We start from the raw sequence: 115,343 nt of genomic DNA on the forward strand, positions 1-115,343 counted from the left end.
CGTGACGAAGGTCGGCTGGACAAGCTCCTCCTCGCAGTACTGGCCGAAGATGGCGTCGATCAGCTTGCCCTTGCCCATCGTCGCGTCGGTCTCGACGTTCAGACGCTTGCAGGCTTCGCGCAGCTGCTCCTCGCTCTGGCCGGTGATGTCGTAGCCGGTCTTTTCGCGGATGGCGTCGGTCATCGACAAGCGGCGGAACGGCGCTTTGAACGAAATCTGCTTGCCGTCGAGCGTCAGCTCCGTCGTGCCGTTTACGGCCACGGCGACTTTTTCGAGCATCTGCTCGGTGAATTCCATCATCCAGAGGTAGTCCTTGTAGGCCACGTAAATCTCCATGACGGTGAATTCGGGGTTGTGCGTGCGGTCCATGCCTTCGTTGCGGAAGTTCTTGCCGAACTCGTAGACGCCGTCGAATCCGCCGACGATCAGTTTCTTGAGGTACAGCTCGCTGGCGATGCGCAGGTACTGGTCGATGTCGAGCGCATTGTGGTGCGTGATGAACGGACGCGCCGCGGCGCCGCCCGGAATAGGCTGGAGAATCGGGGTTTCGACCTCGACGTAGCCTTTCGAGTTGAAGAACTCGCGCATGGTCGAGATGATTTTGGCGCGCTTGACAAAGACCTCGCGTACCTGCGGATTGACCGCCAGATCGACGTAACGCTGGCGGTAGCGGACTTCGGGATCGGTGAAGGCGTCGAACGTCTGGCCGTCCTTCTCCTTGACCACGGGCAGCGGGCGGATCGACTTCGAGAGCACCGTGAACTTGCGGCAGTGCACCGACAGCTCGCCCGTATTGGTATGGAACGCGAAGCCTTCGACGCCGATGAAGTCGCCGATGTCGAGCAGTTTCTTGAACACCGTGTTATACAGCGTGGGATCGCCTTCGGGGCAGATGTCGTCGCGGCGGATGTAGACCTGAATGCGGCCCGTATGGTCCTGCAATTCGAAGAACGAAGCGCTGCCCATGATGCGGCGCGTCATGATGCGGCCTGCGATGCGGACGTCCCCGTAGTTGCCCTTGGTCTCGTCGAAGTTTTCGGCGATCTCCCGCGCCGTGGCCGTCACTTCGTAACGGGCGGCGGGGTAGGGGTCGATGCCCAGCTCGCGCAGGGCTGCGAGCGACTGTCTCCGGAGCTGTTCCTGTTCACTGAGTTCGATGCTCATATCGTATGTTTTTGAATGTTTTGACTGTTAACCGTGCAAAGTTAATAAATTCTGCCGAAATACGAACCGGGCGCGGTATGGAATAAAAAGGAGCCGCATTTTTTGCGGCTCTCCGTATTGTCCGGGATGTGTCGTCCGGGCGAGTTGTCCGGGGGCATTGGGAAGCGTCGTCCGGGACCTGTCTTCCGGAGGGTTGTCGTCCGGGATGCGTCAGCCGGCGGCGGAATCCCGGCGGATCAGGCGGCGGTAGGCCCGCAGTGCGGCGTATCCGAGCGCGGCGCCGACCAGCGTGCCCCATACGAGGTCCATCGGGAAGTGTTTGCCGAGGTAGATGCGCGAGTAGCAGATCACCACCGAGCAGACGACCATCAGCCCCGTGAACCAGCGGCGGCGGATCGCGCCGCAGGCGAGTACGGCCAGCGCGACGATGGTCGCGGCGTGCGCCGAGACGGTGCCGTACATGCCGCTGACGGCTTCGGGCGGGACGTGGACCGCCCAGTGGCGGGGGACTGCCTCGCGGCGCATGACGCGCAGCGAATCGGGCGTGATGTCCAGCCCTTCGAGCGAGGGGGTGAACATCGGGCGCGGGCGCGGTTCGAAATCAAGGAGCAGGCCGCCCAGCACTCCGTTGCTCTTGAAGATGCCCGACACCATGTCCGCGAGTCCGATCGCCGCCAGCATCAGCGCCGTGAAGATCAGCATGCCGCGCCAGCCGCTGTGCCGCCATATCAGCCAGAGGATCAGGGCGTAGAGCGGGAGCCACATGGCGGTGCCCGAAACGGTGAGCATCACGCGGTCCATAGCGGTGCCGCCGTCGAAATTGAGGGCAGAGAAAAGGTCGTGGTCGAAGGTATACATGGGTCAATGGATTTGTCGTAAATGGTCGCAAGCCGTTTTGGGCGCATTGCCGGAAGCCTCTCCGGGGAGCGGGGCCGGACTTGCAGACACGGCCGGCGGCCGTGGGAGGAACATACCGGGATGCAAGGCGGCCGTCATACGCAGTTTAAAACTGAAAGTAGATGAACGGTTGTATGTCGCTCGACTTGACCTGCATCACGCACCAGATCATCGCCGCCGCCATGACGATCTGCAGGACCAGCGGTGCGTGCGACACCAGCCGCTGCGCGAAGCGGTCCGCGCGTCCGGGCATCAGGTGGAGCAGGAAGCCTGCGGCGATCAGGGCGAAGGCGCCCGCATAGCCGGAGACGACCTGCGGGATCATCGCGGCGTTGAAGTTGTAGAAAATCTGGTGAAGCATCAGCTCGACGGTCTGCATCGACTCGGCGCGGAACATCAGCCACCCCAGACAGACGAGGTTGAACGTGAAGAAGATGCCGGCCGCGCGGCTCCACCAGTGCATCCGGTCGCCCGTGGCCTTGGCGCCCGGCACGACCGCCATCCAGAGCTTGTGCAGCGCCAGCGCCGCGCCGTGCAGCGCGCCCCAGAGGATGAAGCGGACGGCGGCGCCGTGCCACAGTCCGCCCAGCAGCATCGTGATGAGCAGGTTGCCGTAGGTGCGCAGTTTGCCTTTGCGGTTGCCGCCCAGCGAAATGTAGAGGTAGTCGCGCAGCCATGTGGAGAGCGAGATATGCCACCGCCGCCAGAATTCGGTGATGGTGGCCGACTTGTAGGGGGCGTCGAAGTTCTTGGGGAACCGGAATCCCAGCAGCAGGGCGATGCCGATGGCCATGTCCGAATAGCCTGAGAAGTCGCAGTAGATTTGCAGGGCGTAGCCGTAGATGCCCGCCAGACATTCGAAGCCCGAATAGAGCAGCGGCTCGTCGAAGATGCGGTCGACGAAGTTGAGCGAGATGTAGTCCGAAATGATCGCCTTCTTGAACAGACCCGTCAGGATCAGGAAGACGCCCGTGCCGAACATTTCGCGCGTCACGACGATGGGGTTCTGCCGGATTTGCGGGATGAAGTCCCTTGCGCGGACGATCGGCCCGGCCACCAGCTGCGGGAAGAACGAGAGGTAGAACAGGTAGTCGCACCAGTTGTCGAGCGGCTTGAGCTGACCGCGGTAAATGTCTATGGTATAGCTCATCGACTGGAAGACGAAGAACGAGATGCCGACGGGCAGGAAGATGTTCTGGAACTGCATGAATCCCTGCCCGAACATCTGGTTGGCGATGTCGATCAGGAAATTGGTGTACTTGAAGTAGGCCAGCATGCCGAGGTTCACCGCCACGCTCAGCACCACGAGCCACCGCTTTGCCCGCGTCGAGCGGGCGGCATGGATGCCTTTGGCGATCCAGTAGTCGCTCGTCGCGGCGAAGATCAGCAGCAGGAAGTAGATGCCGCTCGACTTGTAGTAGAAGTAGAGCGAAAAGAGGATGACGTAGACGATCCGGGCCATCGGGGCACGGCGGAACATGCTGTAGACGAGCATGAATCCGGCGAACAGAAACAGGAACAGCCCGCTGCTGAAGATCAGCGGCGACGAGGCGTCGTAGGTGAGCAGCGCCTGCAGCTTTTCCGGGATGCCGTCCAATGCGGGGAGTGTCATTTCAGCGGTGCGTTGAGGGTTTCCGGCGGAATGCCGGGGATCAGGTCGCGTTCGATCCGCCGGCGCCGCAGGCTGTCGAGCACGGCCTGCTCGGCCTGCCGGCGGATGCGTGCGGCTTCCGCTTCCGTATAGGCCCGGTTCGCCCCGGCGTTGAGGGCGTCGAAGAGCGACCACGCCACGCGCCGGCCGCCGGCATAATTGATGTGCGTGAAGTCCTTGCCGGCCCAGCCGTTGGCGACGAACTGCTCCATGCCGCCCAGCGAACGCATGGCGTCGCAGGTGGGCCAGAAGGCCGCTCCGGTGTTTTCGGCGGCGCCCCGCTGGTAGCCGAGCATGTGGGGAATGGCGTCCATCGGTTCGAAACCGGCGTCGGTCTTCACCGAACGGTCGCTGACGCCCAGCACCAGCACGGCGGCGGTCGGGAAGCACTGGCGGACGTAAGCCACCATCTTCTCGATCTGGCCGGCGTAGTTGGTGTAGTTGCTCACGCCCGTCTGCATGATGTTGAGTCCGTATTGCAGGATCACGAGGTCGTACCCCAGCAGGTCGTTCATCTGCGCATTGACCGACGGGTTGGTCCAGAACATCGCCTGCCCGTTGTTGCTGCGCACCGAGTAGTTGTCCACCACCACGCCGTCGGCTTCGAACACCGCGCCGTAGCCGATGAATCCCTCGTTGCCGGAGAGCACCTTGAACGAGAGCGAGCGGACGTGGGGAGCCGTGACGGCGATCTGGCGTATGTTCGGGGCGCCTTCGACCGTGAATTCACGGCGCAGCGAGTCGTTGAGCGTCAGCTCCACGCGGCTTTCGCCGGGGCTGATGAAGAAGACCCGCGCCGCGGTGCAGCTGTCGAGCCGCTTGCGGTAGTCGCTGTTTTCCCAGCGGGTCGAAGCTCCGGCCGCAGGCTGGCAGACCCAGCCCGAAACGTAGAAGTTCTCGCGCAGGTTCTGCGGCGCGGCCTTGCGCTGCATGATGTTGTAGGAGGTCCAGCCTTTCGACTGGGTTTTGATCGTGCGGCGGAACGCCGTCAGGGGCGAGGCCATCGGCGCGAAGCCCGCGCCTCCGCCGCCGTAAGCCTGCTGGAGCCTTTCACGCAGGTCGGCCGTGAGGATGTCGCCTTCGATGAACGAGTCGCCCAGCACGGCGATGCGCACCGGACGCCGGGCGCAGAGCAGCGTGTCGTAGAAAGCCCGCAGACGGCTCGAATCGGGCGTGCCGAAATCCTCGATCTCCACCAGCGTCGGGTTCAGCCGGGCGCTGTCGGGAACGACCGGCATGCGCCGGACGCTGTCCGGGGCGAGCGTCCATTCGAAGGTGATCTGTACGGGGCGCGGTGCGGAATCGGCTTCGATCCGCTCCGCTTCGATCCGTTCGGCGACCTGCTCCATATCGACGTGGAAATCCTCCTCGTCGAAGAGCGCAGGCTCCTCGGCCGCGGCGACCGCGTCATCGAACGCCACGAGGTCCGAGAGAATATTGGCCCGGCGGAGTTTTACGCCGCCCAGACTCTGAGGGGGGATGAAACTGACGGCCGTCAGCACTGCGATCAGCGCCAGCGCCGCGATCCATCCCCGGTGGATGCAGTCTTTTTCGGGGGTGTTCATCCGGGAATCAGTCGCGCCGTCCGAGGATTACGAAGACCCAGTAGAGAACCGACGCGACGGCGCTCAGTGCGGCTACGAGATAGGTGCGTGCGGCCCAGCCCAGCGCCTCTTTCGCCTGAGCGAGCTGCGCTCCCTGCATCGTGCGGCTGACCTGCAGCCACTCCAGCGCGCGGGCCGAGGCGTTGTACTCCACGGGAAGCGTGACCAGCGAGAAGATCGCCGACATGGCGATCATGCCTACGCCGATCCAGCACAGCAGGGCGTTCTGTGTGGTGGTCATGAGCACCAGTCCGAGGATGATGACCCATGTGGCGGCCGTCGAGGAGAACTGCACGACGGGCACCAGCTGCGAGCGGAGCGTCAGCGGCGCGTAGCCTTGTGCGTGCTGCACGGCGTGCCCGCACTCGTGGGCGGCGACGGCGGCCGCGGCGACGCTGGTCGAAGAGTAGACGCTGTCGCTCAGGTTGACGGTCATCGTCTGCGGGTTGAAGTGGTCGGTCAGGTGTCCGCTGACATGCGTCACCTTGACGTTGTGGATGTGGTTGTCGCGCAGCATCTTTTCGGCCACCTCGGCGCCCGTCAGCCCGCCGGGGAACTGGACTTTGGAGTATTTGCGGAACACCGACTGCAGGCGCGCCTGCACGGCGTAACCGGCGATGCCGATCACGATGATCAGTATGTACATTCCGATCATGGCTGCGGAGTAGTGGATTCCCTGAGAACCCGAATCCGCGTAATATCCCGACTGAAGCAGGGTCAAAAGCATGTGTGTCATAGTCTAACGGTTTTTTCTGTATGTGTAGTAAGCGCCCGCCTGCTGGGAGGGCATCAGTACCATTTCATTAACGTTCATATGGGCCGGTAATTGTGCGGCCCATGCGATCGCTTCGGCGATGTCGTCGCCCGTAAGCGGGGTGACGCCGTCGTAAACCCGGTCGGCGCGCTCCTTGTCGCCGTGGAAGCGCACCTCGGAAAATTCGGTCTCGACCATGCCGGGGCGGATCTCCGTCACCTTGATTCCGCTTGACAGCAGGTCGGCGCGCATGGACTGCGAAATGGCGTGCACGGCGTGTTTCGAGGCGCAGTAGACCGCGCCGTTTTCGTAGGCTTCGGTGCCCGCGATCGAGCCGATGTTGAACACGTGGCCGCCGCCCGCGGCGACCATTTTGGGCGTAACGACCCGCGTGACGTAGAGCAGTCCCTTGACGTTGGTGTCGATCATGGCGTCCCAGTCGGCCGTGTCGCCTTGGTCGATGTGTTCCAGCCCGGCCGCCAGTCCGGCGTTGTTGATGAGCAGGTCCACCCGTTCGAGGGGGCTCAGGAATTTGCGGACCTCCGCTTCGCTGCGCACGTCGAAGACGAGCGCGGTGCAGCGGCCGCCCGCCGCTTCGATTTCGCGGCGGAGCGTTTCGAGCCGTTCGGCGCGGCGTCCCGTCGCCGTTATGTCGTATCCTTCGGCCGCGAGCCGGAGCGCCGTGGCGCGTCCGATGCCCGATGTGGCTCCCGTGATCAGTGCCTGTTTTTTCATAAAGTGGGTTTATGATGGGCAAAAATACGAAATTATTGTGTTACTTTGCATAAATTTTCCAGCAAATTAAGCAGCCGTGAATCTCGCCTTTTTCATCGCCCGCCGGACGGCGCAGCGCACCCCGGAGAACAAACCCGGTGTGATGGAGCGTATCGCCGTGATTTCCGTGGCGTTGAGCGTCGCGGTGATGCTGCTGGCGATGGCCGTGATCATGGGTTTCAAGCAGGAGGTGTCCCGCAAGGTGGCCGCCTTTTCGGGACATGCCGTGGTGAACGGCGTGCGGGGCGTGGGGACGCTCGATTCGGACCCCGTGCGCCGCAGTGCCCGCGCCGAGGAGCTGATCCGCACCACCGAAGGATTCGTGTCGCTGGCCCCCTATGCCGTCAAGGGCGGTATCGTCCGTACGGCGGATGCCGTGCAGGGGGTGATGCTCAAGGGCGTGGACGGGGATTACGACTGGTCGTCGTTCGGCCAGTGGCTGGTGGAGGGCGAGCTGCCCCGTGTGGGCGATTCGGTGCGTACGAAAGATATACTGCTGTCGCGCGGCATGGCCGAGAAACTGATGCTCGGCGTGGGCGACAAGGTCGAAATGCTCTTCGTCGAGACCGGAGACAGGCCCCGGCGCGACCGTTTCAAGGTGGCGGGAATCTACTCGTCGGGAATGGACGAAATGGACGACGCGGTGATCATGACCGACCTGCGCAACGTGCAGCGGCTGGCGGACTGGTCGGACGGCGAGATATCGGGCTACGAGATTTTCACCTCGGACTTGGCCGGAGCCGACGATTTCGCCCGCAGGCTCGGACGGACCCTGCTCTACGACGATGCCGACGATACGGCGAACCTCGCCGTGAGTAGCGTGACGGAGCTTTATCCCAATATTTTCGACTGGCTGAAGGCCCATGACGTGAATGCCGCGGTGATTATCGGCATCATGCTCGTGGTGGCGTTTTTCAACATGACTTCGGCGCTGCTGATCCTCGTGCTGGAACGTACGCGGATGATCGGCCTGCTGAAGGCGTTCGGCATGCGCAACGCTACGCTGCGGGAGGTGTTTCTTTGGCGGGCGGCGTTCGTCACGCTGCGCGGACTGGCATGGGGCAACGCCGCGGGGCTGGCCGTGTGTCTCGTGCAGAAATATTTCCATGTCGTGAAACTCAGCTCCGAGGGCTACCTGCTCTCCGAAGTGCCCGTCGCGCTGGGGTGGGGCTGGTGGCTGGCGCTCAACGCCGGCGTCGTGGCGGCGATCGTCGCGCTGCTCGTGGTGCCGGCCTGCATAGTATCTACCGTAAAACCCGACGAATCGATCCGATACGAATGAAACCGTACAATACCGAACAGACCAAGAAAGAGGAGGTCCGCGAGATGTTCGACAACATCGCGCCGAAGTACGACCTGCTGAACCATACGCTCTCGATGAGCATCGACCGCATCTGGCGCCGCCGTGTGGTGCGCATCGTGCGCCGCTGCCGTCCGCACCGGATACTTGACGTAGCGACCGGCACGGGCGATCTGGCGATCGAGATGGCGCGCCGCATCCGCGGCGTGCAGGTGCTGGGCGTGGATCTTTCGGAGGGGATGCTCGACGTGGCGCGCCGCAAGGTGACGGCGCGGGGGCTCGACGGGCGCGTCGTGCTCGACGCGGGGGACGCCGAACACCTGCATGTGGCCGACGCATCGGTGGATGTGGCGACGGTGGCTTTCGGCGTGCGCAACTTCGGGGATCTGGATGCGGGGCTGCGCGAAATGGCCCGCACGATAAAGCCGGGCGGCAAGGTCGTTGTACTGGAGTTCTCGCGGCCCCGCAACCGGCTGTTCAGGGCGTTGTACGAATTCTATACCTATAAGATACTGCCCCGCATCGGCGGCATGGTGTCGAAGGACAAGCGGGCTTACGAATACCTCCCGGCGTCGGTCGGGGAGTTTCCGGCGCCGAAGGAGTTCATGGCGATGATGGAGCGCGCGGGGTTCAGGGAGTGCCGCGCCCGGAGCCAGAGTTTCGGGATCGCGCAGATTTACACCGGACAAAAGTGACGATGAACGCAAAACGCATACGACCGGGCAGTGCGCCCTCGGATAACCGCTTCTGCCGCCGGATTCGCTCTTCGGAAGAGGACGCTTCGGCGGGTCAGGCCCGTTCCTGTTCCGCTGCGGCGGGCGGGGGCGCGTCGGGGAGTCCGCTTTGTCGCCGGTCCGGGGCTGCGGGTGGCGTTTCGGGCTGCGGCCGGACTTTGGGGCGCATGCTGTTCTGCATACTGCTGCTGGGGGTCGTATTGCCGTTGGGCTCCTGCCGCCGGATGGCCGAGAAGGCGCAGCGAAACATCCGGCTCGAAGCGGTCGAGAAGGCCCGGCGGCAGGGGTTGTCGGGGGCCGAGATCGTATTGCGCGTAAAGAACGGCACGGGGCACAAGTTGAAACTGGAGAAGGCGTCGCTCACCGTTTACTATGCGGGAGGAGTCGTGACGAAGGTCGCTCTGCGCGAGCCGGCCGAGGCGCCCCGTCGTGCGACGGCGAGCGTCACGACGCTGTGGCGGATCCGGACTTCCGACCCGATGGCGCTCCATGTGATGACCAAGAAGATCCGGGAGGACGATATTTCGAAGATCGGCGTCTCGTTCGCCGTCGAGGGGCGCGGCGGTCCCGCGCGCGTAAAAATTTCGCGGGAGATGATGCCGTTGTCGGATTTTTTGAATATCTTTGGGCTGTCGTTGAACGACGTGAAAAACTATCTGGAAGAGTAATGCGCAGATCGCTGACCATCCTGCTGATTCTTTTTGCCGCCGCGGCTTACACGCCCCTGCGCGCGCAGTCGTTGGATGCGTTCAAGGAGCGGCTGGCTGCTCCCGTGGCGTCCGACGCCGCATTCGGCACGGCAAAGGTCACCGTTACGGAGTACGGGGATGCGGCGCGGGCCGTGAATGAAGCTTCGCGGGCGGGCGCCCGCCTGCGTTTCCCCGGTTACCGGGTCTGCATCTTCTTCGACAACGGTCAGGACGCCCGTGCCGGGGCCATCGCCGCCAAGCAGCTTTTCGAAGAGAACTATCCGGGAATCAAGGTCTACATGGTCTACGAGAATCCCTATTTCAAGGTCGCGGTCGGGGACTGTCTCACCACGGAAGAGGCCATCATTCTCAAGGGCAGGGTGTCGTCTGCTTTCCCCAAGGCTTTCGTCAAGAACGAAACCCTCTCCATTGCCGACCTTTTGAACTGAAAAACTTCCCTTTTCGAAAGTTTTTTAGTTTTTTATTTGCATTTATCCTGCTAATATCTAACTTTGCGGCGTTACAGAAAAACTAATAATTAAACATTTGACGTTATGAAAAAGATTTTCTCTTTTGTCGTCGTTATGGCTGCCGTCGCAATGGTAAGCTGCTGCGGTAATTCGAACAAAAAGGCTGCCGAAGGCGAAGCTGCCGCCGCTGCCGCTACGACCGAAGCCGCTGCCTGCACGGAGTGCACCGAGAAGTGCGACTCGACGGAGGCTTGCTGCGCCGAGAAGTGCGATTCGACCAAAGACTGCGCCGAGAAAGCCGAGGGCGAGTGCTGCAACAAATAGTTCTTGTCAGGCATTAGAGTGAAGGAGATTCGAAAGAATCCCCTTTTTTTGTGTCCGTATTTCCGGTCGCGGGGGCGGTGCGGCGCGTCTGTCCGGGCACTGCTGTTTTCTGAAAGCCATGGTCCGAGGGCCGAAAGCCATGGGCATGAGCTGAGTGTCGTGAGTCGTGAGCCGTGAGCTGGGATGCCGGAGCCGTTGAACCGGTGGGCGGCGTCTGCGGGGCTTTGCCGCGGCGGGGCCGTGCGGAGTTCTCCGGCGCGGAATGTGCGGTGTATAGCTGAAAAAATATATCTTTGCGAAAACTCTTGATACCATGAAAGTACTGCTGATAAACGGAAGCCCCCATCGCGAGGGAAACACTTTTATAGCCCTTTCCGAGGTCGCGCGGATCTTGGAGTCGGAGGGCGTGCAGGCCGAGATCGTCCATATCGGGACCAAGGCCGTGCAGGGATGTATCGCCTGCGGAAAATGCGCCGAGCTGGGGCATTGCGTCTTTTCGGACGCGCTCTATACGACGGTGCGGGAGAAACTCGCCGATGCCGACGGAATCGTCGTCGGTTCGCCGGTCTACTATGCCGGTCCCAACGGGTCGCTCTGCGCCCTGCTCGACCGTGTGTTCTATTCCTGCGGGAAATATCTCGCCTACAAGCCCGGCGCAGCGGTCGCCGTATGCCGCCGGGGCGGGGCGAGCGCGACGTTCGACCGGCTGAACAAATACTTTACGATTATGAACATGCCGGTCGTTCCGTCGCAGTATTGGAACAGCGTCCACGGACGTCTGCCGGGCGAAGCCCGCGAGGACGCCGAGGGGCTGCAGACGATGCGCGTATTGGCCCGCAACATGGCCCGCCTGCTGAAGGCGGGCGTCGGTCCGGCGCTGGCGCCCGAAGCCGAGGAGCGGCAGTGGACGCATTTTATCCGGTAGCGGAGCGCGGCCGGACGCGGTGCGCCGGATTGAGTGCGTCGCGGATATGTACGAAGGGAGCTTGGCTCCCTTTTTTTGTCGCACGGACTTCGTCCGGGGTGCTTCCGCGCTATTGTCCACGCATACAGCGGGGTGCGGAAAAGCCCGAAAAAATATCGGCCGGAGGGGGGCGGTTTTATGGAAAAAAACGATAACTTGCCGCCATGAAAGAGACCGTGCTCGAAAAACTCAAGGTGCTGGCCGAATCGGCCAAATACGACGTCTCGTGCGCGTCGAGCGGCGTTACGCGCCGGCATCGCGCGGGCGGTGTCGGCAGCACGGCGGGGTGGGGCATATGTCACTCTTTCACGGCCGACGGCCGCTGCGTCTCGCTGCTGAAAATCATGCTCACCAACGTCTGCATTTACGACTGCGCCTACTGCATCAACCGGCGCAGCAACGACATTCGGCGGGCGGCTTTCACGCCGGACGAGCTGACCGAGCTGACCATCGAGTTCTACCGGCGCAACTACATCGAAGGACTGTTTCTCTCGTCGGGCGTCGTCCGCAACCCCGACTATACCATGGAAAGGATGGTCCGCGTGGCGCGCGACCTGCGGACGGTGCACCGTTTCAACGGCTACATCCACCTGAAAAGTATTCCCGGCGCCAGTCCCGAACTGGTGGCCGAGGCGGGGCGTTACGCCGACCGCATGAGCGTCAATATCGAAATCCCGACCGAACGCAACCTGTTGCTGCTGGCTCCCGACAAGAACTATGAAAGCATCTACCGCCCGATGAGTTACATCCAGCAGGGGGTGCTGCAGAGCGCCGAGGAGCGCGGCCGTTTCCGCCATGCGCCCCGTTTCGCCCCTGCGGGGCAGAGCACGCAGATGATCGTCGGGGCCACCGACGAGAGCGACTGCGACATTCTGCTGCTTTCGTCGTCGCTCTACGACCGTCCCACGATGAAGCGCGTCTACTATTCGGGGTTTATTCCGGTGAATCCCTACGACAAGCGGCTGCCTGCGCTGGACAAAGCTCCGCTCGTGCGCGAAAACCGGCTTTATCAGGCCGATTGGCTGATGCGGTTCTACGGATTCCGGGCCGAGGAGATCGCCGACGAGCAGACGCCCCGGCTTGATCTGGAGATCGACCCCAAACTGGCGTGGGCGCTGCGGCATCCCGAATTTTTCCCGGTCGATGTGAACCGCGCGGACTACGAGGCGCTGCTGCGCGTGCCGGGCGTCGGGGTCAAGTCGGCGCGGCTGATCGTCAGCTCGCGGCGTTACCGCACGCTGACCATGCAGTCGCTGCGGCAGATCGGCGTGGTGATGAAGAAGGCGCAGTATTTCGTCCGCTGCCGCGAGCTGACCACGGGGCAGGGGGTGAACGAACTGCGGCCGGAGCAGGTGCGCCGTCTGCTGACTGCGCCTAAGCGGCAGAAACCGGATAAAAACGAGGGGCAGCTGACCCTTTTCTGAATGCGATGTTGGTTTTTCGTTATGATAAATCTTTCGACGGGCTGCTCTCGGCGCTGTTCGACGCCTATGCGATGCGGGCGTTCCCGGAGCAGCTGATCGGTCCCGGAGAGCCGGAACCGCTTTTTACGGAGCGCGTGCACGAGGTCGCGACCGATCCGGCGCACGCCGCCCGTGTCTGGCGCGGACTGGAACGCAGGCTTGTCGTCCGGGCGCGTTCGATGCTCGTCTACGCATGGCACGGGGAGCAGGAGCGGAGCGATCTGCTGATGCTGCGCTGCATGCGCCGGGTTTTCGACGAGGGCGGAGGCGTGCTGGCCGATCAGGCCGATCCCGACATGAAGGCGCTGCACCGGCTGGCGCTCAAAGTTTCGCACGAGTGCGAGCGGCTCAGGCAGTTCGTCCGGCTTCAGAAGGCTGCCGACGGCACCTATTTTGCAGCCGCCACTCCCGAACACGACGCCCTGCCGCTGTCGCTGGATTACTTTACGGACCGTTTCGCCGACCAGCGGTGGCTTATCTACGACCGGCGGCGCGATTACGGATATTATTACGACGGGCGGACGGCGCGCCGGGTGACGCTCGAAGACGACCGCGGCATGATCGCCGACAAGCTCGCCGACCGTTGGCTGGCCGAGGACGAACGGCAGTTTCAGCTGCTCTGGAAGAATTATTTCCGGGCGCTGGCGATTCCCCAGCGGATCAACGAGCGTCAGCAGCGGCGCATGATGCCCCGCCGTTACTGGAAGCATCTGACCGAAATGGAGTGAACGGGAGGTGTTGGCGCCGGAAATGAAAAAGTCCGCAGAAATAATCTGCGGACTTCGGTTTTGCGGGGCTTGCGTGTTTCACGCCTCTGGCGGAGAGGAGGGGATTCGAACCCCTGAAACCCTTTAGGGGTTTACTCGCTTTCCAGGCGGGCCAGTTCAACCACTCCTGCACCTCTCCTTGCGGTTCGCAAAGGTAATAATTATTTTCAGAATTTACCAATGATCGGCGATTTTCCGCTGCCGAAAAGATAAATTCGGCCCCTCCGGCGGCCCGGCCGTTTTGCCGGGCGCCGATCCGCAGCCGTTTTCGGAGGGGAATCCTCCCCGTCGCCGATTTAGAACGGATAGCCGATGGCCAAATGGAAACCGAGTCCGTCCTTGAAGCTGGAGATGTTGTAATAGCCCGTTTTGTCCGGATTCGGATAGGGCGTGTGCAGGCCGATTCCGAGATCGGCGCGGATGACCAGATAGCTGATGTCGTAACGCAGTCCGAAGCCCGTTCCCAGAGCGATTTCGTTGAGCAGCCCTTTCCATTTGAGTTCGGCGCCGGGACGCTTGGGGTCCTTTTTCAACAGCCAGATGTTGCCCGCGTCGAGGAAAACAGCCCCGTTCAGCCGTCCCATGATGCCGAAACGGTATTCGACGTTGGCCTCCAGCTTGAAGTCGCCGGTCTGGTCCAGATAGCCGTTGCGGTCGTCTGCGGGCGGGCGGTAGCTGCCCGGACCCAGCGACCGGATCGTGAAGGCCCGGATGCTGTTGGCTCCGCCGATATAGAACTGTTCGCTGTAGGGCATCACTTCGGAGTTGCCGTAGGCGTATCCCACTCCGACGAGAAAACGGGTGGCCAGCCAGTTGTTGCGGCGTCCGATGCGGTGGTAGAACTTCACTTCGCTCACCTCCTTGACGAACTGCGAGAAGCGGTTGCCGAACAAATGCTGCGGCTGTTTGCTGCCGAACAGGCTCAGGACGCCCGAAAGGATGTTTCCGGCCGAGGTGACGCTGTTCTGCCAGTAGAAACGGCGGTTGCCGGTGCGGCCGTAGGTTTTGTCGAAGGTGTAGGTGTAGTTGATCGACGGAACGAACTGGTTGCGGAAACTCATGGCGATCGCCGGATTCTCGTCCATCGTCTTGTCGAAAGCTTCGGTCGTGTGCAGCAGTTTGTTGTAGGTCAGCTTGAATACGGTCAGCGAATGGCGGCTGTAGGGCGAAGTCTGGAAATTGTAGCCCGCCGAGCCGCTGAAGGCGATCAGCCGGAAGAAGCTGGGGCGGTTCATCAGGTCCACGCCCAGCTGGAACGTCGTGCTGCCGGGGTATCTCAGCCTGCGCGTTGCGAACGACGGCAGCAGCAGCCGCGGAATGTTGAGGTTGGCGTTCAGCCCCAGTTCGTAGGAGTTGAGCCGCGACGAACGGCCCCCGGAGTTCTTGTTGCCCGTCTGCCATTCGTACGAGCCGTTCAGCTTCACGGCGAGCACCTCGCCGCCCCGGAAGAGGTTGTTGTTGCTGACCTTGAAGGTGATGCCCGGACCGATGAAGCTGTTCGACTTGGAGGTTACGTCGGTCTCCAGCGCCGCTTCCAGCGGATAGTCGAACTGGGCGTCGATGACCACGTCCAGCGTGTCGGCGCCCCGCAGCGAGTCGAGCGGCGTGACGCCCAGATTGACCGAGCGGAAAATGCCCAGTTTGTTGAGGGCGGTCTGCGTGCGGTTCTGAGCGTCCACGGTGAAGAGCTGGCCGGGTTCGAGCGAGAGCGTCCGAGAGAGTATCTTCGGGCGTATTTTCATCGGCCTTTGGGCGATGACCCGCACGTCCCGCAGGCGGAACGTATCGGCCGGACCGGGTTTGATGTTGGTGAGGCGGACCGTGATGTCGCCCACGCGGTAGGGTTTGAGGGCCACCTCCGGGACGTTCGGTTTGAGGTTCAGCCGCAGGTCGACCCGTCGCCGTTCGACGGTCGTGTCGGCGAGGTATTCCATGTATTCGGGCCGGAAATAATAATAGCCCCTGTTGCGCAGCAGCTGTGATATGCGCTTGCGTTCGAGCGTCAGCGAGTCCATGTTGTACTGCGCCCCGACCCGCAGCAGGGAGGTCGCCCGCATGCTGTCGATCAGGGGCTGCAGGCCGCCCCCGGCCTGCGGGTAGGAGATGTTCGAGTAGTACCACGGCGGCGCGATGCGGAGCGTATAATAGACCTTGGCCTTTCTGCCGTGCTTGCGGTAGAGCAGGGAGTCTTCGGCTTGGGAGCCGAAATAACCGTAGTTTTCGAGCACCTGCTCGGCGACTTTGGTCCGCAGTCCGGGCTGTACCTTGGAGATCAGCACGGGCTGTTTGGCCAGCCGCTTGTAGAGCCAGTATTTGAATCCCTTCTCCTTCGGCGTGTAGAGGTAGTTGTAGACCCAAAGGCCGATCGGCAGCGGCGTGCGGAGATAGGGGCTGTAAAGCGGGTTGTTCGGGGCCACGGAGAGCGGCTCCTTCACGGCCGATTCGGCCGCTGCGGAGAGCACGACGCCCGAATCGGGTTCGATCCGGATCTTCCTAACTCCCGTGTACAGGACTTCGTCCGTTCCCAGACGCCGGGTCGTGGAACAGGCCGCCGCGAGCAGTGCGGCGCAGAGGAGTATGCAGCTATTTCTGACGCGCATCGGACTCGTTTCGTTTTTGTTTTTCCTTTTCCGCTTTGGGACGCATCGGTTTGAACAGGTCGCCCAGCCGGAGCAGTTTCTTCCGGATGACGAAGCCCACGCCCGTCTCGGTGATCTCGCCTTCGAGGATGCTTTCGTAGCCGGTGTGGCGGAAGACCTTCAGATACATGTTGTCGCGTTTGGTCAGCATGTATTCGAGCGAAATGTCGTCGATCAGGTTCTCCTTCAGGTTCTGCGACGGGGCGGCGTCGGTGCTGAACTTGCCCCCGATGACGGCGCGCACGCGGTTGCTGAAGAGACTTTTGGACAGCCGGTACGAATAATCGGTCCGCTGGCCGTTCGGGTCGTCCTCGCCGTAGGAGTCGATGCCGAAGCTGAGGTCCACGCCCTTCAGGTTGTTCTGCGCCCACTGGTTCAGCTCTTTCTGTATGAACGAGTTGAGCGGGTTCTCGGTGCTGACCTTGGCGGTCGTTCCCGGACCGGTGTAGGTGTTGTAGATGAGCAGGTTCATCGCCTGATTGGCCCGCTGTTCGGCCGTCAGCGAATTGAGCTGGTTCTGCATCGTGAGGTCTTCGGGGGCGGACAGTCCGAAGCTGACTTCGAGGTCGTTCAGCGTATTGCGGATATTGATGGAGATGTTGAAATTCACCGAGCGCGAATCCTGCCCGTCCGCGGAGACGCTGGCCCGGACGGTTTCGACCGCCGTAATGTTGAAGGCCGGGTCGGCGACGTTTCCGACCCAGTCTACATAGCTGTCCGGCGTGATCTTGAATATCTTCTGGGAGATCACGGGCGGATTGTAGCGCACCGTCCCGCCCGAAAGGACGTATTTGCCCGACAGGCTGACGTCTCCCAGCGGATTCATCGTGAAGGTCAGGTTGCCGCCGCCTTGCAGGTCTATCCGGTTGCTGCCGTCGGCGGAGAGGTCCACGGCGGCTTGGACGTCGTCGTTGATGTCGACGTTCAGGAGGATGTCCATACCGCCGATCCGCACCGTCGGGGTGGCCTCGGCGAAGCTTTGGTTGTCCATGTCGCGGAACGAAACGAAGGTCACGATGTTCTGCGGACGCTCCTTCACGTCCATCGGCGAGTCCTGCATGACATAGTTGATGTCGGTGTTTTTGAGCAGTGCGACGCTGCCGCGGACGACGAGTTCGTCCAGAGGGCCTTTGGCCGTCGCGTCCAGATCGAGATAGGCTTTCCCGTAGACGTCCGTTCCCTCCTTCCGGGCCACGTTCACGAACTGGAAATCCGACGCCCGCAGCGCGATGTCGGCCGTTATGCGGCCGAAGTCGGTCAGATCGACGTAGCCTCCGATCGTCAGCGGGCTTTTGTTGGGGGCGGTGACCGCAAAGTCGTCGAACAGGACCCGGCTGTCGTCGATGCGGATCGTGTCGGAAGAGAGACGGAACGAAGTGCCGATCATCGGCACGCGGACCTCCGTCTGTGCGAACTGCAGACCGCCGTTCAACTGCAGCCGTTGCGGCGTTCCGCCCGCGTGGAGCTTCCCGGAGAGGATGCCGGAGAGACGGAGCATGTCGGCGGGCAGAAAGACGTCGGCCCGCTGCAGGGGGAATCCGGGGATCGACGCCGTGAGGTCGAGCGGGCTTTCCCGCTCTTTGCGGTAGTCGCCCCGCGCGGTCAGGACGTCGGCGCCGTCCAGCGTGAGCCGCACGTCGGCCTGCTGTTCCCGCCCTTGTGCATAGCGTACGCCCAGCCCGACGTCACCGAAGCGCTGCTTGTCGTACGAGAGTCCGGCGACTGAAACGTCGCCCCGGACAGCCAGCGAGTCGGCGCCCGTGTTCAGGGTCACGGCGGCGCCCAGCACGCCGCCGACGGGCGGGGCGGAGGGGAGCATCGCCAGCGCTCCGCCGATGTTCAGCCCTGCGATGTCGAGCCGGATGCCGCGGAGCGAGTCGGTTTCCGGAACGGTATGGATCGCAAACCGCTGGTCGCCGTGAGTCATGTCGAGGTCGGCGCTCAGGTTTCCGTCGAACCGGTAGACGAGGTAATTGCCGGGATTCACTGTCCACGGCTCGGAGCCGAATACCGGGGCGAGGGGCGTTACGGACGCACGGATCAGGCTGTCGTTCCACGCTGCGTCCACCCCGAAGCGGAATCCTTCCCGGCCTGCGCGGTTCTTTTGGTAGAAATTCACCGCTCCCGTGTTCCGTACGACGTGGCCGTACACTCCCGCGAGGGCTATGTTGTCCAGATTTCCGGGGGCGTTCGCCACGCGGAGGGCATATTCCAGCCGGCTCCCGTTCTGCACCGCGGACGCCGTCAGGGTGTCGAGAACGATGCTGCCGTAAGCCAGTTTTTCCACGCGCATCCGGAGCGATACGGGCAGGGAGTCGCAGTTCGTGCCGGCGATGTCGAGGGAGCTGAAAGCGATTCTTTTGGTTCTCAGGAAACTGCTGAGGATGTTGTCGCGTCCTGCCGAGACCCGCAGTCCGAAATCGGGCAGGACCGTTTTGAGCGAATCCATATCGACGTGTTGCGAGCGGATCTGCTGCGCCAGCACCCCGGCGCTCCGGGACGCGGCGGCGGTCAGCGAATCGAGCGGTTCGGGGGCGGCGAACGAGAGCGTCAGATCGCCGGAGGTCAGTCCGGCGCGGGTGGCTGTGGTGTCGGTGCCGAACGTGACGTTTGTCCGGCGGATGCGGTCCGTGCGGTTTTTGCTGCGGATTACGATGCTGTCCAGCGTGAGACGTGCGGCCATGCCGCCGGCATCCGAAGCGGAAGCGTCGGCGTCGAGCGCAAACGATCCGCCGATCTGCTCCGGGGTGATTCCCATGTCGGCCAGATCGAAGTCGAAGACATTGCCCGACACGCCGATCCGCTGTTCCCGCTCCGTCAGCGTTCCCGAAACGGACAGCAGCAGACGGAGCGCTTCGTCGCGGTCGGAAAGACGGCCGGAGAGGTGCTGGTTTTCGAGGTCCGCATCCAGCTCTATTCCGCCGAAATCGTGGCTCCGGTACTCCGCGCGGCCGATCCGCATCCGGACGCTTCCCCGTGTCTGCGGCAGCAACGGATCGAATCCGGCGCCCCCGGCCGTCAGCGTGAAATCCAGTGCGCCCAGCGAGTCGGCCGGAAGGAACCGGTTCAGCGGAAGGCTGTCGCATCGGACTTCCGCATCGTATATCTGTTTTTCCGGGTCGATCCGGCCGTTCAGCGTCAGCTGGCCGCCGTCGGCGTTCAGCGTCGAGGCGAGCGAGTAAAGTCCCCGGTCCGCGTCCGCCGCTCCGCGGAGCGTGATCCGTTCGGGAATCGTCACGCGCCGCCGCAGGGCCGTGTCGGGCAGCATCTCCAGCAGAAAAGCCATGTCGCGGAACTCCCCTTCGAAACGGGCCGCGGCTTCCAGCCGCTCCGGGGCGAGCAGGTTTTTCGCGGTGCCGTTCACCGCAAGGTCGATATGTCCGGGCGACGAGATGTCCAGCCCCGCCTTTTTGATGTCGCCCAGCGTTCCCGCCGCCGAAAGCTTGATCCGGACGATCCGGTCGTCCAGCGCGGCGGGAATCAATTGCGGATAGAGCAGTTTTATCTCCTCCGTATTCAGGCTCGCCGAGAGGTCGGCGGTCAGCGGGGTGTCGGGCGCCATTCGCATGATTCCGGCTCCGGCGTGCGCCTCGGCCCGGACGCCGGAAAGCGGCGTCGCAAGTTCGAACCCGGAGAGCGAAATGCCGGTGGAGTCCATTGCGAACGCTCCGGCGGCATTCCGTACGGACAACCCGCTGCGCTCGGTAAACGCCAGCCGGCGGATCCGAAGGGCGATGTCGGCGCCCCGGTTGTAGATCGAATCGACCGACAGGTCGAGCGGCGAGAGGACGATGAACGCCGGATCGAATCCCGCCGCGGGGCGGTGGTGCAGCGTTCCGTATTCGAGGCTGTTGTCGTTCAGCGCGACGCTGCCGACCCGGACGGTCCACGGCAGGGCGGGAGCTTCGCCGTCGTCGGCCGCTGCGTCGTGGGGTGATGATGCGTTGTCTGCGGCCGCTGTTTTATCGGGGTGCGCCGCTTTGCCCTGAGTCGCTGTTTTGTCGGAGGGCGCCGCTTTGCTCCGGGCCGTCGTTTTGTTCGAGGCCGTTCTCTTGTCCGGAACAGCCGTCTTGTCCGGAGCCTTTTCTCCGGCGTCCGCCGGGGCCGTCAGGTAGGCGTATCCGCCCCTGTTCAGCAGGATGCTTTTCACGGATGCCTGCCGGCTGTCCAGCAGAACCCGGCAGCTATCCACCTCCCCGTCCGGCAGCCGGACGGAGAGGTCGGTTGCCGCTGGGGCGGTCCGCATCCCGAAGACGAGGTTTGCGACCGTCAGTTTCCCGACGTCGATCTGCCACGGCAGGGCCGCGGCGCTGTCCGCCTTTTCGGCGGGAGCGCTCTCCGCCGTATTCAGAAATACATCCCCGTCAGTCAGCGCGATACGGGAAATGCCGACCGTTTTGGCCGGCAGGCCGACCCGGCAGTCGTTCACGGCGAACTGTCCGGCGGCGACCTTCAGGTCCATGCCTGCCGTGGAATCTCTGTAATGCGCCGCGAGTTTTGCCAGTTCGAGACTCCGCACGGCGACCTCTTTGCGGAGCAGGGGCCACACGGCGACATCCAGCGAAAGGTGTCCGCAGGAGAGGAGCGTGTCGCCCTTGTCGGTCAGCAGCGTATTGTCCACGGACAGCCGCAGCGGGAAGGAGAGCCGCAGACGCTCCACCGACAGGTCCATTCCGAGCGTCCGGGATGCGTAGCCGACAGCCTTGCCCCGGACGAAATCCTGAACGGCCGGGATGTAGAGCAGGGCGGGGACCAGCATCAGGACGAGGAGGATGACGAGCAGCGTCCGGAACGTATATTTCAGTATCTTTTTCAGCATTTGCAGAGTGACTGATTCCGTGTTTGTCAGGCGGCGACGCGTCTGCGTGCGATTGTCCGGCCGGTGCGCGGGGCCTGCGAAATTTCGCGCAAATTACTAAAAACCCGATGATCGGGCAAGGGCTTCGCTCCCCATAAACGGTCTCTTTTTAAACAATTATCGTCTTTTCCCTTCCCGTGTTGCCGCCGGTCGTGCGAAAAGTCGTTTAAACGTTCCGGGCGGATTCCCCGAAATCGAATCGCAGCTGCACGCACTCGGTGCAGGCTTCGGGCGAATTGCCGACCGTAAGGCCGATCAGGCGGATCTTCCGTCCGCGGAAATCGACCGCCGCCAGCAGCTCCTCGGACACCTGCCTGAGCGTTTCGGCCGAATTGACGGGAGCGAAAAGCGTCTTCGACCGGGTTATCTGGCGGAAATTGTCGAACTTGAGTTTCAGCACGACGGTCTTTCCCTTGAATTCGTGCCGCATCAGGCGGTTCCAGACCTCTTCGCGCACGGCCGACAGCTCCAGCCGCAGCTGTTCCCGGTCGTCGGTATCTTCGGCGAAGGTCGTCTCCGCGCCGAGCGATTTGCGGATGCGGTTCGGCGTGACCTCGCGTTCGTCGATGCCGCGGGCATAGCCGTAATAGCTGTGTCCGGCCTTGCCGAAATGGCGGACCAGCTCCGCTTCGTCCCGCAGCCTGAGGTCGGCGCCCGTATGGATTCCCATGCCGTGCATCTTCCGGGCCGTCACCTCCCCGATGCCGAAGAACCGCTCGATGGGAAGGGCCGCGACGAACTCTTCGATCTGTCCGGGCGGGATCGTGAACAGTCCGTCGGGTTTCCGGTAGTCCGAAGCGATCTTGGCCAGCATCTTGTTGACCGATATTCCGGCCGATGCGGTCAGTCCGGTTTCGGCGAGGATGCGGGCTTTGATCTCGCGGGCGGCGAGGGTCGCCGAGCGCAGGTGCGTCACGTCGAGGAACGCCTCGTCGAGCGAAAGAGGCTCGACGAGTTCGGTGTAGTCGCGGAAGACGGCGCGGATCTGCCGCGACACCTCCTTGTAGACGTCGAAACGCGCCGGCACGAAGATCAGGTTCGGACAGAGCCGTTTCGCCAGCGCGGAGGATATCGCCGAACGCACCCCGTAGGGCCGGGCTTCGTAGCTGGCCGTGGCGACGACGCCCCGCGGGCCGTCATGGCCGACGGCGATCGGCCGGCCCCGGTATTCGGGGCGGTCCCGCTGTTCGACGGAGGCGTAGAACGCATCCATGTCGATGTGTATGATTTTCCGTTGCGTCATGGTGGTGATTCCTGCAAAGATAGTGAATAAATGCCGCTCTTTCGTCCGGTGATTTTGCGTATCTTTGTCTCCGGATTAATTCTGAAGAAAATGGCGGACGACTATTTAGGACGGAAAATGGAAGAGTATCTGGCCCGGACGGCATCGGGGCCGCGCAATCGCAGGCCGTTGGCGACGCTGGGCAGGCTACTGCTCAAAAACCGGAGCCATCGCGGTTACGACGCGCGGTTCGTCGTGCGCGGGGATCAGCTCCGGCGCATTATCGGCGTGAATGCCAAAATCCCCTCGGCGCGGAATCAGCAGGTGCTGCGCTTCCGGCCCGTACTGGCGGACGAGGCTCCCAAAGTATTGCCCCATATCCGGCTGGGAGGGGCTTTGCCCGAACTTCATCTGCCCCTGCCGGGGACCGAGCCGAACGCTTTCATCATCATCTGCTCGACGGTCGCCGAGGACCGCTATGTCGATATCGATCTGGGCATTTCAGCCCAGAGCATGCTGTTGCAGGCGGTCGAAATCGGGTTGAACGGCATCTGCATCGGAGCGTTCGACAAGGAGCCGATCAGGCGGGAGTTCGGACTGGATGCGGAGCCGCTGCTGATTCTCGCACTCGGCAAGGGCATCGAGAAGATCGAGCTGACGGAGATCGGCTCCGACGGCGACCGCGCCTATTACCGGAAAAACGGGACGCACTATGTCCCCAAAGTCCGTCTGGAGGATCTGCTGATCGGATGATGCGCCCTCTTTCCGCGTCGGGCGGGTGGCCGTGCGGCAGCTTAAAGCTCCGTGCCGTTGGCCGCGAGGATGCCGGCGTTGAGATAGGTGGCGAAGAGTATCCAGCAGAGGTACGGAACGAAGAGCCACGCCGCTCCGGCCCGGATTTTCCCGCTCTGCGCAATGTAGGCGGCGACGAGAATGTCGAGCAGCGCGATGTCGATCATTCCCAGCAGGGGGCTTCGGCATACGAAGAAGAGGATGCTCCACAGCACGTTGAATCCCAGCTGTGCGAACCATAGCGCCATAACCCTCCGGCGCAAGGGCGAGACGGAGGTCAGAACCAGTCCGGCGGAGAGGCCCATGCAGAGGTAGATGATGCTCCATGCGATGGGAAATGCCGCATTGGGCGGCGTCAGCGCAGGTTTTACCAGATGCGGATACCATTCGCGGATCGCGTCGTTCTGCCACCATCCGACCAGCCCTCCCAATACGAAGCAGAGCAGTGTGGGAAGAATATAAGCCCAAGCCTTTTTCATCGTTCAGCCGTTTCTGATTGTGTGTGCAAAATCGGTGCCCGCCCTGTTGCCGGACGATCCGGCGGCGTGAATCCCCTGCAGGTCTGCCGGACGGTCGGCGGATAAAAGACGGGACTGCCTGAACCCGGTCAGACAGTCCCTTGCGACACTCTATCGAAAGACGAACTGCGTCGTTAGCAGTTGCCCTGCGATTTTTTGGTGTACTGGTTGTGTCCTTCGGGATTGTTGCTGCGCGATACGCGGCCCGTGGCGGACGACTGGCTTTTGGCGGTTCCTCGGCTCGTCGAGCTGGCGTGCGAGGTGGTCGTGCGGGACGACTTGGTCGCCGATTTGTTTTGTCCGGTCTGCGTGCGGCCGGCGGTCTTGTTGGTTGACTCTTTCATGACTGATAAAGAATTTAGTTTGACATTGTGCTGTCGTTCGTGCCGAAAAAACCTTTCGGCCGAAAGCAAGTTTGTAACGCCGCACTGTTGACGCAATATGCGGCGTTGCTCGGAAAGAATACAAAACGTATACCATTCCGGCCCGGCAGGCCGTTCTTTCGGCTGTTTCGGCCTATAGGGGACGCATTATTTTTTGACCCAGACGGCCAGTTTTCCTCCGTGTACCCTGAAGAGGGCCTTGCCGTCGTCTCCGATGACTATTTCGTCGTCGTAGCTTCCCGTGATCTCGTGCCACGTCTCATTGGCATGCGTTACGCCTACGGACATCACCTTTTCGCCGTCTTCGCCGTTGGAGAGCAGCAGCGCAAGTCCCGAATCCGGATGCTGCTCGTCGCCTGCGCGGGTGAACCCCACGGTGTTGGGATGGTCGAAGTAGTCGGTCTGCTCGCCGAAAGCCCGCGAGCGGCGTGCGTCGAGCAGTATGTCGAGAACGGCCCGGTGGGGCGACGCTTCGCCCTTCATGCTGTAATAGTCGCCGTAGAAGATGCAGGGGTACCCCTCCTTCATCAGCAGGATCAGGCCGTACGCCAGCGGCTTGAACCACGACTTGACCTGCGATTCGAGCGAACTGCCGCGCTGCGAGTCGTGGTTGTCCACGAACGTCACGGCGAGCGTGGGATGTTTCCGCACGAGGGTGTCGTCGAGCAGCGTCCGCAGGTCGAAATCGCGCCCCTGCTGCGAAGCGGTGAAGAGTTTGAAGTGAAGCGGCGCATCGAACAGGTCGATCTGGTGGTCCACGGCGTCGAGGTAGGCTTCCAGCGACTCGAAATCGCCGCTCCAGTATTCGCCGACGGCGTAGAACTCCTTGCCGCGCGAAGCCCGGACGCTGTGCATGAATTCGCCGATAAAGGTGTTGCGGATGTGTTTGAGCGCATCGAGACGCATGCCGTCGGCATCGAGCGTTTGGGCGATCCATGCGCCCCAGCGTTTCATCTCCTCGATCACTTCGGGATGGTCGAAATCCACGTCGTTGAAGATCAGGAAGTCGTAATTCCCGTTCTCGCCGTCTACCCCTTCGCTCCACTTCTTGCCTTCGCCTTGGATGAGGTAGATGGCCCGCTTGCCGGTCTCGTAAACCTGATCGGTTCCGGAGAAGTGGTACCAGTGCCATTTGAAGGGGGAGTACTTGTCGCCGCGCCCCGGAAAGGTATATCCGGTCCAGCCTTCGACTTCGACGGGGGCGCCGATCACCTGCTCGCGGTTTTCGGGATCGACTTCGCAGGCCATGAACTTCTCGGTGTAGTCGGCGCCGGTTTTCTGGTTCATCACCGTGTCGATATAGACCGAAATCCCGTTGGCGTGCAGCGCCGCGATCGCCTCCTCCAGCTCTTGTCGCGTGCCGTACTTGGTGCGGACGGTGCCTTTCTGGTCGAACTCGCCCAGATCGTAGAGGTCGTAGACGGCGTATCCCTCGTCCTGCTGTTCGTCGGCTTTGTAGGCCGGCGGGATCCAGACCGAGGTGACGCCGACGTCGTGCAGGTGTCGGGCGTCCTCTTTCAACTGCGTCCACAATTTACCGTCATTGGGCAGATTCCATTCGAAATACTGCATCATTACTCCGTTTTTCATAAATATATGTATTTGATGTTTGCGGTATTTTGCTGCAAAGCGCATGCAAAACAGGAAGAACGCTCCGGCTGAAATTCCGGAGCGTTCACACCCAGCGGGCCGACGGGATATTTAGTCCTGTTCGACCGGCTGGCGGCGGGACGCCTTGGTGTCTTGCGGTTCGTACTCGCACCACCGGAGGTTCTTCTCCGGCGTCGCCTTGCGGATTTCGCCGCTGCGCTCCTTGCTGAGTTTCTTGTCCGCACTGCGCACCGAAGCTTCGGTGCGGGGTGTTCCCTGCGGTTTGAGCTGCGTGAGTCCGTCGGTTTCGAGCACCTGCTCGCGCGGGTCCTCGACATAGAGCCACTCTTCGCCCAGTCCGGTGCTTTCGCCCTCGTTCCACGGGCCGCGGGCATCCTCTCCCGTCGAATGATTGGAGTAGATGTTGCTGTAGCGGGGATCGCTCTGGAGCACTCCCGGCGGGAAGTTGGGCTGGATGGTCCCCAGCGCCGCTTCGAACTGCTGGAAGTGCGCCACTTCGCGTGTCATCAGGAAGTTGAGCGTCGCCAGCACGTCTTTGTCGTCGGTGAACTGCATCAGGTATTCGTAGACGATCTTGGCGCGCGATTCGGCGGCTATGTCCGAACGCAGATCGACCGTCAGGTCGCTGTTGGCATTGACGTAGGAGCCTTGCCACGGCACGCCGTTGCTGTCGGTGAGACGCGGACCGCCGCCCGTCAGTACGCCGAACTGCGGATTGATCGAAAAGGCCGAATGGATGAAATCGTCCTTCGAAATGCTTTCGCCGAAGACGTCGTTGCGCTCGGCCGCATCCTTCAGGTTGCCGTTGACGCCGGCGAGCAGCATCTGGATCGTGGCGCCGACGATTTCGAGGTGGCCCAGCTCTTCGGTGGCGATATCCATCAGCATGTCGTATTTGTCCGGATAGGGGTTGTGGCAGGCGAACGCCTGCACGAAATACTGCATCGCGGCTTTCAGCTCGCCGTTGCCGCCGCCGAATTGTTCGAGCAGCAGCCGCGCGAAGCGGGGATCGGGTCTTGACACCCGCGCTTTGAACTGGAGTTCTTTGGAATGGTAAAACATATATTCGCTGTATTAAGTTGAACATGCCGGAAGCCGGCCTGACTATTGTTTCTGCTTGAGACTCTCCTCGTTCATGCGGCTTCCGATGCTCTGTTCCCGGTCGGAGCCCTTCTCCTCCCAGTACGAGCCTTTCTTCGAGCCGTATTGCTCCTTGTTGTCCGGCTGTGGCCGGTAGCTGCTGCCTTCGGTGCCGCCTGCGTGCATGCCGCTGTTGTCGCGGTTGTGGCTCCGGCTGTCGAGGTCGTTCGTATTGCCGTTTTGCATCGGGGCGCTCTGCGTATCGTTTTGCTGTTCACGGCTTTCGCCGTGCATCTGGTTTGTCTTGTCCATAATCGTGATTTTTAAATGATTCGGTTTAATCTGTCCGTCCCGGATTCGGGGCGGTCGTGACCTTCGGTCTTGACGATCTTGTTGTAAAGGCCCATGATCAGCAGCGGGGCGGCCCACTGGCCGACGAGCAGCGCTGCGGATTTACGGCCGCGGAACATCATGCAGGCCGAGACCGCCAATGCGCCCAGACCGGCGCTCAGGTAGACCATCGAGGGAATTTTGGAGGTCTTTTTTTCTACGGCAACGGTAACCTTGCCTTCTTGTGATTTGTCGTTTGTCATGATTGTACGGGTTTAAAAACCGGAGCAGTTTCCTGCTCCGGCCGCAATTAACACACACGACGATCCTTAGTAGATCGTTATCTTGACGATTCCGTCGACGGCGGGAACCGGGTAGGTGTCGCCGACTGCGCTGATGGCCTTGTCTTCGGGCATCAGCGTTCCGCCGAATACGGACTGGGCATTGCCGGCGCCGGGATACTGGCTTACGGCCGTACCGTCGTCGAGCAGGACGGTCTTGCTCGTTATGTCGCCTTTGGTCAGTGCGTTAAGCTCAGGACCGTTGGCGAAGAACCAGTCGTTCGAATAGCCGAACATCGTTGCGAACGCTACCTTTTCGTTGGCTGCGGCCTCATAGGTGCATTCCATGCTCTCGCCCGGCAGGGCGGTCTTCGTAATCGTGTAGATCTTGCGCACCTGCGGGACTTTTTCGAGCGAAGCTTTCAGCTGTCCCGGATCGCCGCGCTGTGCGAGAGCCGCCAGACCGAGCTGTGCGTCTTTCTGTCCCAGCTGATAGATCGGGTTGGTGTTGCCCGTGTAGACTACTACGATGGCGCCGTGCAGCGTGGTGATGATTCCCGTCTGATCGGCTACGAGCGACTTCAGGGGATCGACGTTGCCCGCTTCGGCCAGTTTGGTCAGCTCCACGCCCGATTTCTGATCGACGTTGAAGAACGGCTTCTCCATCACCAGCTTGCCGTCGAGCATGTTCGATACGACGAATACGCCGCCGGAGAACGGAGTCTCGTTCGAGGTGCCGTTAGAGATGTTGGAGATCGTGCAGGTGAACAGCGACTGTACGGCGTCGAAAGTCAGACTTACCTGAAGCAGGCTCGAAGCCGCCGGGTAGGTGTGACCCTCCGTGTCCGTACCGTTCACCTCGCTCACTACGCCGGCCTGAGCTACGCCCGGATGGTTGACGTTGGGGCCGGGCTGTTCGTTGACGCGGGTTCCGTTGTCCCAGAGTTTCACGGCATTGGCTATGACGCCGGTATAGGGGACGCCCGCATCGTTGAAGAGTGCGATGCCCGGATTCTCAGGGGCGAAGAACAGGTCGTTGGAATAGGAATACATCGTGGCGAACATCAGCCGCTGTCCTTTGGCCGCATGGAATGTGAACGAGGTCGTCGCACCGGGAGCGACGGCGGCGAACGTGCCGCTCTGAACGTAATTCTTCGTCGGGATTACGTTTTCGAACTTGATCGTCGGCTTCGTGCCGGGGGCGCTGTTGTCGTCATCGTCGTCACAGGCCGTAAAGGCGAATCCTGCGAAAAGCAAAGCCGCAGCGAATGCGGTGAAAAAGTACTTTTTTTTCATAGTTGATAGAATGATTAATTAAGTTAATACTCGGTTAAACCGTTATTGCCATTTATATTAAGGTATATGCTCGTATTTGTTGTCCGGCACCCTTTTCGATGCAGTTGCGTGCATCATTTATGCCATGAAAAATACTTTTGGATGGATTGAAAAAACGGGAGGATGGATATTCCTGCAAAACACGCAGTAAGGGGTGGATGGATTTTTTTCGGGTTTTCGGACCCTGAGGTAGAAGCTTCTTCCTGCGGAGGTTCGGTCGCTGTTCGGCAGATTTTTTGCGGACCCCGGAGTGTAGGCCCGCCACTCCCCGGCCGGGGAGTGGCGGGTGAAATAACCACACAAACGGGACTGCGATGACAAAAAACCTTTTGACCCTGCAACGGGACGAGACTACCTTGTGCGAAGTTTACCGCCGGCTGGCCGGACTGGAAAAGGATCCGGTCCGCCGACGGACGCTGCTGCGTATCATGCAGGACGAAAGACGGCATTGCGAGGTCCTCAGAAGCCGTACGGGCCGTACGGTGACTCCCGATCCCAAACGTGTTTTGTGGTATGTGGGCATGGTCAGGGTGCTGGGACGGGCTTTCGTGGTCCGGCAGATGGAGCAGTGTGAGAAAGGCACGGCGGCAAGCTATTCGCGCTATCCCGAACGCGAGGAGTTCGTGCGGATAGCTTCGGAGGAGAGACGTCACGGGGAGAAGCTGACGACGCTGGCCGGCGGGATGCGATTGTGCTACATAAGTTCGGTCGTGCTGGGGTTGAATGATGCTTTGGTCGAGTTCACGGGCGCGCTGGCCGGATTCACGCTGGCGCTGAACGAGCCGCGGCTCGTGGCGCTTACGGGCGGCATCACGGGCATTGCCGCGGCCCTTTCGATGGCGGCTTCCGAGTACCTTGCGACCAAGTCGGAAAAGGGCCGGGAGAAGCATCCGCTTCGGGCTGCGGTCTGCACCGGGGTCACCTATCTGGTGACGGTCGCCATACTGATACTTCCCTATCTGCTCTTTTCGAGTGCGCTTGCCGCGCTGGGAGTCATGCTTCTGGCGGCCCTTACCGTGATCGCCCTGTTCAATTACTATTACGCCGTGGTCCGGTGCGAGAGTTTCAGACGGCGTTTTTTCGAAATGGCCCTGCTGAGTTTCGGCATCGCCGGAATCAGCTTCCTGATCGGCTATATCCTCAAACTGTTTACGGGTGCGGACGTATGAGGCGGCCCCGCAGTCCGTTCGTGCTGTCCGGCAGGCCGGATCCGGACATGCGGCGGCTTGGGCGTCCCCTGAAAAAAACTGATTCTCAGCATGAAAAATATTTTTCGAACAATTTCAACCTCAATGGAATACCATTTGCAGGTATTCCGGTATCATTCATCACTTAAATTCTTTATATTATGAAAAAAATTCTTTTACTCGTCGCGGCTGCGGTATTTGCTTTTGCCGTAAGCGCTGCTCCCCAGAAGGTGGATTTCGGTAAACTGCCGAAGAACTCGCAGGAATTCATTCAGAAAAATTTCCCCGGCGAAAAGGTGAAGGCCGTGGAGATGGACCGCGAGGCGTCGTGGGACAAGTACACTGTCTACTTCAACAGCGGCAACCAAGTCTCTTTCGAGGGCGGCAGCGGCGATTGCTCGCAGATCATCATGAAGAACGGTTCGGTTCCCATGTCGGTGATTCCCGCCAAGATCAAGACCTATGCAGGCAACAACTATGCGGGGCAGCGGATCGTCATGATGGAGACGACCGCCGACGGCTACAAGGTGGCCCTCGCGGACAAGACGGTACTCGATTTCGATAAGGACGGCAACTTTACGAAAGCTACGAAATAGTTTTTGCCGTATGAAAAGCGCAGGGGGCGACCGTCGTCATGCTCCCTGCGTTTTTATGTCTCGAACGGGCCGTGCAGGCCCGAATTGTAATTCTGTCATGCCATGTGTTATCATATTTTCCTCGCTGCCGGGCCTGAGGAGCTTGCCCGGCATTTCGGCCGGAAGGCCGATCTGATCCGTAATCTCCGTCCGCCCTTGCGTGCCTGCGCGTTTTCGCATCTCCCCTATCCGGTCCTGATCGGGGACGAGCAGATCCGGTATTCCCGGTGGGGGCTGATTCCCTATTGGCTGCGCAGACCGGAGGATGTCGTGACGGTCCGCAACCAGACGGTCAACGCCCGTGCGGAAACCATTTTCGAAAACGCGTCGTTCCGGGTTCCGATCCGTCAGAGACGGTGTCTGGTTCCCGTGAGCGGATTCTACGGGTGGCGCCATGAACAGCATCGTAAGATCCCCTTGTACGTGACCCTGAAGGAGCGTCCTCTCTTCTCATTGGCCGGGATTTACGATCGCTGGTACTGCCGTGCGACCGCTGCGTGGACGACGACATTCTCGATAATCACTACCGAAGCCAATCCGTTGATGCGCTACGTCAACAACGCCAACGGCCGGATGCCCGTCATTCTCCGTCCCGACGATGAGAGCCGCTGGCTCACTCCCGCGCTGTCCGATGCGCAGATCGTCGCCCTGCTCAAACCTTATCCGGAGCAGGAGCTGCACAGCGAACCCGTGCGGTGCGACTTCATGCACGAAGTCGCTGCCGATCCGGGCATACTCGTACCGGCTTAGACGGGCGCAGCAGAAAAGGGAAGTCCGAAGACTTCCCTTTTCTGCTGCCGGGACTGCCGGGTCATACTTTCTCCTTGATCCGGTTCGCCGCCTGCGTCGCCGTCTCTTTTACCTTGTGGGCGGCTTTGGTCATGCCCTCTTTGGTGGCATTCTTGACTTTCGTGCCGGCCTCTTCGATTTTGCCGGCCATCTTGTGAACGCCCGTTCGGGCTTCGTTCTTTGCTTCGATGGCCGCCTCTTCGGCGTCATCCTTCAGCTTCTGCATGTTTTCCTGCAGGTTGTGTCTGGCCTTCTGGCCGTGTTCTTCTACCTTGTGAACCGCTTTTTCGGCATGCTCCCGGTAGGTTTCGTTCTCTTTTGTCGAATACTTTTCCATAATTACATCGTTTTAGCGGGTTTGTGCCGTGTGAACAGCGATACGATCCACAGCAGGACGATGGCGCCGATGATCGACGAGAGGAAAGTTCCCCATGTGCCCGTCGGAACCCATCCGAACAAAGAAACGAGCCAGCCGCCCAGAATGCCGCCGATCAGACCGACGATCAGATTGACCAGCAATCCGGAGCCGCTGCCCTTGAAAATCAGGCTGGCGATCCATCCGGCCGCCAAGCCGATGAGTAAATACCATAAGAAATACATAATTTTTATAATTTTGGTTGACAGTCAATGTAATACAAAATTTGTACCCCGGAGGATGAACTTCCGGGAAATTATTCGCAGTATGCGATAAGCGCCGAGGAGGGGGCCATGCGGACGACCTCTCCGGAGAGACGCTCGCGGCTGTCGGGATCGATCCGGCCGTCGCGGCAGACCACGATCCGCTCCGCTTCGGGAATCCGGAATTCGGCCGGATGGCGGTTGCCGTTGTAGGCCACCAGTATCTCTTTCCACGCATCGCCGTTGGCGTGTTCGCCCAAAGTATAGGCGATCACGCCCGAATCGCCCGTGTCGAGGAACCGGAGCCACTGCCGCAGCCCTTCGGCCGTCGGGATGCGGAACGCCGGATGCGCTTTGCGCAGGGCGATCAGTTGCCGGATGTAGTCGAACAGCCCGCGGTGTTCGGCTTTCAGCGCCCAGTCGATTTGGTTGACGGCATCGGGCGAGCGGAAGCTGTTCGGTTCGCCCTGCTTGTCCTGCATCATCTCCTCGCCGGCGCGGATAAAGGGAATACCCTGCGCCGTGAGCAGGATGGTGTGTATCAGTTTGTCGATCGGGAGCAGCTCCTCTTCTGCCCGGTCGCCCGTGACGGAGAGCCGCAGTTTGTCGATGACCGTGTAACCGTCGTGGCTGGCGACGAAGTTGACCGCTTGGGACGGGGCGGCCGCGTAGGGCACGGAGCTGTATAGCAGTCCGTTGTAATCTACCTGAGGATGCTGCGTGGCGCCGACGATCCCGAATTTTACGGGTTCGTAGTGTCCGCCGATATTTCCGGAAGCGTATCCGCAGGCGTGTTCGTCGAACGTGCTGCCCCGCACGGCGTCGCGGAAGTCGTCGCAGAAAACGGCGATGCCCTCCATCTGTCCGACGTGGTCCCGCACGGCGCGTTTTTCCGGCGGCAGGGGAGAGTCGGCCGCAAGCCACCCCTCGCCGTAGATGAAGATGGTCGGGTCGATTTTCGACAGCTCCTCCCGGATGCGGTTCATCGTCTCGATGTCGTGTATGCCCATCAGGTCGAACCGGAAGCCGTCGATATGGTACTCCTTCGCCCAGAATTTGACGGACTCGACGATGTAGTGCCGCACCATCGCGCGCTCCGAAGCCGTTTCGTTGCCGCAGCCGGAGGCGTCGGAATAGGAGCCGTCGGCGTTGTGGCGGTAAAAGTAGCCGGGGACGGTAAGGTTGAAATTCGAATGCTCCACCGAGGCCGTGTGGTTGTAGACCACGTCGAGAACGATGCGCATGCCGTTCCGGTGCAGGCTTTGCACCATTTGCTTGAACTCCCGGATGCGTGCCGCGGGGTCGGCCGGATCGGTGGAGTAACTGCCTTCCGGAACGTTGTAGTTCTTCGGGTCGTATCCCCAGTTGTAGGTCTTGTCGTTCAGTCGGGCTTCGTCCACGGTCGCGTAATCGAAGGAGGGCAGGATGTGTATGTGCGTTACGCCCAGCTCTTTGAGGTGGTCCAGTCCCGACGCCTCCCCTTGGGGTGTCTTGGTGCCGGTTTCGGTCAGGGCGAGGAATTTGCCTTTGTTTTCGATCCCGGAATCGGGGGCGACGCTGAAGTCGCGGTGGTGCAGTTCGTAGAGAATGATGTCGGAATACATTTTCAGTTCGGGCGCACGGTCCGCCTCCCAGCCTTCGGGATCGGTCTCGCGCAGGTCGATTACGGCCGCCCGGTCGCCGTTTACGCCGACCGCCTTGGCCCAGATGCCGGGCGTTTCGTCCAGCCATTTCCCCTCTTTCTCGATCTGGAAGGTATAGAAAGTCCCTTTCAGATCGCGCTCCGCGGCGACGCGCCATGTCCCGTCGTCGGAGGGCCGCATCTCCAGCCGCTCCTCCGGTTCCCCGCCTTCGCCCGAAGCGTAGAGGTTCAGCCGGACCTTGTCGGCCGTGGGCGCCCAAAGTGTAAAGACGGAACGCTGGGGAGTGTACGCCAGCTCCAGATCGCTCCCGTAATAACAGGGATATTTGTCGAACGCATCCGGCTGGCCGGTCGCGGGACGGTTTTGCTGAGTCGTCATGGGATGTTTTTTAGGAGTTCTGAATTTGCGTACCGTCTGCGGCTGCCGGTTCGCCGCCGGCTTTTTCCGCGTCGTCCTGATGCACGAGCAGCGTGCGTGTGGGGAAGGCGAATGTGAGTCCCGCTTTGGCGAAGGAGTCGAGGATCTCCAGATTCACGTCCGATGTCGTTTTCAGGACGTCGCCCTGCTTCTCGATGTAGTAGTAGAACGTGACGACCAGCGCCGAGTCGGTGTAGTCCGAGAAGTAGGCCGTGACGTCCGACGGATTTCCGGAAACGTCCTTGATTTTCGCGGGGATGGCCCGCAGTATCTCCAGCGCCTGTTTCATCTTTTCGGCTCCCGTGTCGTAGGTCAGCCCCAGCTTCACCATGGCCCGCCGCATCGGCTCCGAGGAGATGTTGACGATGGAGGCGTCCGTGATCTTGTAGTTCGGATAGCTCGTGATGCGCCGGTCGTAGCCCAGTATCCGCGTGCTGCGCATGCCCACGTCGATCACGGTTCCCTCCAGTCCGTTCACGTTGATCGTGTCGCCGATGCCGAAAGGCTTGTCCGTAAAGATGGTGAATGCGCCGAAGATGTTCTTCACCGTGTCCTGCGCGGCCAGCGCGAAGGCGATGCCGCCGATGCCCAGCGTACCCCACAACGCATTGATGTCGACACCCACGTTGCTCAGGGCCGTTACCAGACCGATGATCCAGATCAGGACCAGAATCGTCCGCCTGACCACCGGCATCATTTTCACCGCATGGCCGTCCGACCTTTGTCCCCAGTACTGCTGGAGCAGGGCCGTGGAGAGACGTGCGAGGACCCACGTTATGTCCAGTATGATCAGTATGCGGTAGGCGTTGTCTACGTACTTCACCAACTGGTCGGGATAGACCAGCCGGTGAATGGCGATCCAGATGCCCAGCAGCATCACGGCGAATTTCAGGGGCGCTTCGAGGGAGTAGTAGATGATGTCGTCCACCCGGTTGTTCGTGCGGGCGATAAACGGCTTTATGACCTTCCTGCCCAGCAGGGAGAGCAGTTTTACGACGACGAACGCCCCTATTACGATGAGTATGGAAACGACCCATGTCTGGACCGTATTTCCCCAAATTTCATATTCCAACATTTTTCGATCGGTTTTAAATTATCTGTTCAATTTGTTATTTATGTCTCCTCTTTTGCCATCCGGATTTTTACAATGGCGCATGCCGCGAGGTTTTTTTCTTATCCGGAGATTCAATTTTTATGCCTTTGGAGACAAATTTGCACGATTTCGGAATGAAAATCTGGTTGAGGATGAGGATGATAATTCATAAATCGAGGAAGAAGGCGGTGTGTATCACCGTCGCAGGGCTGCTTGCGGGCATCGCCGGCGGACTTGTTCTGTACTATGTCCGCGACGTCGTTCTGGGGTGGTGTTTCGTGATAACGGCGGGCTTCGCCCTGTTGTACGGCATGGGATCGCTGTTCGAACGCCGCCCCTATATCGTCCTGACCGAATACGGCATCACCGAACCGTTCGCGATCCGCGAGCAGATCGAGTGGGATGCCGTCCTTTACGCGGACGACTTCTATTTCCGGGGCCAGTACTGGGTCCGGCTGCTGCTCGGCCGCGACTACAAGCCGCAGCTCATAAGGCCGGCTTGGTTCTGGCGGTTCGACCGTCTCTACGAGTCGAAAGGCGTCAAGGCGGTTTATATCCGTACGATGGGACTGGAGGTCGATTCGATGCGGCTGGCCGCACTGATCCGCAGGATGAAAGAGGCGGATATGTCCGAGAGGATCGGACTGCTCAGGGAATTCCGTTCGGAGTGACGCGGAATCCGGTGTACTTTTTCAGCCGATTTTCAGGTACACCGAATAGGCCACCGCCGACCTGCGTTACATTGCTTTTTAATGCCTGTGGACTAAATACACAAAACCCTGCAAATGTGTGATTTGCAGGGTTTTGCTGTTTTATTCGTTGTATTTCTGCGGAGAGAGAGGGATTCGAACCCCCGGTACAGTTGCCCGTACACCGCATTTCGAGTGCGGCCCGATCGACCACTCCGGCATCTCTCCAATCTCCCGGACGAAAAACCTTTCGTTTGGGACTGCAAATATAGACATATTTTTTATTTCTCGGCATTTTCGTGCGAAAAAAAATTCAGTCCGCAGGAAAAAATGCGGCTATAGCGGTTCGTTTTGATGCTTTTGCCAAATAATTTCTATCTTTGTATCAGGCGGACAAGTGCAGTATTGCTGCGCTCCGGCCGTTTATATGGTGAAAACGATACTAAAAGCGGTATGGTTTTCGTTTATTGGAAAAGAACTAACGCAAACACCATGTGCGCTATGAAAAAGTTGAATATTTTAATTGGAACCCTTATCCTGTCTGCAGGATTGGCCGGCTGTTCGTCGAGCTACTATGCGTCGTCGGGGTATGCCAACGACGATTTGTATGCTCTGCACGATAAAACGGCCATCGCCCGCAAGCAGCAGGCCGCTGCCGAAGCCCGCAAGGCCGAGGCCGAGGCGCGCCGCGCCGAGTGGGAGGCGAAGATCGCCGAAGCGCAGGCTTTGGCTGCGGAGAACGGTTATTACGACGAGTCGAGTTCGAACCCTTACAACGATATTCTGGCCGATACGTACGAGAGTGCCTATGCGCGCCGTCTGAGGGGATTCGAGTCGCCGACCTACCGGATGCCGTCGAGTTACTACAACTTCCGCTACGGCAGTTCGTTCACCTATGCCACGGCGTATGATCCGGCTTTCTACAACATCATCATTTCCGGCGACGAGGTCTGGGTCGAACCCAAATACATAACCTCGATGTTCGGAACATGGGGCGGCACGCCTTACGGCGGCTGGTATTTCGGCTGGAACTACTCGCCCTCGTGGTGGGGCTATCCCAGCTACGCATGGGGCGGCTGGAACTGGGGCTTCGGCTTCACTTGGTATGATCCGTGGTGGGGTCCCGGATGGCATCCCTACTGGGGACCCGGTTGGGGGCCCGGATGGGGCGGCGGCTGGCATGGACATCACCATGCGGGATACAGGCCCCGCGACTATTACGGCAATCCCGGCGGACGCGGCAGGAGCTACACTCCCGGCCGAAGCACTTCGGGGGCGCGGTACGGCAACGGAGGTTATGCCGGCGGTTCGCGCGGCGGCCGCAACGGCTCCTACAGCACCAGCTACGGCAGCCGCAACGGCGACAGTCCGTTCAGCAGCGGCTCGCGCGGCAGCAGTTACAACAACCGGGGCAGCAGTTACAATAACCGCGGTAACAGCTATAACAGCGGTTCGCGGGGCGATTTCAACAGCGGCTCGCGGAATGACTTCAACAGCGGTTCGCGCGGCAGCAGCTACAACGACCGCGGCAGTTCGGGCAGCGGCAGCAGCTTCAACAGCGGCGGTTCGCGGGGCGGCAGCTCCGGCGGCGGTTACAGCGGCGGCGGCTCGCGCGGTGGCAGTTCGGGCGGCGGAGGACGCGGTTATGGCAGTCGGTAGCAACTAAAACGGAGAGAATTATGAAAAGCATGAAAATAGTGGCATTGTGCGCGGCCTTCGTTGCTGCGGCGCCTTTGCAGGCGCAAAATACGGGTCTCGAATTCGGCGGTTCGGTGCTGAACCACGACATGTTGTGGGCTACCGATCTGGCGCAGCTTTCGCAGACGCACGTTTTCGGCACGGCCCGCGTGATGGGTATGGGCGGGGCTTTCACCTCGCTGGGCGCCGACTTGTCGTCGATGTCGCTCAACCCGGCGGGGCTGGGCATGTACCGCCGCAACGAGATTTCGCTCACGCCGCTCGTGCCCATGGCGAAGGCATCGACCGCGGGAACGGCTTCGTGGAAGGGAAACAGCAAATCGCAGTTCGCATTCGCTAACGTGGGCGTCGCCCTGAACGTCTTCGAGAGTTCGAGAAGTTCCCTGACCAGCCTGACGCTCGGTATCGGCATGAACCGCATCGCGGATTTCAACAGCCGCTACTCGTTTTCGTCGGAATCGCGCTACGATCCCGACCGGCCCGACCGGCTGATGCCGACGATCGCCGATATCTTTTCGCAGCAGATGAATAATTTCGGCGTAAGGCCCGACCGCGAGGCCGAGGGCGGAGGCCCGAACGGACCGGTTCCCGTCGATGCGTGGAATCCCAATGTCTGGCCGGCCATATTGGCCTACGACGCCTATATGCTGGGGAACTACGGAACGGTGAAGGACCCGATCTGGGCGGTGGAGCGTATCGGCCGCAACGCTTCGGTGCTGCATTCGATGGATGTGGTGAATTCGGGTTCGATCAACGAGTTCACGATTTCGATGGGCGGCAATATCAACAATATCCTCTACTTCGGCGCGTCGATCGGCATTCAGAGTGTACATAAGAAATTGGGCGTGACCTATCAGGAGGAATACGGCTATTTCAACACGGACGGCATCGGACACGACGGCAGCGGCAATGCGCTCGCCGAGCAGCTCGACGTGATGAATCTCTATCAGGAGATGGAGATGAACGGCAGCGGCGTGAATTTCAAGCTGGGCTTCACCGCACGGCCCCTGACCGGCCTGCGTGTCGGCGTGGCTTTCCATACGCCGACCTACTATTCGCTCGACTACTCCTATCGGGCCGATATCTTTTCGGATATCAGGAATAATGCCGACAACAAGGTGGCTACGGTGGGAAACGCCACGCCACGGGCCAACAACAGCGGCGGCAACAGCTGGGATTTCACCTCGCCGGCACGCCTGATGTTCGGCGCTTCGTATACGTTCGGCACTTTCGCCATCGTGTCGATCGATTACGAGCGCGACTGGTACAACGGGATCCGCGTGAAGAACGTTCCGCAGTATAACTACTTCTCCGAAGAGGACTACAAGGCGGAGTTCAAGCATAATTTCCAAGGCACGAACTCGATCCGTGCGGGCGTCGAGGTCAAGCCGCTGCCGATTCTGGCCCTGCGCGTGGGCGGCGGTTATACCGATTCGATGCTCAAGGAGCGGGATTTCTATGTGAACGACGCCTATACCAGCATGCCGACGACCTATGAGAGCTACTATTTCTCGGCCGGCGCCGGCGTGAACCTCGGACGCAACACGACGCTGGAGCTGGCCTATCAGTATGTCACCAACAAGCAGACGCAGTACCAGCTCTTCTTCAGCAGGCCCGAAAACGGCGGCGACATGGAGACGTGGAGCGGTCTGTACGACACCTCTCTGAAACGTCACTATCTGGCCGCGACGCTCAGCTTCCGTTTCTGATGCGGCCGTTTCGTCAATATAAAGGTCCGTCCCGGTGACGGACCTTTATTTTTTTATTATATTTGCAGGCTGAAACAAAATCAAAAATAAAGATATATGGCAAAGGAACTCAAGGACCTCACCAAGTCGGACGAGAACTACTCGCAGTGGTACAACGATCTGGTCGTGAAGGCGGGGCTGGCCGAGAATTCGGCCGTACGCGGTTGTATGGTCATCAAACCCTATGGCTATGCCATCTGGGAGAAGATGCACGACGCGCTGGACAAGATGTTTAAGGATACGGGGCATCAGAACGCCTATTTCCCGCTGTTCATCCCCAAATCGTTCTTCTCGAAAGAGGCCCACCACGTCGAGGGCTTTGCCAAGGAGTGCGCCGTGGTGACGCACTACCGTCTGAAGAACGATCCCGAAGGCAAGGGCGTTGTCGTCGATCCCGACGCCAAGCTCGAAGAGGAGCTGATCGTGCGTCCGACCTCGGAGACCATTATCTGGAATACCTATAAGAACTGGATTCAGTCGTACCGCGACCTGCCGATCTTGTGCAACCAGTGGGCGAACGTCGTGCGCTGGGAGATGCGTACGCGCCTGTTCCTGCGCACCGCCGAATTCCTGTGGCAGGAGGGCCACACGGCGCACGCCACGCGCGAGGAGGCTGTCGAGGAGGCCGAAAAGATGATTCATGTCTACCAACGGTTCGCCGAAGAGTGGATGTCGCTGCCGGTGGTGGTGGGCCACAAGTCGCCCAACGAGCGTTTCGCCGGAGCCGAAGATACGCTTACGATCGAGGCGCTGATGCAGGACGGCAAGGCGCTGCAGAGCGGCACGTCGCACTTCCTCGGCCAGAATTTCGCCAAGGCGTTCGACGTGCAGTACGTCAACAAGGAGGGCAAGCTCGAATACGTGTGGGCTACCTCGTGGGGCGTTTCGACCCGTCTGATGGGCGCGCTTATCATGGCGCATTCGGACAACAACGGTCTGGTGCTGCCGCCGAAACTGGCGCCGATTCAGGTGGTGATGATTCCCATCTACAAGGGCGACGACCAGCTGGCCGAGATCCGCACGCGCTTCGAGGCCATTGCCGCGCAGCTCAAGGCCAAAGGCATCAGCGTGAAGATCGACGACCGCGACAACGTGCGTTCGGGCTTCAAGTTCGCCGAATACGAACTCAAGGGCGTTCCGGTGCGTCTGGCGATGGGACCTCGTGACATGGAAAACGGCACGATCGAACTCGTCCGCCGCGACACGCTCGAAAAACAGACCGTTTCGCAGGAGGGACTCGTGGAGCGTATCGAGGGCCTGATGACCGAAATTCAGGAGAACATCTACCGGAAGGCGCTCAACTACCGCGAGTCGATGATTACCAAGGTCGATACGTGGGAGGAGTTCAAGCAGGTGCTCGACGACAAGGGCGGCTTCCTGCTCGCGCACTGGGACGGCACGGTCGAGACCGAGGTGGCGATCAAGGAGGCCACGAAGGCCACGATCCGCTGCATTCCGATCGACGCGCCCGACGAGGAGGGTGTATGCGTCTTCTCCGGCAAGCCGTCGCACCGCCGCGTGCTGTTCGCCCGCAGCTATTAGTCTGCGGCGGGCGCGATGCCGCGCGATCATATGGAATATCCCCGGCGAATATCCGCCGGGGATTTTTCGGCCCGTTGTGTCGGGTGGTGCCGGCCGTGCGGGGCGCGCTTAGGGATGGGGGAAGCCGGCCGGAAAAGCGATCGCCGGTCTTGTGTTTCCGTAAATTTCACTATTTTTGTTCATTGTCGTAAAAACGTGCGTTATGTCCGGTGAGGCTGAAATCCGCAAAAAGAAAATATACCGCGTGACCTTTATCGGTTTCGCGGTCAATCTCCTGCTCGCCGGGATCAAACTCGCGGCGGGTATTCTGGGCCGAAGCGGCGCCATGGTCGCCGACGCCGTACACTCGTTCTCCGACATGGCGACCGACGTGGTGGTGATCGCCTTTGCCAAGATTTCGGCCAAACCCAAGGACGAGGGACACGACTACGGCCACGGCAAATACGAGACGCTCGCCACGATCATCATCAGCCTTGCGCTGGCTGCCGTAGGTACGGGGATTCTGGTGAACAGCATCGGTGCCATCCGCGTCGTTGTGGACGGAGGGCTGCTGCCCCGTCCCGGCACCGTGGCGCTGCTGGCCGCCGCGGTCTCCATCGTCGTCAAGGAGATTCTTTACCGCTATACGGTGCGCGAAGGCCGCCGGGTGTCGAGTCCGAGCATGATCGCCAACGCATGGCATCACCGCAGCGACGCCCTTTCGTCGCTGGGAACGCTGGCCGGCATCGGGTGCGCCTATTTTCTGGGCGATAAGTGGCGCATCGCCGACCCGATCGCGGCGCTCGTCGTGGCGGTTTTCATTTTCAAGATCGCGTTCGACCTGATTCGCACCGGACTCGACGAACTTCTGGAACGTTCGCTTCCGGAGGATGTGGAAGAGGAAATCCTGCGTGTCGTTGCGGCGAATCCCGAAGTGCGGGAGCCGCACAACCTGCGCACGCGCCGTATCGGCGCGTCGATCGCCGTCGAGGTGCATGTGCGCGTGGACGGCGCGATGAGCGTCTGCCGCTCGCACGAGCTGACCGAGGACATCGAACGCCGCCTGCGCGCCCGGTTCGGCGAAGGCACGATGATCGCCATTCATGTCGAGCCGCTCAAGGCGGCGTGCCGTGCGGAGTGATGCCGAGTGGCGGGGTGGATTCCCGCGAAAAACGGCGTGCCGGTTCACCCGCCTCTTCGACCGTTTCGCCTTGACCGCTGATTCCGAATAAAATGCCTTTCGGTGCTGTCCCGGCACGGATTTTGCTGTTTCTGCAATCCGAATAAACAGGCCGGGACATTCCCGCCGGAGTAGAAAGAAATTTGGATTTTCGGAAAAAAGTGTTTATCTTGCCGCCGATAAGGCTCCGGAGCTCCGGGTTTCCGAAAGCCCGAACGATGAAATTATCGACATACACAACTTAAAAAGGATTGCCTATCGGGAAAAGTCTACTCTTAACTACATTTAGGAGACAAGAGTATGAACGTGCAAGTATTAAGTGACCAGGTATTGCTTAATCACTACCTCTCAGGTGACCAAAGTGCCATATCCAAGCTCATCGAACGCCATAGCCGCCGTGTGCGCGACTACATCAATATGATGGTGAAGGACCGCGATGTTGCAGAAGATATCTTCCAAGAGACATTTATCAAAGCCGTGCGTGTAATCGACGACGGCCGCTATACGGACAACGGGAAGTTTCTCTCGTGGGTGCTGCGCATCGCGCACAATCAGGTGATCGACTATTTCCGCGCCCAGCGGCAGAACAAGGCCGTCACCGAAGCCGAAGCCGGATACGATGTATTGGGATCGCTGCGTTTCGCCGAGCGGAACGTGGAGGACGCCATGGTCAGCGAACAGATCGAGCGCGACGTGCGCGCTCTGGTCGAACTGCTCCCTGCCGAGCAGCGCGAGGTGGTGATGATGCGTTATTTCGCCGGTCTCAGTTTCAAGGATATCGCCGAGCAGACCGACGTGAGTATAAACACCGCGTTGGGCCGGATGCGCTATGCGCTTATCAACCTGCGGCGGATGATCAAGGAAAAAAATATGATTTTGTGCTGACCGGCACACAATATTTCCAAAGGCGCGGCGTTTAGTTAGTACAAAGCAAAATTACAAGATGCCTATGGAGGATATTGACAAAAACGAAGTTTCGGACGACGGCATCTCCGATGAAGAAGAACTTCTGCATCGGGAGGTGATTCAGGGTGATGCGGATCTTTACTACCTTCACCACTACCTCTCGGAAGTTTTTCGGAATGGGGATAATTTTTAAGGGTTAATTTTTGATGGGGAAGGGCGCCGGGAGGCGCCCTTCATTTTAAGGGATACGGCCCGTTCGCGCATCTCTTTTTTTAATTGGACGATTATGAAATTCAGCAATGTAAGATTATTGGTCAGGGACTATGAAAAGTGCTTCCGGTTTTATACCGAAAAACTCGGTTTGGAGGCGGCTTTCGATATCGAAGGCTGTTACGGCAGTTTCAAGGTGGCCGAAGGCATCGAGGGGGTGGCGATATTTACGTCCGACCTCATGGCGCCGGTCGCCGGGAACGCAGACAAGGAGCTACCGGCCGGCTGCAGGGATAAGATGATGGTATCGTTTGAAGTCGACAATGTGGACGAAGCCTTCGAAACGCTCTCTGCAAGGGGCGTGGAGTTTGTCAACCGGCCGACCGACATGCCCGGCTGGGGGATGCGGGTCGTGCATCTGAGAGACCCCGAAGAAAATCTGATCGAACTTTTTACGCCTTTGGCAGCGAACTTATGACACGCATACGAATCAAACGCGTTTACGAACCCGCCGCTCCGGACGACGGCTGCCGCGTGTTGGTCGATAAACTGTGGCCGCGCGGCGTGCGCAAGGATGCGCTGCATTACGACATGTGGGCCAAGGAGATCACGCCCAGCTCCGAACTGCGCGCATGGTACCACGCCGATCCGCAGACCCGCTGGCCGGAGTTCCGGCGCCGGTATCTCGAAGAGCTGCGCGGCTCGCAGGCCGTGCGGGAGTTTGTCCGCCGCATCGCCGGAAATGAGACCGTTACGCTGCTGTACGCATCGAAAAATGCGGCCGAGAATCATGCGCTCGTCCTGCAGGAATTTCTCGAACACGCCGTGACGGAGATCGCGCACGCCTGACCGGCGTGATGGGCGTTTCGCTCCGGCCGTTTGGTTTTGTGTTTTCGGGGCTTGTGCCGTTTCCGGTTGCATCGGTTTCGCCGCCGGGAGGGGTTGGTGTGCCGTGGTGTGGGAAAGGGGAAGCCCCTCTAAGGAGGGGCTTCCCGTGTGAACTTTTTTTTGTGTGGCAGTCGCTGTTTGGGGACGGCAGAGTTCCCGGTGCGGCGGCGGAGAACAAAAAAAGCCCCTCGGTGCGAGGGGCTTGTACGGTGAGGCAGACTTGACGGCGTACGGAAATATCAGCGGTTGCCGAGACATTGGTGCGCCCGCCGCAGCTGGATCGAAAGCGAACAGGCGGCGATGCCGGCGAAGAGCAGCGAAATGCCGACCCAGATCACGACGGCCGTGGTGCCGAATACCAGCGGCTGGAACAGAATCCACAACGAGCAGAGCACCAGCAGGATGCCGCTGAAGACGGTCCAGCCCGATCCGGGAATCTCCATGGCGTTCATGTCGCCGCCCAGACCGATGGCGCTGAATCCGCGCAGCATGAGCCAGAAACCGAGGAAAATCGGCAGCGTGGCGGCCGAAAGCGCGACGTTGAAGATCAGGATGATGCCGAGGATGATTTCGATGATGCCCCCGGCCAGCATCCAGCCGCGGCCCGTGATGAAGTGTTTGTTGGCCGACGAAAGCACGACTTCGAGAATGCCCGAAAAGAGCATCAGCCAGCCGAATACGAGCGACATGCCCAGATAACTTTGGGTGGGGTAGACGAATATCAGAATGCCCACGACGAACAGGGCGATGCCGATGATCAGGAGCAGCCACCAGTAACGTACGGCCCGCTTCGAATTTTCGATCAGTGAGGAAAAATTGTTCATAGCATATGGATTTTCCTCCCTCCGGAGCAAATTGCATACCAGAGCCGGAGCGCTCAGGTCCTGAGTATGCGTGGTAAAGGCCGTTTTTTCCGCGGGTGTCGGATGCGGGTTTCCGTGGCCGTAGGTCGGCGCCTCACTGCCGCCGCAGATGTTTCGGCAGAGATCGCTTCGGCGAAGATGTTTCGGCGCAGGCCGCTTCGCTTTGCCGTAGGTTGCTTCAGCGCGGGTTGTTTCGGCGCGGATCGCGGGCTTCCGGCGGAATGAGCCGGCGGAACCGGCATAGCCCCGTTGAAGCCGGACCCTGTCCGATGCGCTATAATCCCGTCGGATCGTCGGCCTGCGCACGCTCCGGTTGCGGAGTTTCCAGCGGAACCACCTCGCCGATTTCGGGCCGCAGGAGGTGCAGCGCGGTGTCCGCGGCCAATGCCGCCTCGGTCGCCAGCGGCTCGTCCCAGCGGTGCTTGGCAAGGGCGTATTTCGAGTGGTGGACGGTCATGATCCGCCTTGCACCCAACTCTTTTGCGGCTTTGGCCAGTTGGTCGGGCATCGTGTGGATGTATTTCCACGCTTCGTCGTACTGGCCGTTTTCGAGAACGGCGAGGTCTATGTCCGGAAACTCTTCTCCGATCTCGGCGAAATGACATCCGTATCCGCCGTCGCCGCCCATGTAGATTTTCCGCGCGGGCGTTTGCAGCAGGAACGATCCCCACAACGTCTGATTGGACGACCGCCCGCGGCCGGAGAAGTGGCGCGAGGGGAGACAGCGGACGGTGAATCCGTCGCCGAGCGTCTGTTGTTCGTGCCAGTCCAGCTCGACGATCTTCGCCGGGTCGAAGCCCCAGTACTCGAAGTGCTCGCCCACGCCCAGCGGACAGATGACCGTGCCGATGCGCTCTTTCAGCTCGCGGACCGTGCGGTAGTCGAGATGATCCCAGTGGTCGTGCGTGACGATGAGGTAGTCGATGTCGGGCATCTCTTCGGGGCGGTAGATGTCGGTGCCTTTGAACGGACGGTTGAGCATCGAGAGCGGCGCCGCGTTGCGGAAAACCGGATCGACGAGCGTCCGGCGCCCTTCGGCCTGAATCAGCTGGGACGAGTGCCCGAACCAGACCAGCAGGTTGCTTTTGGGATCGAGCGCCCGCAGGTCGGTGCGGATCGCCGGCACCGCATCGTGGGGACGCAGTCCCTCGCGCTTGCGGAAGAGGAATTCCAATATGCCGCGCAACCGGCTCTTGTCGCCCGTCATCATCGGACCGGCTTCCTGATTGCGGAACCGGCCGTCGCGGTAGTTCGGCGACTGCCGGATGCGTTCGAGCCGTTCGCCTTGGGGCAGACGCCCGAAGCTCGGCAGACGGACGATGACGAATGCGGCGGCCAGCGTCGCGAGCAGGATGCTTGAGAGTATTATCATTTTGCCTCTTTTTTGCTTGCCCGACATGATTTTTCAGGTTTGTATAGTGCAAATATACCGTTTCTTCCGAGACGGTGCGTATACGGATTACGGTTCGGGCTACCATTATTCCGGAAATGTCTCCGGCAGCGGCCGCCGATAGGTTGTTCCGGGCTGTTTTGACCGACGATTCGGCTGATTTGTTCTATTTATTATGATATAATGCCAAAGTTTTATATTTTTATGACGGATTGTTTCTGCAATGTGATGCCTTATACGTCTTACTCTGAAAAATTACCGGGACCCGGTTGCCGGATTTTATTCCGCACTCTGGTCTTGACGTTCTGTTTGTGCCTGCTCTCCGGATTCGAAGTCCGGGCGCAGTCCGCGCAACGGAAGTTCGTGGTCCGGGGCCACGTTACCGACCAGACGGGGGCGACTCTTGTCGGGGTTACCGTCGTGGAACACGGGACTTCGAACGGCGTGGCGACCCTCTCCGGAGGCGAATTCTCCATCAGCGTCGCTCCCGGCGCCGTGCTCGACGTCTCGTGCGTGGGCTATGTGCCCCGCAGTGTCCCGACCGAAAACCGCACCGGGTTGGACATCACGCTGGAGGAGGACGTGAAAGTTATCGCCGACGTGATCGTGACGGCTCTGGGACTGGAACGCAACTATGCCGACCTGACCTATTCGGCCGACAAGATCAAGGGAACGCAGCTCACGAACGTCAAGTCTTCGAACATGATTCTCTCGCTCGCGGGCAAGTCGGCCGGCGTGCAGGTGAACGAAAGCTCTTCGGGCGCGGGCGCCTCCTCCAAGGTCAGCATCCGCGGCGTCCGCTCGGTGGCCAGCGACAATCAGCCGCTGTACGTGGTCGACGGCATGCCGATTCTCAACTCCTCGCCTGAGCAGGTCTATACGGCCATCGGGGGTGTCGCCGATGCGGGCAACCGCGACGGCGGCGACGGCATCTCGAACCTCAATGCCGAGGACATCGAGAGCGTCTCGATCCTCAAGGGTGCTCCGGCGGCCGCGCTGTACGGCAGTCAGGCCGCCAACGGCGTGATCCTGATCACGATCAAGAAGGGCAGCGCCGCGAAACGGCAGCCCGTGACCTTCACTTCGAACCTTACGTTCCAAAGCCCTTTCCGCCTGCCGGACTTCCAGAACCGTTACGGGGTGAGCGGCGTCGTCGAAAGCTGGGGAGCTCGCGCCGCGATGAAGGCATACGACAACGCCGGGGATTTTTTCCGGACGGGCGCGTTACGGCGATGAACTCGCTGTCGGTCTCTTCGGGCACCGAGCAGATGCAGACCTACTTCTCCTACGCCAATACCGCCGAGCGCGGAATCACGGGCTCGAACCGCCTGATGCGGCATAACTTCAACCTGCGGGCGACGACCGGGCTGTTCCGGGACCGGATCAAGCTCGACGGCAACATCAGCTTCATGCGTCAGGTCGTGAAGGACAAACCGGTGCCGGGCGGATTCTACATGAACCCGCTGGTCGGGCTTTACCGTTTTCCGCGCGGCGTCGATATGACTCCCTACCGCGAGCATTTCGAGGTCTATGACCCGGACCGCAAACTCAGCGTGCAGAAATGGATCGCTCCGAGCGACGATTTCGAACAGAATCCCTATTGGATCACCAACCGCATCCGCAGCAAGAGCCTGCGCAACCGGGTCATGGCCTCCCTCTCCGCCGACTGGAAGGTGAACGGCTGGCTGCGCATCCGCGCCCGCGGCAACGTCGACTATATCGACGACAAGGTCCGCCAGAGGTTCTACGCCTCGACGGCTCCGGCGCTGGCCGGGAACAACGGCCGTTACATCGAAAGCGGTTATTCGGAGACCCTTTTCAACGGCGAGGTGCTGGCCCTCTTTGACAGGCGGTTCACGCCCGACTGGACGTTCAGCGCTACGGTCGGCGCCTCCCTGAACGACCGCACGGTGAATTCGCTGCGCATCGATTCGAAGACCGCGTCGCTCTATTACCCCAATGTGTTCAACGTGGCCAATATCGTCATGAACAGCTCGGCCTACGTCGACGAGCAGATCGACGCCCGCCGCCAGATACAGTCGCTCTTCGCCACGGCTTCGGTCAAATACGCCGAGAGTCTCAACCTCGAAGTCACGGGGCGCAACGACTGGGCTTCGACGCTGGCCTACACCTCGCACGAGGGCAGCGGGTTTTTCTACTGTTCGTTCGGCGCGTCGTGGGTCGTCGGCAAGATGTTCAAACTGCCCGAATGGATGTCGTTCGCCAAGGTGCGCCTGACGTGGAGCCGCGTGGGCAACGACATTCCGATGTTCATCACCAACCCGAAGGCCCACATTACGGCCGGCGGGGGCATCAACGCCGCCGATGCTGCTCCGGGCACCGACCTCAAGCCCGAAATGACCAATGCGCTCGAAGCGGGTTTCGAATGGCGTTTCTTCGGCGACCGGCTGGGAATCAACGCCACTTACTACAAGACCAACACCCACAACCAGTTCTTCAAGCTGCCGGCCCTGTCGGGCGAAGCCTATGCTTTCCGGTACGAAAATGCCGGCAACATCGAGAACGAGGGCGTCGAGGTGTCGCTGAGCGCCTATCCGGTTTACGGCAGCGGTCTGACGTGGCAGTCGGTCGTGAACTTCGCGCATAACAGGAACCGGGTGATAAAACTGCACGACGAACTGCGCGAATATGCCTACGGTCCGTCGAGTTTCTCGTCGTCCTACGCCATGAAACTGGTCGAGGGCGGGGCGATCGGCGACATCTACGGCCGGGCGTTCGAGCGCGACGCCGACGGGAATATCGTTTACGAAACCGAAGGCGATTACGCCGGTCTGCCCCGCACCGCGGGCGACGGCAATACCGTCAAGGTAGGCAATGCGAATCCCGTGTTCGCGCTGTCGTGGAGCAACACCTTCTCTTACAGGGGCGCGTCGCTGTCGCTGATGCTGGACTGCCGTTACGGGGGCCGGCTGCTGTCGCAGACCATGGCCGACATGGACTCCTACGGCGTCTCGGCCGCAACGGCCGACGCCCGCGACCGCGGTTACGTGACGCTCGAAGGGCGGCGTATCGACGACGTGAAAGGATTCTACAAGCTGGTCGGAGGACGCGCCGGCGTGACGGAATACTACATGTACGACGCCACGAATATCCGGCTGCGCGAATTGGCCGTCTCCTATGCGCTGCCGCAGAAGCTGGTCCGCCGCACGCGGGTGCTGAGCGGCGTCACCCTGTCGCTGGTCGCGCGCAACCTCTTCTTCATTTACAACGCCGCGCCGTTCGATCCCGATCTCATCCTTTCGACGGGCAACGATAATCAGGGAATCGAAGTGTACGGCATGCCCACCGTGCGCAATACAGGATTTAATATCAAACTGGAATTTTAAGCATGAAATGCCGGCATACATATCTTTTCGCGGGACTTTGTGCGCTGCTTTTCGGCGCGTGCACGGGTAATTTCCGCGACATAAACGACGACCTCTCCGGCATTACCGACGGCGAGCTGGAAGCCGACAACAACGGTTTGGGATACCGTCTGGGCATTATCCAGCAGGGGGGGGCTATTTCAATTACGATTTCGGCAAGGGCAAGAACTGGCCTTTCCAGCTCACGCAGAATCTCAATGCGGACATGTTTTCGGGCTACATGCACGACCCGAAACCCCTGCAGGGCGGGAGCCACAACTCCGACTATAACCTGCAGGACGGCTGGAACAGCGCCATGTGGCAGTTCACCTACTCTTATGTGATGCCCGAAATCTACCGGCTGGAGCAGACCGCCGCTGAGCTGATGCCGCCCTTCTATGCCATTGCGAAGATACTCAAGGTGCTGGCCATGCAGCGGGTGACCGACTATTACGGGCCGGTGATTTATACCCATTTCGGCGCGCAGGGCGCCGAATACGTGCCCGACGGCCAGCAGGAGGTCTACATGCACTTCTTCGACGATCTGGACGAAGCTGTAGAGATTTTGTCGGATTATGTCGCGGAGCGTCCGATGGCCGGCGAATTTGCGAAATTCGACCTGTTGCTCGACGGTAGCTATGCCGCATGGCTCCGCTTCGCCAACTCGCTGCGCATGCGTCTGGCCGTGCGTCTTGCGTCAGTCGCGCCGGAGAAGGCCCGCGCGGAGTTCCGCAAGGCGGCTGCCGACCCGTACGGGGTGATCGAGGTCAATACGAACAATGCGGCGGTCAAGACTTCGGGAATCTACTCGAATCCGCTCGGCGCGATCAACCGGAGCTGGAACGAGGCCGTCATGAACGCTTCGATGGAGTCCGTGCTGACGGGTTTCGGAGACCCGCGTATCGCGAAGTTTTTCGAACCCTGCGCCGAGGATCTCGTTATTGCGAATGACGGCGGGGAATCCGTTCCCGTTCCGTTGAAAGGGCAATATCACGGCGTCCGTCAGGGAACCGCCTTTTCGCATAACTATTACGCCGCCTTTTCGCGGCTTACCGTCGAGCCGACGACCGAAGTCGTGCTGATGTCTGCGGCCGAAGTGTGGTTCCTGCGCGCCGAAGCCGCCCTGCGGGGGTGGACCGATGAAGACGCCGGAACGTGCTACCGCGCCGGCGTCTTCATATCGTTCGCCCAATGGCAAGTGTCGGGTGCGGAGCAGTATCTGGAAAGCGACGCTTCCGCGGCCGATTACCGCGACCCGATCGCCCCGGAGAACGATATTGCGGCCCGGTGCCGCGTGTCGCCCCGCTGGGACGAGTCGGCGGCCGCGGAGATCGGACTCGAACGGATCATTACCCAGAAGTGGATCGCCATGTATCCCGAAGGCTGCGAAGCTTGGGCCGAGCAGCGGCGGACGGGTTATCCGCGTCTGTTTCCGGTGCGCTTCAACCATAGCAAGGGCCAGAGCATCGACACCGAGACGATGATCCGCCGCCTGCCCTATCCCGCGACGCTCGAAACCTCGGACCCCGAACAATACGAAATGCTACTGAAAGAGCTCGGAGGTCCCGATCACGGCGGCACCCGCCTTTGGTGGGACACGGGGCGCAATTTCTGAGACTTGTCCGTCGGCCGGAAACTGAAACACACCGCTTTTGCGGTGTGTTTTTTTTTGTTGTGTCCGGCGACGTCCGGCTGGTCCGTGTCCGGTGAATCCCGGCGGCGTTGCCCGGCCGGGGCTTAGCCCCGGCTCTCCATGCTGTCTATCGAAGGGTTGACCGCCACGACATCCTGTTCGATCTGCTGCCGGGAGGGGATTCCGTTTGCGGATGCGGGGGCGATGGGGCCGTCGTCGGAAATGTCGTCCGGCGTGATCTGGGTGCGCGTGGTTTCCTGAGTCTGCTGCGGATCGGCGGAAGGCTGTCCCACTTGCATTCCGCCCTTGTTTTCCCGCAGAGCTTCCTTGTCGTATGCAGGTCGTTTCATAATTCGAATTCTTTTTTTGTTCCGCGTGCAAAGGTCATACCATAGGGCGGCCCGCTGCCGGATATCGTCTCCGACGGGAATTTGCACGGAATTTGGGGCGGGTGCAAAGGTATTCACCGTAAACCGGACGATTATGAAAACAAGGAATTTGTTGCTGGGTATGGCCGCTGTCTGCGGCAGTTCCTTTCAGGCGGTCGCCTGCACGGGCATCGCGCTCACGGCTGCTGATGGCAGTTATGTGCAGTCGCGCACCATCGAGTGGGCCCGCGGCGTTTTGCAGAGCGAATACGTCGTCATCCCGCGCGGTCAGCGGCTCCGCTCCTTTACACCCTTGGGAGCCGACGGCATGACCTTCACGGCCAAATACGGCGTCGTGGGGCTGTCCGTGGTGCAGAAGGAGTTCATCGCCGAGGGGATCAACGAAGCGGGGCTGTCGGCCGGACTCTTCTTCTTTCCGCAATACGGAGGGTATGAACCCTACGAACCGGCGCAGAACGACCGCACGCTCGCCGATCTGCAATTCGTGACGTGGGCGCTGACGCAATTTTCGACCGTCGATGAGGTCAAAGCCGCCGTCGGAGGCGTGCGCATCGTCGCGTTGGAAAAGACGTCGGTCGTACACTGGCGCATCGGAGAGCCGTCCGGACGGCAGGTCGTGCTGGAAATCGTAGGCGGAGTGCCGCATTTTTACGAAAACGAGGTCGGCGTGCTCACCAACGCCCCCGGTTTCGAGTGGCAGCTCACCAACCTGAACAATTACGTGAACCTCTATCCGGGCGACGCCCCCGTCCGCCGGCTGGACGGCGTAACGCTGCGGCCTACGGGCGGCAATTCGGGGTTTCTCGGCCTTCCGGGCGACGCTACGCCGCCGTCGCGCTTCGTGAGGGCCGCCTTCTACCGCGCCACGGCTCCGCAGCGCGCCACCGGGTTCGAGACCGTACAGCAATGCCTCCACCTGCTCAACAATTTCGACATTCCCATCGGTATCGAACATCCCGAAGGCGAGTGTCCGGACATTCCGAGCGCCACGCAGTGGACCTCGGCTATCGACCTGACCAACCGCCGGATCTATTACAAGACCGCCTACAACAATACGATCCGCTGTATCGACCTCGCGGGGATCGACTTCGGGAAAACGGCCTACCAGTCCCATCCGCTGGACCGGAACCGGGAGCAGCCCGTGCAGCAGATCGCTATTCCGGAGTAAGACGGCGGTTGCGGTCCGTTTTCGGCGGCTTTTTCATGTTCGTCCTGAATATTGGTGTGGAAGCGTTCCATATCGGCTTGGAAAGCTTTTCCGGATTCCGGACCTTTGCCGCGCAAACGAAAAAAACGGCTTTTCGACCATGTCTGTACGACTTTGCGAAATACTGAACTACGGGGATGTCATGCTCGAACCGGGTGCGGATCATCGGCGTTTTACGCTATGGCGGCCCCTCGCCGTCTGTCACCGTTATTGCCGATTGGCGAAACGCTCCAAATTTCAGGACTATAGGGTGAATCTCACGTATGCCGAAATGCGTAAAATAGGATAAGGATAATGTCGTCCTGCTTAAAACTTCAGTGGTTATGAAAAAGGAGAACGAGAGTCCCTAGCGTTACTATCGTGTCGTAAGCGTCAAAAAGATCGATCGGTGGTTTTTCGACCGATACGATCATCGCAGAACCCACGCCAAAATCTATGAAACGGTCATCCGGCCCAAATTCGGGATGTGCGAGAATACGTTTCTCGACTACCGTCATGAATCGGACGAGTTGCTGGAACTGTTTCCGCAGTCGGCCAGCGTCGAATTTTCGCTGTGGCTTCCGACAGTACAGACCAAGTACATGGTTCCCGCCGAGGCGAACCGATTCAGCCTGATGCTCTGGGATTCGATCGACAAGGCTTTTCGCTGTATCCGGCGGCGGGAGCCGGGCTGCTGCATAGACGCCGACAAGTTACTGACGTATATGACGCTTTATCTGGAAGAAAGATCATCCGTCGGGATGAAGTGACGCAACTTATGAATGAAGAGAGGGGCTGTCCGAACAATTCGGGCAGCCCCAATGTCTTCGGGCGGTCTTTTCGTTTTCGGTTCGGGGAATCGGTCGAAGCCTTTGCAAAATGATGATATACAGTCGGTTTTCCTCTTTTTGCGCCGGACGGGCAACAAAAAAGGAGCCTCGGAAAAAGGCTCCTTTGTGCGGATAAAGGTGCTCCTGCACATTTGTAAGCCTAATGTATATCAACGGTTTGCAACGGTTTTCTATGCTTTATTCCCGCGTCGCCTACCGTCTTTTTGCATGGTCTTGCGCCCGCCTGCCCGTTTCGCCTGCGCCGTCGCCGTATCTCCTTGCATGACAGTACAAATATAGCGATTTTCGGCGAAAAAACCAAATGCGAAGACTTTTGGAGATGCAGGCGGATTTTTATCGTCAAATTGAGCATTATTCGTATTGTTAATATTATGCATTAATAGTTGGTTGTTTGAATGAAATTATGTGAATCGTATCAAGCTCGATTTATGTTCGATATCGATTTTATAAATGAAAAAATAATTTGCGTCATAAGATGACATAAATAAACATTATCTTTGTATTCATAATATAGTCTTAGTCATCACTTAAAACTTTACAATATGGACAGGCTGGGGTATAGTCAGATAAATTTTTTGTTCATTCTAACTTTAATACAAAGAGACGATGGACAAAAGAAACAAACTTTGGAGGAGAGAACAACAGAACCGGGTGTTTAAAGCTCGCATGGTTTATCATGCCGCTTGCGGGTGTGGAATCAAGAAAGCGGATGGTAACTGGAATAGACATCCTCATTGGTTCGAGTTGGCAAGGGTGAAATGGATGCAGATCTACAAAAAAACAGGAACGCCATGCAGTTGTTGGTTGTGCCGAGGAGAGAAGTATGATCGCAGGGGATATGTAAAGGAAACATTGCGGATTATAGCCGAAGCATAGACAGATTCGTATGCGTCACTTTGAAATTTAGTATTGTCAATATGTTGAATAATTTAATATTTAGAGCCTCATAAGTGTTTAATCGACTCGTAGAAAGTTACGGGTCAAACCTTATGAGATCATGAGCAGAAGCAGGAAACGAACACCCGTCAGCACGATCGCGTGTTGCAAGTCGCAGAAAAAGGACAAGCAGTTATGTAACCGTCTTTTTCGTAGCCGATCCAAACGATTTATCCGGGACGGTAAGGAGCTGCCGCTTCGGCTTCGGGAAGTAATGAATATTTGGGATTTTGCCGGTGACGGCAAATGCTATTGGGGCTATGATTGCAAGTATTTCGAGAAGTTGATGAGAAAGTAGCAGTACGCTCTCCTTTACTTTTGGGTAAGGGAGAGCGAATTGTATTTGGGTGGCTGTAAAATAATCGCTTCGACGGATTTTCGATATTTCAGGCTTATTCGTATCTTTGTTTCTATGGACAGAGGGGAGATTATCATTTACCAGACGGCAGACGGCGAGACCCGCTTGGACGTTCGCATGGAGAACGACAGCGTGTGGCTGACGCAGGCGCAGATTGCGCATTTGTTCGGAGTTGACAGAACGGTTATTGTCAGACATGTCAACAACATTTATAAGTCGTCCGAATTGGAGCGGGACGTAACATGTGCAAAAATTGCACATGTTCAGCATGAGGGGCAACGGCAAGTGCGACGTATGATTCCATTTTATAACCTCGATATGATTCTATCGGTGGGCTATCGCGTCAATTCCAAAAATGCCACTCAATTTCGTATCTGGGCAAATAAGGTCTTGAAAGAGTATCTAATAAAAGGCTATGCAGTCAATAGCCAGTCCAAGGCCGAGCAGTTGGAGGAGCTGAAACAAACCGTTCATCTGCTCTCGAACGTGTTGTCGGCAAAGGATGTTACGAAATCCGAGGCAATCGGGTTGCTGCGCGTGATTACGGACTATACTTACGGTCTCGATACGCTCGACCGCTACGATTATCAGCAGTTGGAAGTGTCGGCTACTACGACCGAGGAGCCGTTTCATGCGACCTATGAAAATGCGATGGAGGCGTTACAGGTGTTACGCGACAAGTTCGGAGGCAGCGAGCTGTTCGCCCACGAGAAGGACGAGTCGTTCAAAAGCACGATGGGCGCAATTTACCAGACTTTCGGCGGGCGGGACCTCTATCCGAGCGTTGAGGAGAAGGCGGCTAATCTGCTCTATCTGACGGTTAAAAACCATTCGTTCAGCGACGGTAACAAGCGTATCGCCGCTTTCCTGTTCCTTTGGTTCTTGGAAAACAATCGGATTCTTTACCGTGCTGACGGTTCGCGCCTTTTGGATAACAATACACTGGTCGCCCTGACGCTGATGATTGCCGAGAGCCGCACGGAGGAAAAAGACGTGATGACGAAGGTTGTGGTGAATCTGATCAATAAGAACAATTGACACGATAACAGCGTGTCGGATATCGGAAAAGTGATGAAACCTATGAAGCCTAGTCATTTTATGAACCGAGTTTTATTGTTTGTATTGTTGCTAGTGGTAGGCAAAGGTGCTTTGTCGCAGGAGCGGATAGATACACTCTACTATAGCCGTTCGGGGATGACGGTGCGAAATCCGGTTTTTGCCGATTATTATCGACTGGCGCTTTATCCTGCGGATGCGGCGGGGCTCAAAATGTTCAAGGATTTTTATATTTCGGGAGAATTGCGGAGAGAAGGGCGTTTTCAGACAATCGATACGCTTGATGATCGCCGGACGGTGTTTGACGGAGATGTTGTTTCCTATTTCAAGAATGGTCGCATGTCGGAAAAATCATATTATTCGGAAGGATTGTTGGAAGGCGAATATCGGCAATACGACGAGAATGGAACGTTGAAAACACGTGCGTCGTATGCCGGCGGCGAATTGTCCGGGATGTACGAGGCATACAACGGAGACGGCTCCTGCCGAATGGTGGAATATCGTGCAGGGCTGCCGGTTCATGATTATTATTTGCTGGCGGACGGCAGCGGGAACACGCTTAAATTCCGCATTGCGGACGACATGCCGGTATGGGAATCTCCGGTCATAACGGAGCGTTCGGTCGATTATCGGGACGGTGTGCCCTGGGAGGTCTATTTCAAAAACGGATTGACGATCGCCTTGACGGATGCCATCGTCCGGGATTACGGCAAGTGGCACCGGGTCGATCTGATTATCTCCAATTGTATATTTGTAATTAGTTAATTAAATTTGAATAGTTAAGACATCAGAGTATGGAATAAGTCCGATCTCTCATTGGTTTTCTAAACCGGGAATTATGTTCTGACCCCATACTCTTTACATCAGAATCCGGATAGTTCGTAAGGTGTCTGAGCCCGTATTCGCAATGAAGGACCAAGATGTAAGCGATGTCGTTAAAACCAAAAAATGAACGGCCATGAGGTACATTGGAATCGACGTGAGCAAGGCTACATTCGTGGTAGCTTACTCCTCCGACAAAGGCGGGGAGATCCGTACTTTTAACAACACGACCGCTGGTATCAGACAGTTTATCGGGACTCTCCCCAAAGACGGCAGTATCCACTGTGTTATGGAGGCGACAGGGAATTACAGCGCCTTGCTGCTGTATATGCTCAATGTCGCCGGAATTACTGTCAGCATGGAGAATCCGCTGAAGGTAAAGAACTTCGCCAAAGCCTTGCTCTCTACGGTCAAGACCGATAAGAGCGATGCACGACTCATTACCTTGTACGGAGAGAAGATGAACCCGCGTCCTTTCAAGGTACAGGGAGAGGCCATCCTGCGGCTCCGACAGAAAAGAACCGTCATTCGCCAACTTACTAAGCAGATTACCGCCATGTCGAACCTTCGTGGCTCTCTTGCATGTCTGCCTGTCCCGGACAAAGGTGCAACTCATACCGTAGACGAAACTATCAAGTTCCTTGAAAAGAAGCGTGACAGGCTCCAGGCGGAACTCACGGATCTTGTCGAAGTGGAGTTCAGCCGACAACTCGCGCTGCTGACGACCATCAAAGGGATAGGCATAACGCTTGCCACGGCGCTCATCATCACTACTGGAGGCTTTACCTACTTCCAAAATGCCAAGCAGGTGTCCCGGTATCTCGGAATTTGTCCCACTTACGAACAGTCCGGAACTTCGGTAAACATCAAAGGGCATATCAACCGAAACGGAGACGCATACACTAGAGGACTTCTCTATATCGCCGCTTGGCCTGCCAGTAGGTTCAATGCCCAATGCAAAGAGACCTATACGAGGCTCAGGCAAAACGGAAAATCGGGAAAACTCGCTATGATCGCTGTCGCAAACAAGCTCATCAGGCAGGCTTTTGCTGTTGTCGCGCACGATAAAGAGTATATCGACGGATTCGTCTCCAACAGACCTTAGTAGGAACCATTCTCCGATATTATTACTCTTTTTCCGCATTTTTTAATATAGTTCGTAATTCATTGACGCCGGTCGAATTCAATCCGGAGACCGATATGACGGCCTATTCCGTAGACGAACACGATGTCGCCACCGATCTGCAGGTCTGGTCTTGCGATAGCTATCTGAAGAAAGTGAACCGATCGCAGACCTGGGCCGCTGTTTTGATGGGCGTCAGCGAAGGAATGGCTTCTGCCGGCGCAGGGTATTCGACCTCCACGACGACCGGTTACAGCAGCTACGGCGGTTATTCGTCTTATACGACTACGACTTATAATCCCTCTGCAGCCTATCAGGCCAACATGGCCTCACAGCAGCGGATCGCTGATTTCGGTCAGGCCTTGCAGGACGAACAACAGGTCAAAAAGCTGGGATATTTGAAGAAAAACACGATATATCCCGGAGAATCCGTATCCGGATTTGTTCATGTAGCATGGATTAAAGGGGAGCGTGTTGTGTTCATTATCCGGATTGAAGGTGCCGAATACATTTATGAGTGGGGATTTGACAAGAAAAATGCGTTTTTATTGAATAAGAACAACTAAGCTGTATCATTTTTTCTAAAATTTAGTTGAGGAAATAATATCCGCAAGGTCCTGCAAATCGCTATGTGAGCCTTGCGGATATTGTTTTTAAGGTTTATTCCTTTGCGGGAAAGCGAAAAAATGGGAAGATTTTGTACCTTTACCTAAAATATTCTATACAATGGCAGCGATGAATACAGCCGACATCGGCTTTGAAAAGGAAATATGGAAGGCGGCGGATAAGATGCGCGGAAATATTGATGCATCGGAATATAAATCCGTTGTATTGGGACTTATTTTCCTGAAATACATCTCGGACAAATTCGAAGCTAAATATCAACAGCTTGTTGCCGAAGGAGAGGGCTTTGAGGAAGACAAGGATGAGTATTTGAGTAATAAAAATGAGAAGGGTAGTTATGATCCGGTTTTCTATGTCCCTGCGGAAGCCCGTTGGGAAGCTATTGCCATCCATGCACACTCTCCTGAAATTGGAACGATCATCGACAATGCGATGCGGGCAATTGAGAAGGAGAATAAGCGTCTGAAAGATATTCTTCCGAAAAACTTTGCGCGTCCCGAGCTCGACAAACGCCGCTTGGGTGAAGTTGTCGATTTGTTTACAAATATTCGGATGCATGAGCACGGCGATTCGAAGGATATTTTGGGTCGTGCTTACGAATATTGTCTTTCGAAGTTTGCTGAGGCCGAAGGAAAATTGGCAGGTGAATTTTATACTCCGGCTTGTATCGTTAAGACGTTGGTGAACGTATTACAACCTTATAAAGGTCGTGTTTACGATCCTTGCTGCGGTTCGGGTGGTATGTTTGTACAGTCTGCACAATTCATCGAGAACCACTCTGGAAATATCAATAATATATCAGTCTATGGTCAGGATTCCAATCCTACGACATGGAAAATGGCGCAGATGAACTTGGCGATTCGCGGTATCGAGGCCGATCTCGGGCGATATAATGCGGATACCTTTTTCAATGATTGCCATCCGACTCTGAAGGCCGATTTCGTGATGGCCAATCCTCCGTTCAATCTGAGCGATTGGGGGGCGGATAAGCTGGCGGATGATGTGCGTTGGAAATACGGTACACCGCCCAATGGCAATGCCAACTTTGCGTGGATTCAGCATATCATCCACCACCTTGCCCCGACGGGACGTGCGGGCGTTGTGCTGGCCAACGGCTCGCTGTCGAGCCAGAGTGGCGGTGAGGGCGAGATTCGGCGTAAATTGGTAGAGGCTGATTTGGTGGATTGTGTTATCGCTATGCCGCCGCAGTTGTTCTATACTACACAAATTCCCGTGTCGATTTGGTTTTTCAATAAAAACAAGCAACAAAAGGGCAAAACGCTCTTTATCGATGCTCGCAACTTAGGTACAATGGTAACGCGCAAACTGCGCGAATTGACCGATAGTGACACGGTCGATCCGATAAAGCGCGGCGATATTCAGCGCATTGCCGACACCTATAATGCCTATGTTGCTGGAAAATTGGAGAATGAAAAAGGATTTTGTGCGGTTACCTCTGTCGCAGAAATTGCCAAGCAGGATTTTATTCTCACGCCCGGTCGCTATGTGGGCATTGCTGCGCAAGAGGAGGACACCGAACCGTTTGAGGAGAAAATGACACGCTTGACGGGCGAGCTTTCTGGACTATTTGAAAAGTCGCACGAGCTGGAGGCAGAGATCAAAAAACAGTTAGGTAGTATTGGGTATAAATTGTAGCAAATATGGGCTTAATTCTTAATGACTTAAAAAATGCATGTGAATTAGAACATGTATGTGACTATGTAAATAATCGCACAACGAGTAGTATGAATTATATCTCTACGGAAAATATGTTACCCAATAAAGGTGGTATAAGTGAATCTACAATAATACCGCCTGGAACCACAACTGAATATAAAATCGGAGATATTTTGATCTCTAATATTCGGCCATATTTCCAAAAAATATGGTGTGCTGATAGGTGCGGTGGGTGCTCTGCGGATGTTTTGTGTATTCGTGCAAAAGAAAATACAGATAGCAAATATTTATACTATCTGTTGAGCCAGCAAGCGTTTTTCGATTACGTAATGTCGGGAGCAAAAGGGTGTAAAATGCCTCGAGGGGACAAAAAACAGATTATGCAATGGCCTGTAAATATCCCCGCAATAGATGTGCAGAAAAAAGTTGTAGCTATATTATCTTCTCTCGATAATAAGATCAGACTCAATCGACGGATAAATGATAATTTAGAGGAGCAGGCCAAAGCGTTGTTTAAGTCGTGGTTTGTGGATTTCGATCGAAACGAATGGGTTCACTGTGAATTAGGAGATATCACACTTATTACTGCTGGAGGTGATAGGCCTTCAAAATATACTAATAAAAAGACTATTGAGTGTCATGTTCCTATATATTCTAATGGAATAGATAATGAAGGATTATATGGTTATACAAATGTTGCAAAAATTCACGAGGAAAGTATAACTATTTCTGCAAGAGGAACTATAGGTTATGTCTGTTTGAGATTAGAACCATATGTTCCTATTGTCCGGCTAATTTCAATAATCCCTAATAAAAAAGAGTTGTCTGCAAAATATTTATACTTGTGGGCATTAACTCAGAATATTACAGGAACGGGGACGACTCAGCAACAATTGACTGTTCCGATTTTCAGAAAAACTCCAATATCAATACCCTCTGACACTAAATTGAAGCAATTTAACTCTATTGCTGATCCTTTATTTAGTCAAATTGAATCTAATAAAAAAGAAAACATAAAATTATCCACTCTCCGTGATACCCTTCTACCCAAACTCATGTCCGGCGAGCTCTCCGTCGAGGAGGTTTCCTTCGATTAGCTTGCTAAATTATCATTTATACGCTTATTGGTCTCTATTTTTTCGTCAATTGAAGAAAGAATAGAGACTATTTTTTGTTGAGTTTTAATATCAGGAATTGATATATCTTGTTCCTGAATAAAACTGTTGAAATCTAAATTCTTAATGCCGGTTGTGCCATTCTCATAGGGGAACATAGCATCTTTATTGTACAGATAAAGCCAGTAATTAAAAAGATATTCAGGTTGGATGCCCGTTGCTGTGATGGCTTTACAGAAGTTAGAACATATCAAAGGCTTACTATATCGGGATAATATTTTATCGGATATTAGCGCAATGCGCCCCGTTGACTGCGTTGGACTCCCGCCGGATATTTCGGTAGTGTAAACTGAACTGTGTCACGGCTCTGTTTTTATTCTTTCCCTCTTATTTGTGTGCAGATTTCACATCTGCATACAAATAAGAGGAGCCTTTCACAGGCAAAGTTACATAATCTTGAACCTATCACCAAATTTTATGGCAAGTTGCTGTGATATCAGTGCCCAATTAGACAGTGGCATAGTCCATTTCCCACTAATGTCTCGATAGGCAAGATACACAAGCTTTTCAAGTGCGGTGTCTGACGGGAACACACCTTTGTTCTTCGTTACTTTACGCACCTGACGATGATAGCCCTCAACCGTATTGGTTGTGTAGATAAGTTTGCGGATTGCAGGAGTATACTGAAAATATTCCGTAAGACGCTCCCAGTTGTCGCGCCAGGATTTGATTACTATGGGGTACATCTCACCCCATTTTTCATCAACCATGTCAAGCTGTGCTAATGCAGAATCCTTGCTTACAGCACCATATACGGTCTTGAGATCCTTCAGAAACTCTTTCTGATGCTTGCTTCCTACATACTTGATTGAGTTACGGATTTGGTGGACTACACATAGCTGAACGGAGGTTTCCGGGAATACACTTTGGATGGCATCAGGGAATCCCTTAAGACCGTCTACGCAACAAATCAGAATATCACGTACACCACGGTTCTGAAGGTCGGTCATAACATCAAGCCAGAAGTTAGCACCCTCACTCTCAGATATATACATACCAAGAAGATCCTTGTGACCAGACTTGTTTACACCTAGGACATTGTATATTGCACGAGTGACTGCACGACCCTTATCGTCTTTTACCTTGTAGTGAATGGCGTCAAGCCAGCAAATGGCATAGACGGGGTCAAGCATACGGGACTTCCAGGCTGTTATTTCGGGAATAACTCGGTCGGTTATAGCACTGATGGTTTCTGCTGAAAGGGTTGTGTTAAACTCACGCTCAAAGTACTTGCTTATATCACGAGTGCTTGTACCAAGAGCATACATGTTGATGATTTGATCTGCCATACCTTCAGCAAGAATTGTCTCACGTTTCTTAACTGTCTCCGGTTTAAAAGAACCGTCACGGTCACGAGGGGTTTCGACTATCACCTCTCCATACTTTGTCTGTACGGTCTTGCTCATCTTGCCGTTACGACGATTGCCAGAACTGCAGTCAACGCTATTAAGGTGAGCATCCATCTCACCTTCTAAGGCTGCGTTTAGGATACGTTCTAGCATAGGAGCCAAAGCTCCGTCTTTACCGAAGAGTGCTTCACCGCTACGCAGCTGCTGGGCTGCTTTCTTGTAGTCTATTTCCAAATTGGCCATATTATAAAAACTGTGTTAAACTATTATTATTATAGCCTGACACAGTTTATTTTACACTCTCGATATTTCAATTATTAAATTATTAGCAGATAAAATCTTTGATGTCGCTTTTTTATTATGGATAAAACGTTGTGGCATTTTGCCGACATTGCCTTTGCAAAGTTCGGGAATGTCAGCCCCTCTCACACATAATACTTCTGTTGTATAGTTCTCTGTGGGGGAGCCTTTGCCCCAATCACCACTTTTGACTTCTGATATTACATCCTTTATTTTGCAGGTTACTCGTGTCATACCTAATTTATATATTTCCGATGTGAGATTTTGACATTGCTTTGATTAACCATTGCATAGTGCATTGTCGTGTCGATTTTGACGTGCCCCAATAGCTTTTGTACCTGTTCGACCGGCATCCCTTTATCAATGGCCATTGTAGCAAGTGTTCGGCGGAATTTATGCGGATGAACTTTGTGAATCGAAACTTTGCGGCCGAGTTGGCGGAGACGTAACTCTACTCCGCTAATTTTAAGCCGATTATGCGGCTTGGCAATGGATACGAAGAGTGCCGGATTGTCATCTGTCCGGCTTTCGAGGTATTGTTTCAGATGAATTTTTGTGCGGGCGTTGAAATAGACTTCCCGTTCTTTGTTGCCTTTACCGAAAACGACGCACTCGCGTTCGTGAAAGTCTATATCTTCTCGATTAATTTTTACCAGTTCGCCGACGCGGATACCGGTAGACGATAGCATGTCTATGATTGCCAGATCTCGTATATGGGTGCAGTTGTCACGCAAAATTTCAAGATTTTCATCGGATAGCACCTCTTTAATTAAAGAGCCGGTTTTAACTTTATGGATGCGTCTCACCGGGCTTTTAAGAATATAATCTTCGTCTTCGAGCCATGCGAAAAAGCTTGAGAAAATTCTGCGGATATTGTCTATGGTAACTTTTGACGATTGGTTATTCGATTGGTATGATGCAAGATAACATCGTAGATCGGTCGTTGTTATATCGACGATATTCTTGTCGATCTGCCGTAACATATATTCAATAGTCGAAGCATAATATTTTAATGTTTTCTCAGAGCATCCCTCGACGCGTTTGGCTGATATAAATAGCGTTTGCAGTTGAGAATTAGCCTTGACTCGCGCTTCGCTATCCGGAAGCTTTTCTGCGATGACAATATTTTGCAATGTGCGATTCAGCACGTTACATAAGATGCTCATTTGATCTGCCGTAATGACGGTACGCATCGCGGTTTTAATTTCGTCAATTAGTTTTTCTTTCATGGCTGCGTTTGTATTATTGAAATTGATAAAGTTACGCAGTCCATTGAAATACACACAAAGATAACCGATAAATGATAATTTAGAGGAGCAGGCCAAAGCGCTGTTTAATCATTACTTTATTCAAAATACAGAGAATTTAGGAGAATGGCAAGACGGGGTTTTGACTGACATTGCCCAATACCTTAATGGATTGGCTATGCAAAAATATCCAGCGATGCCTAATGAGGCAGGATTGCCAGTTTTAAAGATTAAAGAACTTGGACAAGGACAATGTGACACCAACAGTGATCGTTGCTCATCTTTAATAAAACCTGAATATATAATTTCTGATGGAACCATTATATTTTCTTGGTCAGGAACCCTACTTGTAGATATTTGGTGTGGTGGAAAATGTGGGCTCAACCAACATTTATTTAAGGTATCTTCGGCAAAGTATCCTCAATGGTTTGTTTTTTATTGGACAAAGCATCATTTGAATAAATTTATTCGCATTGCGAAAGACAAAGCGGTTACTATGGGGCATATCAAACGATGTGATTTAGAAATATCAAAAGTAAAAATCCCAAGTAAGCAGGCTTTGGTTAATTTAGATAAGTTATTTTCTCCCATCTTTAATAGAATGGTTACTTGTCGAATTGAAAATAGGAAATTATCATCTCTCCGCGATACCCTTCTACCCAAACTCATGTCCGGTGAGATCTCCGTTGAGGAGGTTTCCCTCGATTAGCTTGCTAAATTATCATTTATCAAAGTTACTATTGTAATTTCTATTTTTGTTATATTTGTATTAAACTGGGATTTCTAATGGAATTAGATCTTAATATTGATTCAAATGGCAATGTAATCGTCAATACATTGTCGGAATATGTTGCATATATTTCTCAGTTGCAAGCTGCCAATGAAGGTAGCAATGAGCGATTCTTTTTCAGGGGCCAATCCAATAAAAATTGGGATGTGCGCCCGTGTTTATTTAGAGAGAATAACCTGACGATTGAATCCGATATTATATCCGAGGCTTGTGCTCGTGCTCCTTTTGAATTTGGCGGCCGAAGTGCATTTGAACGACTGACAAAATTACAACATTATGGACTGCCAACCAGAATGTTGGATGTAACGCTAAATCCTTTAGTCGCGTTGTATTTTGCGTGTGCGAAATGTGAAGATAAAGAAAACTACGACAAGAATTATAAAGAATCTGATACTATTGATGTCGACTCCGATCATTCATTTGATAATGAATATGATGTCGATGGGGCTGTTTATTATAGACGGGCTTATGGACATAAGCATAATTCAGATGATATTGATCTGTTGGCCCGAATCGCGGAAATGGATTTCAGCGGAGATATTGTATTGCATCAATTGGTCGAGAAATTAGGACTACGCAGTCAAATAAAACAAGCCGAGGATTTTGAGGAACTGGCAAAGGTGATGCAAAATGCTTACTTTGTTATATCGACATTCAACAATGAACGTTTGATTCGGCAGAGCGGAGCTTTTTTGCTTTCTGGTAGCATTAATATTCAACTCAATAAATCTGATTACGGCGCCAGTCGGATCGAGAAGAGCAGTTGTTCTTTAAATAGCCAGTTTGCGAGCGAAAGGATAATCATACCGGCCGGAAGCAAGGAAAGCCTTTTAGAAGAATTGAATTTCTACAATATAAACCAAGGGGCTTTATTTCCGGAGTTGGAGCATCAGATGGCATATATCAAATATAGTATGTGTAAATCTAATGTCAGAAGCGCTTCATCTTTTGAAAAGATAGATTTTGATGCAATAAAAGCTGAAGAATCTAAGGAAAGTGTTGAGATAGCTGAATCCGTAGTGAGAGAAGAGTTAGTTGATAAGGCTATTTATGATATCATATCACAATATATTTCAGATGATGCTATAAAACAGAATGTTCTTCGAATTATTACACGGCAAACCGAATATATAGATTGGGCCAATAAGGAAGCGACCATTAGTGATTTGAGGCGTAAAATCAAACGAAGCCTGTCTTTACAATCTATTAGTTCTGATGTCGCAACGCAATCTGCGCGTAATATGGTATCACAACTTGTTAACTTGTATGTGAAAAAATAACAATTATATGCACTTCACCGAAGATGATTTTGAAAACGCTATTCTCGAGTTGTTTCGAGAGCAATTAGGCTATGATTATGTGTACGGTCCCAATGTAATGCGCGACTATGCAGAACCGCTTTACGTGGAGGTGCTGGAGGCTGTGTTGCCGCAGATCAATCGTGGACTGCCACAGGCCGCTATTGACGAAGCTATGGTGAAAATTCGGACCTATGAGGGCGGAACGTTGGTACAGAAGAATGAATTGTTCACGGATTATTTGCAAAATGGCGTAGCTGTCAATTATTTCGATGGCCGCGAGCAATGTTCCGCAAATGTCCGGCTTGTCGATTACGATTCACCGTTACATAATCGGTTTACGATCGCTAATCAATGGACGGTCGATGGGCACTCGGTAAGGCGTGCGGATATGATCGTATTTGTCAATGGATTGCCGCTGGTGGTGGTCGAACTCAAATCGCCATCGCGTGAGAATACAGACGTGTCGGAAGCTTATGCACAATTGCGTAACTATATGCAGGAGATTCCGTCACTCTTTATCTATAACGCTTTTTGTGTGATGAGCGATCAGGCGATGACTAAGGCGGGGACGATCACAGCGGGTGAAGACCGTTTTATGCAGTGGAAAACGGTAGATGGGAGTTATGAAGATACCCATAGCGCGAATTTCGATGTGCTTTTCGCGGGAATGTTCGAAAAAACGCGGTTTGTTGAATTGTTGCGGAATTTTGTTTGTTATTCGAAAGACGGTAAACAGGATATTAAGATATTAAGTGCCTATCATCAGTTTTATGCCGTACACAAGGCTGTGCTTTCGACGGTTAAAGCAGCTGAGACAGATGGTCGGGGTGGCGTGTTTTGGCATACGCAGGGCAGCGGAAAGTCATTGTCGATGGTCTTTTTCGCCAAGCAGTTGCAGCAGGCGATGTCGTCGCCGACTATCGTCGTGCTGACAGACCGTAACGATTTGGACGGTCAGTTGTACCGGCAGTTCGCTTGTTGCAGGGATTTTTTGCGTCAGACACCCGTGCAGGCCGAAAGTCGGGCTCATCTTCGGGAATTATTGGCGGGACGCGAAGCGAACGGTATCTTTTTCTCGACGATGCAGAAATTCGAAGAGAGCGAAGAACCTCTTTCGACGCGACGAAATATAGTTGTTATGGCCGACGAGGCGCATCGCAGTCAATACGGATTGGAGGAGAGGGTCAGGATGGTTACGGATGCTGACGGGGTAACGCAAGCCAAAGTTGTAATCGGCGCGGCGCGTCTGGTGCGTAATGCGTTGCCGAATGCTACCTATATCGGGTTTACCGGAACGCCTATTTCGCAAAAAGATCGGTCGACACGCGAAGTGTTTGGAGATTACATCGACGTGTACGATATGACGCAGTCGGTGGAGGACGGTGCGACACGGCCGGTATTTTACGAGAGCCGTGTAATCAATCTGAAACTCGACGAGCAGTCCTTGCGGCGTATTGATGCGGAGTATGATGCGATGGCTGAGGAGGCGGAAGAGTATGTCATTGAGAAAAGCAAGCGTGAATTGGGGCGGCTCGACTCGATCCTTGGAGCTGACGCGACGGTGGCATCATTGTGCGAGGACATCGTAAAACACTATGAGGAATTCCGGCAATACGAGCAGACGGGTAAGGCGATGATAGTAGCCTATTCGCGGCCAATAGCGATCAAGATTTACCGTCGGATTCTCGAAATGCGTCCGGTGTGGAGTGACAAGCTGGCTGTTGTGATGACTTCCGGTAATAAAGATCCGGAAGACTGGCGGGCGATTATTGGAAATGATTCCCACAAGAAAGAGTTGGAGAAGCGGTTCAAAGACAACGATAGCTCGTTGAAAATCGTCATCGTAGTTGATATGTGGCTTACGGGTTTCGACGTACCTTCGCTTTCGACGATGTATGTCTATAAACCGATGTCCGGACACAATCTAATGCAGGCTATTGCTCGTGTGAATCGTGTGTTTGGGGATAAACAAGGTGGTTTGGTTGTGGATTATGTGGGTATCGCTTCGGCGTTGAAGACGGCGATGAACGATTATACATACCGTGACCGCAAAAATTATGGTGATACGGATGTGGCTAAAACCGCCTATCCGGAGTTTCAGAAGAAACTGGACGTTTGCCGTGATCTGATGTATGGATTCGATTATGGTGCTTTCTTCGGTAAGTCTGATTTGGAGCGGGCGAAAGCCATCAGCGGAGGTGTCGATTTCATGCAGTCCCCCGAGCGGATGGAAACGAAAAAACTCTATATCAAAGAGGCGCTGCTGCTGCGGCAGGCATTGTCGCTTTGTCAGAGTTTACTGAATTATGAGCAACGTATCGAAGCTGCCTATTTTGAGGCGGTTCGCACATTACTGACGCGCGTGGAAGCCAAGGGCAAGATTTCGTTCCGTGAGATTAACGGGCGTATTAATGAATTGCTCAAGCAGAGTATCAAGAGCGAAGGGGTAATTAATCTTTTCTCCGATATCAAGGAGGAGTTCTCTTTGTTCGATTCGAAATTCCTGGAAGAGGTTGCCCGGATGAAGGAACGGAACTTCGCCGTAGAATTATTGCGTAGGTTGATTGCAGAGCAGGTACAACTATATCAGCGAACGAATACGGTACGAGCCGAGAAGTTTTCGGAAATTCTGGCCGATGCCATGAGCCGCTATTTGAAAGGGATGCTGACGAACGAAGAGGTTATCGAAGAACTGCTGAAAATAGCCCGTGAGATCGTTCACGGCGAAAAGGCCGGCAAGTCGCTTAATCTGAACAGCGAAGAACTTGCCTTTTATGATGCGTTGACCAAGCCTGAGGCTGTAAAAGATTTCTATTCCAACGATCAGTTGGTCGCTATTACGCGAGAGTTGACAGATGCGCTTCGGCGAAACAAGACGATTGACTGGAATATGAAGGAGAGTGCTCGTGCCGGAATGCGGCGTATTGTCAAACGATTGTTGAAAAAGTATAATTATCCGCCTGCTGGGCAGGAAGATGCTTTGAATACGATTATGGAGCAGTGTAAGAAGTGGAACGAAAATAATTGAATGAGATAGCTATGGGTAAGTTGGAAGAGTCAGTCGTATAATGATTTTGCAAGATATAGTAATAGGCAGTGTCCATAATTTTGTGTTACGCTCCCCTCGATCCCGGAATATCGTCATCTCTTTCCGCCGGCAGGGAATTAAATGCCGGAGATGAAAATCCGCAAGGCCATGCGAATCGCCCGAGGGGCGAGCCTTGCGGATTTCCATCCCCGGCGTTTTGCTGGTCGCATGTAGATTTGCAGCGTGATGTAATCACAGGTAATTTCGATATGGAGTCGCAGTGAACCGGGGCTTGTCGTAAGCTTTGAGGCTTGGCGGTAGATTTGGACTGCGACTCCATTAACCAGAGAGAATGGCTGTTTAGAATTGTAGGTTTGAAGACCTGGTACATGTGATAGCATACGACTCTCACAAAACTAACAAGTTATGCACTATTTGTATTATGTGGGTCTGGATGTGTCGAAAGAGACTTTCGATGCGTCTTTGGTCGCCTTCGAGGATGCAAACGAGATGGCTCACCGCAAATTCGCCAACTCCCGAAAAGGGATCTGCTCGTGTCTGCACTGGGTTGAGAAGCGGCATGGTATTCGGCTCGACGATGTGATTTTCTGCGCCGAGGATATGGGGAGCTACATATCCGAGATGGCGGTTTGTGCTTCCGACAGGACGCTGAATTTCAATTTTTCACTGATCTCGCCGTTGGTAATCAAGTATTCGATGGGTATTGCCCGTGGCAAAACAGACAGAGTGGATGCCCGGCGTATCGCCGAGTATGCGATCACTCACTATCGGAAGATAGCCCTTTATCTGCCGGCAGAGAAGGAACTGTGTCAGTTGCGCACATGGCTGATCTTAAGGGCTCATCTGGCAAAACAACGTGTAGCGAAACTGGTGTTGCTCGAAAAATTAGACTACAAAGAGAAATTCGCGGATGTATCTATTCAACGTTCCATGCTCCAGGAGGAGATCGCGTATGCAGAAACTCATATGAAAACCATCGAACGGGAAATGAAGGAACTGATAGCCGCCGACAGCAACATTTGCCGGAACTACAAGCTGCTGACCAGCATCAAAGGTGTAGGGCCGATCACGGCCATTGTGATGCTCTGTTCGACGCTTAATTTCACCAAAATCACAGACCACCGCAAGTTTGCCTGCTATTGCGGGCTGGCTCCGTTCGAACATAGCTCCGGCACAAGCGTTCGCGGGGGATGCCACACATCGAGCATGGCGAATCGAGACATTAAAGTACAACTGAACCGCAGTGCACTGATTGCCATCAGGTGTGATCCGCAACTAAAGGCATATTACGAACGCAAAGTGGCTGAAGGTAAACATAAATTCAGCGTCCTGAATGCTGTGAGGGCCAAAATCGCCGCCAGATGCTTTGCCGTCGTAAGGCGTGGAACACCATATGTAGCGTTGCAGATATAATCCGGCATACATATCTGCCATTCGATAAGATTTTGAGATCATTCAAAATCTCAAAATCTTATTGTCGGAACAGTCCGTCTAATTGGGGCCGAACCTACTCATAATTAATGTATTGTCATTTCCGTACTCCGCAAATTAACGATTCTGACTATGGGATGCAAGGCTATACAAGCGCTTCGCGGCCTTGCATCCCATAGCCAGAATCATTTTGCTAAACGCTACGACAAAAAATGACAATTTCCGGGCATGAAACTTTTTGCAGCTTTTATTTGGTTTTATCTTAGAATTCTACCGTCGGAATAGGCGGCTTTCTGCGGCCCGGACGCTACCCTGCGGACTGCCCCTCCAATAGCCATAATCCACGACACGCACGTCATATACCCCAATAGGCATAACAACCGCTCCCGACGTTTCGTTCAGCTGTCCGTTATAATTCGCATTGTCTGTTCAAAACGGTCGTCTGTTGTTCTTCTTCTCGTGGAGATAATTCAGCTCACCGCTGTAAATGTCCATGACAAATCGCAGCATATTGTCGACCAAGGCCGTAAGCCTTGTACTCTCATTCCCTAACAGGTGGAGTATTTCCGATACTTTGTGCTTGGTTCGGGTACTGACATAGATCGCAGAGCGGTTGCGGCAATCCACCGGAGCGAAGAACGTGCGTTCAAAATCCGGTAGCGTGAGCTTTTTCCGACGGAAACCGGAATGTTCTTTTACGGTACTCGCAGTGGAGTCTATGCCTGTTTTCTCAGCAGTCGGTGCCGATGCTCCGGATACCGTTTCCGATGTGTTTTCCTCAAGAGCGTTCGTATCTTCCTCTTCCGGCTCGGGAATCCTGCGGACGACTTCCGAGTCCAAAGGGGCTTGTCCGGCGATCATCTGACGCATCAGTTCCTCGTCGACTTCGATACGGGGACGCTTAGCAGGATTGGGTGCGGGGTTGTCTTTTTCCTTTAATGAATCCATGGTGCAACGTTTTTGAGATTGATTGTCAGCCATACGAGCATAGAGTATGTATGTCTGGTTTATTGGGTTAAACCATTCAAAATACCGTTTTCTATTTCATGCAGTTTATATCGGGATAATGAACGCAATAAGAAAATCGACCTTTCATGCTGCAAGATACAACTGGGTGAAATACCTCGGTTCCGATGTCCGCTCCAGACCGCTCCAGTCCGTACCGAGGGTTTGTTTTGGCGCTGTCCCGTCCTGAAAAAGGTTTACAGAAAAGAGTAAATCTTATGCAGCAAACAACGAATTCAGACTTATCACGTCATTATTTACCGCGTCAGTTGCGTCATCTGATTTTACAGGAGTATTTGAGCGGAGTCAAGACGGCTCGCCAACTCTCCGAAGAACATGGTATTCCCATGTCTACGATTCATAAGATGGGTCAGCGGTGGAAAGCGAAAAATAGTTGTAGCTTTGTGAGTACCCCTAATCCTTATCCGATCATGTCCCGCGTTACGAGTGAAGAAGCCAGTGAATTATTATCCGAGAACAAAGCCCTTCGGCGGCGCTTGGAAGAGGCTTTATTACGTCTGGAAGGCTATGAGATCATGGGAGATATCCTCCAAGAAGAATACGGTATCGACCTGCTAAAAAAATCCGCAGCCGGACAGTCCAGCGTCTCAAAGAAAGACACACAGCAATGAGCCTGTCGTTTCTGTGCGGGTTGTTCGGCTATACCCGTCAGGCCTATTATAAACATTTACGGCGTAATAGGGAAGGATCTTTGTCCGACACCCTTCTTTTGGAGCGGGTGGGTTACTACCGGAAACTGATGCCCAGGCTCGGCGGTCGTAAACTGTGGCATTTGCTGCAACAAGACGGATTTCCGGTCAGTCGGGATCGGTTATTTACGCTGCTTTCGGAAAACAATCTTCTGGTCAAACGTCGGAAGAAATACAGCGTTACGACCTGCTCGCGGCACTGGATGCGTAAATATCCGAATCTGATCCGGGGTTTCGACCTCGAGCGGCCGCATCGTTTATGGGTCGGAGATATTACGTACATTTCTTTGAAAGAAGGATTTGCATATCTGGCTTTGATAACGGATGCCTATTCCAAACGGATCGTAGGCTATAATCTGAATACGACATTGGAACGGGACGGAGCGCTCCGTGCACTGAGGATGGCCATAGACCAGACTCCGCAGCAAAAACGGCAAGGGTTAATCCATCATTCGGACAGAGGATGCCAATATTGTTCGAAAGAATATGTGAAATTGCTGACCGATAATGGGATTCGCATCAGCATGACTGAAAAGGGCGATCCGTATGAGAATGCCGTTGCCGAACGGGTGAACGGTATTCTGAAGAGCGAATGGATCGACGAGGAATGTTTTGAAAGTTTTCAGGCAGCAAAAGAACGCATCGATGAGATCGTTATCCTTTATAATTCATTCAGACCTCATGCCAGCTGCGATTGGCTTACGCCCTTGGAAGCGGAACTTAGAACCGGGAAACTCAAACATCATTGGGGCCGAAAGACGGTTGTTCGGAAGGCATATGTAAACTTATATCAGGACAATATTTTTTGAACCAAAATGCTTATCTTTAATTATCAATCACTGTAAACCTTTTTCAGGACGGGACATCTCCAGACGGTTGTAATATTGCACCGGGAAAGACCCGCCCTCGGAGGCTTTTCAAAGTTTTCACAAAAAATTTTCCGCCGCGGATTTTGTTATCGCCAGATAACAGCGAGCTGTACCTTTGTATGCCGAAAAATTTTTCGGCATACAAAGGTGCTCGCTCTGCGAGGCCGGGTGGCGTTCCCGAGTCACGCCACTTAAACTACCAGCTTGATGACAACCACGAAAAAGAGGATCGGACGCCCGACAACGACAGATCCCAGAGTCCACAGGTATAATTTCAAACTCACCACCGAAGAGAATATCCGCTTTAAGCAGATGCTTTGTGAGGCAGGATTGGAGCATAACCGTAGCCGTTTTATCGTCAAAAGGCTCTTTGCCGAGGAGTTTGTCGTCATCAAACGCGATCCGTCGAAGACGCAATTCGTCGCCCGGCTGAATGATTTTTATTTCCAATTCCAGAAACTTGCGAACAACTACAACCAGATTGTAAAGGCTGTCAATTCGCACTTTTCCAACGTTGCTATCCCGCATCAGATCGCTGCATTGGAGCAACGGACCCGCGAGCTGAAAGCCCTGAGTATCGAGATTCTCAACCTCGCAAAACAGGCTAAGGAATGGTTGCGAATATAAGATCGGGCTCCTCGCCCGGCGGAGCCTTGTACTACAACAAGGAGAAAGTGGATAAGAATGAGGCCGAAGTGCTCCTCTGGCAGAAGATGCTCGAACCCTTCAATAAACACGGGCGAATGGATATCGATGCCTGCATGGAGAGCTTCCGGCCCTACCTCGAAGCTAACAGAAGGACGACCAATACGGTCTTCCATGTCTCGCTGAATCCTTCGCCGGAAGACAGACTGACAGACGAACGGCTCCGGGACATTGCCCGCGAGTACATGGAGCGCATGGGTTACGGCGAACAGCCCTATATCGTTTTCAAGCACAAGGACATTTCCAGAGAGCATCTCCATATCGTGTCGCTGCGGGTCGATGAGCAGGGCCGCAAACTCCCGCACGATTTCGAGGCCCGGCGCTCGATGGAAATTCTGCGTGATTTGGAGCGGAAATACGGTCTGCATCCGAGTATCAAAGGCGAGGAACAAGCAGACAGGCTCGGCTTGCGCAAAGTAAACTATAAAGAGGGCAATGTCAAACAGCAGATATCGTCCGTCGTGCGGTCGTGCTTGTGCAATTACAAATGTTCGTCCTACGGAGAGTTTCGCACCCTGCTGGAACGTTTCAATGTCTCAGTTGAAGAACGTACGGGAACCATCGACGGCAGGGATTATGCCGGAGTGATCTACGGGCCCTGACCGATGACGGCTATGGCATCGGTACTCCGTTTAAATCGAGCCGTATCGGCCGGGATGTCGGCTACAAGGCTCTTCAAAAGTATTACGAGCGGTCGAAGAGTGCGCTGAAGCAGGACGGAACGCTCGACCGACTTCGGCAAACAGTCAAAGACGCCATGAGCCCACACAATACACGGGACGAGTTCCGGCGACTGCTCAAAGCGGAGAATATCGACACGATTTTCCGCATTAACCCGGTCGGCAGAATCTATGGTGTGACTTTCATTGACCATAACGACGGCATCGTTGCCCGCAGGTCGGTACTGGGAAAAGAGTTTTCGGCAAATGTTTTCAATGAACTCTATCCGGCACCGAAAAACGACAAGCAGGTTCCAGAACAACACACAGCACCGTAACACGAAATACAAAACCATATCGCCAATCCTATTTCTGGCATTGTCGATACGCTATTGGACCTGACCGACACGCAGGCCTATGAAGAACAGCAGCGGCAGATGCAACGATTTCGAAAGAGGAGGTGACATTTTTTTGATATGAAGACTGATACTTACTGTACGAAGGATCTTTCGCGGGTGGGAAGATGTTTGATTCATAGGACATTATGTTGCTTTTCAGATAAGAAGTATATCGCTTATAGAGTAAAAAACGTAATTGTAAACGAGGTTTCGGTGTCCAAAGCGTTACCTCGTTGACTTTTGCTTAGAAATTGTGTATTGTGTTGAATTAGATCATGTTAATGCGTTGTTCGTCTTGGCGGCCGACTCTGCCGAAATTATTTTTGTAACCCTCAAGAGGCGTGTGCAGTATGTTGACGCTGTGGCATGTTGTCAGACAAGACGAACTGTTTATAGAGTGATTCTCTGGCCGACTATAATATTTATAACAAAAGTCCTATGTTCGTATATAGGACTTTTGTCATTTTGTACATTCAAGCGTATAGATGTCATCCGGAAATGTCGCAATTCGGTTTCCGTTCAGGTATTCAGCCGTGCATGGTCTGCGAGGAACTTCTCCAGCCCGCTGTTCGTCATCGGATGTCTGAGCAACCCTTCGATTGCCGCAAGGGGGCATGTCGCCACATCGGCTCCCGCATCGAGGCACTGGATAATATGCTGCGTATGACGGATCGAAGCGGCCAGCACCTGCGTTTTGTAACCATAGGTGCGGTAGACCTTCACGATGTGGGCTACCAATGCCACGCCGTCTTCGGAGATGTCGTCGAGACGTCCCACGAACGGAGACACGTAGGTCGCTCCGGCCTTTGCGGCGAGCAACGCCTGTCCCACGGAGAATACCAGCGTGCAGTTCGTCCGGATATCCTTGGCGGCAAAATATTTTACGGCCCGGATTCCTGCGGCCGTGCAGGGCAGTTTCACGACGATGCGGGGATGCAGCGCCGCCAGCGCCTCACCCTCTCGCACCATTCCTTCGAAGTCTGTGGCTATGACCTCGGCGCTCACGTCTGCAGATTTCAACATAATGACGGTTGCAGTTTTCCGTACCCCGGATGTTCTCTTTGGCCATCAGCGATGGGTTGGTCGTTACGCCGTCCAGGACGCCCAGTTCATGCGCCTTGCGGATTTGTTCCAGATTGGCCGTGTCGATAAAGAATTTCATGGCTCAAATAGTTTTTACGGTTTCTTAAAGATACGAAGAAAATTCCAGACTACAGAAATCGTAGAGCGAATAACGTTAGAGTGTTGTCAGTTATGATCTATCAGCTTTGCTCGGTTGTGGGATTCGTAAAGGAGGCCGTCAAAAAAAAATCATGTTGTTCTGCCAAGTATAGGTGTCGGTGCAACTGCCTCGGTATGCGTTGGCAGAGTAGCCTTTTAATTGACGCTAAAAGAGGTATTTTACAGAATACTTGACTTTAAAGCATATTAAAATTTTTGGTTTTGATATGCTTTGATGAGTTTTTGTGCTATCTTTGGATATTCATTTAATATAGAATTTGCCTCTTCTTTGAAAAAAAGAAAGGTAGATAAGCATTGTAAATACCCGGGCTAAATTTTTACTCGCAGATGATAAAAAAACTGTTTTTTACATTGCTTTGCACTGCTGTCTGCCGAACGATATCGGCACAGGTGGTTGATCCTTATGTCCCGGCGCCCGAAAACCTTCGGGCTCGGACGGAGTTTCAGGATGCCAAATTCGGCATTTTCCTTCATTGGGGGCTCTACTCGCTGCTCGGCACGGGCGAATGGACTATGACCAACCGCAATATCAATTATCAGGAGTACGCCAAGCTGGCCAATGCGTTTTATCCACATGATTTCGATGCCGCGGAGTGGGTCTCGGCCATCAAATCCTCGGGTGCGGGGTACGTCTGCTTCACGACGCGCCACCACGACGGCTTTTCGATGTGGGACACCGCGCAGACGGACTACGACATCGTGGACGCCACGCCGTATAAACAGGATGTCGTGAAAGCGCTCTCCGACGAGTGCTCCCGTCAGGGCATCCGCCTGCACCTCTATTATTCGCTGATCGACTGGTACCGCGACGACTGCCCGCGCGGGCGGACGGGGCTTGGGACGGGGCGTCCCGGCACGGCGATCAGCTACGAGCGTTACTACGATTTTATGAAACGCCAGCTCACGGAACTGCTGACGGGTTACGGTTCGGTGGGCGCCGTGTGGTTCGACGGGGTGTGGGATCAGGATCAGAACCCGGATTTCGACTGGAAACTCCGCGGGCTGTACGACCATATCCATGCCATCAGGCCGGCCTGTCTGGTGGGTAACAACCACCACCTGGTTCCGTTCGAAGGCGAGGACATCCAGATTTTCGAACGCGACCTTCCGGGCGAGAACACCGCCGGACTTTCGGGGCAGGAGATCGGCCGCCTGCCGCTCGAAACGTGCCAGACGATGAACGGCATGTGGGGCTACAAGATCACCGACCTCGACTACAAATCGTCGAAGACGCTGATCCACTACCTCGTGCGGGCTGCGGGCCGCAACGGAAACCTGCTGCTCAACATCGGTCCCCAACCCGACGGAAAACTGCCTGCGACGGCCGTCGAACGGCTGCGGGAGATGGGCGAATGGCTCGCCCGGTACGGCGAAAGCATCTACGGAACCCGCGGCGGCGACATCCCGCCCCACGACTGGGGCGTGACGACGCGCAAGGGCGACAAACTTTACGTGCATGTGCTCGATTTGCAGGACGATGCGCTGTACCTGCCGCTTGCGGAAAAAGTCGGGGAAGCCCGGTGCCTGAACAACGGCGAGCGGGTGAAGTTCGACACGCTCCGGGGAAAAGGGATCGTCCTGAATCTGGAGCATGTTCCCGAGGATACCGACCGAATCATAGAACTCACTTTACGATGAAAAAAACGACACAGCTATTCGCCGGCCTGCTTATGCTCACGGGCGTGTTGTCGGCGTGCTCCCCGGCCGGCAACGAGGGTTTCATGCGGCGCGTGGAGACCGATTTCCGGCACAAACAGGAGCTGCTCCCCCGGGGCGATCTGTTCGGGATATTCGACGAACCGATGACGCCGCAGGAACGCGATGCAATGACGTTTCTCTATGCCTATATGCCCGTGGGGGACATTACCGACTATCTGGGCGATTTTTATCTGGAAAACGTGCGCTGTGCGCTGTCTGTCCGGCAGGAGATGCCTTGGGGCAGGAGCGTCTCCGACGAGTTGTTCCGGCATTTCGTGCTGCCCGTGCGGGTCAACAACGAGTGTCTCGATGATTCGCGCCGGGTATTTCACGATGAACTCAAACCCCGCGTCGAGGGGCTGTCGATGTATGACGCCATCCTCGAAGTGAACCACTGGTGTCACGAGAAGGCCAACTACCAGCCGTCGGATGCGCGAACTAGTTCGCCGCTGGCCACCGTGCGCACGGCTTACGGCCGCTGCGGCGAGGAGTCCACGCTGCTCGTTGCGGCCCTGCGGTCGGTGGGCATCCCGGCCCGGCAGGTCTACACGCCCCGCTGGGCGCACACCGACGACAACCACGCCTGGGTAGAGGCCTGGGCCGACGGACGGTGGCATTTCCTCGGGGCCTGCGAGCCGGAACCGGTGCTCGACCTGGGGTGGTTCAACGCCCCGGCCAGCCGCGGGATGCTGATGCATACCAAGGTCTTCGGCTATTACGACGGTTCGGAGGAGGTGATGAAAACCACGGCCAACTACACCGAGATCAATGTGATCTCGAACTATGCCGCGTGCGCCCCGCTCACCGTGACGGTCACCGACACGGCGGGCAGTCCCGTGGAGGGTGCGACCGTGGAGTTCAAACTTTACAATTACGCCGAGTTCTACACCGTATCGCGCAAAACGACCGACGTCCGGGGGCGGGCGTCGCTGTCGGCGGGTCTGGGCGATATGCTTGTCACGGCTGTCTGTGATGGCCGGTTTGGGGTTCGGAAGGTTTCTTTCGGGAGGGAGACGGAGGCGACGGTGGTGCTGGAGCATGCGATCGGCGACGAATTCTCCTTCCCCGTCGACATCGTTCCTCCGGCCGAGAGCGCGAATTTGCCGGAGGTGACGGCCGCTCAGCGTGCGGAGAACGACCGTCGCTTCAACCGCGAAGACTCCATCCGCAACGCCTATATCGCCACGTTCCCGGCGAAACCCGCCGTTGCGGAGTTTGCACGTTCTGTCGGCATGAAGCCGGACGATGTGGCCGGATTTATCGCCGCTTCGAGAGGCAATCACGCCGAAATTATGGATTTCCTGCGCGGCGCGAGCCGGAAAGGATGCACCGGGCGGGCGCTGCAACTGCTCGCCACGCTGTCGGAAAAGGATCTGCGCGATACGCCGTCGGCGGTGCTCGCGGATCATCTTTATAATACGGACAAGAATGCCGACGCCGCGACCGTGCTGGCCCCGCGTGTGGCCGATGAGATGCTCACGCCCTACCGGTCGTTCCTGCAGCGGGAAATTCCGGCCGCCGATGCCGCCGCGTTCCGCCGTGACCCGCAGCGTCTGGTGGCGTGGTGCCGCGACAGCTTGACCCTGCGTCCGGAACTCTGCACCGTCTCCACGACCATCTCGCCCGAAGGCGTGTGGCGTAGCCGGACGGCCGACAAACTCTCGCGGGCTATCTTCTTCGTTGCCGCGGCTCGTTCGCTCGGCATCCCGGCGTGGATCGACCGCGTGACGGGCAACCTCTTCTACCGCCATGCCGGGAAGGATGTGCCCGTCGATTTCGACGCGGCCGGGAACCGGGAACTGGAGACCGGGCGGCTGCAATTGAACTATGCGCCGATTCCGCGTCTCGACGATCCGGAGTATTTCCGGCACTTCTCCCTTTCGCGCTTCGACGGGCAGTCGTTCTCCCTGCTGAACTATCCTGATTTCGAGCGGTGGAGCGAGCTGTTCCGGGCTCCCGCCGATCTGGAAACCGGTTATTATATGCTTGTGACGGGCAGCCGGCTCGCCAGCGGCAGCGTGCTGGGGAACGTGTCGTTCTTCAACGTCCGTCCGGACAGTACGACCGAAACGAACCTGACGATGCGCGACAATTCGGAGGCGGTTCGCGTGATCGGGAGTTTCGATTCGGAGTCGAAATTCACTGACGCCGCGACGGGAGCCGAAACGTCGGTCCTCACGACTGCGGGACGTGGTTATTTCGTGATCGGATTGCTGTGCGTCGGACAGGAGCCTACAGATCATGCGCTGAAGGACATCGCGGCCAAAGCCGCGGAGCTTGAAGCGTGGGGACGCTCGCTGATCCTGCTCTTCCCCGACGAGGGGGCGTACCGGAAATACACGGCGTCGCCCGCGGCCCCGCTGCCGGCGACCGTCACCTTTGGCATCGACCGCGACGGCTCGGTTCGCAGGCGGATTCTCGAAGCGATGCAGCTGCCGGGGAACGTTTCGCTTCCGGTCTTTCTGATCGGCGATACGTTCAACCGTGTCGTGTTCGAATCCCACGGCTATACGATTGGCCTCGGCGACCGTCTTTTGTACACCATACACCAATTATGACCGGAATTTATGACGACTGAACTTTGCGCCTATACCTGCGATGCGTGCGATATAGCCCGGCGGACAGGCGTCACGCGCATCGAGCTTTGTGCCGCGCCCTTCGAAGGGGGTACGACCCCTTCCGCCGGGCTGATCCGCTACGCCCGGAGTCTACCGGGCCTGCGGCTGAGCGTGATGATACGCCCTCGGGGCGGGGATTTTTGCTATACGGATGCCGAAACGGCGCTGATGGCCGAAGAGATTCGCTTCGCCCGTGCCTGCGGAGCCGACGGGGTGGTCCTCGGCGTGCTGACCCCCGACGGAGAGGTGGACGAGACGCGCACGGCGCAGCTTGTCCGCGAGGCTGAGGGGATGGAGGTGACGTTCCACCGCGCGTTCGACATGACGCGCGATCCCCGGCAGGCGCTCGAAGCGGTCATCCGCACCGGATGCCGCCGGGTGCTCACCTCCGGAGGCCGCAATACGGCGCAGGAGGGTGTCGGGACGCTGCGAGCCTTGGCGGCGCAGGCGGCCGGCCGCATCGAAATCATGGCCGGAAGCGGCGTCAATCCGTCGAACGCCCGCCTGCTGGCCGCCACAGGGGTCGATGCCCTGCACTTCAGCGCCCGCCGGGAACGCGAAAGCGGTATGCGCTTCCGTAATCCGCAGGTCTCGATGGGCGGGTGCGCCGGCGTTCCCGAATACACCCTGACCGATGCCGACGAAGCATTCGTCCGGCAACTGTTGGCCAAGCTGGAATAACAACGATTGATTTCAGCTCGGAGGGTGTGGTGCTCGGATGTGGCAGCCAGACGGTTGTCACTGTGTATATTTCACCCCGACTATCGGGATAAGGTAATGTGAGGTTTGCAGGACGCGGGCGTGGTATATCCACTCATCTGGAAAGAGATCATATTTATATATAGTATATTTTATTCCATCCTTGTTTTTGGTTTGGCGGAGCAGTTTCGAAGCGGTTGCCCTGCCCGATTTCGCCGTCGGTCTGAAGTGCGAATCTGTTCTTAAAATGCGCATTTTGCAAGACTTTTTTATGCATTTAGAGCGTAATTGCTGATGATTTTTTTGCGAAAAATTAATTAGGATAAAATCTTTTTATTATTTTTGCGACAAAGAGAATCCTCTTTCCTCGTCAAATTGCGAGGGGGGGGGATTTTTCCTTGGCGCCGTTCTCGTGTCAAGTCGATAAAATCCCGAAAACTCGATAAGTAATTTTTCTGGAATCCGTTCAGGGTTTCATTTTGTAGATTGTATCGACTGTTTTAAGTATGGCATTTCATTATGCTTATCACATCCGAAAGCCAAACCGGGAAGCCGGTTCATTAAATCTCATCCTATGAAAAAGTTGTACCTATCCTTTCTGGCCATGCTTTGCATGGCAGGAGCGTCCGTACTGAATTCATGTTCGGACGACGATTCCACTTCATCCGGCAACCCCGACATGCCAGAAAGCGGGAATGCCCTGATCTGCAACGGTGTCGTACGGGAAATCAAATCCGCCGTCTACTCGGTCGAGACACCCGGAAACGGCGAAAAGGCAGATGCTTCGGAAGCTGCCTCCGTCTATACGATCTATCTCTCGCCGACGGCAGGGCTTGTGGATGTGGACGGCATGCTGATCGCCGACGATGCCGTCAAAATTACCGTCAAACAACCTTCCGGAGCCGTCGATTTTGCGGTTGCCGGCAACGGAATCGCCTATGGGGAGATCGACGTAAACTCCTCGAACGTCGGAGAAGCCTCGAAAGCGGATCTCTCGGTCGAGTTCCTCTCGGCCCGCGTCGCTCGTATTTCCGCCGAAATCGAAACCGGCGGAAAAACGCTGACGGTTGCCTATTACGGACTGTGCAAGAATTCCGACGCTTCGGAGGTGGGAGATGACGCAGACAAGGTGTTGCTGGATAAAGTTCCGCTGTCGTGGTACCTCGGCCCGGTCAAGGGCGTGGAGTCGCACAACTATTATATGGCCTTCACGGATGCCGAGCATACCGTATCCAAAGGGCGGGTGACGCTCAAAGAGGCGGGTTACCTTTTCGTGGCCGACCTCTATGCGGTTCCGGGCGAAGATGCCTACACGCTTCCCGAGGGTGAATATATGGCCAGCCAGCTCAACGAGGATCACACGTTCACGTCCCAATATACCGGTGTTCAGTATATCGACGCCGAAGGCAATAAGACCCAGTTGTCGCTGGTTTCGGGAGAGCCGTTGAAAGTCTCCCGCGAGGGTGACGTCTGGAGCGTTTCGCTTCGTTTCGTCGATACGGACGGTTCCGAAAAGAGCATCGTCTACGAGGGACAGCTCCAGATCGTCGATCAGCCGGAGGACGGCGGCTTCTACCTGCCGCAGATCGGACGCGACGTGGAAGTGGTCGGATTCAGCGCCACCGCGACCTATTACGGCAACATGCTCGAAGCAGGTACCGGCATGATGCAGATCAACATTTACGACGAAACCTACGACACGGAGGAGGGGCAGGGCGGTCTCGCCGCTGCGCTCGTCGTATTCAACGACCTGTTCGGCAATCCGAAGGAAGCCGTGATCAAGCCCCACGAATATCTGGCCAACACCTCGTTCCAATGGGGGTCGTGGATGCCCGCCGTGGAAATTCCGATGGAGGGGCTGGTATTCCCGCTCGGCACTTATGTCCAGTTGGACGACGGAACCTCTTTCGGACAATTTTCCTACGGAAAGGAGGGCATCATCAAGATCGAGGCCGCCGGTACGGCCCAAGGCGAAGACGGCAAAATAGAACCGGTATACAAGATCGAGTTCAACCTTACCTCGAAGGACGGCTTTACCCTCAAGGGCTCGTACACCGGAGTCATTCCGATCACCGACGCATCCGACGACAAGTCCGATGACGACGGCACCTCGACGCTCGAGCGTGACTACGACATGGATCTGTCGAAGATCAAAAAGGCGCATTACTATACTTCGGATCAGGTCTATATCCAAGGCATCGGCTACAAACCGATCAGTTCCTACGGATGCGGTCTGCAATTCATCAATATCGGTATCGAATGGGTAGGAGACCATCTCGAAGACTTCGTGGATCGCGAGCCGGGCGGTGACATCGTCCGTGTGGAACTTACCACCGAGCCGGGCAAGGAGAACGAAATCACTCCGGGAACCTACGAGGTGACCGAACAGCGCTGGACGGCATACATCAAACCCGGCGTCATGATGCGCGGCATTATGCTGGACGGCGGTCTGCATGGCAGCCGGTGGATGCACCAGACTTATTCGATGTGGGGAGATGACAACAAGATCTTCGAATACATGGACGGACACGCCCTGCTCTACGACGGTCAGGTTACGATCACCAAGGTCGAGGGCGAAGGCAAGGAGAACTGGTACCGGTTCGAGGTCGACGGCATCTGCGTGCGCAAGCATCATGTGCGCGGAACGTGGGAAGGCCCTGTCGTAAGCCAAACGGGGCGTGCTGCGGCCGAAAAGGATCATCTCGAACCGCCCAGACTGCTTCGCCGCCTGCCGGCTCCGTCGGTTCCGATGAGCCGTCTGGCCGAAGAACTGCCGGGCATCATGTTCCGCAAGGCCGGAATGACCGAATGACAACAGAAAAACCGGATAGCGCGGGGTTTTCCCGAACCCCGCGCTATTAAAAACAATCGTTATGAAAAACTCGACCCATTACAGACTGCGCGCGCTGGCGTGCGCGTTGCTCGCATCGGCAGCCATGCTGGGTGCATGCGATGACGACGATCCCAACGACGACCCCGACCCCGGGAAGAAGCCTCCTGTAACTCTGACCGATCAAATCCAGTACGACGGAGGCGATCTCGTCGGCATCAAGTCGGCAATCTATGTCGCTGAAGAAGACGGCAGCCACACCTTTTATCTCTCGCCGACCGAGGGGCTGATCAATGCCGAGCAGATGAAACAGGCCGACGATTATCTGCGCGTGATGGTGGAGAGCCCCAAGGGCACCGTGAACACGGCCTCCGATCCGTTCGAAATCGAATACAAGGATATTTCGGTGAAAAAGACGACGATGAACGACGTCGCGAGCGTAGAACTCTCCGCCGATCTGGTGACGGAAACCCGGCTCAATCTCTATACCTACGTCGAATTGAAGAGCGGCAAGACGCTGATCGCCCGTTACCAGAATACCTGTACGGAAGAGCGTGACGTCGAACTGACGAACCAATACGAGATCGACAATCGGATCGCCGCCGTCGGAAGCGTCGTCGAGTGGCGCAATGTCCGCGAAGGCAACCGCCGCTTCTGCCTCTACGAGCAAGAGGGCCTGGCCGCTCCCGAGGAGGGGGCTGCGGGCGTGGAGATTCTGCTTGCCGAGGAGCTGTTCGGAACGGAGGAAATCGACCTTGCGACAGCTGATCCCGCGAAGGTGCAGATTCGCTGCGGTGAATTCGCAACGGGCGCCGGGACGACCGGAACGCTGACGGCGAAGTACCTGACGGATAAATTCGGCACGATCGAGGGGCTCATCGTCGCGCTTGACGCTTCGAAAGACGGGAAGCGCCTGCGTGCCGCCTACGAAGGCACGTTCGCCGGAGGCTATGCGGCCACCAATACGATCAAGGTGACGGAGCCGGCAGCCGGAGGCGAGGCTGCGGCCGCAGCCGAGGCCCCGATCGCCGCGCTCTTCTCGCAGGAGCCGCAGGTCGGCAGCTACGTATTCGCTTTGGGCGATGCCGAAACGGCCGCAGCCCCGGCTGATCTTGCCAAAGGTCATTGGGCTGCGTATGTGCGGGTGCTGGCGGCCAAGTTCGACGGCGTGATCGACGTTGCGGCGCAGACCTCCGATTACTGGTTCCGGCTCTACGACCACAAGACCTATCAGACCTACTACGGCGAGGATGCGGGACTGACCGGTACGATCGAGACCCATCCCAATCCCGCTGGCGGCAAGGAGATTTATCTGCGGGTAAATCTGACGCTGAAAAACGGCATCGGGGTCGAAGCCGAATACTACGGTGTGCCGACGGCTGCGACGGCCGACGCAATGGATGAAGAAACATTGAAGCCCGTCAAACCGTTCGAGCCCTATATCAAATTCCTGGACAAGGATAACAAGGACATGCTGTATTGGCCCGTTACGGCGATGGAGGTGCGGCACGACCCGGCTTATCGGGATAGTTATATCGGCGATCTGCTATCGGGATATTGCTTCTATTTCCGGAATGCTTTCACCGAGAGTATCGATGCGGATAATACTACTCCGATGTTTTTCCTGCCGGACAGCTACCTCGACCATGAAGGAGAGATCGACCTGCCTGCGGAAGGCACGAATTGCAAATGGAACCTCAGGTTCCAGTATATGTATCTGTCCTCATATAACGGGTACGGATATTCCGACAAGGCTAAGTACTGCATGCGGTGTCCCGAGAAGGCGGCAGTGACCGTCAAGCAGGAGAACAAGAAGTGGATCTTCAAATTCTCGATGGTCGATTGGGGAGTATTCAGTACATGGAACCCTGATCCGACCGGAACCGGAAACACCTTGATCATCGAATTCCGGGGCAAGGCTGACAAGTATTCGGGCTCGAAGCCGAACGACCTTGCAGACGATTTCTACGAATAGGCTGCGATCCGGCCGGTTCGGTGACCGGACAGGCGGATGACATCCCCCCCCCTCCGGGCTTCCGGAAGGGGAGGAGGAATGTTTCGGCTCCGCGCCGGGACACGAAGACGGCAAATTTTCTACAATCATTTTTTTACCAGCGTTAAAATGGCGCATTTATGACCAAAAAAATCTTTCTATCATTGATGGCTGTTCTCGGCCTGTTCTTGTCCGCCCATGCGCAGGAACGGGAAATTACGGGTTCGGTCAAAGATCATGCGGGGGCCGGCATCGTCGGCGCCACCATTCTGGTCGAAGGCACTACGAAGGGTACGACCTCCGGTGCGGACGGCAGCTTTTCGATCAAAGCCGCACCGGACAATGTGCTGGTCGTATCGTTCATGGGTTATCAGTCCCACACGATCAAGGTGGGAACGCAAACCCGGATCGACGTCGTGCTGAAAGAGAACACACAGGCTATCGACGACGTGATCGTCGTGGCGTTCGGTACGGCAAAAAAGGAGGCTTTCACCGGTTCGGCGACCGTCATCAAATCGGACGACATCGCCAAGTCGCAGCAGTCGAACGTAGCGCAGGCTCTGGCCGGAAAGGTCGCGGGCGTGCAGCTGACCAACACCTCAGGACAGCCGGGAGAGAGTCCGACGATCCGCATCCGCGGTTTCAGTTCGCTCAACGCCGGCAACGATCCGCTCTGGATCGTGGACGGCATGCCTTACTCGGGAGACCTGAACAACCTCAACCCGAGTGACATCGAATCGATGACTGTGTTGAAGGACGCCGCCTCGAACTCGCTGTACGGCGCCCGCGGCGCCAACGGCGTAGTGATGATCACCACCAAAAAGGCCAAGTCGCAGGAGGCTCACGTGACAATCGACGCCAAGTGGGGCGTCAATTCGCGCGCCGTCCAGGATTATGCGTACATTACCAACCCGGCGCAATTTTACGAACTGCATTACAGTGCGCTGAAAAACTACTATGTCAATTCGGGAATGAGTGTCGGCGAGGCCCATTTGCGCGCCAATACGAATTTGACGGCCAATGCGAATGACGGAGGTCTGGGCTATATGGTCTATACGGTTCCTTCCGGGCAGGAGTTCATCGGCATCAACGGTAAGGTCAATCCCGCTGCGACTCTCGGCCGCCGTCTCGTCTATGAGGGCAAGGAGTACTACATCCGTCCCGACGACTGGACCGATGCGGCTTTCCGCTCGTCCCTGCGTCAGGAGTACAACGCTTCGATCTCCGGCCAGACCGGGAACGCCTCGATCTACGGATCGTTCGGCTATTTGAACAACGAAGGTATCGCCTACAACTCGGACATGGATCGTTATACGGCCCGTCTGCGCGTGGACTATCAGGCCAAGAAGTGGCTCAAGTTCAGCGCCAATGCCAACTACACGCATTTCCGCTACAACCAGATCGACGACAGCGGCGCCGGTAACTCGTCGGGCAACGTTTTCGCTTATACGACGGCCGTCGGTCCGATCTATCCGCTCTACATCCGCGACGGCGAGGGTAATGTCATGTACAACGAGGACGGCATCAAGCTCTACGACTACGGCAACGGCGACAATGCCGGTATGGAGCGTTCGCTCTTCCCCAACAGCAACGCCCTCTCGGATTCGCGTCTCAACAAACAGGAAGCCGAAGGCAATGCTTTCAACGGTACGGGATATATCGACGTCACCTTCCTCAAGGATTTCAAATTCACGTTCAACGCCGGCGTTTCGCTCGACGAAACCCGCTCCACCTCGGTTACGAATCCCTGGTTCGGACAGTTCGCCAGCGAAAAAGGCATGGTCTCGAAGGGCCATCAACGGAATTTCGACCTCAACCTACAGCAGATTCTCAACTACACCAAGCAGATAGGCTCGCACAACATCAACGTGATGCTGGGCCACGAGTCCTACCAGAACCGCATTTACACGCTGTCGGCCACGAAAAGCAATATGCTGACGCAGGAAAACGACGAGCTTGCCGGGGCGATCATCGACAAACAGGGAGCCGGCTCTTACCGGGTTGAGTACAACAACGAGGGTTATTTCGCCCGTGTCATGTACGATTACGCAGGCAAATATTTCGCCTCGGCCTCCTACCGCCGCGACGCTTCTTCGCGTTTCCACCCCGACCACCGCTGGGGCAACTTCTGGTCGCTGGGCGGCGCATGGATCATTTCGAAAGAAAATTTCATGGAGAGCACCTATGAATGGCTCGACAATCTCAAGCTGAAGGCCTCGATCGGCTCGCAGGGTAACGACAACATCGGTAACTTCCGCTACACGAACACCTACACGATCGAAAACGCCAACGGAAAGGTCTCGACCGTCTTCAACGCCAAAGGATCCGAGAACATCACCTGGGAGACCAACTCCAACTTCAACGCCGGTGTGGAGTTCAGCTTCCTGCGCGGTACGGTTTCCGGAGGCGTCGAATATTTCCTCCGCAAGACGACCGACATGCTGCTGTCGTTCCCGGTAGCTCCGTCGCTGGGCTATTCGTCCTACTACGCCAACGTGGGCGACATGCGCAACAGCGGCGTCGAAATCGAGCTGAACTTTACGCCGATCCGACGGGAGCATGTCCAGTGGGACATCAACCTCAACATGACGCACCTGCGCAACAAGATCACCATGCTGCCTTCTGAACGACGGACCAAACAGGTCGATGGCTACTCCGGTTACGTGAGCGGCTCCACTTTCTTCGGAGAAGGGCTTCCGATGTACACTTTCTACATGAGGAAATATGCCGGTGTTTCGGACGAGGGCCTTTCGATGTGGTACATGAACGAAACCGACGACAAGGGCAACCCGACGGGCAAGCGCGTTACGACGACTGAATATGCCAAGGCGTCGGACTATCTCTGCGGCGACCCGATTCCCGATCTCTACGGCGGTTTCGGCACGAGTGTCAATTTCCGGGGCTTCGACCTGAGCGTGGCCTTCACCTACCAGATCGGCGGTCTGGCTTACGACTCGGGATACTCCGCGGCGATGTACTCGCCGGCCAACAAGACGACGGGTATGAACTGGCACAAGGACATCCTCAATGCATGGTCGGCGGACAATGCGTCGTCGAACATCCCGCGCCTGCAGTATGAAGACAAGGATCAGAACGGTATGTCTGATCGTTTCCTTACGGACGCCAGCTACCTGAACCTACAGAACATCAACTTCGGCTACACGCTGCCGTCGAATTTCACCAAGAAGGTCGGAATCGAGAAGGTGCGCGTCTACCTTGCCTGCGAGAATGTCTGGTACTGGTCCAAACGTCAGGGATTCGATCCCCGCTACTCTTATTCGGGATCGACGAGCCAGGCCACCTATTCGCCTGTAAGGACGATTTCGGGCGGCATCAACATTCAATTCTAATCGGCCTCAAACACTTTACGACAAACGACATGCATATGAAAAAAGCGACAAACATAACGCTCGCGACGCTGGCGGCAGCTTTGCTGGCAAGCAGCTGCATCAAAGAAGCCGACCCCTATGAAATAGCTACCGAGGATCAGGTCACCCTCGAAACGCTGATAGAAGGCATTCCGGCCTCACTCGTACAGGCCGGTTCCGCAGGCTATGCAAGCGAAGGCCAAGCCTGGGATTTTGCCCTGCCGGCCATCCATATCGCCACGGAATCCATGACGGGCGACGTCGCCATTGGCGGCAATATCGGCTACGATTGGTTCGCACAGTGGGGAACCAACGAAGCGCTCGGCGCCGACTATGCCGTGGGTGCGCTTACGTGGAATAACTACTATGCGTGGATCATGGCGGCCAACAACGTCATCAAACAGATCGACGCCTCGGATTTCGCGACGCTCGACGCCACGCAGAAGTCCTATCTGGGCTTCGCCTACGCCTATCGGGCCATGTTCTACCTCGATCTGGTGCGTCTGTACGAGTTCAAGGAGAACAATTACACTGAAGCGCCCGGGGTTCTCGGGCTGGGCGTGCCCATCGTACTGCCCGAGACTACCGAGGCCGAGGCCAAGAACAACCCCCGTGCCAAGGTCGACGACATCTACGATCAAGTGATCTTCCCCGACCTGGACAAGGCCGAAGAACTATTGAGCGGCTTTACTGCTCCCGACAAGTATACGATCAGTCCGGCGCTGGTCTACGGCCTGAAAGCCCGGGCCTGGCTTGAGCGCGGTACGGCCAAGAACGACGCCGAAGCCTATGTTTCCGCCGCCGAGTACGCCCGCTTGGCCATTAACGCCAGCGGCTGTACGCCCCTGACGCAGGAGCAGTGGGAAGACCCCTCGAACGGCTTCAACAGCGCCACGGCGAACAATGCCTGGATCTGGGGCCTCGCCCTGCCGAGCGAAAGCGTTGCCAACCTGTTCTGCTTCACGGCGCACATGAGCACGGAGAATGCGTGGAGCGCCTACGGAAACGACGCCTGCCGCTGCATCAACAGCAACCTTTACAACAGTATCGACCTGCGCGACTTCCGCCGCCATTCGTGGCTCGATCCCGACCGCAAAGACCCGGAGAAGGAGTCCTACGACTACAAAAGCTGCCGCAAAGAGGGGAAGGAATACTTCAATGAACTGCCCGATTACGCGAACATCAAGTTCCGTCCGGCGCAGGGCGCTTATGAGGATTTCAAGGTCGGCGGAGCCGCAGACCATCCCTACATGCGCGTCGAGGAGATGTACTTCATCGAGGCCGAGGCCAAGGCGCATGAAAATCTTGGCGAAGGAATTCGGCTGCTCAATGAGTTCATGAACAACTACCGCATTGTGGGCGGAGGTTACGACTGTACGAACATGTCGTCGTCGGTTGAAAATTTCACCAACGAGCTGATGCTTCAGAAGCGCATCGAGTTCTGGGGCGAAGGCATCGTCATGTTCGACATGAAGCGGCTCGACATGTCCACCCGACGGGGCTATGTGGGAACCAACTCTCCTGCCTCGTACCGGCTGAATACGGAAGGCCGTGCACCCTACTGGAACTTCGTGATCTCGCGCGGTGAGACGCAGAACAACCCCGTCATCGCCACGCAGAACAATCCCGATCCTTCGCAAACGGTCAAGCCGTGGAACGGGTGATGACCATCTGCGATCAAGCTGTCAAATCTAAAAGCAAATTACCGTGAAGACATTCAAGCATATATTACCGTTCCTGCTGGCACTTCTTGTCCTTGCCGGCTGCGAGGACGACGTGAACTATACGCAGGGAACCGCGGAGAATCCCGATTGCTACGGTGTCTACTTCCCGAAGAAGCAGGCTACCCGGACCGATCTGGAGTTCGAACCGGGAACCCAGACCGAAGCGACCTATACGGTCAAACGGCGCAACACCGTGGATCCGATCGTCGTTCCGGTCGTCGTGAAGTCCAACGTCGAGGATATTTTCGTCGTCGAGCCGATCGCATTCGATGCCGGAGAGGACGAGACGACCTTTACGATCAGTTTCCCCAAGGCCCAAATGGGCACGACCTACACTTGCGATATCAACATCGAAGATCCGCGCTACGCTTCGATCTACGGTGCCGATAAGGTGAACCTTTCGATATCGCTCGTGCTGGCCAAATGGGAATTGGTCACCGACGAAAAGACCGGTGAGACCAAAGGCCGCTACCGCGACGACATTCTGGGCAACTTCGCGTCGATAGACAACCCCAATGCTAATCCGAACCCCGAAATCGAACTCGAAATCTACGAGCGTTCGGACAAGAAGGGCTATTACCGCATGAAAGCCTACACTCCGGAGCTGATGAACATCTTCGCCGGAGGACAGGTAAACCACGAGAACCGCAACGTCTGGACCTATGTCGATGCCTCGGATCCGAACAAGGTCTATTATCCCTACCAATCGACCGGTCTGACCCTCTTTTCCGATATGGGTGAGTGGTACATCGCATCGCAGACACCGGAAAATTTCGCCATGGACGAATCAGCCGGACAATATGGCACGCTCAATAACGGCGTGATTACCTTCCCGGCGCAGGGTATCGTGCTCGAACCGAGCGAAGGTGAATATGCCGGAAAATTCTTCTATGCCAACGCAAACGGTCTGCAGCGGATCATGCTTCCCGGAGCCAGGGTCTACGATTACTCGGTGGCCCTCACCAAAAGCGAACCCGCAGACGGTGTCGTCGAAATCGGCGCCACCCTCTCCGAGGACACCCGAGAGTTCCGCTATGCGATCTTCACGGGCAATTTGAGCGACGGCGAGGCGAGCCTCAAGGCACAGGAGATGGCCGATGGCAAGATCGCCGCGGAACTCATCAAGACGATCACTGTTTCGGGGACGATTTCCGTTCAGGATCTGGAAGGCGGCACCGGCAAGTACACGCTTGTAGGCTGCATCTACGGTTCGGACGAAGAGGCGAATCCGGAGGGCGGCGAAACGGCGTCGCAGAATCTGAAAATGCAGGGCTACGCCTCCATTTCGTTCGGATATATCGCCAAGGGCGACGAGGACAAGGTTTCCGTCATTCTCAACATCGGGCTCGAAGCCACGAACGAATTCGCGGGACAAGGCATTACGACGGACAATGCGGCGAAATTCTGGGCCTATGGCGAGGGGATTGAATCTATCAAACACGGAGTCTTCAAGACAAAAGACATCCAAGGATTGGACATGACGGCTTTCCTCAAAGAGGAGGGCAAGGATTTCACCAAAGAGCAGCTCGACGCCATCAACGGCGGACATTACAGCGTCATGCTCACGGGGCTGAACGGCGACACGGAGTACACGTTCGCCGGACTGGCTTACAACGGATATGCCAGCAAACTCTTCACGGCATCCATCAAGACCACCGGTGTATACAACCCGGGATTGGAGAGCGAGTTCCTCTACTCGGACTTCCTGCCGCAGAAAGAGCAGCCCTCGAAGGAGTACCTGATTTCGACCGAATGGAACTATTATGCCGTCAACGTCATGGATGAGAAGCCGATGCGACGGAAGATCGGCACGGTGACCATCGAAGACGACCCGGCAGAAAGCAGTTCGGCCGATCTGCTGACCATCACGGGACTCCCCGGGGTCGAGTTCGACGAAGGCGGTCGGATTCCGGCGGTCTACGTTCCCTCCACTGCTCCGCTCGCAGGCATAACCGGCGCTATCTCCCCGCTTCTTTCGCAAACGCCGATCGGTGTCATCAACGGAGAGGACATCCTCGCCGGCTGCGTCTCGGAGGAGAATCCCGAAGCCCTCTATGCGGTCAATTATCCGTTCATCGGAGGCGCCGTGGCCGACGGTTACATCTATTTCGTGCCCACCCCGAACTATGTCGAGCAGGGGGCCACGTTCCGTTATCTGTATACGTTGAGTACGACGACCCCCTATTCGATCCTTACGGATATGTTGCTCGTCGATCCCGCCAAGGATATGGGCGGCATTCCCGAACTGGCCGCAGAGCGGATCGCAGAATTGCGCCGGATGGCCGCAGAGCTCCGGCAGCCGCGGAATTACGTCGAACGGCTCGAATTCTCCGTTTCTACAGAACGCAGTTCCGTCAAAACCGTACCGACCGATTATGCGAAAAGATTCCTGCCCGCATCGGCTCCTGAAGCGAAAGCCGTAAGGGCTACGGTCGGATTCAGCGACGCTGTGCAGCGTGCGAACGGTTCGGGATCGGAACTCCGGTTCCGGAAAACGGCCGCTGCCGAAATCACGCTCAAGTAATATCGGATCGGGAGAGGCCGGTCGTCCGGCAAGTGTCGGCCTCTCCCTTTTTTTCAAGCCAAAAACAACCTGCCGGACTCAAAAATCAGCATGATATATGCATAACAAAACGAAACTCCTGATTTTCGCCTCCCTGCTGCTGGCCGCCTGCTCGACGGATCCCATGCAGGAAATACCGAACCGCGGGGATTCCGCTCCCGAAATCGAGACTTCGGGCAAAATCTGCAATACGTCGGACGACGCCGTGGCCGGTTCGCTCATCGTAAAATTTGGCGAAGAAGCCATTCCCAGTCTCGAACAGAATGCGTTGAATGCGGCCAAGACCCGTTCGGCGCTGACCCGTTCGGGCATCGAATCCGTCGATGACATCCTGAACGACCTGCATGTCACCTCGCTGGAGCGCGTCTTCCCCGAAGCCGGCGAACACGAGGCCCGCACCCGTGCGGCAGGGCTTCACAGATGGTATGTGCTCGGGTTCGCATCGGAAGAGGATCTCGACAAGGCGGCCGAGAGACTCGCAGGTGTCGCCGAAATCTCGAAAGTACAGTTCCGCACCCGTCTCTACCGGGCTTCCGACTGCAAAACCTATCCGTTTCAAGCAACGGCGAACGGCCAGACCCGCGCTTTGGTTACAGCGGATTTCAACGACCCGAATCTTTTCTGGCAGTGGCATTACATCAACAATGCCGACCAGGCCGTTGCCACTACATCGGTGGCCGGAGCCGACATCAATGTGGCCGACGCATGGAAGCTCACGGCAGGTAATCCCGAAGTCATCGTCGCCATCGTGGACGAAGGGGTGAAATACACTCATCCGGATCTGGCGGCCAACATGTGGATCAATCCGAACCCTTCGCCCGAATACAAGAACCAGGACATTCACGGATGGAACTTCGCTGCCGACGGTCCCATTTCATGGGGTCAGAAGGGCGATTCGGGACACGGAACGCACGTTGCGGGCACGGTAGCCGCCGTCAATAACAACGGCATCGGCGTCTGCGGCGTGGCCGGAGGTACGGGCAAGGGAGACGGTGTGCGTCTCATGTCGTGTCAGATCTTCTCGGGAGACCTGACGGGTGACGCCCTCGTGTCGAGCCGTGCCGTAAAATACGCCGCGGATCACGGTGCCTCCATCCTCCAGTGCTCGTGGGGCATCAAGGCGGGAATATACACGTCGGACAACATGTTCATCAAACAATCGCCGATGGATTACGAGGCGCTTCAGTACTTCGCCGCCCAGAAGAACTGCGAGGCCCTCGACGGCGGACTGATCATTTTTTCCGCCGGCAACGAATCGACAGCCATGTCCGGCTATCCGGCAGGCTATCGTGATTATATCTCCGTCACCTCGTTCTCGCCCGACTACCTGCCGGCCAATTATACCAACTACGGTTCCGGCTGTAATATCGCGGCTCCCGGCGGCGAAACGAGCGGTTTGAGCGGTGGGGAGAAAGCCGGCGTCCTTTCGACGCTCTGCTCCGAAACGAGCAACGGAGCGGATTACGGCTACATGCAGGGAACCTCGATGGCTTGCCCGCACGTCTCGGGCGTAGCCGCACTCGGCCTCTCCTATGCCCTGGAGAAAGGGAAGAGATACTCGCTCGACGAATTCAAGACCATGCTGCTCACCTCGGTCAATGAAATCGACTCCCGGCTGGGCGAAGGCTCGAAAGCTACGATCGCCGACGTGTCGATTTACCGCGGCAAAATGGGCACCGGCATTACCGATGCCTATCAGCTGCTCATGCAGATTGAAGGAACGCCTTGTCTGCAGGTCGCATTGGGCGAGGTGCAGCTCATTCCGCTGACGCAGCATTTCGGACAGGGTGCCGAAGACCTTACCTATACCGATATCCAGATGTCGGCCAAGGATATGGAAAAGCTTGGCATCAAGGCGGCTCCCAAAATGTATAATGGAAAACTGATGATCAAATGCACGAAACCCGGATCGGCCAAAATCAAGGTTTCGGCGATAGCCGGCGGTACGAAACCTGGAACGGGCGTCGTGATGGGCGGCATGGTCATCACCAAGGAATTCGCCGTCATCGCCCGTTCGGCCGGCGCAGCAAACGGAGGTTGGTTATAAAAACAGTGCTTGCAATGAAAAAACATCTTTATCATCTGCTCGTTTTCTCCCTGCTCGGCATTTTCGCCGCAAGCTGTTCGGATGACGACGATGCCCCCAACATTCAGTCGGAAATCGTAGGCGAATGGCGCCTTACTTCTTGGTCAGAGAATGCTCCCGAAGGATTTGAGGTATACGTAGAATTCACTTCGGCAGCGACATTCGGACTTTATCAGAAGGTCGAAACATCGAACTACACCAAATACACCGGGCGTTATTCGATCGACGGATCCCGGCTGACCGGAGTGTACGACGACGGCGAGAGCTGGGGCAACGGCTACGATTTCGAGTTGACGAATGGCGGGAACACCCTGACGATGACCACCCGAACCGAGCCGGCCGAAACCAGCGTATATTCCCGGACGATCATTCCGGATGACGTGCGCAATGCCCGAACATCCCGTGCCGAGTTTTCTCTGGAAATGAGGCGAATGCTATAATCTGTAATATTCGTGCCGCTCCGGCATTAAGTGTAAGGTAAGGACAAGAAGATGTGGTTGAAACGCTAATAACGGTCAGACCAGTAACGCTTCAAAGTGTGGAAGGCATTTGTCAACCGACAAATAATTTCGAGTGAAAATCTCTTATCTATAATGTGTTAAAACATTAAAATAAAATGTTCAAAATTACGAGATTGCTCACTGGGATAGGATGGCTAAAACCATCCTATCTTTTTTTAGAATATTTCTACGAGAACTGCAATATAAGCATTCAGACAATTGCATGTTTTAGCAAGATTTATTGAAATTTAATGTTTTAAATGTATCAATCTGAAATAAAAATCTTTGATATTTGAGTGATGATTTACGTTTTCTGCCGACTGGCATATTTGCCCCCGTGGACATTTGTCTGTTGTCCCTGAACGCAATTCCTGTCATGTAATCCCGTAATAATGCACGATCCGCGTCCGGCGGCGCTTGTCGCGCTTTGGGAAGGAGCCGTCTCACATCTGGAATTTGAGATGCGGATGGTCCATCTGCGTATCGAGCATTCTGCGGTCATGAACCGGTTGCGGGAACCCGAAAAACCCCGCTCGGCGCTCTATCTGGCCGAGCCGTTCACGCCGACGGATCTCATGGAGCTGATTACGGCGTTGCATACTGCCGGCGTGGGACGGCGTATCGACGGTACCCGTGCCAATGTGGAACAGTTGGTCGAGCTGTTCTCGTGGATGTTCAATGTCCGTATCAACAATCCCATCCAGTGCCGCCGTGGGGTCATCAACCGCAAGTTGCGGCTGACACGGTTTCTGGATCTGCTGCGCAACTCTCTGATTGAAGAGAGCCAGCGATAGGCGTCGGCGCCCCTCATCCGAGGGGCGCTTTTGGCCGAATCCTTTCAGGTATCAAGTAGCCGACGCCAGCCGCTCGCCGAACGCTTCCATCTCGCGGCCGATGACCGTCTCGGAGAATTTGGCGTAGTGGCGCGTCATGTTGGTGTTCGAGTGGCCGAGAATCTTGGCCAGCACATCGATCGGCATGCCGTACTCGACGGCCATGCAGGCGAAGGTGTGGCGTGCGCAGTGGGTGGTCAGCACCTTGTCGATGCCGCACACGGCCGCGATCTCCTTCATGTAGGCGTTCATCTTCTGGTTGCTCGGCGTGGGGAGCACCCGTGATCGTGCGACGCATACTTCGTCGTGCTCGTAGCGGCGCAGGATTTCGAGCGTGGCCGGAAGCAGCGGGATGCGGCTCATCACGGAGGTTTTCTCGCGGGGTTTGTGAATCCACCAGCGCCCCTCGTCGTCCTGCGAGAGGTGCTCGCGCCGCAGGTGGTCGGCGTCGGCGAATGCCAGCCCCGTCAGGCAGCAGAAGACGAAGACGTCGCGGATGCGGGCCAACCGGCGGTCGAGCTCCTTGCGGGTCAGCAGTTCCAGTTCATGCGCCGTGAGGTGCTCTTTGGCCTGCACCTCGTCCTCTTTGAGTTTGTAGTAGCGGAACGGGTTTTTCGTAATCCACTCGTTGCGCAGGCAGTAGAGGACAAAGTTGCGCAGACAGTCCATCACGGCGACCGCCCCGTTGTGGCGGCAGCGGTGGGCGGTTTGCAGGAAGAGGTTGAAGCCGTCCAGAAACTCGTAGTTCATCCGTTCGACGGGAATGTCCTCGGCTTTGCCGCGTTGGGCGAGATACTGTTTGAGATAGCGCAGCAGCCGCTCGTATTTGTCTGCCGTGCGCTGCGTGATGCGCACGCCCACTTCGGCCTGCCGCCGCTTCACATAGTCGGTAAGGCCCGCAATGAGCATCATCGTGTTGCACGTCGGGTTCAGGTAGCGCTGTTTGATCTGCGCGGCATTGGCCGCATAGCCCTCGGCCAGCAGTTTGGAGCGGATGTCCAAAATCTGCACACGGAACTCGTCGAGCATTTCATTGACTTTTTGCGCAAGTCGGCTCGTGCCCATCATGCGTTCCTTTTTCTGGTTCCACAATTCGGGCTTGCCCTCGCAATGGAAATAGAATTCCTGCCGCAGACTGCCCGTGGTGACGCGGGCGTAAACCGACGCCAAGCCGTTCTTTTTCGGTCTTCCTTTTCGCATCAGGAAAAGGATGGTAAAAGTTTCCTGTCTCATAACTCGTGACATTTTAAGGATTGACAAAACGTCTGCAAGGAAACTTTATTGCGGTGTAAAGTGTAGCAAAACAATGCATTGCGGGCTAAAAAGGTGGCAATCCCGTTTTCGGAAGCCCAAATCGGCTCTGCCCACTTTTTTGCCACCCAACGGTTTTCTTCGGCTTGCTTTCCGCTTCCGGTTCGGGGAATCGGTCGAAGCCTTTGCAAAATGATGATATACAGTCGGTTTTCCTCTTTTTGCGCCGGACGGGCAACAAAAAAGGAGCCTCGGAAAAAGGCTCCTTTGTGCGGATAAAGGGACTCGAACCCCCACGCCGTAAGGCATCAGATCCTAAGTCTGACGTGGCTACCAATTACACCATATCCGCTCGGTATGTGCAAAGGTATATAAAAATTCACAAATCGCAATCCGGGGCGGGGATTATAAGGCTTTTTTATTTACTTTTGTAGATAATTTTACCCGATTATGCCGCAGAATATCACACTCGTCCTGACACCCCGGCAGGCTGCCGATGCGAAGTATTACACGTCGCTCGCCGCACGGCGTTTGGGCATGCCGGAGCAGGATATCGCTTTGGTGCGGGTCGTCAAACGGTCGATCGACGCCCGGCAGCGGCAGCCCAAGGTGAACCTGTCGCTGGAGGTATATGCAGACCGCGAACCCCGGCCCGCGCCCGTGCATTTCGACTATCCGTCGGTCGCGGGGAGGACCGAAGTGGTGATCGTCGGGTCGGGTCCGGCGGGCCTTTTCGCCGCTTTGCGGCTGATCGAGCTGGGCCTGCGGCCCGTGATTCTGGAGCGGGGCCGCGACGTCTCGGCCCGCAAGGTCGATATCGCGCAGATCAACCGCAACGGCGACGTCGATCCCGATTCTAACTACGCTTTCGGCGAAGGCGGTGCGGGGACCTTCTCCGACGGGAAGCTCTTTACGCGCAGCAAGAAGCGCGGCGACTATAACAAGGCGCTGCAGACGCTCGTCTTCCACGGCGCGACGCCCGAAATCCTTTACGATGCCCATCCGCATATCGGCACCGACAAACTGCCGCGTATCATACAGCGCATCCGGCAGACGATCCTCGATGCCGGCGGCGGGTTCGTTTTCAACAGCCGGGTGACGGACCTCGAAATCAAAGGCGGCCGGGTGCGGGGCGTATGGTGCGGCGCGACGCTCGTCGAAGGTGCGGCCGTGGTGCTGGCTACGGGACATTCGGCCCGTGATATTTACGAACTGCTGCACCGGAAAGGCGTGCGCCTTGAAGCCAAGGCTTTCGCCATGGGTGTGCGTATCGAACATCCGCAGGCGCTGATCGACTCGATCCAGTATCATTGCGAAACCCGCGGCGAATACCTTCCTGCGGCGGCCTATTCGCTCGTGAGTCAGGAGAACGGCCGCGGCGTCTATTCGTTCTGCATGTGCCCCGGCGGATTCATCGTCCCCGCCATGACCGATGCCGCCCAGTCGGTGGTGAACGGCATGTCGCCCAGCGGCCGCACGTCGCCCTATGCCAATTCGGGGCTGGTGACCGAAGTGCGGCCGGCGGATTTCGAACACCTGCGCGCCGAATGGGGCGAGTTGGCCGGGCTGAAATTCCAGCAGCAGTTCGAGGAGCTGGCGCGGCGGTACGGCGGCGACCGTCAGATCGCTCCGGCGCAGCGCGTCGCCGATTTCGTCGCGGGGCGTGCGAGCGCGTCGCTTGCCAGAACTTCCTATATTCCGGGGATCGTCCCTTCGCGGCTCGACCGGTGGATGCCCGGATTCATCGCGCAGGGACTGCGGCAGGGACTTGCGACCTTCGGCCGCCGGATGCGCGGCTTCGTCACCAACGAAGCCGTCGTGGTCGGCGTGGAGTCGCGGACCTCTTCGCCCGTACGCATCCCGCGCGATCCTGCGACGCTGATGCACCCCGAAGCAGCCGGGCTTTTCCCGGCGGGTGAAGGCGCCGGATATGCCGGCGGCATCATCTCGGCGGCTCTCGACGGCGAGCGGATTGCCGAAGCGGTGAAGAATTACATAGATTGAGTATCTCTAAAACCACATGACCGATGGAACCTAAAAAGTACCTTTTGTTCGTTACCCTGCCTTATGCCTACTCGATCCTGCGGCCGCTGGAGCATGAAATCCGCCGCCGCGGCGATTCTGCGGCGTGGTTTATCGAAGCGGATTGTCCGGTTGCGCTGGAGGAGGGCGAAGTGCATCTGAAAACGATCCGCGAAGCCGTCGATTACAATCCCGTCGCGGTTTTCGCGCCGGGCAACTACATTCCGGATTTCTTTCCGGGCGTGAAGGTGGCGCTTTTCCACGGTTATGCCATTCAGAAACGCATCGAGGCGATCGACGACCATTTCACCGTGCGCGGCTGGTTCGACATCTACTGTACGCAAGGTCCCAGCAGTACGCCTTATTTCAAGGAGCTGGAGCGGCAATACGGGTTTTTCCGGGTCTACGAGACCGGCTGGCCCAAAGCCGACACCTATTTTTCACCCGAAACGCAGCTCAGGCCCCGCAACGACCGGCCCGTCATTCTCTATCCGCCGACCTTTACGCGCAATGTATGTTCTGCGCCCCATCTGATGAAGGAGATCGAGCTGCTGGCCAAAACCAAGCCGTGGGACTGGATCATCACCTTCCATCCGAAGCTGACCGATCCCGATATCATCGCCGGATACAAGCGCATCGCCGCCGAAAACGACAACGTGACCTTTTTCGAGGGACCCGATAAGATGTCGCTCCTGCAGCGAGCCGACGCGATGTTGTGCGACAGTTCGTCGATCATTCTGGAGTTCATGTTCCTCGACAAACCCGTCGTCACCTTCCGCAATTCGCATCCCGGCCCCCATCTGATCGACGTGGACCGTCCCGAAAAGGTCGGTCCGGCGCTGGAGCGGGCGCTCTCCCGGCCCGAAGAGCTGATGCGCGAGATTCGCGCCTATACGATGCACCATGAGCCGCACCGCGACTGCCGCTGTTCGGCGCGCGTGCTGGATGCCGTCGACGACTATATCGCCCGCGGCCATGCGGGACTGAAGCGCAAGCCCCTGAATCTGATCCGGAAGTGGAAGCTTCGCCGTCAGATGCGCTATTACCCGCTGCTGGAGATGTTCCGCCGCTGATTGCGTGCGAAAAACGAAACGCCGCATCCGAGGGATGCGGCGTTTGCCGTTTGTATATGTTATATGTGCAGTCCCTTGATGACCAGCTTGACCCATAGCCGGGAGTTTATCATGCAGCTCAGCCGGGCGATCCACAGGGCTTTCGTGTCGTAGAATCCCTTGCGGAATTCCGAACGGACGTAGGCGCGGTAGAACTTCCAGTTGTCCAGTATGCCCTGCGCCAACTCGTTGGCCAGCTCTGCGTTCCAGCCTTTGGTCCTGCGCAGTTCGCGGCGCAGGCGCGAAAACTGCGTCCGGGTCGTGAGGTAGAGTATCTCGTCGCAGTAGCCCAGCGACTTGTACTGTTCGTGGATGTAGCGGCGTATGCGCATCAGCATCATCGGGTCTATCTTTCCGCGCAGCAGACTCGTGGGGACGTACCGGTAATGGTATGTGGGGTTGCTGTTGCTGACGAGGTGGGTGATATGGGCGCAGTACTGGGCCGTGAATATCTCGTCTTCGGCGTATCGGATGCTGCGGTCGAAGCGCAGGCCGTGCCGTTCGATCGTGGCGCGCGAGAACATTTTGTTGCAGGTCCAGCCGAGGCAGTGTCTGCGCAGCAGCTGCGCCAGTACGGGCATGCAGGCATCCCGGCCGCCCGTGACCCGGCAATCCGGTATCGCATAAATCCGGGTGTGTCCGTTGGGGTGCCTGCCGCTTGCGGGACGCTCTTCGAACAGGTTTGTGAAGGCGACTCCGTCCTCTCCGATATTGCTGTCGGCGAGTTGTTGGAGGTGGTCCGGAGTGACCCGGTCGTCGGAGTCCACGAAGACCACGAATTCGCCCCGTGCGTTGTCCAGTCCGAGATTTCGGGCCGCGCTGACACCGCCGTTGGGGATATGGAATACGCGGATGCGTTTGTCCTTTTCAGCGTAACGGTCGCAGATTGCTCCCGAACCGTCGGTCGATCCGTCGTCGATGAGCAGCAACTCGAAATCGGTCATGCTCTGCGAGAGAATGCTTCCGATACATTCATCGAGGTATTGTGCTGTATTATAGACGGGGGTGATAACTGAAACAAGCATATGAAATCTGAAAATTGTCGGGATTCGGTCAGCTGCCTGCGCCTGCGGGGACGGCAGTCTCGGCGTCGGTATATACGATCCGCTCCGATGCGGACAGATGCCGGTCGAGCCCGCGCCGGCAGCGGGTGCGGTGTTCGAAGAGGCTTTGTTTGTAGCGTTCCTCGTTGGCGGACTGCCGGTCGCGGTCGCATTTGCCGTGATAGAGGTGGAAGACGATGCCGCGGAATTTCATGCACCGCTGTCTCACGCCGCTGTTGTTGAGCCGGGTTGCCAGTTCCGAATCTTCTCCGCCCCAGCCGCGGAACTCTTCGTCGTAGCCGTTTACGCGGATCAGGTCGCTGCGCCAGAAGGCCATGTTGCACCCCTTGACGAAACGGGAGGGACCCAGTGTCCGGTAGAGATAGGCCATCAGCGGAATCCGGACGACGTTGTTGCTGTTGCGGACGCCCTTCATCAGCGGGGTCAGCGAGGTGATCTCGCCCCGCAGCACCTGATTGGTGAGCATCTCGGTAATGATGCCGCGCGATCCGGTGACGAAGCAGCCGGGCTGCGCGAAAATCATGTGGTCCTGAATGAAATGACGCTGCAGGATCAGGTCGCCGTCGATCTGGATGACATACTCGCCGCGGCTGGCCGCAATGGCCTTGTTGCGGATTTCCGCCAGCCGGAATCCGTCGTCCTCGTGCCAGATATGGCGTACCGGTACGGGCGAAACCGCTTCGAAGTGGCGGACTACGTCGCGTGTGGCGATGCCCGAACCGTCGTCGGCGATGATGATTTCCGAAGGCATGACAGTCTGCTGCATCACGCTGTCGAGGCACAGATAGAGGGCTCTGGGCCAATTGTAAGTGGAGATGATCAACGATACAGTCATTACAGTAACATGTTTTTAGGATGCCTTACCGGTACGGCCGCATACGGCACGACGCAATATCTTTGCCGTTGTGCCTTCGTTCCGTAGTTCCGGTTTCCGGTATGTTGTATAATGCCTACCGCTTTGTTCATTGCGCAAAGGTAGTGATTTATTCCCGTCTTCCATCAGCGGCAGCCCTTCAATAGGGTGTCACTATGTATAAACGCGCGTTTCCGGTAAATACTGCGTGGAGTCTGAAAAAAAATATTGCGGACTGTAAATATTTTTCTGTATTTGCTATATGCTTGGTTATTATCGTGTTATTCTATTTACATGACAAATTTTATTAAAAAATATGAAAAAAATATAAAAATATTTTAATAAAAACTTGCACGGAATCTTTTTTCGCCTTATCTTTGCAGTGAAGTTTTAAGGTTCATTTAGGTTAGTAGTTTTAGGTTGGTGAGGAAACTCTGGAACCCGGACAGCAGTCCGATTCCGTGTTTCCTTTTTTTGTGCCCGTTTCCGAACCGCCGGTTTTCTCCCGGCCGATTTGTCTGTCGCTTTTTATTCTCCGGTCGCTTTTTTTTCTCCGGTCGGTTTGTCCGACGCCTTTTTCTCCGCTGTTGCTTTTTTCTTTGCCGCCGTCTTTTTGTCTCCCGTATTTTTTTCTCCCGTTGCTTTTTTTTGTTTGCAGGCCGTCGTTTCTGCAACTTTTTCCCACGCTGTTTTTGTGGGACGGCAGGCGTCGTGATTCTCTCCGAACCCGTCCTGAGGGGCTTTTTCAGCGCTTTTTCGCCGCCAATGTTACCAAATTGTTAAATATATTTAAAATATTCATAAAATATTTGCGTAATTCAAAAACGCCCCTTATCTTTGCAGTGAAGTTTTAAGGTTCATTTAGGTTAGTAGTTTTAGGTTGGTTGAGGAAATCGGCAGGTTGTAACGGAGATTCCGTTACTAAGACTTGAAGGGCGGTGCTCGTCCGAGAGTCGAATACCTCCGATTAAACCTCGTTTTTGGAGGGGGTGGTTCCCCGCCAAAAAAAAGGTCTGAGTCGTGAGACTCCGGCCTTTTTTCATTTTACGGCCCTGCGGCCGTCTCTTTTTCGGAGGATGTTACAGATTCTCCAGCTCTTCGCGGCTCATCGTCACGTCAACGGCTCCCAGCGCATAGCATCCGATGTCGTAAGGATTGTAGTAGAAGGTGATCCCTTCGGGCGTAATCCGGAAATTCTCCGTCAGGGAGATGTATTCCGGGAAAAATCCCCGTTCGGCCAGCTCGTCGTCGTTGGCGGCTTCGTATTGCTCGCAGAGTTTCCTGCGCAGCAGGGCCTCCATGCCGAGCAGTTGCCGTTCGGAGAAGAGGTCCGCCGTGGAGAGTTCGTACCCTCCGGCCAGCGAATAGGTATGGCACTCCGTGGCGTACATGCCGTGCGCCCCTCCCGTGTAGCTCCACCGGCTGATGATGTAGGTGACGAGCGAGTCCGTGACGGCTGCCTCGGCTTCGGCCGAGATTTCGTAAGGCTCCGTCATCTGCGGGGCGCTCTGCGGAAATGCAAGCTCCGCGGCGATCTGGCGGAGGGCGGAATCGGCCGCCTGACGCGCCGTGCCGCCGAACTCTTCCAGTTCGAAGAAATAGCCTGCGTTGGCGGCTTCGATGGAGCGCAGGGCGGGGGATTTCTCTGCGTTGGCGATCGTGGCGAAGCGGTATTCGATCTTGCATCCGTTTGCGGGCGTGCCGATGAGGGTGTCGATTGTCAGCATGCCGAATTGGGGAACGACGGGCTTCCGCGTGCAGGCTGCCGTCGCCGCAGCCATGCCTGCGATCAGTATGGCGGTTTTGATGTATTTCATGGTCTGGACATGTTTTGTATTTATCGTAAAGATACGGAAAATGCGGCTATATGCGGGGTTTTCCAAAAAAAATCGTAGAATTTGCAGGAAAATTTTGCAGTTTTAAAAGAAGGCGTTATCTTTGCACCACAAAACTCACACGGTGGATTCATCTAAGGGTTAGGATACGTGCCTCTCACGCACGACATAGGGGTTCGAATCCCCTATCCACTACTAAGCGATCGGTTTCCGGTCGCTTTTTTTGTGCGCAGCTCCGCGTTGGGGCGGAGTCATTCGCCGGAATTCCGCGCGGTTTCAGCTTCCGGATAGTTTCGCGTGCCGGTTTTTTTCCGTTTCCCACGGTTCTCGAATGACGTGTGCTTCCCGATGCCGTGTGTTCCCAACTTCCCGCGTCGCCATGTGGCGGATGTTTTCAAATGCAGCGGCCGCCCTTTTCGGGGCGGCCGCTGCGGCATTGAAGTTAAAGGTTATTTGATTGGTTGGTGGGTTTACTTTTCCGATTTGCTCTTGAATTTGTCTAACTGACGCTTGAGGGCGTCGATCGCTTCGTCCACCGACTCCTCGAAGGCTTTGGACTGGTGGCAGGCCACGAGGTCCTCGCCCGGCATATGGAGTGTGATCGTTGCGATCTTGTTTCCTTTTTCATGGTCTTTATCGAGTTTCAGAATGACCTCGGCACCGGTCGAACGCTCTGCGAAGCGGTCGAGCTTTTCCATTTTGTGCTCTACGAATTCGATCAGCCGTTTGTCTGCGTCGAATTTCACGGATTGAATCTGTACGTTCATAGCCTTACAGTTTATAAAAGTTAATCACTTCCCTCCCTTTTCGCGGGGATGGGCTTTTGCGTATATCTCCCGAAGCCGGGCGATGCTGTTGTGCGTGTAGACCTGCGTGGCCTGCAGCGAGGCGTGGCCCAAAAGCTCCTGAATCTCGCGCATGTCGGCTCCGCCGTTCAGCAGGTGCGTGGCGAACGTATGCCGCAATACGTGCGGGCTTTTCTTGCCCTGTACGCCCGCGCGGGTGAGTTCCTCCTGCACCGTGCGGTAGACGACGCTCCGGGATATGCGCTTCCCTTTATGTGTTAAAAATAGTGCTTTTTCCGAAGAAATGCAAATATTTTGCCTCTCTATTAGGCCGAGGTAGTGCAAAATCTTTTCGCGCAGGAATTCGAGAATCGGGACCATGCGCTGTTTGTCTCCCTTGCCCCGGACCCGCAGCGAGGTGTAGTCGGCCGAAAAGTCGCTGCGGTCGATGCCGACCAGCTCGGCCAGACGCAGTCCGCAGGCGTAAAACATCAGGATGATGAGCGAGTTGCGCTCGGTCTGGAAATCTTCGCTGTCCGGTCCGCACTCGCTGACGATGGTCGTCATGCGGCTTTCGGGAACGAATGCCGGCAGGCGGCGTGAGGTTTTGAGCGTCGAAATCATGCGGAAAATATCCTTTTCGACGGCTCCCGTGCGGTGCAGCCACCGGAAAAAGGCCCGGAGCGAAGCCACTTCGCGGTTCATCGACCCGGCGCTGAGCTTTCCCTCCTCCGTGCGGAAAATGATCCATTCGCGGATCTGCTCGGTCGTGACCGACCGCGGGTCGAACCGCGACTCGTCGCAGTCCAGCCACGCGAGGAACTGCTCCACGTCGTGCTTGTAGTTGCGGACCGTGAGCGGCGAGTAGCGCCGCTCGGCGGAGAGATATCGGATGAATTCCGTCAGCATGCGGCAAAGATACGGTTTTTTCGTATTTTTGCGTATTCATAAATAGTATGCCATGAAACGAATCTTCATTTTAGCCTTTCTGCTGGCGTGGCTGACGGCGCAGTTTGCCGCCGCCGCTGCGGTCGATACGCTTGCGGTGCGCAGCGCTTCCATGGACCGCGACATTCCCGTGATCGTGATCCTGCCCGACGGCGCTTCGCCTGCGAATCCCTGCCCGACGGTCTACCTGCTCCACGGTTACGGCGGCAATCAGACGACGTGGCTCCGGATCAAACCGTCGCTGCCCGCCATCGCCGACCGCGAAGGAATCGCCTTCGTCTGTCCCGACGGCGCGACGAGCTGGTATCTCGACAGCAAGGTGCGGGCGAAGAGCCTTTACGAGACTTTCATGACGCGGGAACTGCTTCCGGCCGTCGAGGAGCGTTATCCCGTTTCGCGCGACCGCAGCGGTCGCGCGATCACGGGGCTCAGCATGGGCGGCTTCGGCGCCGTGTCACTGGCGATCAGGCATAAGGAGCTGTTCGGGGCCGTCGGCAGCACGAGCGGCGGGCTGGATATCCGCCCGTTCCCCGAAAACTGGGAGATTCCGCAGCTGCTGGGCACGCAGGCCGAGCATCCCGAAGCTTGGGAGGCGGCTACGCCGATCAACCTGATCCCGCGTATCGCCGACGGCGATCTGGCGATCGTTATCGACTGCGGTTACGACGATTTCTTCTTCGGGGTGAACAACGACTTCCATGCCGAGCTGCTGCGCCGCGGCATCATGCACGACTTCTATGTGCGTCCCGGCCGTCACAACAACGAGTATTGGGGCAATTCGATCGACTACCAGATCGTATTTTTCCGCAACTTCTTCTTTCGGGACAAATAGTTGGGCCGATGAAAGAGAGCTGGAAACCCGGAACGCTCATCTATCCGCTGCCGGCGGTGCTGGTGAGCTGCGGCGCGACGCCGGACGAGTATAACCTGCTGACCGTGGCGTGGACGGGGACGGTCTGCACCGATCCGCCGATGTGCTACGTCTCGGTGCGGCCCGAACGCCACTCCTACGGGATTATCCGCCGCACCGGCGAGTTCGTCATCAACCTCACGACCCGCGGTCTGGCCCGTGCCGCGGACTGGTGCGGCGTACGTTCGGGCCGCGATTACGACAAATTCCGCGAAATGGGCCTTACGCCCGGCAAGGCGCTCAAGGTCGCCGCGCCGATCGTCGAAGAGTCTCCCGTGAGCATCGAGTGCCGCGTGCGGCAGGTGCTTGAGCTGGGTACGCACGACATGTTTTTGGCCGAGGTGGTCGCCGTGCAGGTCGATGCCGATTATATCGACCCTGCCACGGGCCGTTTCTGCCTCGAACGGGCCTGCCCGATCGTCTACTCCCACGGCGAATATTTCGCACTGGGCGAAGCGCTCGGCCATTTCGGCTGGTCGGTGCGGAAAAAGCCGCGGCCGAAAACGCCGAAATCCGAGACCGGAACAAAGCCCGTGACCGGAAAGAAATCCGCACCCGGAACAAAGCCCGTGGCCGGAACGAAATCTCTGACCGGAACGAAAACCGCATCCGGTGTAGAATCTGAGGACCGGACTTCCTCCGCATTATCTTCCGCAACGCCCTCTGCCTCATTGTCATCCTCCGCATCCGCAATGACTCCGGCATCCGCCTTGTCTTCCTCCGCATTATCTTCCGCAACGCCCCCTGCCTCTCCGTCATCCTCCGCATCCGCAATGCCTTCGGCATCCGCCTTGTCATCCTCCGCATCCTCCGCCGCATCGTCAGCCGGCCCCAACTCAAACTCCACCCCAAGCCGTAACCCGAACCGCGATCCGAACCGCAGGCCGGGACGCAACCCGGATCGCAGGCAGGGGCGAAAGTCGGGACCCGAAAAACCGCGCCGCCGATGAAGGCGATGTTGAAGGAGGGCGCCGGGCTTTCGAACGGTTTGTTATGCACGCTGGCCGTCATCGCCGGCGTGTCGGTCGCCAATCTGTACTACAATCAGCCGCTGCTCGATATGCTCCGGCAGGATCTGGGCACCACTACGCTCGCCGCCAACCATGTCGCCCTCTTTTCGCAGTTGGGTTATGCGCTGGGGCTGCTGTTCATCATACCCCTCGCCGATCTTTTCAGCCGCAGGCGCATCGTACTGGTCAACTTCCTGCTGCTGGCCGTTTCGCTGCTGGCGATCGCCACGGCTTCCGATATCCGTGTGATTCACGGGTTTTCGCTGGTGACGGGCGTCTGCTCGGTCATTCCGCAAATCTTCATTCCGCTGGCGGCGCAGTATTCGCGCCCGGAATATAAAAACCGCAATGTCGGGATCGTCCTTTCGGGCCTGCTGACCGGAATCCTCGCTTCGCGCGTGGTCAGCGGCGTTATCGGCGAGCTTTTCGGCTGGCGCGAAATGTATTTCGCCGCTGCCGGACTCATGGTCGTTTCGGCGGCCGTCGTGCTGTATGTACTGCCCGATGCGCGCCCCAACTTCCGGGGAACCTATGCCGCCCTGATGAAGTCGCTCCTTACGATCGTCCGGTGCTATCCGACGCTGCGTATCTATTCCGTGCGCGCCGCGCTGGCTTTCGGCTCCTTTTTGTGTTTCTGGGCGTCGCTCGCCTTCAAGATGGCGCAGGCGCCGTTTTATGCCGGCAGCAACGTCGTCGGCATGCTCGGACTCTGCGGAATCGCGGGCGCTCTGACGGCGACCTTCGCCGGGAAGTACATCCGGCGCGTCGGCGTGCGCAGGTTCAACTATATCGGCGTCGGCCTGCAGATCCTCGCATGGCTGCTGTTCTTCTTCGGTGCGGATTCCTATGCGGCGCTCGTCGCCGGAATCGTCGTCGTCGATATCGGCATGCAGTGCATCCAGCTCAGCAATCAGGCCACTCTGTTCGAACTCGATCCCTCGGCTTCGAACCGGATCAACACGATCTTTATGAGCACCTACTTCGCGGGAGGTTCGCTCGGCACGCTGCTGTCGGGAGCCGCATGGTCGCTTTACGGCTGGACGGGAGTCGTCGCGGCGGGAATCCTGCTTTCGTCCGCCTCGCTGCTCGTCACCGTTTGTACGAAAAAATAACGACCGCGCCGGGTTGCATGCAATTCCTGCCGGCAGCGGCTGTTTCCGAAAACTGGGAATAAAGCAATCCCCGGAACCCGCACAGGTTCCGGGGATTTGCCTGAAATTTCGGGAATAATCCCTTTTGCCGCTTCCCGTCTGTCCGGCGGAAAGCTTTGCCGGGCAAGACCTGCCGGCAGGCTCCGGTCTATTCGACCACCTCGATCCATTCGCCCTTTTTGAGCGCGCGGACCGAGTTGTCGTACATGGCTTCGCAGTAGATCGACGGCAGGTAGTAGCGGCCCTTGTATGTCGCCGTCAGCTTGACCGGTATCTCCTTGCTTTCGCCCCGTTTCAGGTCGAAGTAGCTCAGCACCCGGTCGTCGCGGATGTCCTGATAGGTGACCGACGTGAGGTCCCGCTCCGAAGTGATCTCCCAGCCCGCCGGAACGATATGTGTCAGCGCCAGATTGGTGTATTTCTCATAGCCGCTGATGTTCGAGACGGTCACCACGGCGTAGAAATCCGTCGAAGCGCGGATCGACTTGGGGTCTACGGCCTTGCCGTCCATGTCCGTATACCGGACGGCGATGCGGATGTTGTCGGCCGCCTCCGTCTCTTCGCCCTTGGCGGGGTTGTAACGCTGGCTGACGACGGCATACAGACTCTCCTTGCCGTTGTTCGTCACCCCGGTCTCTTCGGTCAGCGGCATGCTGACGAAGGATTTGTCGGTTCGGATGCTCTCTTTGCCCGCTTTGGCGTCGATGCCGGTCTGCCCCGACACGATGAAGTTGGAGAGGGTGCTGAGCATCCACGCCGTAGACTGCGTGCTCAGCCACTTCTCCTTCTTGAGGATGTCGGACATCTTCAGGGCCGTGCGGAACGCCTCTTCCCGTTTGCCGAGCAGCGTCTGCGTCATGAGCACCACGGCCATCTGGCGTTCGCTGCTGTTGTAGGTGTCGTCGTACGGATCGACCTTGCCGGTCTGGCCGCTTCCGCCCTGCGCGGTCAGCTCTTCGGCTACCTTCCGGTTGCCGTCCAGCGCATAGGCCGCCGCCAGCATCCATTTGACGTCGTTCTTCAGGTCGGCGGCTTTCTCCCTCAGCCGGTTCATGGCGCCCCGGTCAGCCATGTTGTTGAGCGCCAGAACGTACTGGGCGTAAGCCTGCGTCAGGAAGCTGTCCGCTTCGTTGCCGCGCAGGTATTTGAGCGCGCGGTCGAGCATCGGGCGGTCGATGGCGTAGCCGTATTTCGCGGCTTCGGTCAGGAAGTGGGCCGCATAGGCCGTTCCCCACTCGGAGCTGTTCGAACCTCCGCTCCAGTAGGCGAACGATCCGTTGTAGAGCTGGTAACCGCCCAGACGCGACAATACGCTCTTGACGTTGCGGTCGATGTCCTGAAGCGTCCGGACGTCGCACTCCATGACGGCGGGCAGGTAGAGCTGCGGGAATGCGCCGGAGGTGATCTGCTCGATGCAGCCGTGGGGGTACCTCACCAGATATTCCATGCGGCGCGTGAGGTCTGCGGACGGGATCGACGAGAGTTCGAGCTTCGCGTTTCCGGTATCCTTCAGGGGCCTGAGGGCGATCGTTTTGCCCGGTTCCAGCATGTAATCCTCCGACGTCGTTACGTAGGGGTTGGGTTCGCGTACGTCCAGCTCGATCTCCGAGACGGAGCTGTCGCCGGAGGAGGTCGCCGTGACCCGAACCTTTCCGACGCCCGTCTCCTTGTTGACTTTCAGCCGGAACGTTACGACCTCCTCGCCGCTTTGGCTGAGGGCGATCGTCTTGCTGCGCGGGCCGACGGCCGAGAAGAGTTCGTTCGCGGAGACTTTCAGGTCGATCTTGCCGACTCCCTTTTCGAGGGCGAAAACCGTCACCGGCAGCTCCACCTCTTCGTCCGTGGAGACCACGCGCGGCAGGGTGGCCTGCACCAGCAGCGGTTTTTTCACTTCGGCGACCTTCTCCGCGGCGCCGGAAGCCCGTCCGTTCGAAGCCACGACCATCACGCGCACCGACCCGAAATAGGGCGGCAGCGCGATTTTGTGGGTGTTCGTTTTGCCTGCGCCTAGCTTCTGCGCTTCGAGGAACCGTACGACGGGTCTGAACCGCTGCGCCTTCAGTGCGCCGGTGTTCTGCTGCTGCTCCGCGTCGCCGCCGATTGCGAACAACTGTTCGATCCTGCCGCCGTAGGCGCCGATCACGTGGTCGAACATGTCCCACGTCCGTACGCCCAGCGCCTCCGTGGCGTTGAAATGGAGGTAGGGGTTCGGCGTCTTGAAGCGCGTCAGCCCCAGCAGGCCCTCGTCCACCAGCGCCAGCACATAGCTCATCTTCTTGCCGTCCTTTTCCCGGACCTTTATCGTGATCTCCGACTCCGGTCTGACCGTTTCGGGCATGTCGATCACCGGATCGAGCTTCGTGGCGGCGTCTTCGACGTCGAGCCGGATCACGCCGAACAACCTTATCGGCGCATCGTTGTGCGTATGGTTATGGGGCTGGACGAGCGTCACCGAGGCGTAGACGTTGGGAGCCATTCCGGCTTTGATCGGTATCTCGAACGCGGTCTGTTTGTCGGCGCAGTCGATCCAGAAACTTTCCCGTACGACGCTGCCGCTCTCGACGCTCACCAGCGCCCGCGCTTCCGGCGAAGAGGGGATCGTGATCTTCGCCTTGTCGCCCGGCGCATATTTCTCCTTGTCCTTGGTCACGGCGAGTCGGGTGGCTGCGTCCGTCACCGAGGAGACGTCGCCCCGCCAGTCGGAGGACGATACGCAAACGACCTGAGTCGCAGCGTGTTCATGGCCCGAACCGGTCACGCGGATCATATAATAGCCGTAATCGCCTGCGCTCCAGCGCATCGCGACCTGCCCCGCGCCGTCGGTCAGGGGCGTCTGCAATGTCTTGTAGCAGGTGTTGAGCGCATTTTTCGCATAACGGGCCTGCGAGTCCGACGCGGCGTCCCACCACCAGTAGGAGGTGATCTTGTAGACCGAGACGAGCACCTCCTCCCTGCCGGGCAGGGGACGTCCCTGCGCATCGAGCATGACGATGCGCAGCAGATGTTCTTTTTTGCTGTCGAGGTATTCGTCGCCCCAGTCGCTCGTCTGGGGCGTCACTCCGATTCCGAAATAGGCGTCGTAGGGCGACACGGGGATGATCTGCTGATCGACGCTGAAATCGCCGCTCTTTTCGAAGACCTTCACCGTGAATTTGCCGCTCAGCATGCCGGGGCTGAGCCCCTCCAGCGAAGCGAGTCCGTCGGTCGTCAGCTGCAGCGTTCCCTGCTGGTCCGTGGTGCCGGAGACGATCTCCCGCTCCTCGGTTTCGAAATATTTCGTCGCGTCGTCGAACGAGTACTTCTCATAACCCTTGAAACGCGTCGGAATCTGCCTGAGCTGCGCCTGAAGCGTCATTTTTGCGCCGTCCGCCGGAGCGCCGTGCAGCCATTTGGCCATCAGGCTGCCCGTGAACTTTCGGGCGTCGATCCGCTTGCCGTCACCGAGCCGCATGTCGATTTTCATTCGGTTGGGCTTGATGGCGTCCACGCGGATCGCTTTTTCGAATACCGCGCCGCCCAGACTTACGCGCGCCAGCCACTGTCCGGTAGGCGCCGCCGGCGTCGTTCCGAGTTTGAACGTGTAGATGCCGTCCGAGGAGCCGTTGCTGACCAGCGTCTGCACCAGCTGCCCGTTGGGGTTGAAGAACTCCACGGACGCCGGATGGTTTTCCGGCAGCGGATTGTCGGACGTGACGATGAAGGTGAGGAAGATGTCGTCTCCGGGCCGCCATACGCCGCGCTCGCCGAACAGAAAACCCTTCGTGCCTTTGGGGTTGGTGGTGCCCCCGACGTCGAAATTGCTCAGTGACAGCGCCGCGCCCCGCTCCACCTTGACGAAGGCGAGCTGTCCGTCGGCTTCGGCCGCTACGATGGAGGGCTCCTCCCTGCATTTCAGCACGGCGCGGCCTTCGGAATCGGTGGATGCTTCCGCCACGGTCTGGTTCTGCTTGTCGTAGGCCCGTACCTTGCAGCCTCCTTTGGGCCGGGCTGACAGCAGGTCGGTGGTGTAGACGACGTACTCCTCTTCGCCGCTGCTTTTGCAGATGATGCCGATGTCGGACTGCAGAACCAGTTTCGACCGCTCCCGGTAAGTCCGGTAATCTCCGAAATAGTAGTCGTAATCATACTCGTCGGTGGGAACCAGCGGTTCGACGCCCTTGATCTCCAGCAGGTACATCGACTTCCGGCCGTCGGTTATCAGGCGGCTGAGATCCAGCGAATAGGTGTTGGAGAGGTCGAGCTTGGTCGATGCCTTGGCCGAGAGATCGACGGTCGTATCGCGGACGATGCGCGACACGTAGTCCATAGCCGAATAGTAGTCGCCGCCGTAGTAGTTCTGCTGGAAGAACTGCAGCAGGTTGTTGGCGAATATTTTCCGCACGCGCACCCGCGCCTTGCGGTAGTTCACCGCTTCGAACAGCAGGGACATGTCGTTCGACGAGGGGAGGACGGAGCCTTTGCCCGCGAAGCGGATCGCCGGCACCCGCGACGGCAGGTTGGCCGTGAACGTATAGCTCTCCTTGAGCCGCTGCCCGCCCTTGCTGAGCACGTTCCGGCTTATTTCGATGTCGAAATTCCCCGTGACGTGCGATTCGGGATAGATGTAGAGCCGGTTCTTGTCGACCGAGGTGCGGAATTTCGTGTCGAAGCGGATCAGGTCCTTCAGGTTCTGGCTCTGTTTGAGCGGTTCGGAGAAGGTCACCACCACCGCGAGCGGTTCCGCCGCGACGCTGTGGTCCAGCACCACATACTCGTCCTTCTTGGGCACTTCGACGGTCAGGGTCTTGCTGTCGCCGTAGCCGAAATCGAGCGTCAGCGTGTAACCCGCTCCCTCGCCGGGGGCGATGTTGCCGACGGTATACTGGTGCGTGGTGCCGTTCGCGGAGTGCACCCACGCGACGTCCGGATTCTTCAGTCCGCTTATCTTGAGGTTCTTCTCCACGTAGCCGCTCTCCGCGTAATCGGACGAGACCACCTCGCCGACCAGTACGTAGGAGGTCATGTCGTCGCTTTGCTGCAGCCAGTAGTCGCTGTAGGCGAACCGCAGTTTCGGCGTGGCGAATTCGAATTCCGCGACGCCTTTGAGCTGCCGTCCGGTGAGTTTCGCGGCATCGATGGTCACCTTGTAGCGGGTGTCGTATTTCAGGGGCGACCGGGGGAT

General features: G+C 56.7%; 89 protein-coding genes, 4 tRNA genes and 5 pseudogenes (2 of these 98 cut by a window edge). 57 read left to right on the forward strand and 41 right to left on the reverse strand.

What is annotated here, in order from left to right; translation table 11 throughout:
• The 6 genes from lysS to ALFI_RS08590 all read right to left on the reverse strand — a co-directional run.
• Window positions 1–1,164 carry the 5' portion of a lysine--tRNA ligase gene (lysS, locus tag ALFI_RS08565; RefSeq protein ID WP_014775505.1) on the reverse strand. The gene continues 558 nt to the left of window position 1, outside the view, so the window shows 1,164 of its 1,722 coding nt (coding positions 1–1,164); it begins with the start codon at window positions 1,162–1,164; its stop codon lies beyond the left edge, outside the window.
• A gap of 210 nt (window positions 1,165–1,374) precedes the next feature.
• The gene (locus ALFI_RS08570; protein ID WP_014775506.1) at window positions 1,375–2,022 is read right to left on the reverse strand and encodes a phosphatase PAP2 family protein; all 648 of its coding nucleotides are present in this window, start codon (window positions 2,020–2,022) and stop codon (window positions 1,375–1,377) included.
• A gap of 145 nt (window positions 2,023–2,167) precedes the next feature.
• A complete protein-coding gene (locus tag ALFI_RS08575; RefSeq protein WP_014775507.1) occupies window positions 2,168–3,673 on the reverse strand; it encodes an MBOAT family O-acyltransferase in 1,506 nt (501 codons plus the stop codon).
• Window positions 3,670–5,277 carry an SGNH/GDSL hydrolase family protein gene (locus tag ALFI_RS08580; RefSeq protein ID WP_014775508.1) on the reverse strand — a complete coding sequence of 536 codons (1,608 nt, stop codon included), beginning with the start codon at window positions 5,275–5,277 and terminating at the stop codon, window positions 3,670–3,672. Before ALFI_RS08580 ends, ALFI_RS08575 begins: the two co-directional genes overlap by 4 nt.
• 7 nt (window positions 5,278–5,284) lie before the next feature.
• Window positions 5,285–6,052, reverse strand: a complete 768-nt coding sequence (locus tag ALFI_RS08585) for a zinc metallopeptidase (RefSeq protein ID WP_009597197.1) — start codon at window positions 6,050–6,052, stop codon at window positions 5,285–5,287.
• A gap of 3 nt (window positions 6,053–6,055) precedes the next feature.
• Window positions 6,056–6,805: an SDR family NAD(P)-dependent oxidoreductase gene (locus ALFI_RS08590; protein WP_009597204.1), complete on the reverse strand. Its 750-nt coding sequence runs from the start codon at window positions 6,803–6,805 to the stop codon at window positions 6,056–6,058.
• Between the two features lie 76 nt (window positions 6,806–6,881).
• On the opposite strand from ALFI_RS08590, the gene ALFI_RS08595 reads away from it, so the two are divergent.
• From ALFI_RS08595 to ALFI_RS08630, 8 genes are all read left to right on the forward strand, one after another.
• The gene (locus tag ALFI_RS08595) at window positions 6,882–8,126 is read left to right on the forward strand and encodes an ABC transporter permease (protein WP_014775509.1); all 1,245 of its coding nucleotides are present in this window, start codon (window positions 6,882–6,884) and stop codon (window positions 8,124–8,126) included.
• Window positions 8,123–8,839 carry a bifunctional demethylmenaquinone methyltransferase/2-methoxy-6-polyprenyl-1,4-benzoquinol methylase UbiE gene (gene ubiE / locus ALFI_RS08600; RefSeq protein WP_009597205.1) on the forward strand — a complete coding sequence of 239 codons (717 nt, stop codon included), beginning with the start codon at window positions 8,123–8,125 and terminating at the stop codon, window positions 8,837–8,839. Before ALFI_RS08595 ends, ubiE begins: the two co-directional genes overlap by 4 nt.
• A 2-nt stretch (window positions 8,840–8,841) precedes the next feature.
• Window positions 8,842–9,546, forward strand: a complete 705-nt coding sequence (locus ALFI_RS08605) for a hypothetical protein (protein WP_014775510.1) — start codon at window positions 8,842–8,844, stop codon at window positions 9,544–9,546.
• Window positions 9,546–10,016 (forward strand): hypothetical protein, encoded by a 471-nt coding sequence (locus ALFI_RS08610; RefSeq protein WP_014775511.1) that lies wholly within the window; start codon window positions 9,546–9,548, stop codon window positions 10,014–10,016. Before ALFI_RS08605 ends, ALFI_RS08610 begins: the two co-directional genes overlap by 1 nt.
• A gap of 105 nt (window positions 10,017–10,121) precedes the next feature.
• Window positions 10,122–10,361, forward strand: coding sequence for a hypothetical protein (locus ALFI_RS08615; protein WP_009597244.1), 240 nt, complete (start codon window positions 10,122–10,124; stop codon window positions 10,359–10,361).
• A gap of 313 nt (window positions 10,362–10,674) precedes the next feature.
• Complete coding sequence (locus tag ALFI_RS08620) at window positions 10,675–11,286, forward strand: flavodoxin family protein (protein ID WP_014775512.1); 612 nt, start codon at window positions 10,675–10,677, stop codon at window positions 11,284–11,286.
• A 203-nt stretch (window positions 11,287–11,489) separates the two neighbouring features.
• A complete protein-coding gene (locus tag ALFI_RS08625; protein WP_014775513.1) occupies window positions 11,490–12,749 on the forward strand; it encodes a putative DNA modification/repair radical SAM protein in 1,260 nt (419 codons plus the stop codon).
• A 5-nt stretch (window positions 12,750–12,754) separates the two neighbouring features.
• Window positions 12,755–13,516: a TIGR03915 family putative DNA repair protein gene (locus ALFI_RS08630; protein WP_014775514.1), complete on the forward strand. Its 762-nt coding sequence runs from the start codon at window positions 12,755–12,757 to the stop codon at window positions 13,514–13,516.
• Window positions 13,517–13,603: 87 nt separating this feature from the next.
• Here the strand turns inward: ALFI_RS08630 and ALFI_RS08635 are convergent.
• The 4 genes from ALFI_RS08635 to dinB all read right to left on the reverse strand — a co-directional run bounded on the left by ALFI_RS08635 (window position 13,604) and on the right by dinB (window position 22,295).
• A tRNA-Ser gene (locus tag ALFI_RS08635) sits at window positions 13,604–13,694 on the reverse strand.
• A 157-nt stretch (window positions 13,695–13,851) separates the two neighbouring features.
• Window positions 13,852–16,155 (reverse strand): translocation and assembly module lipoprotein TamL, encoded by a 2,304-nt coding sequence (tamL, locus tag ALFI_RS08640; RefSeq protein WP_009597192.1) that lies wholly within the window; start codon window positions 16,153–16,155, stop codon window positions 13,852–13,854.
• Window positions 16,139–21,013, reverse strand: a complete 4,875-nt coding sequence (locus ALFI_RS08645) for a translocation/assembly module TamB domain-containing protein (protein WP_014775515.1) — start codon at window positions 21,011–21,013, stop codon at window positions 16,139–16,141. The genes tamL and ALFI_RS08645 overlap by 17 nt, the downstream gene beginning before the upstream one ends.
• A gap of 205 nt (window positions 21,014–21,218) precedes the next feature.
• The gene (gene dinB / locus ALFI_RS08650; protein WP_014775516.1) at window positions 21,219–22,295 is read right to left on the reverse strand and encodes a DNA polymerase IV; all 1,077 of its coding nucleotides are present in this window, start codon (window positions 22,293–22,295) and stop codon (window positions 21,219–21,221) included.
• 90 nt (window positions 22,296–22,385) lie between these two features.
• Between dinB and ALFI_RS08655 the strand changes: the two genes are divergently transcribed.
• Window positions 22,386–23,027 carry a nitroreductase family protein gene (locus ALFI_RS08655; protein ID WP_009597210.1) on the forward strand — a complete coding sequence of 214 codons (642 nt, stop codon included), beginning with the start codon at window positions 22,386–22,388 and terminating at the stop codon, window positions 23,025–23,027.
• Window positions 23,028–23,068: 41 nt separating this feature from the next.
• Here the strand turns inward: ALFI_RS08655 and ALFI_RS08660 are convergent, their stop codons facing one another.
• From ALFI_RS08660 to ALFI_RS08690, 7 genes are all read right to left on the reverse strand, one after another.
• The gene (locus ALFI_RS08660) at window positions 23,069–23,545 is read right to left on the reverse strand and encodes a TspO/MBR family protein (RefSeq protein WP_009597169.1); all 477 of its coding nucleotides are present in this window, start codon (window positions 23,543–23,545) and stop codon (window positions 23,069–23,071) included.
• A gap of 173 nt (window positions 23,546–23,718) precedes the next feature.
• Window positions 23,719–23,928: a hypothetical protein gene (locus ALFI_RS08665; RefSeq protein WP_009597228.1), complete on the reverse strand. Its 210-nt coding sequence runs from the start codon at window positions 23,926–23,928 to the stop codon at window positions 23,719–23,721.
• Window positions 23,929–24,114: 186 nt separating this feature from the next.
• Window positions 24,115–25,557 (reverse strand): alpha-amylase, encoded by a 1,443-nt coding sequence (locus ALFI_RS08670; protein ID WP_014775518.1) that lies wholly within the window; start codon window positions 25,555–25,557, stop codon window positions 24,115–24,117.
• Window positions 25,558–25,668: 111 nt separating this feature from the next.
• Window positions 25,669–26,640: a manganese catalase family protein gene (locus ALFI_RS08675; protein ID WP_009597216.1), complete on the reverse strand. Its 972-nt coding sequence runs from the start codon at window positions 26,638–26,640 to the stop codon at window positions 25,669–25,671.
• Between the two features lie 42 nt (window positions 26,641–26,682).
• On the reverse strand, window positions 26,683–26,970 hold the full coding sequence (locus ALFI_RS08680) for a hypothetical protein (protein ID WP_014775519.1): 288 nt from the start codon (window positions 26,968–26,970) through the stop codon (window positions 26,683–26,685).
• Between the two features lie 11 nt (window positions 26,971–26,981).
• Complete coding sequence (locus ALFI_RS08685) at window positions 26,982–27,251, reverse strand: hypothetical protein (protein WP_009597172.1); 270 nt, start codon at window positions 27,249–27,251, stop codon at window positions 26,982–26,984.
• Window positions 27,252–27,317: 66 nt separating this feature from the next.
• Window positions 27,318–28,565, reverse strand: a complete 1,248-nt coding sequence (locus ALFI_RS08690; RefSeq protein WP_009597240.1) for a spondin domain-containing protein — start codon at window positions 28,563–28,565, stop codon at window positions 27,318–27,320.
• A 353-nt stretch (window positions 28,566–28,918) separates the two neighbouring features.
• On the opposite strand from ALFI_RS08690, the gene ALFI_RS08695 reads away from it, so the two are divergent.
• The 3 genes from ALFI_RS08695 to ALFI_RS08705 all read left to right on the forward strand — a co-directional run bounded on the left by ALFI_RS08695 (window position 28,919) and on the right by ALFI_RS08705 (window position 31,176).
• Entirely contained in the window at window positions 28,919–29,773 is an 855-nt protein-coding gene (locus ALFI_RS08695) for a VIT1/CCC1 transporter family protein (RefSeq protein WP_014775520.1), read from the forward strand.
• Between the two features lie 179 nt (window positions 29,774–29,952).
• On the forward strand, window positions 29,953–30,387 hold the full coding sequence (locus tag ALFI_RS08700) for a PepSY-like domain-containing protein (protein WP_009597208.1): 435 nt from the start codon (window positions 29,953–29,955) through the stop codon (window positions 30,385–30,387).
• 102 nt (window positions 30,388–30,489) lie between these two features.
• Window positions 30,490–31,176 (forward strand): SOS response-associated peptidase, encoded by a 687-nt coding sequence (locus ALFI_RS08705; RefSeq protein WP_014775521.1) that lies wholly within the window; start codon window positions 30,490–30,492, stop codon window positions 31,174–31,176.
• Window positions 31,177–31,237: 61 nt separating this feature from the next.
• Here ALFI_RS08705 and ALFI_RS08710 read toward each other — a convergent pair whose 3' ends face one another.
• The 4 genes from ALFI_RS08710 to ALFI_RS08725 all read right to left on the reverse strand — a co-directional run bounded on the left by ALFI_RS08710 (window position 31,238) and on the right by ALFI_RS08725 (window position 34,968).
• On the reverse strand, window positions 31,238–31,552 hold the full coding sequence (locus ALFI_RS08710; RefSeq protein WP_009597230.1) for a hypothetical protein: 315 nt from the start codon (window positions 31,550–31,552) through the stop codon (window positions 31,238–31,240).
• Between the two features lie 2 nt (window positions 31,553–31,554).
• Complete coding sequence (locus ALFI_RS08715) at window positions 31,555–31,815, reverse strand: GlsB/YeaQ/YmgE family stress response membrane protein (RefSeq protein ID WP_014775522.1); 261 nt, start codon at window positions 31,813–31,815, stop codon at window positions 31,555–31,557.
• A gap of 71 nt (window positions 31,816–31,886) precedes the next feature.
• On the reverse strand, window positions 31,887–33,854 hold the full coding sequence (gene pulA, locus ALFI_RS08720; protein WP_014775523.1) for a type I pullulanase: 1,968 nt from the start codon (window positions 33,852–33,854) through the stop codon (window positions 31,887–31,889).
• A 10-nt stretch (window positions 33,855–33,864) separates the two neighbouring features.
• Window positions 33,865–34,968 carry a mechanosensitive ion channel family protein gene (locus ALFI_RS08725; RefSeq protein ID WP_014775524.1) on the reverse strand — a complete coding sequence of 368 codons (1,104 nt, stop codon included), beginning with the start codon at window positions 34,966–34,968 and terminating at the stop codon, window positions 33,865–33,867.
• Window positions 34,969–35,138: 170 nt separating this feature from the next.
• On the opposite strand from ALFI_RS08725, the gene ALFI_RS08730 reads away from it, so the two are divergent.
• Window positions 35,139–35,657 carry an STM3941 family protein gene (locus tag ALFI_RS08730; protein WP_014775525.1) on the forward strand — a complete coding sequence of 173 codons (519 nt, stop codon included), beginning with the start codon at window positions 35,139–35,141 and terminating at the stop codon, window positions 35,655–35,657.
• Between the two features lie 159 nt (window positions 35,658–35,816).
• Here ALFI_RS08730 and ALFI_RS08735 read toward each other — a convergent pair.
• A tRNA-Ser gene (locus ALFI_RS08735) sits at window positions 35,817–35,903 on the reverse strand.
• Window positions 35,904–36,176: 273 nt separating this feature from the next.
• Between ALFI_RS08735 and ALFI_RS08740 the strand changes: the two genes are divergently transcribed.
• The 8 genes from ALFI_RS08740 (at window position 36,177) to ALFI_RS08770 (ending at window position 43,787) form a co-directional block, all read left to right on the forward strand.
• Window positions 36,177–37,334, forward strand: coding sequence for a hypothetical protein (locus ALFI_RS08740; protein ID WP_042493471.1), 1,158 nt, complete (start codon window positions 36,177–36,179; stop codon window positions 37,332–37,334).
• A gap of 20 nt (window positions 37,335–37,354) precedes the next feature.
• On the forward strand, window positions 37,355–39,082 hold the full coding sequence (locus ALFI_RS08745; protein WP_014775527.1) for an OmpP1/FadL family transporter: 1,728 nt from the start codon (window positions 37,355–37,357) through the stop codon (window positions 39,080–39,082).
• A gap of 96 nt (window positions 39,083–39,178) precedes the next feature.
• The gene (gene proS / locus ALFI_RS08750) at window positions 39,179–40,663 is read left to right on the forward strand and encodes a proline--tRNA ligase (protein WP_009597231.1); all 1,485 of its coding nucleotides are present in this window, start codon (window positions 39,179–39,181) and stop codon (window positions 40,661–40,663) included.
• A 202-nt stretch (window positions 40,664–40,865) separates the two neighbouring features.
• Window positions 40,866–41,783: a cation diffusion facilitator family transporter gene (locus tag ALFI_RS08755; protein ID WP_014775528.1), complete on the forward strand. Its 918-nt coding sequence runs from the start codon at window positions 40,866–40,868 to the stop codon at window positions 41,781–41,783.
• A 339-nt stretch (window positions 41,784–42,122) separates the two neighbouring features.
• Window positions 42,123–42,707, forward strand: coding sequence for an RNA polymerase sigma factor (locus ALFI_RS08760; RefSeq protein WP_009597243.1), 585 nt, complete (start codon window positions 42,123–42,125; stop codon window positions 42,705–42,707).
• A gap of 64 nt (window positions 42,708–42,771) precedes the next feature.
• Window positions 42,772–42,921 (forward strand): hypothetical protein, encoded by a 150-nt coding sequence (locus ALFI_RS17130; protein ID WP_022043830.1) that lies wholly within the window; start codon window positions 42,772–42,774, stop codon window positions 42,919–42,921.
• 93 nt (window positions 42,922–43,014) lie between these two features.
• Window positions 43,015–43,416 carry a VOC family protein gene (locus ALFI_RS08765; RefSeq protein ID WP_014775529.1) on the forward strand — a complete coding sequence of 134 codons (402 nt, stop codon included), beginning with the start codon at window positions 43,015–43,017 and terminating at the stop codon, window positions 43,414–43,416.
• Window positions 43,413–43,787 carry a DUF488 domain-containing protein gene (locus ALFI_RS08770; RefSeq protein WP_014775530.1) on the forward strand — a complete coding sequence of 125 codons (375 nt, stop codon included), beginning with the start codon at window positions 43,413–43,415 and terminating at the stop codon, window positions 43,785–43,787. Before ALFI_RS08765 ends, ALFI_RS08770 begins: the two co-directional genes overlap by 4 nt.
• A 278-nt stretch (window positions 43,788–44,065) precedes the next feature.
• On the opposite strand, the gene ALFI_RS08775 is transcribed toward ALFI_RS08770, so the two are convergent.
• Window positions 44,066–44,650 (reverse strand): HdeD family acid-resistance protein, encoded by a 585-nt coding sequence (locus ALFI_RS08775; protein ID WP_009597194.1) that lies wholly within the window; start codon window positions 44,648–44,650, stop codon window positions 44,066–44,068.
• Between the two features lie 313 nt (window positions 44,651–44,963).
• Window positions 44,964–46,088 (reverse strand): MBL fold metallo-hydrolase, encoded by a 1,125-nt coding sequence (locus tag ALFI_RS08780; protein ID WP_014775531.1) that lies wholly within the window; start codon window positions 46,086–46,088, stop codon window positions 44,964–44,966.
• A 219-nt stretch (window positions 46,089–46,307) separates the two neighbouring features.
• On the opposite strand from ALFI_RS08780, the pseudogene ALFI_RS08785 reads away from it, so the two are divergent.
• Both ALFI_RS08785 and ALFI_RS08790 read left to right on the forward strand, forming a co-directional pair.
• A pseudogene (locus ALFI_RS08785) lies at window positions 46,308–49,426 on the forward strand (SusC/RagA family TonB-linked outer membrane protein).
• Between the two features lie 2 nt (window positions 49,427–49,428).
• A pseudogene (locus tag ALFI_RS08790) lies at window positions 49,429–51,059 on the forward strand (SusD/RagB family nutrient-binding outer membrane lipoprotein).
• 122 nt (window positions 51,060–51,181) lie between these two features.
• Here ALFI_RS08790 and ALFI_RS08795 read toward each other — a convergent pair.
• Window positions 51,182–51,427 (reverse strand): hypothetical protein, encoded by a 246-nt coding sequence (locus tag ALFI_RS08795; protein WP_014775532.1) that lies wholly within the window; start codon window positions 51,425–51,427, stop codon window positions 51,182–51,184.
• 133 nt (window positions 51,428–51,560) lie between these two features.
• Between ALFI_RS08795 and ALFI_RS08800 the strand changes: the two genes are divergently transcribed.
• Both ALFI_RS08800 and ALFI_RS08805 read left to right on the forward strand, forming a co-directional pair.
• The gene (locus ALFI_RS08800; protein ID WP_009597176.1) at window positions 51,561–52,634 is read left to right on the forward strand and encodes a linear amide C-N hydrolase; all 1,074 of its coding nucleotides are present in this window, start codon (window positions 51,561–51,563) and stop codon (window positions 52,632–52,634) included.
• Window positions 52,635–53,137: 503 nt separating this feature from the next.
• Window positions 53,138–53,422, forward strand: a complete 285-nt coding sequence (locus ALFI_RS08805; RefSeq protein ID WP_014775535.1) for a hypothetical protein — start codon at window positions 53,138–53,140, stop codon at window positions 53,420–53,422.
• Between the two features lie 251 nt (window positions 53,423–53,673).
• Here the strand turns inward: ALFI_RS08805 and ALFI_RS16915 are convergent, their stop codons facing one another.
• Complete coding sequence (locus ALFI_RS16915) at window positions 53,674–53,880, reverse strand: hypothetical protein (protein ID WP_130064584.1); 207 nt, start codon at window positions 53,878–53,880, stop codon at window positions 53,674–53,676.
• A gap of 229 nt (window positions 53,881–54,109) precedes the next feature.
• Between ALFI_RS16915 and ALFI_RS17780 the strand changes: the two genes are divergently transcribed.
• On the forward strand, window positions 54,110–54,379 hold the full coding sequence (locus tag ALFI_RS17780) for a hypothetical protein (RefSeq protein ID WP_014775536.1): 270 nt from the start codon (window positions 54,110–54,112) through the stop codon (window positions 54,377–54,379).
• A gap of 193 nt (window positions 54,380–54,572) precedes the next feature.
• On the opposite strand, the gene ALFI_RS17420 is transcribed toward ALFI_RS17780, so the two are convergent.
• A complete protein-coding gene (locus tag ALFI_RS17420) occupies window positions 54,573–54,995 on the reverse strand; it encodes a hypothetical protein (RefSeq protein WP_229107539.1) in 423 nt (140 codons plus the stop codon).
• On the opposite strand from ALFI_RS17420, the gene ALFI_RS08810 reads away from it, so the two are divergent.
• The 6 genes from ALFI_RS08810 to ALFI_RS16560 all read left to right on the forward strand — a co-directional run bounded on the left by ALFI_RS08810 (window position 54,903) and on the right by ALFI_RS16560 (window position 61,196).
• Complete coding sequence (locus tag ALFI_RS08810; protein WP_232045735.1) at window positions 54,903–55,835, forward strand: virulence RhuM family protein/type II toxin-antitoxin system death-on-curing family toxin; 933 nt, start codon at window positions 54,903–54,905, stop codon at window positions 55,833–55,835. The two genes, ALFI_RS17420 and ALFI_RS08810, sit on opposite strands and share 93 nt — an antisense overlap.
• Before the next feature lie 33 nt (window positions 55,836–55,868).
• The gene (locus tag ALFI_RS17425; protein WP_244264954.1) at window positions 55,869–56,618 is read left to right on the forward strand and encodes a toxin-antitoxin system YwqK family antitoxin; all 750 of its coding nucleotides are present in this window, start codon (window positions 55,869–55,871) and stop codon (window positions 56,616–56,618) included.
• 193 nt (window positions 56,619–56,811) lie between these two features.
• Window positions 56,812–57,780, forward strand: coding sequence for an IS110 family RNA-guided transposase (locus ALFI_RS08820; protein ID WP_014774638.1), 969 nt, complete (start codon window positions 56,812–56,814; stop codon window positions 57,778–57,780).
• Between the two features lie 95 nt (window positions 57,781–57,875).
• Window positions 57,876–58,364: a hypothetical protein gene (locus ALFI_RS08825; RefSeq protein ID WP_244264955.1), complete on the forward strand. Its 489-nt coding sequence runs from the start codon at window positions 57,876–57,878 to the stop codon at window positions 58,362–58,364.
• Window positions 58,365–58,524: 160 nt separating this feature from the next.
• The gene (locus ALFI_RS08830; protein WP_014775541.1) at window positions 58,525–60,078 is read left to right on the forward strand and encodes a class I SAM-dependent DNA methyltransferase; all 1,554 of its coding nucleotides are present in this window, start codon (window positions 58,525–58,527) and stop codon (window positions 60,076–60,078) included.
• Window positions 60,079–60,083: 5 nt separating this feature from the next.
• Window positions 60,084–61,196, forward strand: coding sequence for a restriction endonuclease subunit S (locus tag ALFI_RS16560; protein WP_014775542.1), 1,113 nt, complete (start codon window positions 60,084–60,086; stop codon window positions 61,194–61,196).
• Here ALFI_RS16560 and ALFI_RS08840 read toward each other — a convergent pair.
• From ALFI_RS08840 to xerA, 4 genes are all read right to left on the reverse strand, one after another.
• Window positions 61,193–61,468 carry a restriction endonuclease subunit S gene (locus tag ALFI_RS08840; protein ID WP_052312783.1) on the reverse strand — a complete coding sequence of 92 codons (276 nt, stop codon included), beginning with the start codon at window positions 61,466–61,468 and terminating at the stop codon, window positions 61,193–61,195. The two genes, ALFI_RS16560 and ALFI_RS08840, sit on opposite strands and share 4 nt — an antisense overlap.
• A gap of 192 nt (window positions 61,469–61,660) precedes the next feature.
• A complete protein-coding gene (locus ALFI_RS08845) occupies window positions 61,661–62,866 on the reverse strand; it encodes an IS256 family transposase (RefSeq protein WP_009316578.1) in 1,206 nt (401 codons plus the stop codon).
• A gap of 51 nt (window positions 62,867–62,917) precedes the next feature.
• Window positions 62,918–63,157, reverse strand: coding sequence for a hypothetical protein (locus ALFI_RS16920; protein WP_155835651.1), 240 nt, complete (start codon window positions 63,155–63,157; stop codon window positions 62,918–62,920).
• Between the two features lie 2 nt (window positions 63,158–63,159).
• On the reverse strand, window positions 63,160–64,152 hold the full coding sequence (xerA, locus tag ALFI_RS08850) for a site-specific tyrosine recombinase/integron integrase (protein WP_014775543.1): 993 nt from the start codon (window positions 64,150–64,152) through the stop codon (window positions 63,160–63,162).
• 196 nt (window positions 64,153–64,348) lie between these two features.
• On the opposite strand from xerA, the gene ALFI_RS16565 reads away from it, so the two are divergent.
• The 4 genes from ALFI_RS16565 (at window position 64,349) to ALFI_RS08865 (ending at window position 70,723) form a co-directional block, all read left to right on the forward strand.
• On the forward strand, window positions 64,349–64,879 hold the full coding sequence (locus ALFI_RS16565) for a restriction endonuclease subunit S domain-containing protein (protein ID WP_232045663.1): 531 nt from the start codon (window positions 64,349–64,351) through the stop codon (window positions 64,877–64,879).
• 77 nt (window positions 64,880–64,956) lie between these two features.
• Window positions 64,957–66,240 carry an FRG domain-containing protein gene (locus ALFI_RS08855; RefSeq protein ID WP_014775544.1) on the forward strand — a complete coding sequence of 428 codons (1,284 nt, stop codon included), beginning with the start codon at window positions 64,957–64,959 and terminating at the stop codon, window positions 66,238–66,240.
• A 7-nt stretch (window positions 66,241–66,247) separates the two neighbouring features.
• Window positions 66,248–69,289: a type I restriction endonuclease subunit R gene (locus ALFI_RS08860; protein ID WP_014775545.1), complete on the forward strand. Its 3,042-nt coding sequence runs from the start codon at window positions 66,248–66,250 to the stop codon at window positions 69,287–69,289.
• A 426-nt stretch (window positions 69,290–69,715) separates the two neighbouring features.
• Window positions 69,716–70,723 (forward strand): IS110 family RNA-guided transposase, encoded by a 1,008-nt coding sequence (locus ALFI_RS08865; RefSeq protein WP_014774945.1) that lies wholly within the window; start codon window positions 69,716–69,718, stop codon window positions 70,721–70,723.
• A 447-nt stretch (window positions 70,724–71,170) separates the two neighbouring features.
• Here the strand turns inward: ALFI_RS08865 and ALFI_RS08870 are convergent, their stop codons facing one another.
• Entirely contained in the window at window positions 71,171–71,689 is a 519-nt protein-coding gene (locus ALFI_RS08870) for a DUF3408 domain-containing protein (protein WP_009596716.1), read from the reverse strand.
• Between the two features lie 185 nt (window positions 71,690–71,874).
• Between ALFI_RS08870 and ALFI_RS08875 the strand changes: the two genes are divergently transcribed.
• The 4 genes and pseudogenes from ALFI_RS08875 (at window position 71,875) to mobB (ending at window position 75,153) form a co-directional block, all read left to right on the forward strand.
• The gene (locus ALFI_RS08875) at window positions 71,875–72,378 is read left to right on the forward strand and encodes a hypothetical protein (protein ID WP_244264956.1); all 504 of its coding nucleotides are present in this window, start codon (window positions 71,875–71,877) and stop codon (window positions 72,376–72,378) included.
• Window positions 72,375–73,265, forward strand: a complete 891-nt coding sequence (locus ALFI_RS08880; RefSeq protein ID WP_014775547.1) for an IS3 family transposase — start codon at window positions 72,375–72,377, stop codon at window positions 73,263–73,265. The genes ALFI_RS08875 and ALFI_RS08880 overlap by 4 nt, the downstream gene beginning before the upstream one ends.
• 267 nt (window positions 73,266–73,532) lie before the next feature.
• A complete protein-coding gene (locus ALFI_RS08885; RefSeq protein ID WP_014775548.1) occupies window positions 73,533–73,952 on the forward strand; it encodes a plasmid mobilization protein in 420 nt (139 codons plus the stop codon).
• Window positions 73,937–75,153: pseudogene (gene mobB, locus ALFI_RS17785) on the forward strand (conjugal transfer protein MobB). Before ALFI_RS08885 ends, mobB begins: the two are co-directional and overlap by 16 nt.
• Window positions 75,154–75,606: 453 nt before the next feature.
• Here the strand turns inward: mobB and fsa are convergent.
• Window positions 75,607–76,249: pseudogene (gene fsa, locus ALFI_RS08895) on the reverse strand (fructose-6-phosphate aldolase).
• Window positions 76,250–76,656: 407 nt separating this feature from the next.
• Here fsa and ALFI_RS08900 point away from each other — a divergent pair.
• The 11 genes from ALFI_RS08900 to ALFI_RS08950 all read left to right on the forward strand — a co-directional run bounded on the left by ALFI_RS08900 (window position 76,657) and on the right by ALFI_RS08950 (window position 97,202).
• Window positions 76,657–77,967 carry an alpha-L-fucosidase gene (locus ALFI_RS08900; RefSeq protein ID WP_014775549.1) on the forward strand — a complete coding sequence of 437 codons (1,311 nt, stop codon included), beginning with the start codon at window positions 76,657–76,659 and terminating at the stop codon, window positions 77,965–77,967.
• Window positions 77,964–80,585, forward strand: coding sequence for a transglutaminase-like domain-containing protein (locus tag ALFI_RS08905; protein WP_014775550.1), 2,622 nt, complete (start codon window positions 77,964–77,966; stop codon window positions 80,583–80,585). The genes ALFI_RS08900 and ALFI_RS08905 overlap by 4 nt, the downstream gene beginning before the upstream one ends.
• 9 nt (window positions 80,586–80,594) lie before the next feature.
• Window positions 80,595–81,326: a copper homeostasis protein CutC gene (locus ALFI_RS08910; protein WP_014775551.1), complete on the forward strand. Its 732-nt coding sequence runs from the start codon at window positions 80,595–80,597 to the stop codon at window positions 81,324–81,326.
• Between the two features lie 592 nt (window positions 81,327–81,918).
• Window positions 81,919–84,156 carry a hypothetical protein gene (locus ALFI_RS08915; protein ID WP_014775553.1) on the forward strand — a complete coding sequence of 746 codons (2,238 nt, stop codon included), beginning with the start codon at window positions 81,919–81,921 and terminating at the stop codon, window positions 84,154–84,156.
• Window positions 84,157–84,217: 61 nt separating this feature from the next.
• Window positions 84,218–86,149 carry a hypothetical protein gene (locus tag ALFI_RS08920; protein ID WP_014775554.1) on the forward strand — a complete coding sequence of 644 codons (1,932 nt, stop codon included), beginning with the start codon at window positions 84,218–84,220 and terminating at the stop codon, window positions 86,147–86,149.
• Window positions 86,150–86,334: 185 nt separating this feature from the next.
• Window positions 86,335–89,517 carry a SusC/RagA family TonB-linked outer membrane protein gene (locus ALFI_RS08925; RefSeq protein WP_014775555.1) on the forward strand — a complete coding sequence of 1,061 codons (3,183 nt, stop codon included), beginning with the start codon at window positions 86,335–86,337 and terminating at the stop codon, window positions 89,515–89,517.
• 35 nt (window positions 89,518–89,552) lie between these two features.
• The gene (locus tag ALFI_RS08930; protein WP_042493479.1) at window positions 89,553–91,199 is read left to right on the forward strand and encodes a RagB/SusD family nutrient uptake outer membrane protein; all 1,647 of its coding nucleotides are present in this window, start codon (window positions 89,553–89,555) and stop codon (window positions 91,197–91,199) included.
• 43 nt (window positions 91,200–91,242) lie between these two features.
• Window positions 91,243–93,783 carry a hypothetical protein gene (locus ALFI_RS08935; RefSeq protein WP_014775557.1) on the forward strand — a complete coding sequence of 847 codons (2,541 nt, stop codon included), beginning with the start codon at window positions 91,243–91,245 and terminating at the stop codon, window positions 93,781–93,783.
• 97 nt (window positions 93,784–93,880) lie between these two features.
• Window positions 93,881–95,869 (forward strand): S8 family peptidase, encoded by a 1,989-nt coding sequence (locus ALFI_RS08940; RefSeq protein ID WP_014775558.1) that lies wholly within the window; start codon window positions 93,881–93,883, stop codon window positions 95,867–95,869.
• 14 nt (window positions 95,870–95,883) lie between these two features.
• Complete coding sequence (locus ALFI_RS08945; protein ID WP_014775559.1) at window positions 95,884–96,348, forward strand: lipocalin-like domain-containing protein; 465 nt, start codon at window positions 95,884–95,886, stop codon at window positions 96,346–96,348.
• A gap of 452 nt (window positions 96,349–96,800) precedes the next feature.
• Window positions 96,801–97,202, forward strand: a complete 402-nt coding sequence (locus ALFI_RS08950) for an RteC domain-containing protein (RefSeq protein WP_014775561.1) — start codon at window positions 96,801–96,803, stop codon at window positions 97,200–97,202.
• A 51-nt stretch (window positions 97,203–97,253) separates the two neighbouring features.
• Here ALFI_RS08950 and ALFI_RS08955 read toward each other — a convergent pair whose 3' ends face one another.
• Together ALFI_RS08955 and ALFI_RS08960 are read right to left on the reverse strand one after the other, a co-directional pair.
• A complete protein-coding gene (locus ALFI_RS08955) occupies window positions 97,254–98,474 on the reverse strand; it encodes a site-specific integrase (protein WP_014775562.1) in 1,221 nt (406 codons plus the stop codon).
• 288 nt (window positions 98,475–98,762) lie between these two features.
• Window positions 98,763–98,844, reverse strand: a tRNA-Leu gene (locus ALFI_RS08960).
• Window positions 98,845–98,942: 98 nt separating this feature from the next.
• Between ALFI_RS08960 and ALFI_RS08965 the strand changes: the two genes are divergently transcribed.
• The gene (locus tag ALFI_RS08965; protein WP_014775563.1) at window positions 98,943–100,496 is read left to right on the forward strand and encodes an NAD(P)/FAD-dependent oxidoreductase; all 1,554 of its coding nucleotides are present in this window, start codon (window positions 98,943–98,945) and stop codon (window positions 100,494–100,496) included.
• 23 nt (window positions 100,497–100,519) lie between these two features.
• On the forward strand, window positions 100,520–101,587 hold the full coding sequence (locus ALFI_RS08970) for a CDP-glycerol glycerophosphotransferase family protein (protein WP_014775564.1): 1,068 nt from the start codon (window positions 100,520–100,522) through the stop codon (window positions 101,585–101,587).
• Between the two features lie 59 nt (window positions 101,588–101,646).
• Here the strand turns inward: ALFI_RS08970 and ALFI_RS08975 are convergent, their stop codons facing one another.
• The 3 genes from ALFI_RS08975 to ALFI_RS08985 form a co-directional block, all read right to left on the reverse strand.
• A complete protein-coding gene (locus ALFI_RS08975) occupies window positions 101,647–102,651 on the reverse strand; it encodes a glycosyltransferase family 2 protein (RefSeq protein WP_014775565.1) in 1,005 nt (334 codons plus the stop codon).
• A gap of 28 nt (window positions 102,652–102,679) precedes the next feature.
• A complete protein-coding gene (locus ALFI_RS08980; RefSeq protein ID WP_014775566.1) occupies window positions 102,680–103,525 on the reverse strand; it encodes a glycosyltransferase family 2 protein in 846 nt (281 codons plus the stop codon).
• Between the two features lie 1,097 nt (window positions 103,526–104,622).
• Window positions 104,623–105,360 (reverse strand): RsiV family protein, encoded by a 738-nt coding sequence (locus ALFI_RS08985; protein ID WP_014775567.1) that lies wholly within the window; start codon window positions 105,358–105,360, stop codon window positions 104,623–104,625.
• Window positions 105,361–105,501: 141 nt separating this feature from the next.
• On the opposite strand from ALFI_RS08985, the gene ALFI_RS08990 reads away from it, so the two are divergent.
• Window positions 105,502–105,573: transfer RNA gene (locus ALFI_RS08990), tRNA-Glu, on the forward strand.
• Window positions 105,574–105,848: 275 nt separating this feature from the next.
• On the opposite strand, the gene hpf is transcribed toward ALFI_RS08990, so the two are convergent.
• Together hpf and ALFI_RS09000 are read right to left on the reverse strand one after the other, a co-directional pair.
• On the reverse strand, window positions 105,849–106,145 hold the full coding sequence (hpf, locus tag ALFI_RS08995) for a ribosome hibernation-promoting factor, HPF/YfiA family (protein WP_009597127.1): 297 nt from the start codon (window positions 106,143–106,145) through the stop codon (window positions 105,849–105,851).
• A 24-nt stretch (window positions 106,146–106,169) separates the two neighbouring features.
• Entirely contained in the window at window positions 106,170–107,072 is a 903-nt protein-coding gene (locus ALFI_RS09000; RefSeq protein WP_009597134.1) for a tyrosine-type recombinase/integrase, read from the reverse strand.
• Window positions 107,073–107,124: 52 nt separating this feature from the next.
• Here ALFI_RS09000 and ALFI_RS09005 point away from each other — a divergent pair, with 52 nt between their 5' ends.
• The 3 genes and pseudogenes from ALFI_RS09005 to ALFI_RS09015 all read left to right on the forward strand — a co-directional run bounded on the left by ALFI_RS09005 (window position 107,125) and on the right by ALFI_RS09015 (window position 110,143).
• Window positions 107,125–107,943, forward strand: coding sequence for an alpha/beta hydrolase (locus ALFI_RS09005; RefSeq protein WP_009597120.1), 819 nt, complete (start codon window positions 107,125–107,127; stop codon window positions 107,941–107,943).
• An 8-nt stretch (window positions 107,944–107,951) separates the two neighbouring features.
• A pseudogene (locus ALFI_RS17705) lies at window positions 107,952–108,512 on the forward strand (flavin reductase family protein); the annotation flags it as partial.
• A gap of 455 nt (window positions 108,513–108,967) precedes the next feature.
• Window positions 108,968–110,143 (forward strand): MFS transporter, encoded by a 1,176-nt coding sequence (locus tag ALFI_RS09015; RefSeq protein ID WP_014775569.1) that lies wholly within the window; start codon window positions 108,968–108,970, stop codon window positions 110,141–110,143.
• A gap of 187 nt (window positions 110,144–110,330) precedes the next feature.
• Here ALFI_RS09015 and ALFI_RS09020 read toward each other — a convergent pair whose 3' ends face one another.
• Window positions 110,331–115,343, reverse strand: the 3' portion of a protein-coding gene (locus tag ALFI_RS09020; protein ID WP_014775570.1) for an Ig-like domain-containing alpha-2-macroglobulin family protein. 240 nt of this gene lie beyond the right edge of the window; only the last 5,013 of its 5,253 coding nucleotides appear in the window; the start codon falls outside the window, past its right edge; the stop codon is at window positions 110,331–110,333.

Source organism: Alistipes finegoldii DSM 17242 (assembly GCF_000265365.1).
Taxonomy (GTDB): Bacteria; Bacteroidota; Bacteroidia; order Bacteroidales; family Rikenellaceae; genus Alistipes; species Alistipes finegoldii.

Coding starts and splice junctions, on each gene's coding strand:
- ALFI_RS08570 (WP_014775506.1), bottom strand. CDS start 2,022: ATGTATACCTTCGACCACGACCTTTTCTCTGCCCTCAATTTCGACGGC.
- ALFI_RS08575 (WP_014775507.1), bottom strand. CDS start 3,673: ATGACACTCCCCGCATTGGACGGCATCCCGGAAAAGCTGCAGGCGCTG.
- ALFI_RS08580 (WP_014775508.1), bottom strand. CDS start 5,277: ATGAACACCCCCGAAAAAGACTGCATCCACCGGGGATGGATCGCGGCG.
- ALFI_RS08585 (WP_009597197.1), bottom strand. CDS start 6,052: ATGACACACATGCTTTTGACCCTGCTTCAGTCGGGATATTACGCGGAT.
- ALFI_RS08590 (WP_009597204.1), bottom strand. CDS start 6,805: ATGAAAAAACAGGCACTGATCACGGGAGCCACATCGGGCATCGGACGC.
- ubiE (WP_009597205.1), top strand. CDS start 8,123: ATGAAACCGTACAATACCGAACAGACCAAGAAAGAGGAGGTCCGCGAG.
- ALFI_RS08605 (WP_014775510.1), top strand. CDS start 8,842: ATGAACGCAAAACGCATACGACCGGGCAGTGCGCCCTCGGATAACCGC.
- ALFI_RS08610 (WP_014775511.1), top strand. CDS start 9,546: ATGCGCAGATCGCTGACCATCCTGCTGATTCTTTTTGCCGCCGCGGCT.
- ALFI_RS08615 (WP_009597244.1), top strand. CDS start 10,122: ATGAAAAAGATTTTCTCTTTTGTCGTCGTTATGGCTGCCGTCGCAATG.
- ALFI_RS08620 (WP_014775512.1), top strand. CDS start 10,675: ATGAAAGTACTGCTGATAAACGGAAGCCCCCATCGCGAGGGAAACACT.
- ALFI_RS08625 (WP_014775513.1), top strand. CDS start 11,490: ATGAAAGAGACCGTGCTCGAAAAACTCAAGGTGCTGGCCGAATCGGCC.
- ALFI_RS08630 (WP_014775514.1), top strand. CDS start 12,755: ATGTTGGTTTTTCGTTATGATAAATCTTTCGACGGGCTGCTCTCGGCG.
- tamL (WP_009597192.1), bottom strand. CDS start 16,155: ATGCGCGTCAGAAATAGCTGCATACTCCTCTGCGCCGCACTGCTCGCG.
- ALFI_RS08645 (WP_014775515.1), bottom strand. CDS start 21,013: ATGCTGAAAAAGATACTGAAATATACGTTCCGGACGCTGCTCGTCATC.
- dinB (WP_014775516.1), bottom strand. CDS start 22,295: ATGACGCAACGGAAAATCATACACATCGACATGGATGCGTTCTACGCC.
- ALFI_RS08655 (WP_009597210.1), top strand. CDS start 22,386: ATGGCGGACGACTATTTAGGACGGAAAATGGAAGAGTATCTGGCCCGG.
- ALFI_RS08660 (WP_009597169.1), bottom strand. CDS start 23,545: ATGAAAAAGGCTTGGGCTTATATTCTTCCCACACTGCTCTGCTTCGTA.
- ALFI_RS08665 (WP_009597228.1), bottom strand. CDS start 23,928: ATGAAAGAGTCAACCAACAAGACCGCCGGCCGCACGCAGACCGGACAA.
- ALFI_RS08670 (WP_014775518.1), bottom strand. CDS start 25,557: ATGAAAAACGGAGTAATGATGCAGTATTTCGAATGGAATCTGCCCAAT.
- ALFI_RS08675 (WP_009597216.1), bottom strand. CDS start 26,640: ATGTTTTACCATTCCAAAGAACTCCAGTTCAAAGCGCGGGTGTCAAGA.
- ALFI_RS08680 (WP_014775519.1), bottom strand. CDS start 26,970: ATGGACAAGACAAACCAGATGCACGGCGAAAGCCGTGAACAGCAAAAC.
- ALFI_RS08685 (WP_009597172.1), bottom strand. CDS start 27,251: ATGACAAACGACAAATCACAAGAAGGCAAGGTTACCGTTGCCGTAGAA.
- ALFI_RS08690 (WP_009597240.1), bottom strand. CDS start 28,565: ATGAAAAAAAAGTACTTTTTCACCGCATTCGCTGCGGCTTTGCTTTTC.
- ALFI_RS08695 (WP_014775520.1), top strand. CDS start 28,919: ATGACAAAAAACCTTTTGACCCTGCAACGGGACGAGACTACCTTGTGC.
- ALFI_RS08700 (WP_009597208.1), top strand. CDS start 29,953: ATGAAAAAAATTCTTTTACTCGTCGCGGCTGCGGTATTTGCTTTTGCC.
- ALFI_RS08705 (WP_014775521.1), top strand. CDS start 30,490: ATGTGTTATCATATTTTCCTCGCTGCCGGGCCTGAGGAGCTTGCCCGG.
- ALFI_RS08710 (WP_009597230.1), bottom strand. CDS start 31,552: ATGGAAAAGTATTCGACAAAAGAGAACGAAACCTACCGGGAGCATGCC.
- ALFI_RS08715 (WP_014775522.1), bottom strand. CDS start 31,815: ATGTATTTCTTATGGTATTTACTCATCGGCTTGGCGGCCGGATGGATC.
- pulA (WP_014775523.1), bottom strand. CDS start 33,854: ATGACGACTCAGCAAAACCGTCCCGCGACCGGCCAGCCGGATGCGTTC.
- ALFI_RS08725 (WP_014775524.1), bottom strand. CDS start 34,968: ATGTTGGAATATGAAATTTGGGGAAATACGGTCCAGACATGGGTCGTT.
- ALFI_RS08730 (WP_014775525.1), top strand. CDS start 35,139: ATGAGGATGATAATTCATAAATCGAGGAAGAAGGCGGTGTGTATCACC.
- ALFI_RS08740 (WP_042493471.1), top strand. CDS start 36,177: ATGAAAAAGTTGAATATTTTAATTGGAACCCTTATCCTGTCTGCAGGA.
- ALFI_RS08745 (WP_014775527.1), top strand. CDS start 37,355: ATGAAAAGCATGAAAATAGTGGCATTGTGCGCGGCCTTCGTTGCTGCG.
- proS (WP_009597231.1), top strand. CDS start 39,179: ATGGCAAAGGAACTCAAGGACCTCACCAAGTCGGACGAGAACTACTCG.
- ALFI_RS08755 (WP_014775528.1), top strand. CDS start 40,866: ATGTCCGGTGAGGCTGAAATCCGCAAAAAGAAAATATACCGCGTGACC.
- ALFI_RS08760 (WP_009597243.1), top strand. CDS start 42,123: ATGAACGTGCAAGTATTAAGTGACCAGGTATTGCTTAATCACTACCTC.
- ALFI_RS17130 (WP_022043830.1), top strand. CDS start 42,772: ATGGAGGATATTGACAAAAACGAAGTTTCGGACGACGGCATCTCCGAT.
- ALFI_RS08765 (WP_014775529.1), top strand. CDS start 43,015: ATGAAATTCAGCAATGTAAGATTATTGGTCAGGGACTATGAAAAGTGC.
- ALFI_RS08770 (WP_014775530.1), top strand. CDS start 43,413: ATGACACGCATACGAATCAAACGCGTTTACGAACCCGCCGCTCCGGAC.
- ALFI_RS08775 (WP_009597194.1), bottom strand. CDS start 44,650: ATGAACAATTTTTCCTCACTGATCGAAAATTCGAAGCGGGCCGTACGT.
- ALFI_RS08780 (WP_014775531.1), bottom strand. CDS start 46,088: ATGTCGGGCAAGCAAAAAAGAGGCAAAATGATAATACTCTCAAGCATC.
- ALFI_RS08795 (WP_014775532.1), bottom strand. CDS start 51,427: ATGAAACGACCTGCATACGACAAGGAAGCTCTGCGGGAAAACAAGGGC.
- ALFI_RS08800 (WP_009597176.1), top strand. CDS start 51,561: ATGAAAACAAGGAATTTGTTGCTGGGTATGGCCGCTGTCTGCGGCAGT.
- ALFI_RS08805 (WP_014775535.1), top strand. CDS start 53,138: ATGTGCGAGAATACGTTTCTCGACTACCGTCATGAATCGGACGAGTTG.
- ALFI_RS16915 (WP_130064584.1), bottom strand. CDS start 53,880: ATGCATAATATTAACAATACGAATAATGCTCAATTTGACGATAAAAAT.
- ALFI_RS17780 (WP_014775536.1), top strand. CDS start 54,110: ATGGACAAAAGAAACAAACTTTGGAGGAGAGAACAACAGAACCGGGTG.
- ALFI_RS17420 (WP_229107539.1), bottom strand. CDS start 54,995: ATGTCTGACAATAACCGTTCTGTCAACTCCGAACAAATGCGCAATCTG.
- ALFI_RS17425 (WP_244264954.1), top strand. CDS start 55,869: ATGAAACCTATGAAGCCTAGTCATTTTATGAACCGAGTTTTATTGTTT.
- ALFI_RS08820 (WP_014774638.1), top strand. CDS start 56,812: ATGAGGTACATTGGAATCGACGTGAGCAAGGCTACATTCGTGGTAGCT.
- ALFI_RS08825 (WP_244264955.1), top strand. CDS start 57,876: ATGACGGCCTATTCCGTAGACGAACACGATGTCGCCACCGATCTGCAG.
- ALFI_RS08830 (WP_014775541.1), top strand. CDS start 58,525: ATGGCAGCGATGAATACAGCCGACATCGGCTTTGAAAAGGAAATATGG.
- ALFI_RS16560 (WP_014775542.1), top strand. CDS start 60,084: ATGGGCTTAATTCTTAATGACTTAAAAAATGCATGTGAATTAGAACAT.
- ALFI_RS08845 (WP_009316578.1), bottom strand. CDS start 62,866: ATGGCCAATTTGGAAATAGACTACAAGAAAGCAGCCCAGCAGCTGCGT.
- ALFI_RS16920 (WP_155835651.1), bottom strand. CDS start 63,157: ATGACACGAGTAACCTGCAAAATAAAGGATGTAATATCAGAAGTCAAA.
- xerA (WP_014775543.1), bottom strand. CDS start 64,152: ATGAAAGAAAAACTAATTGACGAAATTAAAACCGCGATGCGTACCGTC.
- ALFI_RS16565 (WP_232045663.1), top strand. CDS start 64,349: ATGCAAAAATATCCAGCGATGCCTAATGAGGCAGGATTGCCAGTTTTA.
- ALFI_RS08855 (WP_014775544.1), top strand. CDS start 64,957: ATGGAATTAGATCTTAATATTGATTCAAATGGCAATGTAATCGTCAAT.
- ALFI_RS08860 (WP_014775545.1), top strand. CDS start 66,248: ATGCACTTCACCGAAGATGATTTTGAAAACGCTATTCTCGAGTTGTTT.
- ALFI_RS08865 (WP_014774945.1), top strand. CDS start 69,716: ATGCACTATTTGTATTATGTGGGTCTGGATGTGTCGAAAGAGACTTTC.
- ALFI_RS08870 (WP_009596716.1), bottom strand. CDS start 71,689: ATGGATTCATTAAAGGAAAAAGACAACCCCGCACCCAATCCTGCTAAG.
- ALFI_RS08875 (WP_244264956.1), top strand. CDS start 71,875: ATGTCCGCTCCAGACCGCTCCAGTCCGTACCGAGGGTTTGTTTTGGCG.
- ALFI_RS08880 (WP_014775547.1), top strand. CDS start 72,375: ATGAGCCTGTCGTTTCTGTGCGGGTTGTTCGGCTATACCCGTCAGGCC.
- ALFI_RS08885 (WP_014775548.1), top strand. CDS start 73,533: ATGACAACCACGAAAAAGAGGATCGGACGCCCGACAACGACAGATCCC.
- ALFI_RS08900 (WP_014775549.1), top strand. CDS start 76,657: ATGATAAAAAAACTGTTTTTTACATTGCTTTGCACTGCTGTCTGCCGA.
- ALFI_RS08905 (WP_014775550.1), top strand. CDS start 77,964: ATGAAAAAAACGACACAGCTATTCGCCGGCCTGCTTATGCTCACGGGC.
- ALFI_RS08910 (WP_014775551.1), top strand. CDS start 80,595: ATGACGACTGAACTTTGCGCCTATACCTGCGATGCGTGCGATATAGCC.
- ALFI_RS08915 (WP_014775553.1), top strand. CDS start 81,919: ATGAAAAAGTTGTACCTATCCTTTCTGGCCATGCTTTGCATGGCAGGA.
- ALFI_RS08920 (WP_014775554.1), top strand. CDS start 84,218: ATGAAAAACTCGACCCATTACAGACTGCGCGCGCTGGCGTGCGCGTTG.
- ALFI_RS08925 (WP_014775555.1), top strand. CDS start 86,335: ATGGCTGTTCTCGGCCTGTTCTTGTCCGCCCATGCGCAGGAACGGGAA.
- ALFI_RS08930 (WP_042493479.1), top strand. CDS start 89,553: ATGAAAAAAGCGACAAACATAACGCTCGCGACGCTGGCGGCAGCTTTG.
- ALFI_RS08940 (WP_014775558.1), top strand. CDS start 93,881: ATGCATAACAAAACGAAACTCCTGATTTTCGCCTCCCTGCTGCTGGCC.
- ALFI_RS08945 (WP_014775559.1), top strand. CDS start 95,884: ATGAAAAAACATCTTTATCATCTGCTCGTTTTCTCCCTGCTCGGCATT.
- ALFI_RS08950 (WP_014775561.1), top strand. CDS start 96,801: ATGCACGATCCGCGTCCGGCGGCGCTTGTCGCGCTTTGGGAAGGAGCC.
- ALFI_RS08955 (WP_014775562.1), bottom strand. CDS start 98,474: ATGAGACAGGAAACTTTTACCATCCTTTTCCTGATGCGAAAAGGAAGA.
- ALFI_RS08965 (WP_014775563.1), top strand. CDS start 98,943: ATGCCGCAGAATATCACACTCGTCCTGACACCCCGGCAGGCTGCCGAT.
- ALFI_RS08970 (WP_014775564.1), top strand. CDS start 100,520: ATGGAACCTAAAAAGTACCTTTTGTTCGTTACCCTGCCTTATGCCTAC.
- ALFI_RS08975 (WP_014775565.1), bottom strand. CDS start 102,651: ATGCTTGTTTCAGTTATCACCCCCGTCTATAATACAGCACAATACCTC.
- ALFI_RS08980 (WP_014775566.1), bottom strand. CDS start 103,525: ATGACTGTATCGTTGATCATCTCCACTTACAATTGGCCCAGAGCCCTC.
- ALFI_RS08985 (WP_014775567.1), bottom strand. CDS start 105,360: ATGAAATACATCAAAACCGCCATACTGATCGCAGGCATGGCTGCGGCG.
- hpf (WP_009597127.1), bottom strand. CDS start 106,145: ATGAACGTACAGATTCAATCCGTGAAATTCGACGCAGACAAACGGCTG.
- ALFI_RS09000 (WP_009597134.1), bottom strand. CDS start 107,072: ATGCTGACGGAATTCATCCGATATCTCTCCGCCGAGCGGCGCTACTCG.
- ALFI_RS09005 (WP_009597120.1), top strand. CDS start 107,125: ATGAAACGAATCTTCATTTTAGCCTTTCTGCTGGCGTGGCTGACGGCG.
- ALFI_RS09015 (WP_014775569.1), top strand. CDS start 108,968: ATGAAGGCGATGTTGAAGGAGGGCGCCGGGCTTTCGAACGGTTTGTTA.